The organism is Roseateles sp. Mitsp63 (genome assembly GCF_059491535.1).
Window position 1 is genome coordinate 1,467,414 of record NZ_CP168509.1, and the last position, 110,448, is coordinate 1,577,861.

Genomic DNA, 110,448 nt, shown 5'->3' on the forward strand with positions numbered 1-110,448 from the left:
ATCGACGACGCCGTGACGACCAGGTCGCCGAACGACTTGAGTTCGACGAAGGCGTAGGTCAGGCCGCTCACGTCACCGTCCCTGGTGTCCGGCATGAGGCGCACTCTCGCGCACCGGCATCGCGAACCCGTCGCGCACGCCGGCCCAACCGCGTTCCGACAGCTTCTTCGGCAGCCGTCCGAGTTGGGGGATCCGCGTCGCCATCACATAGGCCAGCGCGAACGCCTTCTGCACGCCGCGCAGGTTCTTGCGGATGAAGAAGATGCGATTGCGGTTCGTGTAGTACAGCGAGAACGGCGACAGGCCGCCGCCGGTCGAGGAACTGACCTTGTGCAGGACCAGCGCACCAGGCGCGTAGCGGATTCGGAGCCCCTGCTCGTGCATGCGCCAGACGAAGTCCGTGTCGTCGCTGTAGACGAAGTAGCGCTCGTCCATCAGGCCGACCTTGTCGAAGACCGCGCGGTCCAGCAGCATGAAGCAGGTCGGCGCGTAGTGCACGTACTGCTGGTGGTCCAGTTGACCCTGATCCGTCTGGCGGTCGCCGTAATGCGGCGAGCGCATCAGCCAGGCGTTGATGTGACCACCGCCGTACCAGATCAACCGCTCCCCATCGAAGTAATGGATCTTGGGCGTGACCGCCTGCTCGCGGCCGCCGTCCAGCGCCTGCCAGAGGTCCAGGATCGTGTTCGGCCCGAACTCCGTGTCGTTGTTGGCGAGCAGCACCTGCGTGCAGCCGTCCTTCAACGCAAGTTCGATGCCCTGGTTGTTGCCCTTGGCGACGCCGACGTTGGCGTTGTTGAAGACGCACACCGCATCGATGCCGTACTCGGCGGCCAGCGACTCGGAGATCTTCGTGCCGCTGTCCGTGGCGCTGTTGTCCAGCACGTAGAGGCGATAGCGGATGCCGACCTGCTTGGCCAGGCTGGCGAAGAAACCGGGCAGCACGTCATCGCTGTTGTACAGGACGGTGACGATGCCGATCTTCTGGTCGGTCGGCATGCTCATTTGAAGAGCCCCCGCTTCTTCAGCGATTCGACGCTCTCGCCGTAGGCGTCGGCCTGGATCGGCTGCTCCAGGACCCACGCCACGAAGCGCGCGATGCCCTCGCGGAACGGCACGCGGGCCCGGAAGCCCAGCAGCCGCGCGGCCTTGTCGGTGTCGGCGTAGTTGTGGCGGATGTCGCCGACGCGGTAGGCGCCGGTCACCGTCAGCGGCACCTCGATGCCGTACAGCTCGACCAGCGTGCGGGCCACCGTCATGACGCTGGTGGCCACGCCCGTGCCGATGCCGAAGGCCTCGCCGGTGGCCTCCTCGCGGGTCAGCGCGAGCGTGAGCGACTCCACGACGTCGTCGATGTAGACGAAGTCGCGGCTCTCGTCGCCGTCCTCGTAGATGTCGATGCCTCGGCGGTGGCGGATGCGCGTCGAGAAGATCGACAGGATGCCGGTGTACGGATTGGACAGCGACTGTCCCGGACCGTAGACGTTCTGGAAACGCAGCGCCACCGCGCCGATGCCCAGGGCCTTGCAGTTGAGCAGCGTCATGTGCTCCTGCGTGTACTTGGTCAGGCCGTAGATCGAGTTCGGCTGCACGCGCGACGCTTCGTCTGTGGCCACCACCTTGAGTTCGCGGCCCGTCGCGGCGCAACGCGGCTCGAAGCGGCCCTGGGCAAGATCGGCCTCGACGCGTCCGGTGGGGTAGACGAACTGGCCGTCGAGCTCATAGCGTCCCTCGCCATAGATGGCGCGCGAGGACGCGACGACCACGCGGCGGACGGTGTCCTTGCGCGCGGCGATCGCCTCCAGCAGCACCGCCGTGCCCTGCACGTTGGTGTGGCAATAGCGGGCGACCTCGTACATCGACTGACCCGTGCCGGTTTCGGCGGCGAGGTGCACCACGGCATCGCAGCCTTCCAGCGCGCGCCCGACCGTGGCGGCGTCAGTCACGTCGCCGTGGATGAACTCGCACTTGCCCTCGATCTGGCGGCGCAGCGGCGACAGCGTCGCATCGGCGCCGTGGATCTGCGGCGACAACGTGTCCAGCACGCGCAGCGTGTGGCCTTCGGCATGCAGCCGGGTGACGAGGTTGGCGCCGATGAAGCCGGCGCCGCCGGTGATGAGGATGTTCATGAAAAGTTCTTCTCTTGAAAAGATGTCGAAGCGGCGGTCAGGTCGGGGACGCGTCGTCGATGCGCTGCCAGACGCCGGTGCCCGGATCCAGCCTGCGAATGGCGCGCGCGGGCGCGCCGGCGATGACCGTGTGCGGCGGGAAGCTGCGCGTGACCACGCTGTTGGCACCCACCACGCAATCGTGGCCGAGAGTGACGCCGCTTGAAATGCAGCTGTTCGCGCCGACCCAGCAACGGTCGCCCAGCACGATGGGCCCCTTGCTGCGCAGCGGCGTGCTCAACCGGCTCTCGCCGGACTGCTCGTAGCCGTGGTCGAAATCGCAGACGAATACGTTGGGGCCGAAGGCGACGTCCGCGCCGATGTCGATGCCGAACGCGGCCGTCAGATTGCAGTGCACGTTCATGAAGGCGCGATCGCCCAGACGGATCCGGCCCTCGTAGGCGGCCGCGCCGCTGCGCTTGACCGAATAAAGGATGCAGTCCTTCTCCAGCCGCACGCCCGCGCCCAGGGTGATGCGTCCGGGACCGTACAGCTGCGCCAGCGGCTTGATCCAACTGCCCGCGCCGATCGCGTCGAAGAAGCGCGCATACCAGAGCCGCGTCACCCAGCGCGCGCGCAGCGCGGACAGGTGATTGATGACGTCGTGGCAGTCCTTGCCGCGCAGGCGGTCGGCCAAGGACCTGCGCGCGACGGGTGCGGTGGCGTGATTGCTCATGACCGTGGCCTCAGGCGGCGTCCAGCTCTTTGAGCAGGCGGTCGCGCGCGACGTTGTTGCGCGCTTCGATGCTGCGGGTGTCGAGCTGGTGCTCGCGCTCGTAGGCCTTCATCGACAGCAGCAGCTGATAGAAGGCCATCTGCATGCCCAGATAGAGCCCGGCCCGGCCCGCCCTGCGCCCGCCCTTGACGAAGTAGTGCCCGAGGAAGCCCCGCGCCATGCGCAGCAGCATCTTCAGCGGCGGCATCGACGGCGTGTGCGCAGCCTCGATGTCGGTGTAGCGGTCCAGCGAGCCCATGTACGACTTCGCCGTGTTCGAGATGAAGTGATGGACGAAGCAGGTCTCAGGGTCCAGGTAGACGATGTCCGACTCCGGCACCGTCGCCTTGCCGAAGCCGTGGATGACGTTGCCGCGGAAGTCGATCGCGTCCTTCTTGAAGGCGCGATGCTGCGTGTTGCGGTAAGCGTCGTGGCAGAACTCGCCGTAGTAGTAGTTCTTGCGCGCGATGTTGACGATCGAGCACCGGCCGCCTTCGACGGCGGCCAGCATCGCGTCCATGGTGTGGCGGTCGACGATCTCGTCCGAGAAGCCCCAGTACATCCACGGCGTGCGCACGGCGGCCTTGACCACCGAGGTGGTGTGCTCGTCCTCGACCCAGCCGGGGTTCTTGTGCAGCAGCACCTCGGCGCCCAGCGCGCGCGCGATCTCCACGGTGCGATCGGTGCTGTGGTTGTCCACGATCAGCACGTGACCGTAGGGCAGGAAGTTCCGGACCGCCCGTTCGATGCGCGCCTCTTCATTGAACATGAAGAGCACGAAGGTGATTTGCTTGGAGAACATCAAGGGGATTGCCGTTGGAGCCGGTGGACGTAGAAGCCGAGCGCGGGCGCCACCAGCAATTGCGAGGCGGCGACCACGACACCCACGAGCAGCGGGGACTCGGGCGCGCGCGTCAGCAGCAGCAGGCAGCCGGTCAGCGAGAAGACCGCTCCGGCCAGCTGGAAGCGGAACAGGGCGCCAGCGCGTCCGTGCAGGGTGAGGAAGACGCCGTAGGCGCCGACGACCAAATTGCCGGCCTCGACGACGATGCCCACGCCGATCGCCGCCGCGTAGGGGATGTAGGCAGACTGCGTCAGATGCCGGACCAGGAACTCGGAGAGCGACAGGCCGACGGCCAGCACCGCGGCGGCCATGCCGAGGCTCCACGCGACATACTGGCCGATCGAGGCGCCGCGCGTCTGGTACAGGCGCGGCAGGAACAGCTGCGAGAACACCTGCGCGCAGGCGCTCATGGCGACGGCGCCGATGTTCGAGGTGACGCCCAGCGCCGCCGAGGTGTGCGGATGACCCGCGGCAGGGAACAGGACGCGATAGGCCTGCAGTTGCACGGTGTTGGAGGCAGCGCCGCCGGACAGCGCGCCGGCGGTCCGCACGATGTGCGCCGGCGTGTCCAGCGACGTCCGGTCCGGCGACAGGGGCAGCGAGCGGCGCGCCTGCCAGAGCAGGATCACCAGCTCCACGGCCAGCGCCGCGATCGAGGAGGCCAGCAAGGTCTGCGCGGAAGGTGTGATCCAGGCGCTGGCGAGCATGAAGGCGATCAGGCGGCCGGCGGACTCCAGCACCACCATGCCGGCGGCGAAAGTCGCCTGACCGCGGATGTTGAGCAGGTTGCGGACGCTGGAGCAGAGATAGAGCAGGGCCGCGAGTCCGTACAGCAGCGGCGTGTCCGCCCAGACCAGTTGACCCGTCGCGACGAACGGCAGGCTGAGCAGCAGACAGGCGGCCAGGCCGGCGAGCAGCGTCACCCCCGCCAGTCGTCGCAGCGCGGGCGAGGGCAGCGCCTCCATGCGGGACAGCCGGGCCTGCATGTAGGAGTCGACCGGCACGAACACCAGGGCATTGAGCAGGTAGCTCAGCGTGCCGAGGTAGAAGAAGGTGCCGACCTGCTCGATCGAGAGCGCATTGGTGTAGTACTTGACGTACGCCAGACCCGCGATGACCGACAGCAGCCGCAATCCGGCGACGACCGCCGCGCGGCTGACGCGTCGCCAGCGGCCGTCCGCCGCCGGCGTGACGGCGGCTGCGGCAATGGTGCCGTGGGTGTCAGGGCGGACGCTCATCGGGTGTTCGCCGTTCAGGCGGCCGGGTCGCGATGCCATTGCGCGGTGCGGGCGATCGCCTCGTCCAGCGGCAGCGGCGCGGGCAGGCCGAGTTCCTGACGCGCGCGGGTGATGTCGGGCACGTAGTGCGCGGCGACGGCGCCAGGCGCCGCGGTCTGCATCACGTCGATGCGGGAAGCGCGGTCCAGGACGCGGCACACCCGTCGCGCCAGGTCGGCGATGGACAAGCCCTCGTCGGCCCCGACGTTGTAGGCCCGGCCCGAGCGTCCGCGCAACAGCACAGCCCAGAGCCAGGCCGCCATGTCCGCCGCGTACAGGTAGCTGCGATGAGGAGTGCCGTCGCCCTGGATCGTGATCGCGTCATCGGCAAGCGCGGCGCGCAGGAAGTTGCCGATCGCGAAGTGCTTGTCCAGCGGCAGGTGCGGGCCGACCAGCGCGAACACGCGCGCGATCTTGACCGCCAGCGTCTCGCCGGCGGCCTGTGCGGCCAGCCATTCCGAGACCCGCTTGCCTTCGCCGTAAGTCGAGCCCGGATGCAGCGGATCCGGTCCCCCGAGATGGGTTTCCGGCACGTGGGTCATGCCGGCCGGAAGGGGTCCGTATACCGCGCCGGAGCTGGTCAGCAGCAGCTGTCGCGCGCCGCTGGCCCGCGCGAGCTCGAGCACGCGCCGGGTGCCCTCCAGGCAGGTGGAGAAGACGTCCTGCGGCGAGGCTTGCGCCGCAACGTCGGTGGCCGCGTGGATGATGGTGTCATAGCGCACGTCGCCGATCGAGAAATCCCGCACGTCGCCGGCGATCCACTCGACCCGCCCGTCCATGGCGGGCCAGTCGCGCAGGAAGGCCGACGGGTCGCGGCTCAGCACGGTGATCCGGCAACCCAGGCCGAAGGCCTCGTCCGCGTCGAGCAGCGTCGCCAGCAGCCATTTGCCGATGAAGCCCGTGCCGCCGGTGATGAACACCCGATGGCCCGCGAGCGCTTCCCAGGTCGACCGGCCGAGCAGGTCGCGGCAGCGCTGCAGGTCGGCCGCGGCGATGCGCAGCGGCGACGGACGGAACGACGTGGGCGTCATGTCGAGGCGCCGGCTCCGGCGGGATGGGCGGAGGAGGCGTTGAAGGCCGCGATGCGGGCGCGCACGCTGTCCGTATCCAGCCCATGCTCCCGCAGCAGATATGCATGCGTGCCGCAATGTTCCGAGAACCGGTCCGGCACTCCGATGCGCAGCACGCGCGTTGGCTGATGCTCGCTGGTGATCTCAGTCACCGCGGCGCCCAATCCGCCGAGCACCGAATGCTCTTCCAGCGTCACCAGGCCTGCCGTGACACGCGCGGCGGCGCATACCTCGTCCGCGCGCAGCGGCTTCAGCACAGGGGCGCTCCAGACCGCGAGATCAAGTTGTGCCGCGATGTCGACCGCCGTGCGGACCATCGATCCCGTGGCAATCAGGCCGGGGCGGTCCGCGCGACCCGGGCGGATCTTCAACAGACCGCCAGGACGCAGCGCCCCGGTCGGCCCCGCATGCACGTCGCCGCGATCGGACTTGCCCATGCGCAGATAGATCGGACCATTCGCCGCGTAAGCGTAGTCCATGCTCGCCGTCATCTCGAAGCGGTCGGCCGGCGACAGCACTTCCAGACCCGGAATGGCCCGCGTGCAGGCGATGTCTTCGGTGGACTGGTGGCTGGTGCCCAGGTGGCTGTAGACGAATCCCGCGCCGTCGCCCAGCAGCACGACCGGCAGGTCGTCATGGGCGATGTCGAGCTTGATCTGCTCCACCGTGCGGATCGGCACGAAGGCCGCCAGGCCGTACACGAACGGGCGGAAGCCGACACGCGCCAGCCCCGCCGCCATGCCGACCATGTTCTGCTCCGCGATGCCGGCATTGATGTACTGGTCCGGGCAGCGCTTGCGGAACTCGTCGAACAGCGCGTAGCCGTGATCGCCGGTCAGCAGCAGCACCTTCGGGTCGGCCAGCGCCAGGCGCACCAGCGCATTGGAAAAGGCGTCTCTCACTTCGATGCTCCGGCAAGGCCGAGCGCGTCGATCGCTTCGGCGAAGGTCTGCGGGTTCAGGCGCGTGTAGTGCCAGCGGTTGTCGGACTCCATGAACGGCACGCCCTTGCCCTTGACGGTGCGCGCCACCAGCGCCTTGGGCTTGCCCGCGCCGGTCGCCCACAGTTGGCGGATCGCCGCGTCGACGGCCGCCTCGTCATGGCCGTCCACCTCCAGCGTCTCAAAACCGAAGCTCGCGAACTTGGCCGACAAGTCGCCCAGCGCCAGCACGTCGTCGGTCGTGCCCATCGCCTGGAAGCCGTTCTTGTCGACGATCAGCATCAGGTTGTCCATCTTGTGGTGCGCCGCCACGAGCGCGCCCTCCCAGATCGGACCTTCATTGAGCTCGCCGTCGCCGACGATCGCATAGACCTTCTGGTCCGTGCCCTTGCGCCGCAGGCCCATCGCGATGCCGACACCAACGGAGAACCCGTGGCCCAGCGATCCTGACGTCACTTCCAGTCCCGGCACCCGCGAGTCCGACAGGCCCTTGAGTTCGCTGCCGTCCTTGAAGTAGCCCTGGACATGCGAGTCGTCGAGCCAGCCCAGTTCGCGCATGCACGCGTACTGCGCCATCACGCCATGGCCCTTGCTCAGGACCAGGAAGTCGCGACCCTCGGCGCGCGGATCGTTGCCCGGATAACGGAGGTGGTCGCGGTACAGCACCGTCACCAGCTCGATGATCGAGAACGCGCAGGCGATGTGCACGGTCGAGCCGGCATACGCCATCTCGAGCACGGTACGCCGCATGCGGGCCGGCGCGAACCGGCGCTCGGCGCCGGCTTCCGCGCGAGGGGTCGCGAGGGTGGTCATCAGAAATTGACTCCGAAGAACTCTTCCAGCTTGCCCGCGATGTAGTCCAGCTGCTCCTGGCCCAGCGCCGGGAAGGTGCCCAGCCAGAAGGTCTGGTTCATCACGACGTCGGTGTTGGTCAGCTCACCGCTGACGCGGTAGTTGCGGCCGGCCATGTAGGGCTGCTTCGTCAGGTTGCCCGCGAACAGCAGCCGCGTGCCGATCTTGTTCTCTTCCAGGAAGTTGATCAGGTCCGCGCGCTTGACGCCGGCCGTCTCCTTCACGATCAGCGGGAAGCCGAACCACGACGGCTCGCTGTTGGGCGTCGCCTCGGGCAGGTGCAGGAACTGCTCGACGCTCGCCAGCTTGGCCTTCAGGTAGGCGAAGTTGGCGCGGCGCTTGGCGATGAACTCCTCGACCCGGTCCATCTGCGCCAGCGCGCAGGCGGCCTGCATGTCGGAGATCTTCAGGTTGTAGCCCAGATGGCTGTACGTGTACTTGTGGTCGTAGCCGTCCGGCAGGTCGCCGCCCAGCTGCTCCTTGGTCCAGCAGAAGCGCTTGTCGCAGGTGTTGTCCTTGCCGGGCGGGCAGTAGCAGTCACGGCCCCAGTCGCGGAAGGACTCGGCGATCAGCTTCAGCTCGGCGTTGTTGGTGAAGACCGCGCCGCCTTCGCCCATCGTGATGTGATGCGCCGGGTAGAAGCTCAGCGTGCCGATGTCGCCGAAGGTGCCGACCAGCTGACCGTTGTAGGTCGCGCCCAGCGCGTCGCAGCAGTCCTCGACCAGCCACAGCTTGTACTTCTTGCACAGCGCCGTGACGACGTCCAGGTTGAACGGGTTGCCCAGGCTGTGGGCCAGCATGATGGCCTTGGTCTTGGGCGTGATCGCCGCCTCGATCTTGCTGGCGTCGATGTTGTGCGTGGCCAGGTCGACGTCGACGAACACCGGCACCGCGCCGAACTGCACGATCGGGTTCACCGTCGTCGGGAAGCCGGCGGCCACGCCGATGACTTCATCGCCCTGCTTGATCGCGCGGTCGCCCAGCTTCGGGCTGGTCAGCGCCGAGAACGCCACCAGGTTGGCCGACGAGCCGGAGTTCACCGTGATCAGGTACTTCACGCCGAGGAACTGCGCCAGGCGTTGCTCGAACATGGCGTTGAAGCGGCCGGTGGTCAGCCAGCCGTCCAGCGAGGCGTCGACCATCATCTTCAGTTCGCCGGCGCCGATGACCTTGCCGGACACCGGCACGGGGGTCTGGCCGGGCACGAAGGCCTTGGGGGCATACGCGATGTCGGCGTACTGCTGGACCAGCTCGCTGATCTGGCTGCGCAGCTTGTCGAGCTGCGGCTGGAAATTGACGGGGGTGGTGCTCATACGTCGGCTCGGTATTGGGAGATTTGATTCAGGCAGGCGGCGCGCATGTCCTGGCCGGACAGCCAGGCCTGATGCCATTCGGTGATGCGGGTCAGCGCGGTCTCGAGCGACCAGCGCGGGCCCCAGTGCAGGCGCTGCCGCGCCTTGGAGATGTCCAGCTTCAGGAAGCTGGCTTCATGGGGATGGTCCCCGGGCTGCAGGGTCCAGGAGGCGCCGTCGCCCCAGGTCCCGCACAGGTGCTCGACGATCCATTGCACGGGACGGGCGTCCTCGTCGCGCGGACCGAAGTTCCAGCCTTCGGCGTCGGCCTGGCCATGCGTGTACAGGCGCTCGGCCAGCAGCAGGTAGCCCGACAGCGGTTCCAGCACGTGCTGCCACGGACGGATCGCATGCGGGTTGCGGATCAGTACCGGCTGCTTGTCCTGCAGCGCGCGCAGGATGTCGGGGACCAGCCGGTCCAGCGCCCAGTCGCCGCCGCCGATGACGTTGCCCGCGCGGGCCGTGGCCATCGCGATGCCGGCGTCCTTCAGGAAGGACTTGCGATAGGCGGAGCTCACCAGCTCCGCGCAGCCCTTGCTGTTGGAGTAGGGGTCGTGGCCGCCCATCGGCTCGTCTTCACGGTAGCCCCAGACCCATTCGCGGTTCTCGTAGCACTTGTCCGTCGTGATGTTGACGATGGCCTTCACCGAGCCGGCATGGCGCGCGGCCTCGAGCACGTGCACGGTGCCCATCACGTTGGTGGCGTAGGTCTCGATCGGCTGGTGGTAGGACAGGCGCACCAGCGGCTGCGCCGCCATGTGGATGACGATCTCGGGCTTGAAGCCGTCGAACTCCGCCTTCACCGCGCCGAAGTCGCGGATGTCGGCGATGCGGTGCTCCATGCCTTCGGCGACACGGGCGACGTCGAACAGCGCGGGCTCGGTCGGCGGCGTCAGCGACAGGCCGCGCAGCGTCGCGCCCATGGACTGCAGCCACAGGCTGAGCCAGCTGCCCTTGAAGCCGGTGTGGCCGGTCAGCAGGACGCGCTTGCCGCGCCAGAACTCGGGGTTGGTCTGCTGCATGGCGAGGATCAGTCCCACTTCTTCCACGGCGCCTTGCCCGAAGCCCAGAGGTCTTCCAGCAGATGCTTGTCGCGTAGCGTGTCCATCGGCTGCCAGAAGCCGTGATGCTCGTAGGCCATCAGCTGGCCGTCGGCGGCCAGGCCTTGCAGCGGCTCCTGCTCCCAGATGTCGGCATCGCTGGAAAGATAGTCCAGCACGCGCGGCGACAGCACGAAGAAGCCGCCATTGATCATGGCGCCGTCGCCCTTGGGCTTCTCCTTGAAGCTCTTGACCTGGCGATCGCCGATGTCTAGCGCGCCGAATCGGCCTGGCGGATAAGTGGCGGTCAGCGTCGCCGCCTTGCCATGGGTCTTGTGGAAGTCGATCGTGGCGCGGATGTCGATGTCGCCGACGCCATCGCCATAAGTGAAGCAGAAGGCCTCTTCATTGCGGACGTAGTCGGCCACGCGACGCAGACGGCCACCGGTCATCGACTCGTCCCCGGTGTCCACGAGCGTGACATTCCAGGGCTCGGCGCGCTTGTGGTGGACTTCCATCCGGTTGTTGCGCATGTCGAAGGTGACATCGGACATGTGCAGGAAGTAGTTGGCGAAGTACTCCTTGATCACGTAGCCCTTGTAGCCGCAGCAGATCACGAAGTCGTTCACGCCGTGGTGCGAGTACATCTTGAGGATGTGCCACAGGATCGGCTTGCCGCCGATCTCGACCATCGGCTTCGGACGGGTGGAAGTCTCTTCGCTCAGTCGGGTGCCGAGGCCGCCGGCCAGGATCACTGCTTTCATGGAAAGGTCCTATCGGATCGGTAGGGAGTTAGGTCGCTGCCGAGCACACGAAGGCGTCGGAATGGAACTGCCGATCCGGCAGTCCGGCGGCGTGGAGCCGGGCTTGGGCGCCATGGATCATGGCGTCCGAACCGCAGGCATAGACGAGGGTCTCCGCGAGGTACGGGTGCTCGCGCAGCATCACGTCCTGCACGTGGCCGCGCTCGCCGGTCCAGTCGTCGCCGGCGCGGGAGAGCACCGGCACGAAGCGGAAGGCGGGCAGGGCATCGAACCCCTCGGGCTGCCAGTACAGGTCCTCGCGATGGCGGCCGCCCCAGTAGACGGTCACGCCGCGCGGCTGCGCGTCGGCGGGCATCGAGGCCAGGCCTTCGAGGATCGCCTTGACCGGCGCGATGCCGGTGCCGGTGGCCAGCAGGACCAGGTCCTTGCCGGTCTGGCCGCGCAGGAAGAAGGTGCCCAGCGGACCGCGCAGGCGCAGCAGGTCGTTGGCCTTGGCCTGCTGGAACCAGTAGCGGCTCATGGCGCCATCGGGCACCTCGCGGATGTGCAGCTCGATCTGCTTGTCCGCGCGCGGCGCGTTGGCGACCGAATAGCTGCGGCGCAGGCCTTCCGCGCCGATGACGTCGATGTACTGGCCGGGCAGGAACTCCAGCGCGGAGGTCGGCGGCAGGCGCAGCATCACGCGCACGACGTCATGGGACAGGCGCTCGATCGACTGGATGCGGCAGGGCAGGGTCTTGGCCTCGGGCAGGACCACGTCGCCCAGATCCTCGATCTCGAGCTCCACCGGTCCGCAAGCCTGGCGGACGCAGGTCAGGATGAAGCCGTGCGCCTTGTCTTCGGCGCTCAGGCCGAGTTCGTCGTGCAACGCCGCCGTCTCGCCTGAACGTACCCGGCCCTTGCACGAACTGCAGCGGCCGGTGCGGCAGCTGTAGTCGAGCACGACGCCCTGGCGCAGCGCGGCGTCGAGCAGCGATTCGTCAGGACGAGCCTCGAAGCGGCGTCCGCTGGACGTGGTGATGGCGTGCATCGCGAAGGCCGCTCCGTCGCGTCACTCGTTGTAGTCGTAAGCCTGGAAGCCCGCCGACTTGACCAGGCTGTCGCGCTTGGCGGCCTGGTAGTCGGCCTCGACCATCTCGGCGACCAGCTCGCGCAGCGTCGTCTTCGGCGTCCAGCCGAGCTTCTCCTTGGCCTTGGTCGGATCGCCCAGCAGCGTCTCGACTTCCGTCGGACGGTAGTAGCGCGGATCGACCTTGACGATGACGTCGCCCACCTTGCAGAAGGCGCGCTCCGGATCGGTCACGCTGGTCACGGTGCCGATCTCCTGCTCGCCCTCGCCGCTGAAGGTGATGCCGACGCCCAGCTCATTGCAGGCGAACTCGACGAACTGGCGCACCGAGTACTGCACGCCGGTCGCGATGACGAAGTCCTCGGGCTTGTCCTGCTGCAGCATCAGCCACTGCATCTCGACGTAGTCCTTGGCGTGGCCCCAGTCGCGCAGCGCGCTCATGTTGCCCAGGTAGAGGCAGTCCTGAAGGCCCAACGCGATGCGCGCGATGGCGCGCGTGATCTTGCGGGTGACGAAGGTCTCGCCGCGCAGCGGGCTCTCGTGGTTGAACAGCACGCCATTGCAGGCGTACATGCCGTAGGCCTCGCGGTAGTTCACCGTGATCCAGTAGGCGTAGAGCTTGGCGACCGCGTACGGGCTGCGCGGATAGAAGGGGGTGGTCTCCTTCTGCGGGATCTCCTGCACCAGGCCGTAGAGCTCCGAGGTGCTGGCCTGGTAGAAGCGGGTCTTTTTCTCCAGGCCCAGGATGCGGATCGCTTCCAGGATGCGCAGCGTGCCGATGCCGTCGGCATTGGCCGTGTACTCCGGCGTCTCGAAGCTGACCGCCACGTGGCTCATTGCCGCGAGGTTGTAGACCTCGTCTGGCTGCACCTGCTGGATGATGCGGATCAGGTTGGTGCTGTCGGTCAGGTCGCCGTAATGCAGCTTGAAGCGCTGGTTGTTGACGTGCGGGTCCTGGTACAGGTGGTCGACGCGGTCGGTGTTGAACAGGCTGGCACGGCGCTTGATGCCGTGCACCTCATAGCCCTTGTCCAGCAGCAGTTCCGCCAGGTAGGCGCCGTCCTGGCCCGTGATGCCCGTGATCAGGGCGACTTTGCGTTGCGACATGGAGATATCTCTGGAAGAGGTGGATCAGGCGCGGAAAGGGGCGCTGTCGTAGGCGAGACGGATGCCGTCGCGCAGCGAGGTGCGGGCGCGCCAGCCGAGCGCGGCGAGCTTGCCGACGTCCAGCAACTTGCGCGGCGTGCCGTCGGGCTTGGTGCTGTCGAAGACGATGCGGCCCTCGAAGCCGACGATGTCCATGACCGTCTCGGCGAGTTCGCGGATGGTCACGTCCTCGCCGGTGCCGACGTTCAGCAGCGGGCCGGTGTAGCCCTGCGTCATCAGGTAGACGCAGGCGTCGGCGAGGTCGTCGACATAGAGGAACTCGCGCCGCGGCGTGCCCGAACCCCAGACGACGTATTCCGAATCGCCCCGCAGCTTGGCTTCATGGGCCTTGCGCAGCAGCGCCGGCAGCACATGGCTGTTGGCGAGGTCGTAGTTGTCGTTGGGGCCGTACAGATTGGTCGGCATCACGCTGACGTATTCGCGGCCGTACTGGCGGTTGTAGCTCTCGGCCAGCTTGATGCCGGCGATCTTGGCGATCGCATACGGCTCGTTGGTCTGCTCCAGTGGGCCGGTGAGGAGGTACTCCTCCTTGATCGGCTGCGCGCAGTCGCGCGGGTAGATGCAGCTCGAACCGAGGAACATCAGGCGCTGCACGCCGGCCAGATGCGCGCCGTGGATCAGGTTGGCCTCGATCATGAGGTTCTGATACAGGAAGTCCGCGCGGAACTGGTTGTTGGCCTGGATGCCGCCGACCTTGGCCGCCGCGATGAACACGTAGTCCGGCTTCTCGGTGGCGAGGAACCCGGCGACGGCGGTCTGGCTCAGCAGATCGAGCTGGTCCCGCGAGCGCGTCACCACATTCGAGAACCCTAGCGCCTGGAGGCGGCGCACGAGCGCGCTGCCCACCATGCCGCGATGCCCGGTCACGAAGATCTTGGCGTTTGTATTCATTCGATTGGTTGGTCTGAACGGACTTCCCGGCGAAGCGCGGAAATCTCTTGTTGGAGTTGTTCGAACTCGCGTTCCTTGCGCTCGAGGAACGCGCGCGCCAGCCTCACCTTCGCCCTGGCGCCGCTGGGGGTCAGCAAGTAGGCGTAGGCCAGCTTGTTGTCCGCCCGGCGGAAGTTGTTGACCTTCACCCAGCCTCGTTCGACGACCGCCTTGAGGCAGTAATTCATCTTGCCGACGCTGACTCCCATGCGCTGCGCCAAGTCGCGTTGGCTGGTGCCATGCTGCGCTTCGATCTGCCGCAGCAGGTGGTAGTCGAGATCGTCTTCAGGAGGGGGGAGGGAGTCGGCCATGCCATCCGTTCAACCGTTGAACGGGCGCGACTCTAGCACGACTTGCGCTCAGGCCCGGCGACGCGCCCTGCGCAAGCCTCGTGCCGTGAAGAAGATCGTCAGTCCCAATCCGCTCAACAGCGCGGCCGCCGCGGCGATCAGGGTGCGCTTGGGGCCGCTCTTGCGTTCCGGCGGCGTGGCCGGATCCAGCACCTGGATCAAGGTGCCATCGCGGGCTTCGTCCATCTTCGCCAGTTCAAACTGCTTGGCAAAGATCTCGAAGAGCGCTTCCTGATACTTGTACTCGCGGTAGGCGGAGACATAGTCCTGGTTGCTGCTGGCCTCGAGCGGGCGCTCAAACTGCGAGAGTTGCGCACGCATGCCGGCGAGTGCGGCCGACTGCTGCTGAATCTCCGGCGCGCTCTCGGTCAAGGTCCGCCGCAAGGCGCCGAGACGGACCTCCGCCGCGGCGATCTCCGCCTTGGTGCGGGCGTAGGCTTCGGCGGCGGCCTTGGGCTCGCTTTTCAGGGCGCCCGCCGTGAAGCCGGTCTTCTGCACCTGCAACTGGGCGGCCTGCAGGGCGTCCTTTGTCTGGTGCAGTTGCTGATCGAAGAATGCGCGGCGCTGCTGGGCCTCGGTCAGCGCCAGATGATTGGTCACCCAACGGAGCTCTTCGACATAGGCATTCGCCATGTCCGCCGCGCGCTTGGGATCCTTGTCGTCCACATCGATGGTGATGAGGTTGTCCTTCTTGCCCGCATTGATACGGACATTGCCAGACAGTTCCTTGAGGGCATCCTGCCGGAACTTCGACTCGTACAGCTCGATCAGCTTGAAGCGGTCGATGATTCGATTGCCGACCGTGACACTCTGCATGACGGAGATGTACTGGTCTGCAGGGCTCTTGATGGCATTTCCGCCCGCCAGCCCAGCCAGGGTGCCCAGGGATGCCAGTGCCGCCGCGGCCGAATTCTGCTGCTGCTGGGGGCTGATGATGGTGGCGCGCGCGGTGAACGTGGGGGCGATCAGCAGCGTGGCACCGTAGGCAAGCACCCCAACGACGATGGCGCAGGCCGTGATCCGCCCCAGATGCGGCACGACCGCTTCAATCACGGCGCCGAGAGGAATGCCCTCTTCACCATCATCGAAGGCGGGAGGCGAGTCCACGTGGTGAAGGGCTGTCGAAGAATTGCTGGTGGACATGGCCGTCAGTTCTTGATCGTCTTCAGCGCCGCAGCACCCAGACCGAATTGATAGAGGATCTGCGTCCAGTCCTTGGCTTCCTGGATGAACGTGGTCTTGTTCATCTCCTCGGGCACGAAGACCGTGTCGCCGGGCAGCGCGGGCAAGCCGCTGAAGCTCGAGCCGAAGCCCAGCCAGCCGCTGCTCGACTGACGCGCGCTCACCACCGTGCCGTTGGCGCGGATCACGAACACGCCGCCGGCATCCGCGCCACGCGTCGGACCGCCGGCCAGCTTCATCACGTCGTCGACCGTCGCGTTGTTCTGCAGCAGGAAGCTGCCCGCGTTGAACACGCTGCCGAAGACGCCCACCGTGGTCGGCTTCGACGGGATCAGCAGCCGGTCGCCGTCCTCGACGGTCAGGCCGGGCAGCTGCTTCGTATCGGACTCGAGCTGCAGCACGACCCGCCCCGTCGGCCGCACCGCGCGCAGCCGCTGCACCAGCCGCTCCGTCGCCGAGGCGCGCTGCGTGTTGGCCGCCGCCTCGTCGGCATTGGCCGCCCGCTGCGTGCTGCTGTACTTGGTGAACTCGGTCTCCAGGTCGCGCAGCGCGCGGTCGTAGTTCTCCTGCTGCGACTGGCGCACGCTCTCCCGCGAGAAGTCCGTGCCGAAGACATAGGCCTGAGGCGTCAAGCCGCCCGCCGCCGCGATCGCATCCGGCAGGGTGCTGCTCGGCGGCAGCACGTATTCGCCCGGACGCGCGACCTCGCCCTCGACGGTGACGCGCTTGTACTGCCTGTACAGCGGCAGCGCCGTGTTGACGCTGCTGAACACGCGGATCACGTCGCCGTTGGCCGCCACCGTCTTCAGCTGCGCCGGCAGTTGCAGCTCGCGCACGCGGCGGTCGTTGCGGTCGCTCAGCTGCTCGATCGACAGCCGCGAGCGGTCCGCCACGGTATTGAAGCCGCCCGCCATGCGCAGCACGTCGTCCACCGTCTCGTTCGGCTTGAGCTCGACGATGGTCTGCTTGTTCACGCTGCCCAGCACCGCGACCTGCGGGCCGATCGGGCCGATGTGCAGCACGTCCTCGGCCTGCAGCGCGCGGTCGCTGGCCTTGTCGCCCTTGAGCAGCAGGTCGTAGGCATCGAAGGTCGACACCACCTGCCCATTGCGGCGCAGCTCGATCTGCCGGAAGCTGCCGGCCGCCGACGGGCCGCCCGCGCGGATCAGGCCGGTGACGATGGTCGACAGGCTGCTCACCGTGTAAGCGCCCGGCTTCGCGGTGAAACCGGTCACGTAGATGCGGATCGAGCGCAGCCTGCCCAGCGAGGTGCTGACCTGGAAGTTCTTGAAGACCTGCGCGATACGCGCGCGCACCACGTCGTTCAGGTCGCCGTAGCGCACGCCCGAGACCAGCACCGGCCCGACGCGCGGGATCGTGATGCGGCCGGCGCGATCCACCGTCAGGCGCAGGTCGGCATCCACCGAGCCCCAGGCGGTCACCTGGATCTCGTCGCCGACGCCGATCAGGTAGTCCGCCGGCGCCTGCCGCGGGCCGTCCGAGTCGGCGCCGCGCGTCTGGCGGTCGTCCAGCATCAGGTCCGCGCCCAGGCGGCGCACGACGTTGTCCGCCGACACCGTCGCCGTCTTGCCCACGCCGCCGCCCTGCGTCTGCGACACCGTCGCGAAATCGGCATTCAGCGACTCGGAGCGCTTGAGCGCCTCCAGCGTCGTCGGATCCGTCAGGTCGATGCCCAGCAGCTTGTTGACGTAGATCTCGAACTCGCCCGGCACGTACTTGGCGGGCCGGGCCTGCTGCTGCTGGTTCTGCTGCTGTTGCTGCTGGAGCGACGCCGCGTCCTGCGTGTTGCGGCTCGCGGCGTTCAGCCGCACCGGGCCGCTGAGATCGCTCGTGGTGTCGGAGGAGGTCTGGCCGCTGCCCATCACTTGCGCGAAGGCCGGGGCCGCCATCAGGCAGGCCGTCAGCAGCGCCAGCGCGGGCCGGTGGAAGGGCAGTGCTCGAGTCGTCGTGGACACCGGCGAAAGGGCGCGTTGGGCGCGAAGTTCCATGCGTGATCTCGTCTCAGATGTACTGGGCCGCCCGCGGCGGCCCTCGGGGCAAGGGGCGGAGCGGCCAGCGCGGCATTCTATGGCAGCGCTGTTGCGCCAAAACCGCCCTGACCCGTGAAGCCCCTCGTTACACTGCCGCCCATGTTGTATTTGCTCATCCCGTTCGCACTCGCGGCGATCGTCACGCTCTACGTCGTGCACTCGTCGACCGTGCACGGGCATCTGTCCGCCGACCACGACCTGTCCGGCCCGCAGAAGTTCCATGCCCGGCCCGTGCCGCGCATCGGCGGCGTCGGCATCTTCGTCGGCCTGGCCGGCATGGTGGCCCTGGCCGTCCTGCTGAAGCATCCCCAGGCCCGCACCGGCGCGCTGCTGCTGCTCAGCGGCGTCCCCGCCTTCGCCGCCGGCCTGGTCGAGGACTTCACCAAGAAGGTCTCCCCGCGCGAGCGCCTCCTGGCCACGATGATCTCCGCCGGCCTGGGCTGCTGGCTGCTCGGCGCGATGATCACCCGCACCGACATCCCGGGCCTGGACTTCATCGTCGCGACCACCGTCGGCGCCGTCCTCGCCACGGTCTTCACCGTCGCCGGCGTGGCCAATTCGGTCAACATCATCGACGGCTTCAACGGCCTGTCCTCGATGTGCGTCAGCCTCATGCTGCTGACCTTCGCCTACGTGGCCTACCAGGTTGGCGACACCGAGCTCGCGCTCTGGGCGCTCGCCGGCGTCGGCGCGATCCTCGGCTTCTTCGTCTGGAACTACCCCGCCGGCCTGATCTTCCTGGGCGACGGCGGCGCGTACTTCATGGGCTTCTTCCTGGCCGAGATCGGCATCCTGCTGATCCACCGCCATCCGCAGGTCTCGCCGCTGTTCGCGCTGATGGTCTGCATCTACCCGGTCTTCGAGACGGTCTTCTCCATCTACCGGCGCCGCTTCCTGCGCAACACCAGCCCTGGCGACCCGGATGGCATCCATCTGCACTCGCTGATCTACCGCCGGCTGATGCGCTGGGCGATTGGCGCCCGCGACGCGCGCCTGATGACGCGCCGCAACTCGATGACGGCACCCTACCTGTGGACGCTGTGCCTCTCGTCGCTGGCGCCGGCGCTGCTGTTCTGGGACTCGACGCCGATGATCGCCGCCTGCATGGTGCTGTTCGGCGCGGCCTATGTGGCGCTGTACTGGCGCATCGTGCGCTTCCGCACCCCGAAGTGGATGGTTTTCCGCGGCGACCAGCGCAAGCTGACGGACCGCTCCGTGCCCTGATGCACACGGCCGATCCGGGGTTTCCCGGGTCCGGTGAGGGCTTGGAGGATAATCCGCGCCCATGACCGACACCACCCCGCCGCCGAGCCCGCGTTTCGACACGCTGCCGCTGAACCCCAAGCTGCTGCGCGCCGTCGCCGACCAGGGCTACGCGACGATGACGCCCATCCAGGCCAAGGCGATCCCGATCGTCCTCGAAGGCCGCGATGTCATGGGCGCCGCCCAGACCGGCACCGGCAAGACCGCCGCGTTCTCGATCCCGCTGCTGCAGCGCATGCTCAAGCACGAGAACGCCTCGATGTCGCCCGCCCGCCACCCGGTGCGCGCGCTCGTGCTGGCACCGACCCGCGAGCTGGCCGACCAGGTCGCCAACAACGTCAAGGCCTACGCCAAGCACACGCAGCTGCGCGTGGCCTGCGTCTTCGGCGGCATCGACATGAAACCCCAGACGCTGCAGCTCAAGGCCGGCGTCGAGGTCCTGATCGCCACGCCCGGCCGCCTGCTCGACCACATCGAGGCCAAGAACGCCGTGCTCAACCACGTCGAGTACGTGGTGCTCGACGAGGCGGACCGGATGCTCGACATCGGCTTCCTGCCCGACCTGCAACGCATCCTGAGCTACCTGCCCAAGGTGCGCCAGACGCTGCTGTTCTCGGCGACCTTCTCGCCCGAGATCAAGAAGCTGGCGCAGAGCTACCTGCAGGAGCCGGAACTGGTCGAGGTGGCCCGCCCGAACGCGACCGCGTCGACCGTCGAGCAGCGCTTCTTCAGCGTCGACGACGACGACAAGCGCGCCGCGGTCAAGCAGCTGCTGCGCCAGCGCGAGATCAAGCAGGCCATCGTCTTCGTGAACTCGAAGCTCGGCGCGGCGCGCCTGGCGCGTTCCTTCGAGCGCGACGGCCTGAAGACCGCCGCGCTGCACGGCGACAAGTCGCAGGACGAGCGGCTGAAGTCGCTCGAGGCCTTCAAGCGCGGCGAGGTCGATCTGCTGGTGGCCACCGACGTGGCGGCGCGCGGCCTGGACATCGCGGACCTGCCGGCCGTCTTCAACTTCGACGTGCCCTTCAATGCCGAGGATTACGTGCACCGCATCGGCCGTACCGGCCGCGCGGGCGCCTCGGGCCTGGCCTTCACGCTGGTGACCCGGAGCGACGCGCGCCTGGTTGGCGAGATCGAGAAGCTCATCAAGCGCAAGCTGGACCTGGAGCCGATCGAGCTCGAGGAGGCCCGCCGCCGCTTCGATGGCGGCGATCGGGGTGACCGTCCGCCGCGCGCCGAGCGCCCCGCCGACCGGGGTGGCGAGCGCGAGGAACGCGGCGAGCGCCGCGACTTCCGCCGCGAGCGCGAGGATCGCCGCGACGAAGCCTATGGCGGGGGCGGGCACGCGCCGGCCCGCGCGCCGCAGCGTCAGGCTTACGACCCGCTGTTCGACAAGCCCTATGAGGCGGCCGAAGGCGCCGAGGCGCCGTCCTGGGAGAAGACCCCGGCCAGCGCGCCACGCGGCGTGTCTTCCAACATCAAGCCGAAGAAGAAGGTCGCGGCGCTGTTCGGCGCCAAGGTGCCGCCGGTCACCGCCGACAGCGAATCCTGATCAGCGCCCGCTGATCAGCGCGCCCCGAGGATCGCGAAGACCGCCGGCACCTTGTCCGGCAGGGTCTTCGGCGCCTGGCGCCATTGCGCGACCGTGGCCGAGTGGGTCCAGGCCTCCTTCAAGCTCAGGCCGCAGCTGACCGACAGCATCGTGCCCGGTTTCAGCGAGCCCATCAGCGCCTGCAGCAGCGCGGCGTTCCGGTAGGGTGTCTCGATCATCAGCTGGGTCTGCTGCTCGCGCGCGGACCAGGTCTCGAGCGCCTTGATGCGGGCCGCGCGCTCCGCGCTCTCCACCGGCAGGTAGCCGACGAAGGCGAAGCTCTGGCCATTCAGGCCGCTCGCGGCGATCGCCATCAGCAGCGAACTCGGCCCGGCCAGCGGCACGACATCGAGCTTCGCCGCGTGCGCTGCCGCGACGAGCCGCGCGCCGGGATCGGCCACGGCCGGCATGCCGGCTTCTGAAATCAGTCCCAGGTCATGTCCATCGAGCGCGGGCTGGAGCAGCGCCGTCCACGCCTTGTCCTCGGCCGCGGCCGAGGCGGCCGCGTTCGACGCCGGACCGCGGCCTTTCGGCGGGCGCGGCAGCTCCTCGATGCGCTGCTCCTGCAGCGGCGCCGCCAGGGGATGGAGGGCGCCGACACGCTTCAGGAACGCGCGGGTGGTCTTGGCGTTCTCGGCGGCCCAATGGGTGATCGCCGCGGCGCGCGCGAGGACGGCATCCGGCAGGACTTCGCGCAGATCGACCTCCTGGCCGTCCATGCCGAAGTCGAGCGTGTTGGGAACGAGATAGAGGCGGCCGCGGGTCATCAAGGGGTCTCGGCGATCAGGTTCAGGACATCGAGCCCGCCGCGGCGCAGCAGCGCGGCGGTGCGGATCAGCGGCAGGCCGATCAGCGCGGTCGGGTCGTCGGAGTCGATCGCGTCCAGCAGCGCGATGCCCAGGCCTTCGGCCTTGGCGCTGCCGGCGCAGTCGTAGGGTTGCTCGGCGCGCAGGTAGCGCTCGATCTGGCCGTCGCTCAAGGCGCGAAAGCGCACCCGCACTGGCGCGAGGTCCTCCGCCACGAAGCCGGTGGCCTCGCAGACGACCGCCAGCGCGGTGTGGAAGATCACGGTGCGGCCGCTCATGGCCCGCAGTTGCTCGACGGCCCGCGCGTGCGAGCCCGGCTTGCCCAGCGGCTGGCCGTCGAGATCGGCGACCTGGTCGGAGCCGATCACCAGCGCCTCGGGAAAGCGCGCCGCCACCACACGAGCCTTCGCCAGCGCCAGCCGGCGCGCGAGCGCCCCGGGGGCTTCGCCCGGCAGGGGTGCTTCGTCGATGTCGGGCGAGGCGGTGTCGAACGGGATCCGCAGGCGCTCCAGCAGCTCGCGCCGGTAGCGGGAGGTGGAGCCCAGGATCAGCGGCCGATGCGGCGGGGGAGGGGCGGTCATGGGGCGGGATTCTCCCATCGGGGCAGGGGCGGCTCGTACACTTGCGCCCCATGAAACCGCGTTCGTTCGATCCATTGAAGCTCGATGTCGGGGCCTTCGCCCGCGAGGGTGCCGCGCTCCAGGGCGAGTGGCCCGCCCCGAGCCTGCCGCGACTGGCCGAGGCGGCCGCGCCCGAGTCCGATCCGGCCCAGTGGCCGCCCGTCACCTGGTCCGCGCAAGGCGAGATCCGCACGCCCAAGGGCGGTGAGGCGCAGATCTGGCTGGCGCTGTCGGCGCGGGCGCAGGTCGCGCTGACCTGCCAGCGCTGCCTCAAGCCGGTGCACGAGGACCTCGAGGTGTCGCGCTGGTTCCGCTTCGTCCGGGACGAGGATCAGGCGGCAGAACTCGACATGGACTCGGACGACGACGTGCTCTCGCTGCCGCGGCATCTCGATCTGCGCGAGCTGGTCGAGGACGAACTGCTGCTGGAGCTGCCGGTGGTGCCGCGTCACGAGGAATGCCCGGAACCGCTGCCGCATGCCAATGTCGACGAGGAGGAGGCGCCGCCGGAAGAGCGCCCGAATCCGTTCGCTGCGCTGGCCGCGTTGAAGAAGGGCTCCGGCGGCAAGGCCTGAGGCGAGGGATTTCTCCGCGCCGCATTTGCCGCGAAGGTGGGCGCTGTGCTATAGTTTCCGGCTTTCCCGGCTCGAAATGAGCGCCCATGTGGGCGCGCCGCGCCGGGACCGAGGCGTCGGTAGCGGAGCATCCTCGTCGGATCCGCGGCACAGCTCGAGTTCTCTCGAGAGCCCGAGCAAGCCTCGAATCACCGAAGCCAGCCGAAGCCTTTAGGAGAATCAATCATGGCCGTTCAGCAAAACAAGAAGTCCCCGTCCAAGCGTGGCATGCACCGCTCGCACAATGCCCTGGGCACCCCGGGCACCGCGATCGAGCCGACCACCGGCGAAGTGCATCTGCGTCATCACATCAGCCCCAACGGCTTCTATCGTGGCCGCAAGGTGCTGAAGACCAAGGCCGACGCCGCCTGATCGACATCGATCAGCCGGTCCGGAGGGCTCCTCGAAAGGGCCGCCCCCACCTGGTCCAGAAATGAAGAAAGCCCGGTTCAGCGCGTAGCGTTGCCGGGCTTTCGTATTTCCGCTTTCCTGCCGTTTTCCCTTTCCCCGCGTCCTTGCCGGCGCGGATCCGCCGCCGGAGTGTCCGGACGGCGCGGTCCGGCTGGGGGCGTCTGTCGCGCACGCTTCTTGCGGGGTCGCTACAGTCGCAGCTTCGACCGGTGATTTCTCTCAGGTTTCGATGACCGCAACTCCCGCCACCCGCTCATCGCCCTCCGCCGAGCCGCTCCGTCTGGCGGTGGACTGCATGGGCGGCGACCACGGCCCGTCCGTGACGCTTCCGGCCTGCCAGGCCTTCCTCGCCGCGCATCCGCAGGCGGAACTGCTGCTCGTGGGCCAGCCCGAGGCGCTGAAGGCCGCGGCCTCGTGGCCGCGCGTGCGCATCGTCCCGGCCAGCGAGGTCGTCAGCATGGACGACCCCATTGAGGTCGCGCTGCGCCGCAAGAAGGACTCGTCGATGCGGGTCGCGATCTCGCAGCTCAAGCCGGGCAAGGACGGCTCGGCCGCCGCGGCGCAGGCCTGTGTCTCCGCCGGCAACACCGGCGCGCTGATGGCCGTCGCCAAGTACCTGCTCAAGACGCTGGAGGGCATCGACCGGCCCGCCATCGCCACGGTGATGCCCAACCAGACCGGCGGCTTCACGACGGTGCTGGACCTGGGCGCCAACGTCGACTGCGGCCCCGAGCACCTGCTGCAGTTCGCCGTGATGGGCAGTGCGCTGGTCTCGGCCGTCGACGGCAAGGAGAACCCCACGGTCGGCCTGCTGAACATCGGCGAGGAGATGATCAAGGGCAACGAGACGATCAAGCGCGCGGGCGAACTGCTGCGCGAGGCGGCCGCGCACGACCAGCTCAATTTCCACGGCAACGTCGAGGGCAACGACATCTTCAAGGGCACGACCGACATCGTCGTGTGCGACGGCTTCGTCGGGAACGTCGCGTTGAAGACGGCCGAAGGCCTGGCCAGCATGATCTCCAGCTTCATCAAGGCGGAGTTCACGCGCAACGCCTGGACCAAGATGATCGCGGTGCTGGCGATGCCGGTGCTGCAGCGCTTCAAGCACCGCGTCGACCATCGCCGCTTCAACGGCGCCGCGCTGATGGGGCTGCGCGGGCTGGTGTTCAAGAGCCATGGCTCGGCCGATGCCTTCGCTTTCGAGCAGGCCTTGAACCGGGCGTATGATGCGGCCCGCAACCGGCTCCTAGACCGGGTTCACGATCGCATCGTCGCGACGCTGCAGGCGCTTCCGGCTCCTGCGCCAGAGGAGGGCGGCGATGCAGGAGACACGGCGGCCACCGCCGCCCACGCTGCATGACCACTGCTTCCACGCGCTTCGCCCGCATCCTCGGTACGGGCAGCTACCTGCCCGCCAATCGCGTCACCAACTCGGCCCTGGCGGAACGCCTGGCCCGCGATGGGATCGAGACCTCGCATGAATGGATCGTCGAGCGCACCGGCATCCACGCCCGTCACTTCGCCGATCCCCACGTCACCTCCAGCGACCTCGCGCTGCCCGCCTGCCTGGCGGCGCTCGAGTCGGCCGGCGTCCGCGCCGAGGAGATCGACCTGATCATCGTCGCCACGTCCACGCCGGACATGGTGTTCCCCTCCACCGCCTGCCTGCTGCAGAACAAGCTCGGCATCCATGGCTGCGCCGCGTTCGACGTGCAGGCCGTGTGCTCGGGCTTCGTCTACGCGCTGACCGTCGCCGACGCGATGATCAAGAGCGGCGCCGCGCGCAAGGCGCTGGTGGTGGGCTCGGAGGTGTTCTCGCGCATCCTCGACTTCAAGGACCGCACGACGTGCGTGCTGTTCGGCGACGGCGCCGGCGCCGTGGTGCTGGGCGCCAGCGATGAACCCGGCATCCTCGCGAGCGAACTGCACGCCGACGGCCGCCACGCCGACATCCTCTGCACCCCGGGCACCGTCTCCGGCGGCGAGGTGCTCGGCCATCCGCTGCTGAAGATGGACGGCCAGGCGGTGTTCAAGCTGGCCGTGGGCGTGCTGGAGAAGGTCGCGCGCTCGGTGCTCGACAAGGCGGGCCGCACCGACGCGGACATCGACTGGCTGATCCCGCATCAGGCCAACATCCGCATCATGCAGGGCACGGCCAAGAAGCTGAAGATGTCCCTGGACAAGCTGATCGCGACCGTCGACGAGCATGGCAACACCTCGGCCGCGTCCATCCCCCTGGCGCTGGACGTGGCCGTGCGCGCCGGCAAGATCAGACGCGGCGACACGGTGATGCTGGAAGGCGTTGGCGGCGGATTCACCTGGGGCGCGGTGCTGCTGGATTTCTGATCGGCCGCTGGCGCCGCCGTGCTCGCGGCGCGCCGCGTGGCCGTCAGGCGCGTGCGCGGATGTCACGCGCCTTTCTCCCTCTGTATGGATAGTCTCGGACTCGAATCGCCATGAGCAAGAACTTCGCTATCGTCTTCCCTGGACAGGGCTCGCAGTCCGTCGGCATGCTCGACGCCTGGGGCGATCACCCGGAAGTGGTCCGCACGCTGGCCGAGGCCTCGGCCGCGCTGGGCGAGGACATCGGCGCGCTGATCAAGCACGGTCCCAAGGAACAGCTGGACCTGACGACCAACACCCAGCCCGTGATGCTGACCGCCGGCATCGCCTGCTACCGCGCCTGGTTCGCCGAGACCGGCCTGGCCCCGGCCGCCGCCGCCGGCCATTCGCTGGGCGAGTACACCGCACTGGTCGCCGCCGGCGCGCTGAGCCTGGCCGATGCGCTGCCGCTGGTGCGCTTCCGCGCGCAGGCCATGCAGGAAGCGGTGCCGGTGGGCACCGGCGCGATGTCGGCGATCCTGGGCCTGGACGCGGCGGTGGTCCGCGAGGTCTGCCAACAGGTGGCGGCCGGCTCCGGTGAAGTGGTCGAGGCGGTCAACTTCAATGATCCGAAGCAGACCGTGATCGCCGGCTCCAAGGGCGGCGTCGAGAAGGCCAACGAGGCGCTCAAGGCCGCCGGCGCGAAGCGCGCGCTGCCGCTGCCGGTGTCGGCGCCGTTCCACTCCAGCCTGATGAAGCCGGCCGCCGAGCGCCTGCGCGAGAAGCTCGCCGCGGTCAGCTTCGCGCCGGCCGCGTTCCCGGTGATCAACAACATCGATGTCGCCGTCACCGACGACGCCGTCGCGCTGCGCGACGCGCTGTACCGCCAGGCCTTCGGCCCGGTGCGCTGGGTGGAGGTCATGCAGGCGCTCAAGGCGCGCGGCCTGGCCACCGTCCTCGAGTGCGGCCCCGGCAAGGTGCTGGCTGGCATGGCCAAGCGCATCGACGGCGAGATCGCCGCCGCCACGGTGCTGGACCCGGCCTCGCTGGCCGAGGCGAAGGCGCTGCTGGCCTGATCGTCCCGATCCCCTTCCAGATTTCGTTCGAGGAATTTCCATGTCCGACAGCAAGCAAGTGGCGCTGGTGACCGGTGCCAGCCGTGGCATCGGCCGCGCGATCGCGCTGACCCTGGCCCAGAAGGGCTACGTCGTCATCGGCACCGCGACCAGCGAGTCCGGTGCCCAATCCATCACCGAGGCCCTGGCCGGCCACGGCGGCCGCGGCGCGGTGCTGAACGTGAACGATGTCGCCGCGGTCGACGCGCTGGTCGACTCGATCGTGAAGCAGGAGGGCGGCCTGCAGGTGCTGGTCAACAACGCCGGCATCACGAAGGACATGCTCTCGATGCGCATGAAGGATGAGGACTGGGATGCTGTCCTCGACACCAACCTGAAGGCCGTGTTCCGCGTCAGCCGCGCGGTGATGCGCCCGATGATGAAGCAGCGCTACGGCCGCATCGTCAACATCACGTCGGTGGTTGGGGCCTCGGGCAACGCCGGCCAGGCCAACTACGCGGCCGCCAAGGCCGGCGTCGCGGGCATGACGCGTGCCCTGGCACGGGAATTGGGCAGCCGCTCGGTCACCGTGAACTGCGTGGCGCCCGGCTTCATCGCCACCGACATGACCGACGTCCTGCCCGAGGCGCAGAAGACCGCGCTGCTGGCGCAGATTCCTGCCGGCCGCCTGGGCGACCCGGCCGAGATCGCCCATGCGGTGGCGTTCCTGGCCTCGCCGGAGGCCAGCTACATCACCGGCGTGGAACTGCACGTCAACGGCGGCATGTACATGAATTGAGGTGAGGCCGCCCTTTCCGGGCGGGTCACCCACCGGATTCACCCGGCCGGTGTGGGGCTGATAGAGTGCGAGCGCGCGCCGCATCCATCGTGGAAGGCGCGCCTCGGGAGGTCCGACTAGGGGCGCCACTCTAAGGCCTTAGAATCCCGGGTTGTTCTAGCAAACCACCCCCTCCTGGAGGAGTCATGAGCGATATCGAAGCACGTGTCAAGAAAATCATCGCCGAGCAACTCGGCGTGCCCGAAGCCGATGTGACCAATGAAAAGGCCTTCGTCGCCGATCTGGGCGCTGATTCTCTGGACACCGTGGAACTGGTGATGGCCCTCGAAGACGAGTTCGGCATCGAGATCCCGGACGAAGAGGCCGAGAAGATCACCACCGTTCAACTGGCGATCGACTACGCGGTCAAGCACCAGAAGGCGTAAGCAAGCAGCATGAGCCGTCGTCGCGTCGTCGTCACCGGACTCGGCCTGATCTCGCCCGTGGGCAACACGGTCGAGCAGGGCTGGGCCAACATCGTGGCCGGTCGGACTGGCATCGACACCATCACCCGTTTCGATGCCAGCAACCTGGCCTGCCATTTCGCTGGCGAGGTCAAGGACTTCAAGGTGGATGACTACATCCCCGCGAAGGAAGCCCGCCACATGGACACGTTCATCCATTACGGGCTGGCGGCGTCGCTGCAGGCGATCCAGGACTCGGGCCTGCCCACTGGCGACGCGCTGAGTCCGGAACTGGCCGAGCGCATCGGCGTGCTGGTCGGCTCCGGCATCGGCGGGCTGCCGATGATCGAGGAGACTCATGCGGAACTGACCAATCGCGGCCCGCGCCGCATCAGTCCGTTCTTCGTGCCGGCATCGATCATCAACATGATCTCGGGTCATGTCTCGATCAAGTGCGGCTTCAAGGGGCCGAACCTGGCCATCGTGACGGCCTGCACGACCGGTCTGCACAGCATCGGCCAGGCCGGCCGCATGATCGAGGCGGGCGACGCCGATGTCATGGTCGCGGGCGGTTCCGAATCGACGGTGTCCCCGCTGGGCGTCGGCGGCTTCGCCGCGGCCCGCGCGCTGTCCACCCGCAACGACGATCCGAAGACCGCGTCCCGTCCCTGGGACAAGGATCGCGACGGTTTCGTGCTGGGCGAGGGCGCCGGGGTGCTGGTGCTCGAGGAGTACGAGCACGCCAAGAAGCGCGGCGCCAAGATCTACGCGGAACTGGTGGGCTTCGGCATGAGCGCCGACGCCTATCACATGACCGCGCCGGACGTGGACGGCCCGACGCGCTCGATGCGCAATGCGCTGCGCAACGCGGGACTCAACCCGGATCAGATCCAGTACATGAACGCGCATGGCACGTCCACGCCGCTGGGCGATGCGAACGAGACCAACGCGATCAAGCAGGCCTTCGGCGATTACGCCAAGCAGGGCCTGGTCGTGTCGTCGACCAAGTCGATGACCGGCCATCTGCTGGGCGGCGCGGGCGGCATCGAGTCCGTCTTCACCGTCAAGGCGATCCATGATCAGGTCGCTCCGCCGACGATCAACATCTTCAACCAGGATCCCGAGTGCGACCTGGACTACTGTGCCAATGAGGCGCGGAAGATGCCGATCGAGTACGCCGCGAAGAACAACTTCGGCTTCGGCGGCACGAACGGCACGCTGATCTTCAAGCGGATCTGATCCGTCACGCGACACGATCCGGGTGGCGAGCATGACGCCCGATCGATCGACACCACGCCGGGCCACTGCCCGGCGTTTTTCATTGCCGCCCGATCCGCGCTGGGAGCGGGTGCAGCGCGGGCTGCTCGGAGCTGGCGCCGTGGCAGCCGCGGTCGCAGTCCTGCTGCAGCTCGGCATCAGTGCCGGGGCCTGGATGCCGCTCCTCATCGCCCTGGGCGCTGGAACGGGATTGGTGCTGCCTGTCGCGCCGCGGCAGCCGCGAACCTTGCGCTGGGACGGCCAGCAATGGTGGTGGGAATATTCGGGAGAGCCGCTTGCCGTTGCGCCGCAGGTCTTCATCGATCTGGAGCAGTGGATGCTGCTGCGCCTCGATCCCTGGCAGCCGGAGCACGACACGCTCGTTCCCAGCGGGCGAGCGCCGTCGTCGCGCTGGATCGCGGTGTCGCGCGACGCGCTCGGCGCGCAGTGGTCATCGCTGCGGCTGCATCTGTTCCATGCGCCAGGCTGACGCGATGTCCGTTGCGAAATCCGGGCATGATGTGAGCCTTCTGTCCCAGCATCGCCACCAGCGAGTGTTCATGCCCAATCTCGATCGTTCCCGCTCTCCTCGACGTCTCGTCCTGGCGCTTGCCAGTGCTGCCTTGCTGGGCGGGCCGCTCATGGTCGCCGCTCAGACCGCCGCAGCGCCGACCGCAGGATCGGTGCCCGTGGCCGCGCCGGAGCTGGCGCGCGCGCTGCCGGACTTCAGCGCCCTGGTCGAGCAGGCGGGCCCCGCCGTGGTCAACATCCGGACGTCGGAGAAGGTGAAGGTCGCCAACGCGCAGGTCGATGAGCAGATGCGCGAACTGCTGCGCCGGTTCGGTATTCCAGTGCCGCCGCAGCGTCGCACGCCCCCCGGCGCCACGCCGGCGCCTTCGCCGGCACCGGACGACGATGAGGATGACGATGCGCCGCAACGCCGTGGTCTGGGTTCGGGTTTCGTGATCGGCGCGGACGGCTATGTGATGACCAACGCGCATGTCGTCGACGATGCCGACGAAGTGACCGTGACGCTGACCGACAAGCGCGAGTTCAAGGCCAAGGTCATCGGCCTGGACCGCCGCACGGACGTCGCGGTGCTCAAGATCGAGGCCACGAATCTTCCGCTGCTGCGCATGGGCGATGTCGGCAAGCTGAAGGTCGGCGAATGGGTCATGGCCATCGGCTCGCCGTTCGGCTTCGACAACACGGTCACCGCGGGCATCGTCAGCGCCAAGGCGCGCGACACGGGCGACCTGCTGCCGCTGATCCAGACCGACGTCGCCATCAATCCCGGCAATTCCGGCGGTCCGCTGCTGAACCTGCGTGGCGAGGTGGTCGGCATCAACTCCCAGATCTACAGCCAGTCTGGCGGGTTCATGGGGATCTCCTTCGCCATCCCGATCGACGAGGCCATGCGTGTCGCCGATCAATTGCGCGCCAACGGCCGCGTGACGCGCGGCATGCTGGGCGTCTATCCGGACGACGTGAGCAAGGAGGTCGCCGAAGCCATCGGGCTGGGCAAGCCGCAAGGGGCACTGATCAGCCGCATCACGCCGGCCGGTCCCGGCGAGAAGGCTGGGCTCCAGCTCGGCGACGTGATCACCAAGTTTGATGGCAAGGCCGTCGAGAAGGCGGTCGATCTGCGCCGGCTCGCTGCTGCCGCGAAGCCCGGCACGAAGGTGCCGCTGCAGGTGTTCCGCCGCGGCGCCTACAAGGATCTGACCGCCACGCTCGATGCGCTGCCCGACGACCGCGCGCCGGCAACGCCCGATGCCGAGACGCCTGCCGCCACGGGTGCCCAGGCTTGGGGCCTGAGCGTCAGTGAGCTGGCGGAGGCGCAGCGCAAGGAGTTGAAGGTCGACGGCGGTTTGCGCATCGACTCGGCGGATGGCCCCGCGGCGCGCGCGGGCCTGCGAGTGAGCGATGTCATCCTCTCGGCCAATAACGTCGAGGTGAAGACGGTCAAGCAGTTCCAGGCGGCACTGTCCAAGATCGAGAAGGGCAAGTCGTTGCAGATGCTGGTACGCCGGGGCGAAGTCGCGACCTATGTCGTGCTGAAGCCGGGCAAGGGATAAGTCTCCCTTTGGTATTGACCGAACCGGTGTCACTCGCCACCGTCAACCTAGCATCGGCCTGGGGCTTTCCGCAATGCGGAAAATGTGGTCGGCGATTTGTGCGGAGTGGCACGGCCGCCCGTCGGTTGGCGCTCGCTCACGGTTGTGACCAAGGCGGGGCATTGGTGCCTCGCTCCGCTACAATCCGGGCGCGTCCGGTCGGCTTTGTCGCTGTTCCGACGGTGAATCGGAAGGCTTCATTTTGAAGGGCTCAGCGATCCACAGGATGTCCTCAATTTTTGTGGATAACCTGTGCACAAAATCGCTGTTGGCGATGGGCAACGGCCGAGAAGCTCGCATCCATGCGGTTTCCAGGGCGGGCCTTTTGGCTACAATGAAAGCCCAACAAGCAGTTGCCATACGTTTTGTTGGAAGGCGCGTCACCGTTTCGACGTGCCTTTTTTTTATGTCCTGTTCGGGTCCTGAGAAGGGCCGTGCATCACCGCCTCGACCGGCCATCCGCAGTGTGTCTCAGCGTGCTCCGCTCGAGCGCCGCTGGTGTGGCGGACGAGTTCGCGGTCTCCATCCGAGTCCATGAACCACATCCGCAATTTCTCCATCATTGCCCACATCGACCACGGCAAGAGCACGTTGGCCGACCGGATCATCCAGCGCTGCGGCGGGCTGTCGGACCGGGAGATGGAGGCGCAGGTGCTGGACTCGATGGACATCGAGCGCGAGCGCGGCATCACGATCAAGGCGCAGACCGCGGCGCTGCGCTACCAGGCGCGCGACGGGCAGGTCTACAACCTGAACCTGATCGACACGCCCGGACACGTGGACTTCTCTTATGAGGTGAGCCGCTCGCTGTCCGCCTGCGAGGGCGCGCTGCTGGTGGTCGACGCCAGCCAGGGTGTCGAGGCGCAGACCGTGGCCAACTGCTACACCGCGCTCGAGCTCGGCGTCGAAGTGATCCCGGTGCTGAACAAGATGGACCTCCCGCAAGCCAATCCGGAAGGCGCCAAGTCCGAGATCGAGGACGTCATCGGCATCGACGCGACCGACGCGATCCCGTGCTCGGCCAAGACCGGCATGGGCATCGACGAGATCCTCGAGGCCGTCATCGCCCGCATGCCGCCGCCCAAGGGCGTGGTCGAGGCGCCGCTGCGCGCGATGATCATCGATTCCTGGTTCGACAACTACGTCGGCGTGGTGATGCTGGTGCGGGTCGTCGACGGCACGCTGAAGAAGGGCGAGCGCATCCGGATGATGGCCACCAACGCCGTCTATCCGGCCGAGCATCTGGGCGTGTTCACGCCCAAGTCCGAGAACCGCGACCAGCTGAACGCCGGCGAGGTGGGCTTCATCATCGCCGGCATCAAGGAGCTGGCGGCGGCGAAGGTGGGCGACACCATCACGCTGGAAAAGAAGCTGCCCAACAACCTCGGTCCGGCCACCGAGGCGCTGCCCGGCTTCAAGGAGATCCAGCCGCAGGTGTTCGCCGGTCTCTATCCGACCGAGGCGAGCGAGTACGACCAGCTGCGCGACGCGCTCGAGAAGCTCAAGCTGAACGACGCCTCCCTGCGTTTCGAGCCCGAAGTCTCGCAGGCGCTGGGCTTCGGTTTCCGCTGCGGCTTCCTGGGCTTGCTGCACATGGAGATCGTGCAGGAGCGCCTGGAGCGCGAGTTCGACCAGGACCTGATCACCACCGCGCCCAGCGTGGTGTACGAGGTCCAGCTCGGCGACGGCGAAGTGATCGAGGTCGAGAACCCGTCCAAGATGCCCGAGCAGAGCAAGATCGGCGAGATCCGCGAGCCGATCGTGACGGTCCACCTGTACATGCCGCAGGAGTACGTCGGCCCGGTGATGACGCTGGCCAACCAGAAGCGCGGCGTGCAGCTGAACATGGCGTATCACGGCCGTCAGGTGATGCTGACCTACGAGATCCCGCTGGCGGAGATCGTGCTGGACTTCTTCGACAAGCTGAAGTCGGTCTCGCGCGGCTACGCGTCGATGGACTACGAGTTCAAGGAATACCGCGCCTCGGACGTCGTCAAGGTGGACATGCTGATCAACGGCGACCGGATCGACGCGCTGTCGCTGATCGTGCACCGCTCGCAGTCGCAGTTCCGCGGCCGGCAGGTGGCGGCCAAGATGCGCGAGATCATTCCGCGCCAGATGTACGACGTGGCCATCCAGGCGGCCATCGGCGCCAACATCATCTCGCGCGAGAACATCAAGGCGCTGCGCAAGAACGTGCTGGCAAAATGCTACGGCGGTGACATCACCCGCAAGCGCAAGCTGCTGGAGAAGCAGAAGGCCGGCAAGAAGCGCATGAAGCAAATCGGTTCGGTGGAGGTGCCGCAAGAAGCCTTCCTGGCCATCCTCCAAGTCGAAGAATAAGACTCCGAATGAAAGCCATGAGCGCACTGACCGGGCTGCTTTATGCCGCCCTGATCGCCTACCTGGGCGGCTGGTACAAGGGCTACTGGAACGGCAACTTCTCGTTGCTGCTGCTGATCCTGACGACGGTGACGCTGGCCTACTGGCTGGCCGAGCGCTTCCACTTCCAACCCTCGCGCGAGCGCGCGGCCCAGGCGCTGGCCCAGGCCGACGAGAAGCGCCGCGCCTCGCTGGCCGCGCAGGGCATCCAGCGCGTCGACGGCGACGTCGAGGGCGCGCGTCAGGAGATCCTGCGCCAGCCCTGGTGGCTGGACTGGACTGCCGGGCTGTTCCCGGTGATCCTGATCGTGTTCCTGCTGCGCTCGTTCATGTTCGAGCCGTTCAAGATCCCGTCGGGCTCGATGGTGCCGACGCTGATGATCGGCGACCTGATCCTGGTGAACAAGTTCCACTACGGCATCCGGCTGCCGGTGATCAACAAGAAGATCATCAGCAACAACGACGTGAAGCGCGGCGACGTGGTCGTGTTCCGCTATCCGCAGAACCCGACCGTCGACTACATCAAGCGCGCCGTCGGCCTGCCGGGCGACGAGATCGCCTACCTGAACCAGAAGCTGTACCTGAACGGCAAGCCGGTCGAGACGACCGAGCAGGGCCAGTTCTTCGACGACGACCCGAGCCCGAGCGCCATGCGCTTCCGGCAGCGCTTCACGGAGAAGCTGGGCGACGTGGAGCATCAGATCCTGGTCGATCCGAACGCGCGCGGCGGCATCTACAAGCTCTACGATTTCCCGAACAACGAGAACTGCAAGTACACGCTGGAAGGCGTGACCTGCAAGGTGCCGGCCGGCCATTACTTCATGATGGGCGACAACCGCGACAACTCGCAGGATTCGCGCTTCTGGGGCTTCGTGCCGGATGAGAACATCGTGGGCCGCGCCTTCGTGGTCTGGATGAATTTCGGTAACCTGAAGCGCATCGGCGGCATCCAGTGACGGCGGGCCGGCGGGCGGCTAACCTGTACCAACGACCAATATCGGAGCAAGACGTGATGAGGGCACGGAAGATTCAACGCGGCGTCAGCCTGCTGGGCCTGCTGTTCTGGGCGGTGATCATCGGCGGCGGCTCGGTCGTGCTGCTGCGCGTGGTGCCGACGGTGATGGAGTACTACACGATCCAGCGCGCGATCGACAAGATCGCCAAGGACAGCCCGCCGACGGTGGCAGCGGCGCGCGATTCGTTCGAGCGCACCAAGCAGATCGAGTATTCGATCGTGAGCATCGAGCCCAAAGACCTGACCATCACCAAGGTCGACGACAAGGTGAAGATCAGCTTCGCCTATGACAAGGAAGTGCCCCTGTTCGGCCCGGCCTTCCTGTTGATCAAGTACAAAGGCGAGTCGCACTGACTTGCCGGACCGGTTCCCGTCCATGACTCCTCACGCGCTCGACGCCTTCCAGCAACGGCTGGGCTACCGCTTCTCGCAGGCGGCGCTGCTGCAGCGCGCGCTGACGCATCGCAGCTTCGGCCAGCAGCACAACGAGCGCCTGGAGTTCCTGGGCGACGCGGTGCTGAACCTGGCGGTGTCGGCGCTGCTGTACGAGCGCTTCGCCGGCTCGGACGAGGGGGACCTGACCCGCATCCGCGCCCACCTGGTGCGCGAGGACAGCCTGCACCGGCTGGCGCTGCAGCTGCAGATGCCGGAATGCCTGCGCATGAGCGAGGGCGAGGCCCGGGGCGGCGGCGCGCAGCGTCCGTCGATCCTGGCCGACGCGCTGGAAGCCGTGATCGGCGCCGCGTTCCAGGATGGCGGCTACGAGGCGGCGCGCGAGATCGTGCGCCGGCTGCTGGGCGAGACCATCGCGGCCAGCGGCATCGAGCAATGGGCCAAGGACTCCAAGACCGCGCTGCAGGAATGGCTGCAGGCGCGCAAGCTGGCGGTGCCGGCGTACCGCATCGTCGAGACGCGGGGCCAGGCGCATGCCCAGACTTTCACCGTCGAATGCGAAGTGGCCGCGCTGACGCTGTCGCGCCGCGGCGAGGGCCGCTCGCGCCGGATCGCGGAACAGGAGGCGGCCCGGCAGGTGCTGGACGAACTCCTCGCCGGCGATCGCCCCGGCACCGGCCTGCGCGACTGACGCGGAGCCCGCGATGAACGCACCGACCCCTCCGAAGACGCCCGCGACGGCCTCTTCGTCCGATCCCCTTTCCGATCCCGTTTCCGACCCTGCTTCTTCCGTTTCCGAGGACCCCACCCTGAACGCCCCGCACGACTCCGAGACCCCGCTGGACCACGACGCCGATGCCGCCGCGCATGACGGCGTCGAACAGGACGAGGAGGGCGCCGGCGGCGACCTGCCCGAGGTCCGGGGCGGCATCGGCGCGATGCCGTACGAGGGCGACGCGCGCTGCGGCCTGATCGCGATCGTCGGCCGGCCCAACGTGGGCAAGTCCACGCTGCTGAACGCGCTGGTCGGCCAGAAGGTGTCCATCACGTCGAAGAAGGCGCAGACCACGCGCCACCGCATCACCGGCGTGCGCACGGTCGACGAGGCCCAGTTCGTCTTCGTCGACACCCCCGGCTTCCAGACCAAGCACAGCACGGCGTTGAACCGCAACCTGAACCGGACGGTGCAGGGCGTGCTGGCGGACGTGGACCTGGTGCTGTTCGTCGTCGAGGCGGGCCGCTTCGGCCTGGACGACGCCAAGGTGCTGTCGCTGCTGCCGCAGGACAAGCCGGTCGTGCTGATCGCCAACAAGCTGGACGCGGTGCACCGCCGCGCCGAGCTGATGCCGTGGCTCAAGAGCATGCAGGAGCGGCGCAACTTCAGCGAGTTCGTCCCGCTGTCGGCGAAGAAGGACTCGGACGTCCAGCGCCTGTTCCAGATCCTCAAGCCCTACCTCCCGAACCAGGAATGGTTCTACGAGGAGGACGCGCTGACGGACCGCAGCGAGAAGTTCCTCGCCGCGGAGATGATCCGCGAGAAGCTCTTCCGTCTGACCGGCGACGAACTGCCGTACGAGGCGACGGTGATCATCGACCGCTGGGAGGAAGAGGGCAACCTGCGCCGCATCGCCGCGACCATCGTGGTCGAGCGCGACGCCCAGAAGGGCATGGTCATCGGCCAGGGCGGCGAGCGGCTGAAGCGCATCGGTTCCGAGGCCCGCCAAGAGCTCGAGACGCTGATGGACGCGCGCGTGTTCCTGGAGCTGTGGGTGAAGGTCCGCTCCGGCTGGGCCGACAGCGAGGAACACCTCAGAAGCTACGGCTACGAGTGAGCCCGCAGGGCGCTCGCTGACGATCCGCGTCCATGGCCACCCGCGCCCCGAAGCCGCCCGCCACGCAGGCGGCTTTCGTCCTGCACCACTACGACTGGAGCGAGACCAGCCTCGTGCTGGACCTGTTCAGCCGCGAGCACGGCCGCCTGGCGGTCGTGGCGAAGGGGGCCAAGCGGCCGTATTCGCAGCTGCGATCGGTGCTGCTGCCGTTCCTGCGCCTGCAGGTGACGCTGTCCAGGCCGTCGAAGATGAACGAGGACGGCGCGGCCGAGGTGCAGTCGCTGCGCGGCGCGGAATGGGTGGGCGGACAGACGCTGCCCAGCGGCGCGGCGCTGTTCAGCGGCTACTACGTCAACGAGCTGCTGCTGAAATTCCTGCCGCGGCAGGAGGCTCAGCCTGAGCTGTTCGACGCCTACGCGGCATTGCTGCCGCAGCTGCGCTCGGTCGACGACGCGCAGTTCGCGCTTCGCGCCTTCGAATTCCGGCTGCTGGCCACCTGCGGCCTGCTGCCCGACCTGAGCGTGCTGGCGACCACGCAGGCGCCGCTCGATCCGGAGCGGTCCTACCTGCTGGCGCCCGAGTCCGGCGTGATCGTGCCGGCGCACGACGCGCCCCAGCTGACCGGCATGGCCTTCATCCAGTTGCAGGCGGCGCTGCTGCATGGCAGCCAGGCGGCGCTGCAGCAGGCCTGCGAGTTCGCGGGGCCGGCCTTGAAGCCGCTGCTGCGCGGATTGCTTCACTATCATCTGGGGCATCGTCCCCTGCGGACGCGGCAAGTGTTGCTCGACGTCCAGAAGCTGCTCACATGAATCCGCTGATCGCTCCCGAATCCGGCCGCCATGAGGCGCGCTGTGCCTTGTCCGTCAACGTCAACAAGGTCGCGCTGCTGCGCAACACCCGGCATCTGGGCATTCCCAGCGTGACGCGCGCGGCGCAGGCCTGCCTGGAGGCCGGCGCGCAGGGCATCACGGTGCACCCCCGGCCCGACGAGCGCCACATCCGCGCGGACGACGTGCGCGAGCTGGCCGCGCTGATGAAGGCCTGGCCCCAGGCCGAGTACAACATCGAGGGCAACCCGACGCAGAACCTGATGGCCTTCATCCGCGAGGTGAGGCCGCATCAGGCGACCTTCGTGCCGGACAGCGAGGACCAGTTCACCTCCGATCACGGCTGGACGCTGCCGGCCGACAACGAGCGGCTGCGGCCGATGATCGCCGAGTGCCGGTCGCTGGGCGTGCGGGTCAGCCTGTTCATGGATCCGGTGCCGGAGGCGATGGCCCATGTGGCCGCGCTGGGCGCGGAGCGCATCGAGCTCTACACCGAGACCTGGGCGAGCGCCTTCGGCACCGCGCGCGAGGCCCAGGTGCTGGCCGGCTTCACCGCGGCCGCGCGGGCCGCGCTGGCGCAGGGGCTCGCGATCAACGCGGGACATGACCTGAACCGCGACAACCTGACGCGCTTCCTGCGCGAGGTGCCGGGTGTGGCGGAGGTATCGATCGGCCACGCGCTGATCGCCGACGCGCTGGAGCTCGGCTACGCCGAGGCGGTGCGCGACTACCAGCGCTGCATCCAGCGCGCGTACGTCTGATTGCAATCCGGCACGCCATCCACACGAACCGGGCACGAAGCGCGCACCGGGCGCGCATGAAAGGGCCGCGATGATCTATGGCATCGGCACGGACGTCTGCGACATCCGGCGCATTCGGCAGACCTTCGAGCGGCGCGGCGAACGCTTCGCCGAGAAGGTGCTGGGTCCGCACGAGATCGGCGTGTTCCGCGCGCGGTACGCGAAGGTCCCGGCGCGGGGCATCGCCTACCTGGCGACGCGGTTCTCGGCCAAGGAGGCCTTCTCGAAGGCGATCGGCATGGGCATGCGCATGCCGATGACCTGGCGGGACTGCGAGGTCGTCAAGGCGCCCAGCGGCAAGCCGGAGATCCGGCTGCACGGCGGCCTGGCCGAGTGGTTCGAGGCCAAGGGGCTGAGCGCCCACGTGACCGTGAGCGACGAGACGGACTACGCGACGGCGTTCGTCGTCGTCGAGACCCGGGGCTGAGCGCGAGCGGCGCGGCCCGATGACAACGGGCGCGCAAGGGGCGCGCCCATCGAGAGACAACGGAGAGACAAGCACCCATGACCGACTCCCTGCATTCGCCGGTGATCCTGGACATCGCCGGCACGGCGTTGACGGCGGACGACCGCCGCCGGCTCGCGCATCCGCTGACGGGCGGGATGATCCTGTTCGCGCGCCACTTCGAGAGCCGCGCGCAGCTGACGGCGCTGTGCGCCGAGGCCAAGTCGATCCGCCCGGACCTGCTGATCGCGGTGGACCAGGAAGGCGGGCGGGTGCAGCGCTTCCGCACCGACGGCTTCACGGCGCTGCCGGCGATGCGCACGCTCGGCGAGCTGTGGATGGAGGACGCGATGCGGGCGGTGCAGGCCGCGACGGCGACCGGCCTGGTGCTGGCGCTGGAGCTGCGCGCCTGCGGCGTGGACATGACGTTCGCGCCGGTGCTGGACCTGGATCACCAGGACGAGAGCCGGCAATCGATCAGTCCGGTGATCGGCTCGCGCAGCTTCCACGGCGATCCGCGCGTGGTGAGCCTGCTGGCGCAGAGCCTGATGCAGGGCTTCGCGCTGGCGGGCATGGGCAGCTGCGGCAAGCACTTCCCGGGGCATGGCGCGGTGGGCGTCGATTCGCATGTGGGCGTGCCGGTGGACACGCGCTCGCTGAAGGCGATCCTGGCGGAGGACGTGCGTCCGTTCGAGTGGCTGAGCCTGAGCCTGTCGGCGGTGATGCCGGCGCACGTGATCTACCGCAAGGTGGACGGCCGCCCGGCGGGCTTCAGCCGGCGCTGGTTGCAGGACATCCTGCGCGACCGGCTGGGCTTCGCCGGCGCGGTGTTCAGCGACGACCTGGGCATGGCCGCGGCGCGCGTGATCGAGGGCCGGCCGGTGGGCTACACCGAGGCGGCGCTGGCGGCGCTGGAGGCGGGCTGCGACCTGGTGCTGCTGTGCAACCAGAGCCTGGAGCAGGGGGGCCGTGCGATCGACGAGCTGCTCGACGGCCTGGGCCAGGCGCAGGCGGCCGGCGCCTGGTCGCCCGCGATCGACAGCGAGGCGCGGCGCGCGGCGCTGGTGCCGCAGTCGGCGCCGCTGACCTGGGATGAGCTGATGCTCGCGCCGAGGTACCTGGAGGCGCTGGCGCGGCTGCCGTGATCGCGCGGCGCATCCGCAATCGATAGGACGCCTCGCCGCGTCCCGCCTTGTTCCTCCCGAAGCGTTCCTTGACACTGCCCCACTGACAGGCCCACATCCGTCCGCGCGGCGGCTTCCATGTCGAGGAGCCCGTCCGTGCCGGACGGCGGCCAAGGAGGACTCCCAGTGATCAACGCTGTCATCGATCTTTCCCACCACAACCAGGTGTCGAGCTTCGCCGCGGCCGCCGATGCGGGCGTCATCGGCGTCATCCACAAGGCGACGCAGGGCTTCTCGTACAAGGATCCCACCCTCGACGACCATCGCACCCGCGCGCGTCAGGCTGGCCTGCTGTTCGGCGCCTATCACTTCGGCACCTCGGGCGACCCCGTCGCGCAGGCGGAGTTCTTCCTGAAGACCGTCGGCGATCCGTCGATGCTGCTCGTGCTCGACTTCGAGCCCAATCCGCAAGGCCACGACATGTCGCTGCTCGAGGCCGAGCAGTTCGTGCATCACGTCTTCCAGAAGACGGGCCGCTATCCGGGGCTGTACTCGGGCCACACGATCAAGGAGGCGCTGGCCGCCGCGGGGATCGCGTCGCCCGAACAGACCGAGCTGTCGAAGTGCTGGCTCTGGTTCGCGCGCTACGGCGCGGCGCCGCTGATCCCCAAGGTGTGGGACCACTGGACGCTGTGGCAGTACACCGATGGCGCGGCGGGCGATCCGCCTCACGAGGTGCCGGGCATCGGCCGCTGCGACCGCGACAAGTATTTCGGCACCGAGGCCCAGTTGCGGGCCTTCTGGTCCAGCCCCTGAGCACCCCGGTTCGAGCGATGCGCGCCACCCCGATGGGTGGGCGCGCGTGGCCCGTGCCAGCCAGCTAGACTCCGCCCCGACTGACCGGACAACGACCAATCGGGGAGCGGTCCCGCCTTCAGCTGCCCCTGCCCCAGCCGCAAATTCCCTTGCAAACTCGATCTTCGTGCTGATCTCCGATCTCTACGAAGGCGGCGTGGAGCCGCAGCTGCTGCGCCGCGTGGCGTCGCTGGTGGAGAGCGGCGTGCAGTGCGTGCCGTCGTTCGCGTGCACGTCGAATGCGCTCCCGGGCCTGATAGCGGCGGCGATCCGCCGCGATGACATCGTCGCCTGGGCGACGGGGCAGGGGATCGTGACGGCGGTGAAGGGCGGTTGAGACGCGCCTCCCGCGTGGACCATCGAAGGGAAGACAGGCAATGAACGAGGCAGCGTTCTGGCAGCTCGTGGAAGCGGCGAAGACGGAAGCAGGCAGGGATCGCGATCAACGTCCGGTGGCGCTCGAGCGGCTGCTCGCGTCCTTGTCGATGGCGGAGATCCAGGCGTTCCAGCGTCTGTATGACGCGCAGTTGATCAAGGCGCACCAGTGGAGTCTCTGGGGCGCGGCATCCGTCATGAACGGCGGCTGTTCCGACGACGGGTTCAGATACTTCCGCGATTGGCTGGTCTCCGAGGGGCAGGCACGATTCAAGACAGTGCTGGAGGATCCCGACTCTCTCGCCGACGTGCCCAAGTCGGATTGGTTCGGTCTCGAGCTCTTCGGCTATGCGGCGCTCAAGGCCTTCGAGCAGCAAGGTGGCTGTGAACTGGACCGCAACTTCCACGATGTCGAATTCGCGGAACCTGAGGGCCGCGAGTGGGAATCGCACGAGTTGCCGACGTTGTATCCCCGGCTGACGAAGGTCTATGGCGCTGCCTGAAGCGGCGTGAGGCTGGAGCGGAACCCGTCAAACGCTCAGCGTCCCTCGCCTTGCGCCATCTTCGCGAACCAGGCCGACTGGCCGGTCTTGTTGAGCTGGTACCAGGCCTCGAGCGTTGCGGGCGTGTAGACGTCGAGCGTCTCGAAGATGGCGCGCGCGAAGTCCAATGCCGACATGCCGCCCGCGGTGATCAGTCCCCGGTCGATGACGACGGGCTCATCGACGTAGCGGTCGCTGCCGGCGTACTCGGGCACGCCTTTCAGGTAGGACAGCGCGTTGCTGGTGTGCTGCCGGCCGTCGAGCACGCCGAGCCGCGCCAGCCCTGCGGTGGCGCCGCAGATCGCGGCGACGCGCTTGCCGGCATCGAGGAACTCCTTGGCCTTCTTCGCCGCTTCCAGGTGCTCGCCCTTGTCCCAGCCGGCGCCGCCGGGGAGGATCAGCAGCTCGCTGTCGTCGGGGAACAGCGTCGAGAGCCGGATGTCGGGCATCACCGACAGCCCGCCCATCGATCGCGCCAGGTTGGCGCCCGCGGCGGCGACGGTCTTCACCTGCCAGGTGCCTGGCGATTTCTGGAACTCCGGCGTGTTGATGCCGGCGACCGCGTAGGCGGCCTCCCAGTCGGCGAAGCCCTCGAAGAGGTAGAGATGGACGATGCGGGATGGAGCGTTCATGCCGGCCGGGCGGCAAGGTGCGTGCCCGCGGCCCGGCGTTCAGGGGAGATCAGGCGCTGAGTTTCTTCAGCATGAAGAACTTGGAGCCCGCCGCGCCGTGGCCCGGGATCTCCAGCTGCATCGTGTAGCCGAGGCGCTCGTAAAAGGGGCGGGCCTGGACGCTGAACGTGCTCAGGTAGAAGGTGTCGCAGCCGCGCTCAACGGCGCGCCGCTCGAAGGCATGGACGACGGCGCTGCCGACGCCCGTGTGGCGGTGGGCGGCGTCGACCCAGAGCTGCTGAAGTTCACAGCAGCGCCCGAGCGTGCGGCCGACCGCGCCGCCGATGACACGGCCGCCGCTGTCGTAGGCGGCGCTGGAGATCGGCTGCTGGCCCTCGAAGGCACCGTGATCGCCGATGGCATCGTTGTACTGGTCCAGGCCAGCTTCGACGAGCGCCTCCAGGCCGGGCTTGGGAACGTCGAACGTGGCGATGGTGAAGGGCGTGGTCATGAGCGGGCCTCGGCGAGCAGCTTGGCGAGACGGACCATGGGGGTCTGCGTCAACTCGTTGGGAGCGCGCTCGGCTTGCGCGAAACCGTTGCGCGTGTAGAGCGCGATCAGTGGCGTGTTCGTCGACGAGGTCCAGGTGCAGCACTGCGGCAGCCCGCGCGCTCTGAACCACGACTCGGCGCGCTCGAGCAACTGCTGCGCGACGCCGAGCCGTCGTGCCTCGGGCACGACGTAGGTCGTGGAGACGAGGCCGAAGGGCGTGCCGTCGGTGCTGGTCTCGGTCCGGTAGATCGTGTGCCCGACGATCTCGCCGGCCGGATCCTCGGCGATGACGACCTCGGCGGCGCGCCCGTCCAGATGCCATCGCACCCGATCGCGCAGCCAGTCCATCGAGTACATGCCGCCGCCGGCCTGCTCGCCTTCGACTTCGACCAGCGTCGCCCGCATGCGCTGGGCGACGAGGTCGATGGCGGCGGTGTCGTCGAGCGTGATGACGCGGAGTCGCATAGAGATTGACGAGACGAAGGGTCGGAGAATCTTACGTGCGGACACGACAAGGACTGCCGGGAAAGCGCGCGAGACGCCCATCAAGCCGCGCGCCGATACTCACGGCCATGGACCTCACATCCTCATTGCGCAACGGCGAATCGCTGGGTGATCGCCTTTTGAAGGTGAACCATGCTGGCGAGCATGGCGCCGTCCATATCTATGCGGGCCAGATCCTGACTGCGCGATGGACCGCAGCATCGATGTTGCCCGCCTTGCGTGAGTTCAAGGCTCATGAAGAGCAGCATCGCGGGATCTTCTGGGGAGAGCTGCAGCGGCGCGGCCGCCCTCGCTGTCGAAGCTACAGGCTCTGCGCAGCGGGTGGTCTGTTGCTAGGGGCCATCACGGGCTTGCTGGGACGCAAGGCCGTCGCTGCGACGACGGTGGCGGTCGAGCGCGTCGTGCTTGTGCATCTCGACGAGCAAGTCCGAGTACTGCGAGGTCACGATGACGAAGCGGTGGCGGCAATCTCCAAGATCGTTGCGGACGAGCGGGAACATCTGAACGCTTTCGCCGAGGAAATCGACAGGCCTACCGTGTGGACACCGCTTCTGACGGCCATCGTGTCCGCGTCGACGCGGACGGTGATCTGGCTCGGCTTGCGGCTGTGAGCTCGAAGGCGTCGATGAATCGCTTTCCACTGTTGATTGCGCCTTCCCTGCGCTTCGACGGCCGGCTGATCGGCTATGTGCAAGCCACGATCGAAGCGCGCGACCGGTGCTGGATCGCCTATGTCATGACGAGACCATCGACATCGAAGCGACCGATCGTCTCTACCAACGTTTGCACGCCTCAGCGTAACCGCGTCAGCATCGCCTGAAGGGCTGGCTCCGACAGCTCGCCGGTGCGCTTGGCCACCAGGCGGCCCGAGGCGTCGAAGAGCAGCGTCGTCGGATAGCCGGCCTGCTTGAATGTCGCGCTCGCCTGGCGCCGTTCATCGATGGCGACGTTGTCCATCGTGAGGCGCTGAGCGCCCAGCCACTTCGCGACGTGGTCCGCGTCCTCGCCCTGGTTGATGAAGACGAAGCGCACGTCGGGGCGATCGCGCTGTGCCTGCGCCAGCATCGGCATCTCGCGGACGCAGGGCCCGCACCATGTCGCCCACAGGTTGACCAGCACCGGCTTGCCATCGTGCGCGGCGAGATCCAGTCGCTCCCCGTTCAATTGCGTGAACTGAAGGGCGGGCAGCGGCGCGGACGCGGGCTGCAGCGCGAGCTGGATCTGTCCCGCGACGATCAACGCCGTCCCGATCGCCAGCGGCACCGACGCCGGCACCCGCAAGGCCGGCGCGTTCCTCAATCGGAAGGTCGCGTACATCCACATCGCGATGATCCCGATCTCAGGCGACCAGCCGCCATCGCGAATGTTGAGAACGCTGAGCGGATGCTCGACGTAGAGCTCCTTGTACTGGTAGAGGAAACCGAGCCGTGCGAACAGCAGCGCGACGAGCAGGCATCGCCAGAGCAGCGGCCCCGCGTCCTGCTGGCGCCGGCGCGCGAGGACCGTCGCCACGGCGCTCGACACCGCGACCGCAAGGCACAGGTGGACGAAGGTCCACGGCAGGACCAACGGGCCGATCGCGACGGCTTCGCTCATCGCGTCCCTCGGGGACGTTCCACTCCGCGCATCGATCAGGTGGCGAAGATGCCGTCCGTCGACGCGAAGCCCTTGACCTCGATCGGATTGCCCGACGGGTCGAGGAAGAACATCGTCGCCTGTTCGCCCGGCTGGCCGGCGAAGCGGATGCTGGGCTTGAGCACGAACTCGATGCCGCGCGCCTCCAGCCGGTCCGCGAGCGCGCGCCACTCGGGCATCCGCAGGATCACGCCGAGATGCGGCATCGGGACCAGGTGATCGCCGACCTTGCCGGTGTTGCCGGTCTTGAACGGCTCGCCGAGGTGCAGCGAGATCTGATGGCCGAAGAAATCGAAGTCGACCCAGGTGTCGGTGCTGCGGCCTTCCTCGCAGCCGAGCACGCCGCCGTAGAAGGCGCGGGCATCGTCCAGGTCGCGCACGTGATAGGCCAGGTGGAACAGCGATCGCATGGGGCACTCCCGCTCGAGGGTCAATCGGTCGGGCCATCCTAGCCGCGGGAGCGCCGCCGGTAACATCGCCGCTTCCTGTGTCGTGCGCTGGGGAGATCGCCGTGGATGTGACCGCTTGGTTGGGCTTTGTCAGCGTGGCGCTGTTCGTCACCTTCACGCCGGGGCCGGCCGTGCTGATGGCGATCTCGAACTCGCTCAGTGTCGGACCACGGCGCGCGATGGTGGGCTCGCTGGGCAATGCGATCGGCCTGCTGGCCGTGTCGGCCGCGACGACGGCCGGGCTGGGCGTGCTGCTGAGCACCTCGGCCAAGGCCTTCCTCGTCGTCAAGCTGCTGGGCGCCTGCTACCTGATCTGGCTTGGCATCAAGCAGTGGCGCCAGGGCGAGCGCATGGCCTCGATCGCGGACGGCGACGCGGCCGCCGCGGAAACGGCGGGGCTCTCGCGCCGGGCGCTGTTCCTGCGCGGCATCCTGGTCGCGCTCACCAATCCGAAGGCGATCCTGTTCTTCACTGCGCTGTTCCCGCAGTTCATGAATCATCCGGAGACGGCGATGCGCGACTTCGTCGTGCTGACGGTGACCTTCTCGTTCTGCGCCGTGCTGGCGCATGGCTTCTATGTCGTGCTGGCCCGCGCGCTGCGCCGCGGACTGGCCTCGCGCCACCGCGTGAAGATGATGAACCGCGGCTTCGGCGCGTGCTTCGTGGCGCTGGGTGTCAGCCTCATCGGCTGGCGCGGGCGGACGCAGTAAGCGCGGCGTCGCCATGTTGTCGCATGTGTTCATCGGCGTCGGCGACTTCGACCGGGCGCTGGCGTTCTATGCGCCGCTGATGGCGGCGCTCGAGCTGCCGCAGCGCTTCTGCGATCCCTCGCGGCCTTGGGCCGGCTGGCAGTCGGTGCCGGGACCACGGCCGCTGTTCCTCATCGGACGGCCTTTCGACGGCATGGCGCACGCCGCAGGCAACGGCCAGATGACGGCCTTCATGGCCGGCTCGCGCGCGATGGTCGACGCGGCCCATGCGGCGGCGCTCGCGCATGGCGGCCGCTGCGAAGGCCCGCCGGGCCTGCGGCCCGAGTATCACGAGCACTACTACGGCGCCTACTTCCGCGATCCCGATGGGAACAAGCTGTGCGTCGTGTGCCATCAGGCTGAGGAAGGGGTGCGATGAAGACGACTTCGGGGCTGCGGACTCAGTTGTTCGTCGTCGGCCTCACTCGTCAGCCGTGAACCGCACCACCAGCGCCGCGGCGCTCGCGACGGTCGCCAGGCCCGTCACGCCGAGCCACCCGAATGACGACAGCAGCGCGCTCCCCAGCGCCGCGCCCGTGGCCATGCCGATGAACATGCCGGTGAACAGCAGCGCGTTGAGCCGGCTGCGCGCGGCCGGGTCGAGGCTGTAGACGATCGTCTGGTGCGCGACCAGCGCGGCCTGCACGCCGAAGTCGAAGACGATCGCCAGCGCCACCAGCACCACGATCGCCGCCGATCGATCCAGCCACGCCGTCACCGACATCGCCGCGAACGACAGCGTCACCAGCAGCGCGCCGAGCTTCGTGACGACGCCAGGACCGCGCTTGTCGGCGATGCGGCCCGCCAGCGGCGCCGCCAGCGCGCCGGCCGCGCCCGCCAGGCCGAAGGCGCCCGACACCGCGCTGCCCAGCCCGAAGCGCTGATGCAGCATCACCGCCAGCGTCGACCAGAACGCGCTGAACGCCACCGCGAGCAGGGCCTGCGCGATCGCGGCGCGGCGCAGCGTCGGCCATGAGCGCCACAGCCCGCCGAGCGAGCGCAGCAGCGCGCCATACGTCGTGCGCGTCACCGGCGGCGACGACGGCAGCCAGCGCCAGCTGGCCAGGCCCGCGATCGTCAGCGCCAGCGCCGCGATGCCATAGACCCAGCGCCAGCCGAGCAGGTCGGCGATCACGCCGCTCATCACGCGCGACAGCAGGATGCCCATCAGCAGTCCCGTCATGACCTGGCCGACGATGCGGCCGCGATGTTCCGCGGGACTCAGGGCCGCCGCCATCGGCACGACGTCCTGCGCCAGCGTCGCGGTCAGCCCGAGCAGCGCGCTTGCCGCCAGGAAGGGCGCGAAGCCCGGCGCGAGACCGCTCAGCAGCAGCGTCGCGATCAGCAGCACGAACTTCGTCAGGATGACCTGGCGGCGATCGAAGCGATCGCCCAGCGGCGTGAGCAGCAGGATGCCGGCCGCGTAGCCGAGCTGCGTCAGCATCGGCACCGCGCCGATGCCGGCGCTCGAGGCGTGCAGGTCCTCGGCCAGCGGCGCCAGGATGGGCTGGCTGTAGTACAGCGACGCCGCGCCAAGCCCCGCCGACGCGGCGAGCAGCACGATCAGCGGCGCGGACGGCGCGCCGGCATCACGCGGCGCGGCAGTGGCGGTCGATGGAAAGGGAAGGGTGGACATGGCAACTCCCGAAGGGGCGATTCAAGGAACTGGAGCGAAAGAGGTTCGGGTGCGCACCGAATGACCTGCATTCTTCGGATCCGGGCGCCTTGCCGGAACCGGTCCGGCATGCACAGCAGCCATACGCGCGGCGTATAAAGCGGCCCATGAACGAGACCACCCGGGACGGCGGCCAGGACCGCCTCGCGCTGCTGCAGACCTTCCTCCGCGTGGCGGAGGCCGGCAGCTTCTCCGCCGCCGCGCAGCAGCTCGCCACCACGCAGCCGACGGTCAGCCGGCGCGTGCAGATGCTGGAATCGCTGCTCGGCGCGCGGCTCGTCGAACGCTCGACGCGCGGGCTGCGGCTCACCGAGGAGGGCGAGCGCTGCGCCGCGCAGGCGCAGGACCTGATCGATGGCTGGCAGTCGCTGGCCGAGGAACTCGATGGCGGCGATGAGCTGTCCGGCACGCTGCGCCTGCGCGTGCCCCATGCGTTCGGGCAGAGCCAGCTGATCGAGCCGCTCGCGGCCTTCCTGACGCGGCATCCGCGCGTGTCGGTCGAATGGATGCTGCAGGACCAGTTGCCCGACTTCAGCCGCGAGAACGTCGACTGCTCGCTGCTGGTGGGCGAGATCAGCCAGCCCCACCTGATCGCGACGCAGCTGGCCGAGGTGCCGCGCGTGCTCGTCGCCGCGCCGGCGCTCGCGAAGAAGCTGCCCAAGGGCCTGGACCGGAAGACCCCGGAGGAGATCGCCGGGCTGCTCGGCGCGCAGCCATGGCTGGCGCTGCTGGCGTTCTATCGCGATGGCATCGACCTCGACGCGTCGAAGGGGGAAGGGCGCATGCATGTGGCCTTCCGCCCGCGGCTGGGCACGGACAGCCTCTTCGCGCTGATCGAGTCCGCGCGGCGGGGACTCGGACTGGCGCTCGTCTCGCAATGGGCGGTGATGGACGACCTCGCCGAAGGGCGGCTCGTGCGGCTGCTTCCCGGCTGGTGCGCGTCACCGCTGCCGATCTCGCTCGTCTATCCGTCGCGCCGGCTTCAACCGGCGCGGCTGCGCGCGTTCCTGCAGGTGATGCGCGAGGTCATTCCGACGATGCGCGGAATGCGGGAAGTCCGGCGGAAGTGAACATTCAAAACGACGAGGACCGCCCTCGGGCGGTCCTCGTCATGGCGCTGCCGGTTCCCCGGCGCGCCTCAGGCGCTCACGCGCTCAGCCCTTGGGAGCGGGCTTGGCCGGGGCGGCCTTCTTCGCGGCGGGCAGCGCCTTGCCGGTGGCCGCCATCGTCATGTCCATGTCCATGCGCATGTTGCCCTTCGGCCCCTTCATGTCCATGCCCATCGACATCGCCATCGTGCTGCGCAGCAGCAGGCGGTCCGCGATCCGCAGATCCATCTTGCCCTTGCCCGAACCCGTCATCGCGCCCTGCACCGGCCCCGGCGCCGAGGCCGCCGAAGCAGGCGCCTCAGGCGCCGACGCGGACGAAGCCGACGAAGCCGGACCCGTGAAGCTCATGTCCATCCGCATGTCCACATCGAACGAGGCCACGCCCTTGTTGATCGCCGTCAGCGTGTACTTGCCCAGCATCTTGCCGGTCGGCGCGCCGCCGGTCGGCAGGTTCAGGTCGACCGGCATCTCCACCGACTCGCCCACCTTCATCGTCTGGCCGTTGAACTTGCGCATCCAGTCGAAGCTCTGGTTGAAGATCTTCTCCTGCATCTCCTTGGGCAGCGCCTGCTGCGCCGGCATCGTCGGCGGCAGCTCCAGATCGATCTTGTCGAACTGGTCGTTCTTCAGCTGCGCCGTGAAGCGGATCGGACCCTGCTGCGGCAGCGGCCGCGCCTGACCCGTCGCATCGCGCATCTCGCTCTTGAGCGAGTTCACCTCGGCCTTGAGCGTGTAGCTGCCGTCCGCGGCCTTGGCCGTCGTCGACAGCACCTGGCGCATCACCATCTGCATCGTGACCGGCATCGTGGTCTTCATCTGCTCGGCCTGCGCGCGCGCCTGCTCCGGCGCGTCGGCGGGCAGCTGCATGGACATGTTCATCTTCATGTCCATCGTCACGTCCACCTGCTGCCTCACCGACGGGAGCGGCACCATGTTCAGCTTGACGCTCTCCTGCGCCAGCGCCGCCGGCGCCACGAACGCGGCCTGCACCGCCAGCACGGCGGCCAGCGAAACGAATCGACTCATCGGTACCTCTCCCGGATTCGGGGCCTCAGCCCCGGTAGTTGTCCTGCATGCGGTAGCCCCGCGCGTACAGCGCGAAGAGCAGCGCCGCCAACAGCGCGAAGCCCGCGAAGAAGAACATCTGGAACGCCGTGACGCTCGTGCCCGTCGATTGGATGTACGTGGTGACCGCCTCGCCCTTGACGCTCGAGTTGGCCAGCAGCACCCACAGGTTGCCGATCGTCACCGACAGGTTCCAGAAGCTCGTGATCACGCCCTTCATCGCCAGCGGCGCCTGACTGTAGGCGAATTCCAGACCCGTCGCGGACACCAGCACCTCGCCCAGCGTCAGCAGCGCATAGGGCAGGACCTGCCACAGGATGGAGACCTTGTCGCCGTCATCGATGCCCAGCTGGATGCCGCCCACCACGATCCAGGCCACGCCCGCGAACGCGATGCCCGCGCCCATCCGGCGCAGCGCCGTCAGCTTCAGCCCCAGGCGCCCCAGCAGCGGGTACAGCACGAAGTTGTTGAACGGGATCAGGATCATGACCAGCGCCGGATTGAGCGCCTGCATCATCGAGGACTCGAACCACGCGGGCTTGGTCATCTGATCGGCCTGCAGCACCCAGGTCGAGGCCTTCTGGTCGAACAGGGACCAGAACGGCGTGACCAGCGCGAACAGCACCAGCAGCCGCAGCACCGTGCGCACACCCTCGACGGCCTCGGCCGGATGGACGGCGCGGGCGCGGTCCAGCTGCATCCAGGCACCGGCGCCGCCGAAGCCCATCAGCAGCACCAGCGCCGAGCAGAACGCGATCACGAAACCCAGGTTGGGCGTCAGCGCCAGCGCGCCGATCGCCAACGCCACGCCCAGCCCCGCGACCACCAGGCCGCCGCGGCCCTGGCCCGGCGCCTGCGACAGCAGCGCTGTGCGCACCACCTTCAGGAAGCCGTGCGGGTCGCGATGCGATTCACCGGCGGGCACGTGCGTGTACTTGCGGCGGCCGCTCCAGAAGATCGCGGTGGCGATGAACATCAGCACGCCCGGGATGCCGAACGCGACGCTCGCGCCGAACTTCTTCAGGAAGACCGGCATCAGCAGCGACGCGAAGAACGAGCCGAAGTTGATGATCCAGTAGAAGGCGTCGAACACCTTCTGCGCCAGCGTGCGGTTGCTCTTGTCGAACTGGTCGCCGATGAACGAGCTCACCAGCGGCTTGATGCCGCCCGAGCCCAGCGCGATCAGGAACAGGCCGAAGTAGAAGCCCTTGAGGTTGTCCTCGAAGATCGACAGGCAGGCGTGACCGGCGCAGTACACCAGGCTCAGCCAGAGGATGGTGTTGTACTTGCCGAAGAAGCGGTCCGACAGCCAGCCGCCCAGCAGCGGGAAGAAGTAGACGCCGATCACGAAGGTGTGGAACACCTCCTTGGCCTCGCCCTTGCGCAGCGGCTCCGGAATCGCCAGCAGCAGGCTGGTCATCAGGAACACCGTCAGGATGTTGCGCATCCCGTAGAAGCTGAAGCGTTCGCAGCCCTCGTTGGCGATGATGTAGGGGATCTGCGGCGGCATCTTCGGCGCGGCCTGCGTGGCCGCGACCGCCGCGCCGCCCTGCGGGGCGCCGATGGTGGACGTGTTCAAGAGTCTGTCTCCGTCATGTCGCGAGGCGCTCGTGGCGCCCCAAAAGGAAAGCCGCCGAGGGGTGTCTCGGCGGCTGTGGTGTTGCGGCTGCTGGCCTCCTGGGGTGGCGCGCTTCAGCGGTCGCTGGCCCTCACCCCAGCCCTCTCCCGCAAGCGGGAGAGGGAGTTCATGCCGTCATCAGGCTTCGAAGGGGAGCTTGAACTGGTTGAGGTCCTTGCGGGTCTCGACCAGGACCAGCGGGCCCTCGTCGACCACCGCCACCGGCGCGGGCTCGCGGCCCAGCGGCGCGGCGGCCGGCTCGGCGGCGATCGCGGCCTGCGCGGCGGCGATCTTGTCGGCATCGCTGTTGACCCAGGTCAGGCCGGCGCTCTCGGCGACCGCGTTCAACTCGCCCAGCGGCAGGTCGAAGCGCGGCACCACCGGGGCGGCCGGCGCCGCGGCCACCGGAGCCGCCACCGGGGCGTGCACCGGCGCCGGGGCCTGGGCGACAGGCGCCGTGGCCTGGACAGGTGCCTGCTGGGGCTCGTCGCCCAGCGCCAGTTGACGCGGCGCGGCGCCCGCATCCAGCACGATGCCGTCCAGCACGGCGGTGGCCGGCGTGGCGGCCTCGCCGGCGGCGATCACGCCATCGGCGAGAGCGCCTTCACCCGGAGCGCCTTCGCCTTCGCGGCGGTCACGGCGATAGCGGTCGCGGCCACGGCCGCGGCGGCGGCCTTCGCGGCCGTCCTGACCTTCTTCGCCGGCCGGGGCTTCCTCACCGTTCACCACCGGAGCTTCCGCGGACTCGGCACCTTCGGCGAACGAGGTCTCGCCGGCGGCCGGGGCCTGGCCCTCGACCAGCGCGCCTTCGACCTGCTCGCCCTCAGCGCCACGCTCGCCGCGGTTGCCACGGCGGCGGCGGCGGCGGCCTTGACGCTCGTCGCCCGCCTCACCAGTCACCGCGCTCTCGAGCGGCTGGGTGTCGGCGAAGGCGATCGGCGAGTCCGGGTTGGCGGCTTCGGTGCCGGCCAGCGGCAGCAGTTGCTCCTGCGCCTCGGCAGGCGCGCGCTCCTCGCGGCGGCGGCGGCCTTCGCCGCGCTCGCCGCGGTCGGCTCGCTCGCCGCGCTCCGGACGGTCGCCGCGTTCGGCGCGTTCCTGGCGCGGCGCGCCTTCGACGGCCTGTTCCGGCTTGTCGGCGCGCTCGTTGCGGCGGTTGCGATCACCACCGCGCTCACCACGCTCGGTGCGCTCACCGCGCTCCGTGCGCTCACCACGCTCGCCCCGCTCCGCGCGTTCACCGCGCTCCGGACGATCGCCGCGGCCTTCCTGCTGCGGCTTGCCTTCGCCGCGCGGCTTGCCGTCGCGCGCCTTCGGATCGTGGCGCTCGCCACGCTCGGCCCGCTCGCCGCGGTCACCGCGCTCGCCACGGCGGCCGCGGTCGCCGCCGCGGGCGTTGCGATCCCGGTCGCCGCGCTCGCCGCGTTCCTTCTTGGCCGGCTCGGCGGTCTTGGCCTCGGTGGCCGGCGCGGGCGCCGGCGCGGGCGCGCCGCCGAACAGGTTCTTCAGCCAGCCGAAGAAGCCGCCACCCGCGGCCACCGGCGCGGCGGGCGCCGCCACCGGGGCCGCAGCCACGGGTTCCGCGGCCTTCGGCGCGGGGGCCGGCGCGGGCACCGGCATCGGCGCCGGCTGCTCGGGCAGCAGGCCCTTGATCACTGGCTCCTGCTTGTTCTTCTTCTCGGCGCCGCGGCGGGTGATGCCCACCTCTTCCTGCTGCTCCTCGATCATCGTGTAGCTCGCCTGCAGGTTCTCCAGGCGCGGATCGTCGTGGCGCAGGCGCTCGAGCTTGTAATTCGGCGTCTCGAGATGCTTGTTCGGCACCAGCAGCACGGTCACGCGCTGCTTCAGCTCGATCTTGGTGATCTCGGTGCGCTTCTCGTTGAGCAGGAAGCTGGTCACTTCCACCGGGACCTGCACGTGCACGGCCGCGGTGTTGTCCTTCATGGACTCTTCCTGGACCATGCGCAGGATCTGCAGCGCGGACGACTCGGTGTCGCGGATGTGGCCGGTGCCGTTGCAGCGCGGGCAGGTGATGTGGCTGCCCTCGCTCAACGCCGGGCGCAGGCGCTGGCGGCTCAGCTCCAGCAGGCCGAACTTGCTGATCGAGCTGAACTGCACGCGGGCGCGGTCCTGGCGCAGCGCGTCGCGCAGGCGCTGTTCGACCTCGCGGCGGTTCTTGGACTCCTCCATGTCGATGAAGTCCACGACGATCAGGCCGCCCAGGTCCCGCAGACGCATCTGGCGCGCGATCTCGTCGGCGGCTTCCAGGTTGGTGCGGGTGGCGGTTTCCTCGATGTCGCCGCCACGGGTGGCGCGCGCCGAGTTCACGTCCACCGAGACCAGCGCCTCGGTGTGGTCGATCACGATGGCGCCGCCCGACGGCAGGTTCACCGTGCGGCTGAAGGCCGTCTCGATCTGGTGCTCGATCTGGAAGCGGCTGAACAGCGGCGCGTCATCGCGGTAACGCTTCACCTTGTGCGCCGTCTCCGGCATCACATGGCTCATGAACTGATGGGCCTGCTCGAAGATGTCGTCCGTGTCGATCAGGATCTCGCCGATGTCGGCGGTGAAGTAGTCGCGGATCGCGCGGATCACCAGCGACGACTCCTGATAGATCAGGAACGCGCCCTTGCCGCCCCCGGCCGCCTCGTCGATGGCGGTCCAGAGCTTGAGCATGTAGTTCAGGTCCCACTGCAGCTCGGCCGCGCTGCGGCCGATGCCCGCGGTGCGCGCGATCAGCGACATGCCCTTGGGGTAGTCGAGCTGGTCCAGCGCTTCCTTGAGCTCCTCGCGGTCCTCGCCCTCGATGCGGCGCGAGACGCCGCCGCCGCGCGGATTGTTGGGCATCAGCACCAGGTAGCGGCCCGCCAGCGACACGAAGGTCGTCAGCGCCGCGCCCTTGTTGCCGCGCTCTTCCTTCTCGACCTGGACCAGCAGCTCCTGGCCTTCCTTGATCACGTCCTGGATCTTGGCCGAGCGCACGTCGGCGCCGTCCTTGAAGTACTGGCGCGAGATCTCCTTGAAGGGAAGGAAGCCGTGGCGGTCCTCGCCGTAATCGACGAAGCAGGCCTCCAGCGACGGCTCGACGCGCGTCACGACCGCCTTGTAGATGTTGCCCTTGCGCTGCTCGCGGCCTTCGATCTCGGTCTCGAAGTCCAGCAGCTTCTGTCCATCGACGATGGCCAGGCGACGCTCTTCCTGCTGCGTCGCGTTGATCAGCATGCGTTTCATCAGTTCTCCTCCACGCCAGCGTGTTGCCGCTGACGCGCATTCAAGTGAACCGCTGCCGGAGATTCACCGGCGGGCGATTCGACCGATGCACGAGAAACGCGAAAGAACCAATGAAAGGATCGCCCTGGACTGCAATTGAACGGCGCGTTCGACCGTTCAGTGATGCAGCGTTGGCGCGTGCGCCGCAGGCCCCGGATCGGCTGTTCCGGTCCTCATGCGCGCCGCTTCAGGCGCGACCCGACCACGGCCGGAGCCCGGCGTGTGGACGAAGCCAACACGCGCTCGCAGGCGGCGGGGGGTGGAATGAACCGAAGAAAACATCCGGAAACGGAGCCTGGGTGCTGATGTCAGCGCCAGGGCTTGCGGCCCCCTCGCTGACATCGTGAAACCTTGTTGTGCTGCCCCCGCCGCCCGCCGACATCCGAGGATGAGGAAGACCGCGTGAGCATGGTTCTGACGACGTTGCTCTGCCATCCGGCCCCCGTGCCTGCCTGCTCGCTTTGGGAAGCGGGCCCGACGACGCTGACCTGATGTTGCATCACCAAAAGTAATGAGTAGCCTACTCACAATGGCTACTCACCGCCACGTTCTTGTCGAGCTCGAACGCTGTCGTCCGAGTAAAATGAGAAAAATCAAATACTTACAACGCAAACGTGGCAAGCAGCATTATAGGGGCTAAAGCCCGCAAGGCCGCCCCAGGGACTGCCCGCAGTGCCGCGAGGGGTGCCAGCGCCCCGCCAGCCTCCCCTCCCGCGCCCGCCGCGCCTGCCGCGGTTGCGCCCGCTGCCCCTGCCGCGCCGGCCCAGGTGCGGCTTCTGACGGTGGACGAAGGCTCCGCCGGCCAGCGCCTGGACAACTTCCTGATCCGTGAACTCAAGGGCGCTCCCAAGACCCTGGTCTACCGGATCATCCGGTCCGGTGAAGTGCGCATCAACAAGGGCCGCTGCGCGGCCGACTCGCGGCTGGAGGTCGGCGATGTCGTGCGCGTGCCGCCGGTGCGCCTGGCGGAGAAGCCCGCCGATCCGTCGGTGCCCGCGCGTGAATTCCCGGTCGTGTTCGAGGACGAGCATCTGATCGTCGTCGACAAGCCGGCCGGCGTCGCGGTGCACGGCGGCTCGGGCGTGAGCTTCGGCGTGATCGAGCAACTGCGCCGGGCCCGGCCACAGGCGAAATTCCTGGAGCTGGTGCACCGGCTCGACAAGGAGACCTCCGGCCTGCTGATGATCGCGAAGAAGCGCAGCGCGCTGACGCACCTGCAGGATCAACTGCGTGATCGCGAGACCGGCAAGACCTACGCCGCGCTGGTGAGCGGCACGTGGTCGAAGAGCCGCAAGGTCGTGGACGTGCCCCTGCTGAAGTTCGTCGGCAGTGACGGCGAGCGCTGGGTGCGGGCGGTGACGAACCCGAGCGATCCGCAGGCGGACCAGGCCAAGCGGTCGATCAGCCTGGTCAAGGTGGCCGAGGCGCTGCCCGGCTACAGCCTGCTGGACGTCACGATCAAGACCGGCCGCACGCATCAGATCCGGGTGCACCTGGCGCATGAGGGCCATGCGATCGTCGGCGATCCGAAATATGGCGACTTCGAAGCCAACCGCGCGCTGGCCCGCGGCGCGCTGCGTTTCGACCGGATGTTCCTGCACGCGCGGCAGCTTCGCTTCGCGCATCCGGCCACCGGCGAGACCCTGACCCTCACCGCGCCGCTGCCGCCCGAGTGCGAGACACTCCTGGCCGCGCTGCGCCGCCTGGCGTCCTGACCGGCCGGCGTTCACCCGCTTTCCACCCATGCCTCAACGTTTCGACCTGATCGTCTTCGACTGGGACGGCACCCTGTTCGACTCCACCGCGCTGATCGTGCGCTGCATGCAGGCCGCCGCGGCGGACCTCGGCCTGGAGCCGCCCTCGCGCGAGCGCGCCGCCTATGTCATCGGCATGGGCTTGATCGAGGCGCTCCAGTACGCGCTGCCCGGACTCGATCCGTCGCGCTATCCCGAACTGGGTCAACGCTACCGGCATCACTACTTCGCGTCGGCGCACGAGGTGACGCTGTTCGACGGCGTGCCCCGGCTGCTCCAGGACCTGAAGGCCAGGCACCACTGGCTCGCGGTCGCGACGGGCAAGAGCCGGCGCGGCCTCGACGAGGCGCTGGCGGCGGTCGGCATGCAGACGCTGTTCGACGGCACCCGCACCGCCGACGAGACCGCCGGCAAGCCCAATCCGCAGATGCTGCTGGAGTTGATGCGCGAGTTCGGCGCCGACCCCGGGCGCACGCTGATGATCGGCGACACGACCCATGACCTGCAGCTGGCGCGCAATGCCGGCTGCCCGGCGGTGGCGGTGACCTATGGCGCGCACGCGCATGAGTCGCTGCTCGATTTCGAGCCGTTGCTGGTCGCGCACGACGTGCCCACGCTGCGCGACTGGCTGCTGGCCCACGCCTGATCCCTTCGCGCGTGACCGAACCTGACTGAATGACGCCCGAGCAAGACCTGCCCCCGGTGCCGCTGTGCGCCTCCTCCGAACTGGAGGAGCGCGGCCGCGCCCACACCTTCGACGTGCTGCACTTCCGCCAGCCGGCCTCGGCCTTCGTGCTGCGCTTCGATGGCCAGGTCGTGGGCTATCTCAACCGCTGCGCCCACGTGCCCACCGAGATGGACTGGCAGGAAGGCGAGTTCCTGGACAGCCGCAAGGAATTCATCATCTGCAGCATCCATGGCGCGGTCTACCACCCGCTGGACGGGCGCTGCGTGACCGGCATGTGCGGCCGCATCGGCCTGACCAAGCTCGACGTGCGCGAGCGGGACGGGCAGGTCACTTGGTACCCTTCCCGCGATACGCGGCCTGTCTTCGAGGACTGAATGAGCAACGACAACGACCCCGACCTGCCGCGTCCGATCCCCGACGCGACGCCCCGTCCCGAGGACATGCTGAAGCCGGAGCCGCCGCCGGCCGCGCAGGCGGCCCCGGCCGCGCCCGGCCGCTACGAGCACGTGCTCGAGCAGTTCGCCCATGACTATCTGCGCGACCGCCGCAGCGATCGCCGCTGGAAGACCTTCTTCCGGCTGATCTGGGTGACGCTGGCGCTGCTGCTGGTGTGGTCGATGTTCGCATCCAGACACCATGGCGGCGCGGCCGCCGGCCCGCACACCGCGCTGGTGGAGGTGCGCGGCGAGATCGCGCCCGACACCGAGGCCAGCGCCGAGCTGATCAACGCGGCGCTGAAGGCGGCGTTCGAGGACCAGGGCTCGCAGGCGGTGGTGCTGCGCATCAACTCGCCGGGCGGCAGCCCGGTGCAGGCGGGCATCGTCAACGACGAGATCAAGCGGCTGAAGGCGCTGCACAACAAGAAGGTCTACGCGGTCGTCGAGGAGATCTGCGCCTCGGGCGCGTACTACATCGCCGCCAGCGCCGACGAGATCTACGTCGACAAGGCCTCGGTGGTGGGCTCGATCGGCGTGCTGATGGACGGTTTCGGCTTCACCGAGGTGATGAAGAAGGTCGGCATCGAGCGCCGGCTGATGACCGCGGGCGAGAACAAGGGGATGCTGGATCCGTTCTCGCCGGTCTCGCCCAGGCAGCAGGCCTATGCGCAGGCGATGCTGGACCAGATCCACCAGCAGTTCATCAAGGTCGTGCGCGAGGGCCGCGGCCCGCGTCTGAAGGAGACGCCGGAGATGTTCTCCGGCCTGTTCTGGAACGGCGAGCAGGCGGTGCGGATGGGCCTGGCCGACGGCATGGGCAACCTGGACTACGTGGCGCGCGAGGTCGTGAAGGCCGAGGAGGTCATCGACTACACGCCGCGCGACAACGTCGCGGAGCGCATCGCCAAGCGCTTCGGCGCGTCGATGGGCGAGGGCGCGGTCAAGGCGATGCGCTCGATGGCGACGATCCGGTAAGCTCGCGCCGCTCCATCGCCCGACCCAGCCATCGCTCGGCAGGCCGTTCCCGTTTCCCCTGTCGCCAGGATCGAACCCATGAACACTGCCTTCCGTGGCGCCGCGCTGGCGCTGCTGCCGATGCTCATCGCCGCCTGCGCGTCGCCCGGCGCGGCGCCGGCCTCCCCGGCCGCGTCCGCATCCGCACCCCCATCGGCCTCCGTATCGGCCGCCGCATCCGAGCCGGAATTCATTCTGCTCGGCGAGCTGCACGACAACCCCGCGCATCACCGGGCCCGCGCCGCGCAGCTGCGCGAGCTGATCGCGCGTGAGCCGAAGACCGCCGTCGTCTTCGAGCAGTTCTCGCGCGCGGAGGACGCGGCGGTGGCGCGGGCCCGCGAGGAGCATCCCGGCGATGTCGAGGCGGTGATCGAGGCCGCGAAGCTCGACCGCAAGGGCTGGCGCTGGCCGCTGCATCAGCCGCTGTTCGAGGCCGCGCTGCAGTCGGGCGCGGGCGTGCGCGGCGGCAACATCGATCGCGACCAGGTGCGCCGGATCGTCCGCGAGGGCGATGCCGCCTGGCCCGCGGAGCTGCTCGCGCTGCGCTCGCGCGTGAGCTGGAACGAGGCGCAGCAGGACGCGCTGCGCAAGGACATCCAGGACGGCCACTGCGGCGCGATGCCGGAGGCGATGCTGCCCGGCATGGTGCAGGCCCAGCGCGCGCGTGACGCGGCGATGGCGCAGGCGATGCTCGACGCGCGGCAGTCCGGCGCGAGGCGCGTGGTGCTGATCGCGGGCAACGGCCATGTGCGGCGCGACGTCGCGGTGCCGGTGTATCTGCGGGCGGCCGGCGTGCCGGCTTCGGACATCGATGCCATCGCCTATCTCGAGCCGGGCAGCGCCGTGCCCGATGGCGGCTACGACCGCGTCGAGCGCGCGCCGGCGCCGTCGCGCGAGGATCCCTGCGCGCAGTTCAAGCGTTAGGCCGCGGCGAGCGGCCGGGCGCTAGGCCAGCACCACCTCGACGCCGCGGCGGCGCAGCTCGCCGACGATGGCGCCGTCGGCATCCTTGTCCGTGATCAGCATGTCGATCTGCTCGACCGGCGCGATCACCGACAGGTTGCGCTTCATCAGCTTGGAGGCATCGGCGACGGCGACGATCTGGCGCGCGATCTTCATCATCTGCGCGTTGAGCTGGGCCTCGAGCAGGTGGGGCGTCATCAGGCCGATGTCGGGATCGAGGCTGTCCACGCCCAGGAACAGCCGGTCCGCGTAGAGGCTCTGCAGCGCCGTCACCGCCTGCGGACCGGACAGCGAGTACGAGTTCTGCCGCAGCAGCCCGCCCGGCATGATCACGTTGACGTTGGGCACGGTGGCGAGCAGCACCGCGATGTTCAGCGCGTTGGTGATGACGTTCAGCGACTGCAGCCGCATACCGCGGATCTGCTTGGCGATCTCCTCGGTCGTCGAGCCGGAATCGAGCAGGATGGTCTCGCCATCGCGGATCAGCCGGGCCGCCTCGACGGCGATGCGCACCTTCTGCTCGTGATGCAGCTTCTGCTTGACGCCGATCGGCACCTCCTCGGTGTCGCGGTGCGCCAGCGCGCCGCCATGCGTGCGCAGCAGCGCGCCGGTGGCGGCCAGCGCGTTCAGGTCGCTGCGGATGGTCACCACCGAGATGCCGAAGCGCTCGGCCAGTTCCTCGACCGTCACCTTGCCTTGCGCCTGCACCTGCTCGCGAATGAGCTGCCGGCGCTCGTCGATCAGCAGCGAGGCGTCCGCCTTGTCGACGGAGGTGGGCGTGGGCATGGTCATGGAAATCGGAAGTCGTGGACTTTCGGATGATATCGACCGCTCATCCCCTCCTGCCCGCGCTGTCCCTGTTGGAACGCCCTCACCCCTTCGAACTCCCTCGCGCTTCGAGATCTCTCGCGCTTCGAGCTCTCTCGCCCGTTCGAGCTCTCTCGCCCGTTCGAACTCCCTTGCGCTTCGAACTCCCTCGCCCCCGCAGGGGGAGAGGGCAGGGGAGAGGGGGCTGTCGCCACTTGCGCAACCTGGCGCACTGCGACGGCCCCTCTCCCCCACCCTCTCCCCGCAAGCGGGGCGAGGGAGTTGATGAGGATGGCGGTGCTCATGCTCATGCAGCGGATGGCTTCAACCGAACGCCCGCCAGCCGCGCCGCGTACATCGCCGCGCCGAGTTCCGGCCCGAAACGCGGCGCCATCAGCGTCGCGCCCGGCAGTTCGCGCGCCAGCGCAGCGCGCAGCGCGCCGATCACCGCCGCGCCCGCCTCGAAGACACCGCCCGTGTACGAGACCGGCACGGCGGCCCCCGGCGGCAGCTCGAGTCTTCGCGCCACCGCGCCGGCCAGCGCCGCGAGTTCCTCGCCGGCCCGCGCCAGCAGTGCATTCGCCTGGGCATCGCCCTCGGCCGCCGCGGCCGACACCAGCCGCGCGAACTGCGCCAGCCGGCTTCGCGCCGCGTCGCCATTGACCGCCGCGCAGAGATCCAGGTCCTGCGCGAGCCCGAAATGACCGCGCACCCGTGCCAGCAGCGGCCCCGGCGCGGCCCGGCCATCGGCCATGCGCGAGAAGAGCGCGAAGCCCTCGCGCGCGAGCCAGTACGCCGACCCCTCATCCCCGAAGACCTCGCCCCAGCCGCCGCTGCGCGCGCCGCGCTCCCCCCATTGGCCGTAGGCCATCGAACCGGTGCCCGCGACGAGGCTGATGCCGTCTTCGCCGCCCAGCGAGCCGGCCCAGCTGCAGATCATGTCGTTGCCGATGCGCGCGCGGGGCAGCACGCCATCGAGCAGCGCGTCGAACGCGCCCTGCAGCGCGCTGTCCTCGCCATGCGCCGGCAGGCCCGCGAACGCGGAGGTGACCTGCGCCGGCGCGAGCCCCGCCTGCTTGAGCGTCTCGGCGACGCCATCCCGCAGCAGCGCGCCCAGCGCGTCGAAGCCGATCTCCAGGTAGTAGCTGGTGCTGCCCACGTGACGCGCGATCAGCCGCCCATCGCCATCGAGCAGCAGGAACGAGGTCTTGGTGCCGCCGCCATCGATGCCGAGGAAGACGGGACGATCGGCGCGGTCCAGGGCAGTGGAGCTCATGGCAGTCACGGGGCCGGAGGCGTGAGCGGATGGATGATGACGCCGCTGACGACGCGGGTCACGGTGCCGGAGGCGCTGGGATTGTCGGGCGTGATGCCCAGCTTCAGCGAGGCCAGCATCGCCAGGCACTGCGCGAAGACCAGCGCCACCGGCGCCAGCGCGAGATCCGGCGCGTTGACCGGAAGTCCGATCAGCACGTCGTCCTCGGCCAGCGCGTCCTCGCCGTTCAGCGCCGAGGTGCTGAGCGCGATCACCCGCCCGCGGCCTTGGCGGCGCAGCTCGCGCAGCAGGTCCAGGTCGTAGCGCCGCGTGTAGCTGTCGTTGGAGAGCAGCAGCAGCACCAGCGTCCGCTCGTTGAGCACCGTCTTGGGGCCATGGCGGAAGCCCAGCGGCGAATCGGCCAGCGCCACCAGCCGGCCATCGGTCAGCTCCAGCATCTTCAGCGCGGCTTCCTTCGCCAGCCCCTGCAGGCCATTGCTGCCGAGCACGACCAGACGCTCGACCGGCTGCGCGCTGAGCGCGGCCAGCCGCCCGGGCTCGGCGGCGAGCAGCGCGCCGGCGGCCTCGCTCAGCACGGCCACCGGCGGCAGCGGCAGTTCGAAGGCCCAGGCCGCCGCCAGCAGCATGCCGGTGAAGCTCGAGGTCATCGCGAACGCGCGATCGTTGGTCGCGTCCGGCAGCAGCAGGACATGCGCGCGCGCGCGGCCGCCCAGGCGGCGCGCCAGCGTGCCGTCCGCGGCGCAGGTGACCGCGAGGTGATGGCATTCACCGACGACGGCATCGGCGAGTTCGGCCGCGGCGAGGCTCTCCGGGCTGTTGCCCGAGCGCGCGAACGACACCAGCAGCGTCGGCACGCCAGGCTGCAGGCATTGCCCGGGGTTGGAGACGATGTCGGTGGTGGCGATCGCCTCGACGCGCACGCCGGGCCGCGCGCCAAGCTGCTGCAGCAGCGCCGGCGCCAGGCATTGCCCGATGAAGGCGGAGCTGCCGGCGCCGGTCAGCACGATGCGCAGTTCAGGCAGCGCGAGCAGCGGCCGCAGGAAGGCGTCCAGCGCCGCGCGCCGCGCGCGCACCAGGTCATGGACGGCTTGCCAGACGGCGGGTTGCTGGGCGATCTCGCGCGCGGTGTGCGCCGCGCCGCGGCGGTCGAGATCGGCGGCGTCGAGGTGGAGCAGGGTCATCGTGCAGGTCTTGTTCTGTCGGAAGAGGCGCCCGCGCTCAGGCGGCACAGGCGGCGAGGTAGGGGCGCAGCGATTGCGCCGCGCCGTCGCGGAGCAGCTCCGCCGGCCGGTTGCGCAGCCGGCCATCGCGGATCGCGTCGTACTGGCGCGGCAGGAACTGGCTCAGCAGCGTCAGCGGCGGCGGCGAGTGCTCCAGCCGGTCCAGCAGCGCGGCGCAGGCGGTCTGCACCTTCGGATGGGCCCAGTAGTAGCGGATGCGGTCGCTCAGGCTGTAGGCCAGGTCGACCTGCAGCCGCGCCGGATCCTGGTAATAGGGTCGCCAGTGTTCGGGCTCGGCGCGCATCACGCCCAGCACCGTCGGGATCAGGCCGTCGCCGTCCGCGGCGCCGCGGCCCAGCCATTCATGCTCCACGGCCGCCAGCGCCCACAGCGTCTCGCGCAGCGCGAAGGTCGCGCCCGGCCCGACCTTGAGGATCGCGAAGTGGTCCCGCGCCAGCTGCGACAGGCGCTCCGGCGTCTGGTAGTCGGTCGAGTGCGCTTCGAACACCAGGCCCGGCTGCGACGCGATGAACGCGCTCAGCGCGCGCGCCTTCTCCGGGCGGTAGTCGATGACCTTGTGGTGATCGAACTCGACGCCCGGTTGCACGACCATCGCGATCACGCGTTCCCAGGCCGCGTCGAGGCCGGCCGCCGCGAAGGCATCGCGGTGCAGCGCCAGCGTGGCGCCGGCTGCGTCGGGCGTGGTGACCGCGAGTTCGTCCAGGTCCTCGTGCGCGCCGCCGGGCACCGGCACCTCGGTGCCGATCACGTAGACCGGCGGCTCGCCGCGGCCGGGCAGGTCGCGCCAGGCCTGCTCGGCCGCCAGGCAGAGGCGGACCGCGCGCGCGGCGATGTCGGCCTCCGGCAGCGGCACCGGGTCGCCGGCGCAGGACATCGAGCAGTCCAGGTGGATCTTGCGGAAGCCGGCCGCGACGTACTGCGCCACCATCACCTCGGCCTTGGCCATCGCCTGCGCCGCCGGCAGCCTGCGCCAGGCGTTCGGGCCGAGGTGGTCGCCGCCCAGCACCAGCAGGCCGGGATCGACGCCCTCGACGCGGGCGATGGCCTCGACGAAGCGGCGGAAATCGACGGGCGTCATGCCCGTGTAGCCGCCGTCCTGGTTGACCTGGTTCGAGGTCGCCTCGATCAGTGCCGGGCGGCCGAGCGCGGCGCACTCGCGCAGCGTGGCGGCGATGACCACCGGATGGGCCGAGCAGACCGAGGGAATGCCGACGGCCATCCGGCCGGGCGCGGCGTCGGGGGCTCCGGGCGCCGGCTGTTTGTGGCGCCGCACGAGATCGAGCATGAGCTTCAAGGGGGGATCCTTCCTGTCGAAGAGAGAGCGGAGCGGGCGGGGCGGGGTGGGCCTGCGCGGGGTCAGGCCTTGCCGTCGCCGGCCGGATCGAGCCGCTGGGGGGCGTCGGGCGTGGGCGTGGGCGCGGCGGCGGCGTCGCCCTCCGGTTGCAGGGCCAGCAGCAGCGCGGCCAGCAGCGCCAGCGCGACGCCGGCGAGCTTGGTGCCGCTGGGCGCGGTGCCGCTCATGGCCATCGAGGCGAGCGCCGTCAGCAGCGGCGCGCCGGCGTTGACCAGCGGCGAAACCACCAGCGCCTTGCCGTGCCGGAAGGCGTAGACCAGCGTCAGCGCGCCCACCGCGTTCAGCAGCTGGATCAGCGCGGCCAGACCGGGACCGTTCCAGCCCCAGGGAATGGGCTTGGAGAAGTCCGTCATCCACAGCGCGGCCGGGATGCACAGCAGCGCGCTGATGGTCATGTAGAAGAAGACGCTCTCGGCGCTGGCGGCGTTGTTGGCGGTCTTCAGGAAATAGGCCTGCAGGCCCCAGGCCGCCATCACGATCAGCGCGAGGACGAACCACAGGCCCAGCGTTTGAGCCTGGGCCTGCTGGCCGGGCTGGTAGTCGAACAGCGGCAGCGCGCACAGCGCCAGCACGATGCCGGCGACGCCCAGCCGCCCGGTGCGCTCGCCGAGCAGGCCGAAGCACAGCGCGATCGTCACGCCGGGCGACAGCGACACGATCGGGAAGATCAGGTAGGCGGGCCCCGACTCGACCGCGCGGAACAGCAGCATCTGTCCGCCCGCGCCCAGCAGCCCGACGGTCAGGCCCTGGATCACCGCCCGGCGGTCGCGCTGCAGCCGCCAGCCGGCGCGCGCCAGCACCACCACCGCGGGCGGGATCATCGTCAGCGCCCACACGACGTAGACCAGCGTGTCCGGGAAGCCGCGCTCCGCGGAGAGTCCCGTCAACGCGCCCCACGCGCCCCAGAACAGGGTCGTGATCAGCGCGTAGGTCAGCCAATGTCGTTGCATGGGTCGCTTTCGTTCCTGGAAACCGGTTGTGGTCTTTCGAACGAAAGAATAGGGTAACGAAAGCGGAAAGACAACGGAAGTTTCCGTCGTGCGCGGAAATTGGCGTGATTCCACGGGAAAACCCTGATTATTGGACTCGATGTCACCAGCCCAGTGGCTACTACGTCGCACGAATTCTTTCGTACTTCATATAAACGAAAGAACAATCGTCGGTAAAAACGATATGCGAAATCATTCGAAAGACTGCGTAGACTTGCGCCAAGCCGGTTCGAGGTCCAGGGGCCGGCAGACGAGACCACCAAGGAACCAAGAGATGCGAGCTCCCCTGTCTTTCCGTTCGATCGCCGGTGTGGCGCCGCGGCCGGTGGCCGCCGCCGCGGCGATCGCCGCCCTGGCCGCCATGGGCGCGGTCCAGGCGCAGGTCCAGCCGCCCGCCCAGGCCGCCTCTGCGGCGCGGGGCGAGGACGCGACAGCCACGGACGCCAAGGCCAAGGACGCCGGCCAGACGCTAGACCGCGTCGAGATCTCCGGCACCCGCGCCAGCCTGCAGAAGTCGCTGAACCTCAAGCGCAACGCCGCGGGCGTGCAGGACAGCATCAGCGCCACCGAGCTCGGCCGCTTCCCCGACGACAACGTGGCCGACTCGCTGAGCCACATCACCGGCGTGTCGATCTCGCGCACCGCCGGCGGCGAGGGCCAGAAGGTCAGCGTCCGCGGCCTGGGGCCGGAATACACGCTGACGACCTTCAACAACCGCATCCTGGCCACCGACGGCGAAGGCCGCGACTTCGCCTTCGACGTGCTGCCCTCCGACATCATCAGCGGCGCCGACGTCGTGAAGTCGGCGCAGGCCTCGGTGATGGAGGGCGCGATCGGCGGCCTGGTCAACCTGCGCTCGGCCAGCCCCTTCGACCAGCCCGGCCAGCACGGCGTGCTGCGCGTCGAGGGCGACCGCAACCTGATGTCCAAGCTCAACGGCGGCAAGCTCTCGGCCACCTACAGCAACACGTTCGGCAAGGAGTGGGGCGTGCTGCTCGGCGTCGTCTACGCCGACCGCAAGGTGCGCACCGACACGGCCGGCAACGACGGCGGCTGGACCCGCAACCCGATCTCCGACCCGGCCGCCAACTGGACCGGCAACGCCTGGGGCGGGAACATCGATCCCAACGGCAACGGCGTGCTCGATCCCGACGAGGAGGGGCTGATCGGACCGGGCCAGTTCCGCGTCGGCACCATCCAGGAACAGAAGCGCCGCACCGCGCTGTCGGGCAAGGTCGAGTGGCGGCCCAGCGAGGCGGTCAAGGTCGTCGTGGATGGCATCAAGACGCGGCTGAACTCGCCGCAGGTCGGCTACCAGCAGTCCTTCTACACGCTGTTCGCGCCGGGCCGCTGGTCCAACATGCAGATCCAGAACGGCGTGGTCACCGGCTTCACGATGAACAACGCCGATCCGGAACAGCGCCTCAATCCCGAGCTGCTGAACCTGACCACGCACCGCGTCGTCGACAGCGCCGTGTATGGCGCCAACGTCGAGTGGAAGGCCAGCCCGGCGCTGCGCTTCAATGGCGACATCTACCAGTCGACCTCCAAGCGGCACTCGGGCGGCCAGGACACCTACACGGTGCTGCGCATGAACCAGCCCAACGTGACGACGGTGCAGTTGACCGGCTCGCAGGTGCCGAACATCTCGACGACCTTCGCCGACGGCCGCGACCTGATCGACGGACTGGCCCGCGGGCAGTTCGGCGCCAGCGACTTCAACACCCATTACCTCGGCCTGTCGGGCGACAACATCGACGACAAGATCCGCGGCCTGACGCTGAACGGCGCCTGGACGGTGGACCGCTTCAACATCGACCAGATCCAGTTCGGCGTGCAGGCCACGCGGCGCGACAAGAACCGCGACCTGGTCGACAACGCGATCAATGGCGGAGAGAACTACTACTCCGGCCAGTACGCGATCAACGTCGGGCAGCTGGGCGGCAACGTGCTGGACCAGCACCTGAGCCCGCCCAACTTCATGAACGGCGTCAGCGGCAGTTTCCCGCGCAGCTTCCTGGGCTTCGACGTGCCGGCCTACCTGGCGGCGCTGCAGGCCTACAACGGCCAGCCGCGCCCGGGCGGCGGCACCTACGACTTCAGCCAGGCCGGCCCGGTCTGGAACCCGCTGCAGAGCTACCGCGTGCGCGAGAAGACGACCTCGTTCTTCATCCAGGCCGACCTGTCCGGCGACCGGTGGAACGCCGACATCGGCGTGCGGCTGGTCAAGACCAAGACCTCGTCCAAGGCCTGGGACGCGAAGATCGCGAGCCTGACGGAGAACGGCCCGTTCAACTACACCGCCGTCTATGCCGATCCGGTGCAGATCGGCCAGGACGCCGAGTACACCTACGGCCTGCCGTCGGCCAACTTCGTCTGGCACTTCACCGACCAGCTGCAGCTGCGCCTGGGCGCGGCCAAGACGATGGCGCGGCCGTCGGTCGAGCAGCTCGCGCCCACCAGCACCACCGCCAGCGTGGCCTGGGGCGACTTCACCCAGGTCTACGGCGGCAACGCCGAGCTCAAGCCCTATCGCGCCAAGCAGTACGACGCCTCGCTGGAGTGGTACTACGCGAGGAACTCGGCGCTGACGCTGGCGGTGTTCCAGAAGGACATCACCAACCAGATCACCACCAGTTGGCAGACGGGCGTGGACATCGGCGTGCCGGGCCACCTGTTCAACGTGATGAAGCCCATCAACGGCGACAAGGCCAAGGTGCGCGGCTTCGAGGTGGGCTTCCAGCACCTGTGGGACAACGGCTTGGGCGTGCGGGCGCAGTACACGCGCAACCGCTCGCGCAGCTGGGTGGGCGGCGAGCAGCGGCCGCTGGAGGGCATCGCGCCGGCGACCTCGTCGCTGGGCCTGCTGTACGAGAAGGGCCCGTGGAGCCTGAGCGCCACCGCCGACCACACCGACGACTTCGTGTCGGCGATCAACGTGATCGGTCCGGGCTTCAATGAGCGCGCCAAGGCCATCACCTGGCTGACCGCGCAGGCGTCCTATGAGTTCAACAACTGGTTGAAGGTCTCGATCGAAGGCCGCAACCTGACCGATGCCAAGCAGGAGTACACGCTGGGCAACGGCGCCATCACGCTGCCGCAGGGCTACAACCGCTGGGGCCGCGCGTTCACCATCGGCGCGAGCATCAAGTTCTGACGCCGGGTTCCCGGGAAGGACGTTGGGGGTTCCACAACCACCGGGCCGCCGCGCGGCCCACCTCGAAGGAGAACTCATGAAACGATCGCTGATCCGTGCGATGGCCGCCAGCCTCGCCGCCGCCGCCGCACTCACCGTCGCGGCGGGCGCGCAGGCGCAGTCGTGGTGGAAGCCCGGCGTGAACACGACCTGGCAGTGGCAGTTGAGCGGCACGCTCAACACCAGCTACAACGTGGCCGTCTACGACATCGACCTGTTCGACACCTCCGCCCAGACCGTCGCCCAGCTCAAGGCACAGGGCCGCAAGGTGGTGTGCTACTTCTCGGCCGGCAGCTCGGAGAACTGGCGTCCCGACTTCGGCAGCTTCAATGCCGCCGACATGGGCAAGGCGCTGGACGGCTGGGCCGGCGAGAAGTGGCTGGACACGCGCTCGTCCAACGTGCGCGCGGTGATGCTGAGCCGGCTCGACCTGGCCGTCTCCAAGGGCTGCGACGGCGTCGAGCCGGACAACGTCGATGGCTACGCCAATGCGACGGGCTTCCCGCTGACGGCGGCCACGCAGCTCGACTACAACAAGTACCTCGCCAACGCGGCGCACGGCCGCGGGCTGGCGATCGCGCTGAAGAACGACGTCGACCAGCTCGCCGCGCTCGAGCCGTACTTCGACATGGCGGTCAACGAGCAGTGCAACCAGTACGCGGAGTGCGATGGCTATTCGGTTTTCACCAGCAAGAACAAGCCGGTGTTCAACGCCGAGTACGCGTCCAAGTACAAGAACAACACGAACGGCGCGCGCGACAAGCTCTGCACGAAGATGAAGGCCGCGAAGATCCGCTCGCTGGTGCTGCCGCTGGACCTGAACGACGCCTATCGCTACAGCTGCGATTGATCCCGGGATCTTCACGATGACCGACATGACGAGAACTCCCGTCCGCGCCGCGCCGGCGGCCGTGCTGACCGCCGCATTCATCGGCGCGTTCATCGCCGCGTCCGCGCAGGCGGCCGGCGAGGCCCGCTACACGATGGCGGACTTCGCCAAGGTGCCGAAGATCGACGCCCACGTCCACCTGCACAACGCCGATCCGGCGTTCGTCGATGCCGCGCGCCGGCTTGGCTTCAAGGTGCTGACGATCAACGTCGACTATCCGGACTTCCCGCCGCTGGACGATCAGCAGCGGGTGGCGATCGCGCTGCGCGACGCGCGTCCGGCGGACGTGGCCTGGGCGGTGAGCTTCTCGTCGGACACGTCGGATCAGCCGGGCTGGCTCGACGCGACCCGGCGTCGCGTCGATGCCGGCCTGCGGGCCGGCGCGGTCGGCGTGAAGGTCTGGAAGAACATCGGCATGAGCCTGCGCGACCAGCAGGGCCAGCTGGTCATGATCGACGACGCGCGCTTCACGCCGCTGTTCTCCTACTTCGAGCAGCAGGGCATCCCGCTGCTGGGCCACCAGGGCGAGCCGCACAACTGCTGGCTGCCGCTGGAGAAGATGACGGTGCTCAACGACCGCGAGTACTTCGCGCATCACCCGCAGTACCACATGGCGCTGCATCCGGAGATGCCGAGCTGGGAGGCGCAGATGGCCGCGCGCGACCGCATGGTGGCGGCGCACCCGGCGCTGAAGTTCATCGGCATGCACATGGCCTCGCTGGAGCGCGACGTCGATGAACTGGCCGCGTTCCTGGACCGCTTCCCGCTGGCCAAGGTCGACGTGGCGGCGCGCATCGGCCAGCTGCAGGCGCAGAGCCAGCACGACCGGGAGAAGGTCCGGCGCTTCATGATCCAGTACCAGGACCGCCTGCTGTACGGCACCGACATTGCGCAAGCGCCGCAACAATCGGGCGCCGAGTTGCTGAAGGAGGCCGAGCCGGTGTGGCGCATGCACTGGCGCTACTTCAACACGGAGGAGACGTTCCAGGTGTCCGATCTCGAGAAACCGGTGCGCGGCCTGGGCCTGCCCAAGGCGGTCGTCGACAAGCTGTATCACCTCAACGCCGAGCGGAGCTTCCCCACCGCGTGGAAGGCGGCGCGATGACCGGGCGCCGCGCATTCCTCCAATGGCTGGGCGCCGCCCCGGCCGCGACGCTCGCGCCGCGCCTGGCGCTGACGGCCACGATGGGCGCCGCCGTGTCGGCGCGGGCGGCGGATCCCGGCCGCGGTCATGTGCGGCTGCAGGATGAGCGGCTGTCGCTGCAGTTCGACGAGCACCTGCGCAGCCGGATCGTGCGGCTGGGCGGCGCGCGTCCGGTCGAGCTGACCGGCTTCGACGCGGGTGAGCAGCTGATCCTGGCGGGCGGCCAGGTCGTCGACCGCTTCGCGCTGGCGAGCGCGGTGCCCAGCAGCGGCGCGACACCGTTCGGCGCGGGGCAGCGCCTGGCGCTGAGCGGCAAGACCGCCGCCCTCGGCATCGAGAAGACGGTGACGGTCACGCTGCTGGACGAGCATCCCGGCGTGGCGCTCCTCGAGGTGGCGTTCATCAACCGCGGCGACAAGCTCATCGCGCTGCAGGGCTGGACCGTCGCGTCACACCGGCTGCTGGCGTCGCCGCGGCACGCGGGCGGATGGTGGACCTATTCGGGCTCGACGCACACCGACCGGCGCGATTGGATGCAGCCGGTCAGGCGAGGCTTCGAGCAGCGCAATTTCCTCGGCATGGATTCGTCGGACTACGGCGGCGGCACGCCGCTCGTGGACGTGTGGCGGCGCGACCTGGGCGTCGCGGTCGGGCATCTGGACAAGCTGCCGCGGCTGGTCTCGCTGCCGGTGAAGGCGATCGGCGGCCAGGTCGACATCGCGATGCGCGGCGACGAGCCGCGCACGCTGGTGCCGGGCGGGACGCTCGCGCTGCCGCTGGCCTTCATCGCGGTGCACGAGGGCGACTGCTTCGTGCCGCTGGACCGCTACCGGCGGTTGATGAACGCGCAGGGCCTGAGCGCGCCGGAGCCGCCACGCAGCGCGCACGACTCGGTCTGGTGCGCGTGGGGCTATGAGCGCGATTTCTCGCTCGACCGCGTGCGCGCGACGCTGCCCAAGGCGCAGGAGCTTGGCCTGAAGTGGGCGGTGCTGGACGACGGCTGGCAGCGCCAGACGGGCGACTGGTTCGACATCGACCTCAAGAAGTTCCCGCGCGGCGAGGAGGACATGAAGGCGCTGGTCGCCGACATCCATGCGCGCGGCATGAAGGCGCGGTTGTGGATCGCGCCACTGGCGGTGGCGCCGGGCAGCGACGAGCTGCACGGGCATGCGGATCTGTTGCTGCTCGACAAGGATGGCGCGCCGCAGATGATCACGTGGTGGAACTGCCTGTACCTGTGTCCGGGCGCGAAGGAGACGCGTGAGCGCACGGCCGCGATGTTCCGCAAGATCATCGGCGAGTGGGGCTTCGACGGGGTGAAGGTCGATGGCCAGCATCTCAACGGCGTCGCGCCCTGCTTCAATGCCAAGCATGGGCATGCGAAGCCGGAGGATGCGTACGAGCACATGGCGGACTTCTACCGCGCGATGTTCGAGGCGGCGCATGCGGCGAATCCGGAAGCGGTGGTCGAGGTGTGTCCCTGCGGCACCAGCTATGCGTTCCACAACATGCCGTGGATCGACCAGGCGCCGGCCTCGGATCCGCTGTCGAGCTGGCAGGTGCGGCACAAGGGCAAGGCGCTCAAGGCGCAGATGGGGCGCTGGTCGGCGTACGCCGGCGATCACGTCGAGCTGTCGACCGGCGGGACGGACTTCGCGTCGTCGGTGGGCGTCGGCGCGGTGGTGTCGACCAAGTTCACCTGGCCGGAGGACCCCAAGCCCAAGGACTCCTTCCTGCTGACGCCGGAGCGCGAGGCGCACTGGCGCAAGTGGATCGCGGCGCACAACGCGAAGGGACTGTCGGACGGCGTGTATCGCGGCGAGCTGTATGACATCGCCTTCGACAAGCCGGAGACGCATGTCGTCGAGAAGAACGGGGTGATGCATTACGCGTTCTATGCGCCGCAGTGGCAGGGCGCGGTGACGCTGCGCGGCCTGGGGCCGGGGACGTGGAAGGTCCGCGACTACGTGAATGGCGTGGAGTTGGGGCGCGTCAACGCGGCGAAACCGACGCTGAACGTGGGATTCAAGGAGCACCTGCTGATCGAGGCGGTGCTGGAGACCGCGGTGGACCGGCCGCTGGCGCGGGCGTCGCGGCTGCCGTCACGGTTGATCGGAACGGATGGATTCGCGCTCGCGTCGGCGTGGGAGGACGCGCCGGCGATGTTCTTCGCGCATGACTGGCGCGGCCGGCCGCTGGCCGGGACGCAGTCGACGCGGGTGCAGTTGATGCATGCCGAGGGGGCGCTGCATCTGCGATTCAGCAACCGCTACAACGCGCTGACGACGCATGAGCGCGAGGCCTCGGCGACGGCGATCTGGCCGATGTGGGAACGCGATGTGGTCGAGGTGTTCCTGCAGGCGCCGCGGGACGCGGGGACGGATCGCTACCGCGAGGTGGAGGTGGCGCCGAACGGGATGGTGATGGACCTGGAGGTGCGCGGGGCGGGGCGCAAGCGCCTTGTCGGCGAGAGCCGGGCGCGCACGTCGGTGGATGAGTCCCACCGGATGTGGACGGCGGAGTTGGTGGTGCCCATGCCGCGCGGGACGGAGCCGCTCGACGGGTGGCGGATCAATCTGTTCCGCATCGAGGGGAACAAGGCATCGAGGCAGTTCAGCGCCTGGAATCCGACCGGGAGCGAGAAGCCCAATTTCCATGTGCCGGAGGCCTTCGGGCTGCTGCGCCTGGAGGCTTGATCGACGGCGAAGAGGGGTTGGCCCTCACCCGCAAGCGGGCGAGGGGGTAAGAAGGAGCGCTGCCCGCACTTACCTTGCGCAAGAACTCCCTCGCCCCCCGCGAGGGGGGAGAGGGCAGGGGAGAGGGGGTGCTTCGAAGGGCAGCAGCGCTGTGGCACGAGCCCCCTCTCCCCCACCCTCTCCCCCTGTGGGGGCGAGGGAGTTGGTCAGCAGCAGCGCTTTACATCGGCGGCGCTCGGTAGAACACCCTCTCCCGCGAAGTGGGAGAGGGTGGGGTGAGGGCCAGCGGCGCAGGCAGTGCAGCAGCCCTGTCTTACCCCCTCGCCCGCTTGCGGGAGAGGGCAGGGCTGAGGGCCAGCCCCCGCCGCAGCGCGCCGTTCAAGCGCCTGCCGCGACCTTCTTCCCGCCGCTGCCTGCCTTCTTCATCGGCACCGGCTCCGGCAGTTCCTTCGCCTGGAGCATGCGGGCCTGGACCACGAGCTGGTTGTGCGCGTCGAGGAATGCTGCCGCGATGACCTTGCCCTCGTTGCTGTTGGCCCATCCCGCGCCCGCCGCGCCGCCGAGCTTTCCAAGCACCAGCCCGCCCATCCCCAGGTCGGTGACCCGCACCGACCCCGTTGCCGCCGCCACCTGCTCGGTCGTCTCGTTGTCCGTCAGCAGCAGCGCCACCTGGGCCTCCTTGAGCTTGATGTGCTCGGCCGCCCCGACGAACTTGTTGAGCACCGGGATCATCCCCAGGATGCCGCCCACCTGGCGGCCCGCGTCCTGCTCGCTGAAGGTCAGGCTCGGGATCAGCGTGTACTGCGCCTCGTAGCCCTTGCCCTTGTGCACGGTGGAGCCTTCCTGGCGCAGGATGCCGGCGTCCTTCAGCTCCTGCTCCTTGATCGTGGCCTTCAGCCCCGAGTTCCGGTCGACGACGCGGAAGCAGCCACTCTGCTGCGCCAGCAGCCGCACCAGCGGCAGCGGCGAGTTGGGCAGGCCGTTGGGCGCGCTGATCGTGTAGCCGTTGGGGTTCTCCATCAGGGACAGCGTCGCCACCGGCGCCTCGCACTTCACCAGCTCCCGATTGGCGTTGTGCGCGCCGGCCGGGCCGGCGGAGCCGGTGATCTCCGAGCTGCCTTCCCCCAGAGTCGCGCCCTGCTTGCCGCAGCCCGCGAGCATCGCCACCGCGACGCCCGCGGCGAGCACCGCGCCCATGCGGGCCAGGGAAGAACCGGCGAATGCCGGGGTGCGCGCGTATGCCATGCCGATCTCCTATGCGCAAGACTGCGATGAATCAGAAACGGCCGGGACCATAGCGCAAATGTGTGGGGTTGCGGCCCCCACCGATGGGTGGACGCGTCGCTGAATGTCGCGTCGGCGCGGCGCGCTTTACCGCCGGTTACCGCATGCGCGCCTCACGCGCTCTTCACGCGACGGGCTCGCGCCGGCCTCGCGCCGGCCTCGCGCACCGGGGCGATGCGGGGAAACCTCGATGCCCAGGGCCTGCGGCGGCGGACGGAGTTGCCGGAGAATCCGCCCCTTCGGCCCTCGCGGCCGCACAAGCTCCATTCATGAACGTCAAGTCCCCGAGCCGCGCCATCGCGTGGCTGGTGTGCGCGCTGGTCGCCGCCTCGCTGTACGGCAACTACTACGTCTACGACTCCATCGGCCCCGTCGCCGACGCGCTGCAGAGCCAGCGCGGTTTCAGCGACCAGCAGATCGGCCTGCTCAACGCGATCTACAGCCTGCCCAACGTCGTGCTGATCCTGGTCGGCGGTGTGCTGGTCGACCGCTTCGGCGCGGCGCGCATGACCGTGTGGACCGCCGGCATCTGCCTGCTGGGCGCTCTCCTCACCGCGCTCAGCCCCAGCTTCGCCGGCATGGCCGCGGGCCGCCTGCTGTTCGGCATCGGCGCCGAGACCTTCGGCATCGCCACGCTGGCCGCGCTCGCGCAGTACTTCGTCGGCGGCAACGTCGCCTTCTCGATGGGCCTGGCGCTGTCGATCGGGCGGCTGGGCTCGTACTCCTCCGACATGTCGCCGACCTGGTTCGCCCATGCCTACGCGCAAGGCTGGCAGCCGCCGCTGCTGATCGCCGCCGCCGCGGCGGCCGCCTCGTTCGCCGGCGCCGTCCTTTACTGGTGGCTGGACCGGCGCGTCGCCTCCGCCGACAAGGGCGCCGCCGAGAAGCAGGCCCAGCCCTTCGTCTGGCGCGACCTGCTGCACTTCGGCCGCGCCTACTGGTTCCTGCTCGCGCTGTGCGTGCTCTGGTACTCGGTGATCCTGGCCTTCCGCAGCACCTTCTCGATCAAGTACTTCCAGCACGCGCACGGGCTGGACCTCGCCGCGGCCGGGGCGATGAACAGCTACGTCTTCCTGGCGGCGGTCTTCGCGACGCCGGCCTTCGGCTGGCTGTGCGACCGCGTCGGCCGCTACGCGCCGTTCCTGGCCTTCGGCGCCGTGCTGCTGCCGATCGCCATCGCGACCATGGCGCTGACCCACGCGAGCCTGTGGATCGCGACCGCGCTGATCGGCGTCAGCTTCTCGCTGGTGCCGGCGGTGATGTGGCCGCTGGCGAGCAAGATCGTCTCGCCGCAGCGCTTCGGCACGGCGATCGGGCTGATGTGGGTGGCGCAGAACGCCGGCATCGCCGGCGCCAACCTGGTCGCCGGCTGGCTCAACGATCGCGCCGGCGCCAGCGCCCAGAACCCGGCCGGCTACGAGCCGATGATGATGTTCTTCGGCCTGGCCAGCGTCGCCGGCGCGGTGTTCGCGCTGATCCTGTGGCTGACCGCGGGACGCAAGGCTCAGGAGAAGGCGGCCGTCCCACCGGGCGCGGGGATCACGACTTCGTGATCTTCACGTAGCGCAGATTCCATCCCGGCCCGTTGGCCTTCACCGCGATCTGCTGCTGGCCGGCGGGCAGCGTGACGCGGTGCGAGACGGTGGTCCAGTTCTGCCACCCGCCCGTCGATGGCACGTTCAGCGCGCCATACACCGGCGTGCCGCCCGCCATCTCCAGCTGCAGGCTGCCGCTGCCATTGAGGCTGGCGACGCGGTACTCGACGGTGTAGGTGCCGCCCTGCGGCAGGTTCAGGTCCCACACCACCCAGTCGCCGGCATCGATCCAGCCCAGGTTCTGGCCGCCTTCGCTGGAAGCCTCCAGCTGCATGCCCGACTGCAGCGCGAAGCCGCTGGCCGGCAGCGTCGTCGAGAAGCCCGGCGTGGCGCCGTCCTTCTTGTAGACCCGCACGTAGTCCACGTACATCTTCGCGGGCAGCTTGCTCTCGTCGATGTTCCATTGCGGCCAGTTGCCGCCCACGGCCAGGTTCAGCAGCAGGAAGAAGTCGCGGTGGAATTCCTCCGTGCTGTTGACGCTGTTCGTGATGTCGGCAACGTGGAACTGCCGCCCGTCGACGAACCAGCGGATGAACTGCTCGTCCCATTCGACGGCGTACACGTGATAGTCCGCCACGTTCGCGCCGGTGTGGCCGCCGTAGGACGCGTGACCGCCGTCCGGCCCCTGCCAGTGGATGGTCCCGTAGACATCGGGCTCCGTGTTCACGTGCTCCATGATGTCGATCTCGCCCGAGGCGGGCCAGCCGACCGAGCCGATGTTGCTGCCCAGCATCCAGAACGCCGGCCACATGCCGGCACTCGACGGCGCCTTGATGCGGGCCTCGATGCGGCCGTACTTGAAGCTGGCCAGGCCCTGCGTCGTCATGCGCGCCGAGGTGTAGCGCATGCCGCCGAAGTCCTCGCGCCTGGCGGTGATGACGAGCTGGCCGTTCTCGACCGTCGCGTTCTCGCGCCGGTAGTACTGCAGCTCGTTGTTGCCCCAGCCGCCCGAGCCGGTGCCGGTCTCGAAGCGCCATTGGGGACCGATGCCGTTGGTGAACTCGTCCTGCCAGACGAGTTGCCAGTTCTGGGCCTGCGCGGCGGCGCCGGCCAGGGTGAGCGCGATCGCGGCCAGCGATCGAATCCAGCGTGTCATGGGGGATCTCCTCTATGCCTGTGGTGGAGGAGACGCGCGCGAGGACAGGAGGCGGCGTCTCCAGGGACGCCCGAATGCAGCGGTAAGCCGGCGGGGCGGCTGGACGCCGCGCGGGCGCCGCCACCTCTCGATGCCGACTATCTGAAAGCGCTTTCAGATTGTCTTCGGGGTTTACCCGGAGCGGCCGCGGGGGCCTTACAGCTCGACCTTCGCGTTCACCCCCACCGTGCGCGGCGCGCCGACGAAGGTATAGCCCGAGGCCAGGAAGCCCCAGTAGCGGCGATCGAAGATGTTGTCCACGCCCGCGCGCAGCGTCACCGGATGCTGCGCGACGCGGGTCTCGTAGCTCACGCCGAGGTTGAACAGCGAGTACCCCGGCAGGGTGTACTTGTTGTCGGCATCGAGCGCCAGGCGGTCGAAGTAGTGCCATTCGGCGCTGGCCGCCAGGCCCTCGATGCCGGGGATCCTCTGGCGGAGTCCGATCGAGGCCTGCCACTTCGGGATGCCTTCGAGCCGGTGGCCCACCAGGCTCGCGTCGGTCTCGCGGTACTCGCCCCGGGTCCACGCGGCGCTGCCGGTGATCCGCAGGCCGCTGTCGAGGTCGACGTGGCCGTTGAGCTCCGCGCCGCGCAGCCGCACCTGGCCGTTGGAGACGTAGTAGTTCTGCGCGTTGGCGTACTCCGCGCCGCGATCGATCTCGAACAGCGAAGCCGTCGCGGCCCAGCCGCGGCCCTCCTGCTTGGCGCCGATCTCGTACTGCCTGCTCTTGAGCGGCGCGAGCACCTCGTCCGCGTTGGCGTAGGTGGTACCGACGGTGCTGCCCTGCTCGAGCGCCTCGACATAGCTCGCGTACAGCAGTGTGTCGGGCCGCGGCCGGAACATCAGCGCCACCGTCGGCGTGACCGGCGTCTTGCGGTAGCGGTTGGTGACGTCGCCGGCGGTGTTGTACGAGGTCTGGCCGTAGTCCGAGTAGCGCAGCCCCGCCAGCACCGACCACTGCTCGGAGAACTGCAGCGTGTCGCTGGCGAAGACCGCCTTCTGCGCCGAGTGGTAGTTGTGATACTGCAGCGCGTCGTTGTAGCTGCCGGTCCAGGGCAGCGGCGTGATCGGCTGATGGAGGTTCTCGTCACCGATCGGCACGTAGAGCGACTTGGGCACCGTCTGCTTGTTGAGCCCCTGCCAGGCCAGGCCGAGCGTGACCTGGTGCTGCAGTCCGGCGGTCGAGAAGCCGCCCTCCAGCAGCGCCTGCGCCTGCTCGTAGGTGGCCGCGCCCTGCGACTTGTTCAGATAGACCGTGTAGTCGCCGGCCTCGTTGTTCAGGCTCATCCACTGGCCGGAGTAGCGGCGGCGGTCCTGGCTGCGGCTGATGTCGACCTTGGCGTTCCACGACGGGTCGATGCGCCATTGCAGGCCGGTCGACACGAAGAAGACCTTGGAGTTGAAGAAGGTCGTGTCGTGCGCGTTCAGGTCCTTGCGGCCGCTGGGCGGCGCGGGCAGCCGGGTGCCGGTGAAATCGTCGAGGAAGAAGTCCTGCACGCCGCCCTGCACGCGGCGCGACTGGTGGATCGCGTCCGCCGTCCATGTCAGCGACGGGCTGAGCCGCGCGTCCAGCGCCAGCGAGCCGGAATTGCGCTGCACCCGCGCGCCGTTGTAGGTCTCACCCTGTTCGTGCGTGAGATTGAGGCGGTAGCCGAGGCGCTCGTCGTCGCCGGCGCGGCCGCCGGCATCGAGGTGCTCGCTGAAGACGCCGTTGGAGCGGTAGCCGACGTCGGCGCTCAGCAGCGGCTTGTCGGTCGGTCGCTTGGTGACGAAGTTGATGATGCCGCCCGGCGCGCCGAATCCATACATGAATCCCGAGGAGCCCTTGAGCAGTTGCACCGATTCGAAGGTCTCGATCGGCAACTCCACGGTCGTCATGAAGAACGGCAGGCCGTTGATCTTGTAGCCGTTGTAATCGTCCAGCGGAATGCCGCGCACGTTGATCGAGTACGCGTTGAACGAGTACGTGTCGCCGAGCGACATCACCGACGCGTCGTTCGCGAAGACCTTGCCGAGCGCCTTGACCTGGCGGGCGTCCAGGTCCTCGGCGCTGACCTGCGCGGTGGAGAAGGGGGTTTCCAGGTCGGAGCGGGCGCCGAGCGCGCCGGCGCCGACGGGCAGTTCGCGCTTGCGCGAGCCCTGTACCGTGACGCGGGACAGCGCGGCGCCGGTGCCGGCCTCGGCGGTGGGCGTGGTGGTGTCGTTCGCGGCGGTATCCGCCCAGGCCGCGCCTGTGGCGAAGCTGCCGAGCAGGGTGGCGATGGCCAGGGAAACGGCTTTCGGATGGGCTTGCATGAATCTCGGACGTGGGTCGGTCGTGAACAGGTGAGAAAGCCGCAACGGCATTGCGGCTGACGCTTCACTCTATTCACGCGGCTCCCGGACGCAGAGAAACCTTTCGGCCTATCGATATTCGAAGCAGCGGCGCGGATCTACGGTAGTGGCACCGCTACTCGCCCCGCGCCGCCGCCGCGGCCCGCAGCTTGTCCTTCTTGCTCGGCCGCTTGCCCTTGACGCCGCCAGCCGCGGCGGCGGGCGACGCGACCTCGACCGGCTCGAAGCCGGGAATCCGCTCGCGCGCCACGCGATGGCCCTGGCGCTTCTCGATCAGGCGGAAATGCGCTTCCGCGTCCGCGCCGATGAAGCTCACCGCCAGGCCCGAAGCGCCCGCGCGCGCGGTGCGTCCGATGCGGTGCGTGTAATCGACCGCGGAGCGCGGCAGGTCGTAGTTCACCACCACCGGCAACTGCGCGATGTGGATGCCGCGTCCGCCCAGGTCGGTCGCGACCAGCACCCGCACCTGGCCAGCCTTGAAGTCGGCCAGCACGCGCGTGCGCGCGCCCTGGCTGGCATCGCCGTGGAAGGCCTCGGCCGCGATGCCGGCCTTGCGCAGCTTGTCGGCGACGTGATCGCAGGCATAGCGCGTCGCCACGAACACCAGCACGCGCGTCCAGCCGCCCTGCTCGATCAGATGGCGCAGCAGCGGCGTGCGCCGCGCGGGATCGACCTCGATCGCGTGTTCCTCGATCCGGCCCTCGGCGGCCGGCGCGTCCTCGATGGCGATGCGCACCGGGTCGCGCAGCATGCGGCCGGCCAGCGCCTGCACGCTGTCCGGGAAGGTCGCGGAGAACAGCAGGTTCTGACACCGCTTGGGCAACTGCGCGAGCACCGCGTCCAGCTCCTCGGCGAAGCCGCCATCGAGCAGGCGGTCCGCCTCGTCCAGCACCAGGCATTCGACTTCGGACAGCCGCAGCCCGTTGTGATCGACGACGTCGAGCAGCCGGCCCGGCGTCGCGACGACGATCTCGGCCCCGCCGCGCAGCGCCATCAGCTGCGGATTGATCGACACGCCGCCATGCAGCACCACGACCTTCGCCGGCTCGGCGAGGTGACGCTCCAGCTGCCGCAGCGTCTCGCCGACCTGCACCGCGAGCTCGCGTGTCGGGACCAGCACCAGCGCTTCGGTGCGGCGCAGCGCCGGCCGGATGCCGGCATCGATCCGGTGCAGCACCGGGAAGGCATAGGCCGCCGTCTTGCCCGAGCCGGTCGCGGCCGAGCCCAGCACGTCGCGGCCCGCGATGGCCGCGGGGATCGCGGCCGCCTGGATCGGCGTCGGTTCATCGAAGCCCAGCGCCTGGGCGGCCTGGACCAGGGACGGCGTCAGCCCCAGGGCAGCGAACGCGCTCACAGCTTGCGCACCTTCACCGACTTGCCCTTGACCTTGCCGGCATTGAGCTTGCGCAGCGCCTGATCGGCGACGCCGCGCTCGACGGCGACGTAGGTCGAGAACTCGTTGACATTGATCTTGCCGATCTGCGATCCCTCGAAGCCAAGGTCCTTGGTCAGCGCGCCCAGCACGTCGCCGGGACGGATCTTCTCCTTGCGCCCGCCCAGGATCTGCAGCGTCACCATCGGCGGGTGCAGCGGCTCGCCATCGGCCGCGGGCGTGAGCTCGCTCAGCGGATGCCAGGGGCTGACGCTGCCCTGCATCTGGTCGATGCGGCCGACGCGGCCCATCTCGTCGAGGCTGGCCAGGCTGAAGGCCCAGCCGGCCTCGTCCGCGCGGCCGGTGCGTCCGACGCGATGGACGTGCACCTCGGGATCGGGCGTGATGTCGACGTTGATCACCGCCTCGAGCTGCGCGATGTCCAGCCCGCGCGCCGCGACGTCGGTCGCCACCAGCACGCTGCAGCTGCGGTTGGCGAACTGCACCAGCACCTGGTCGCGATCGCGCTGCTCCAGGTCGCCATGCAGCTCCAGCGCGACGATGCCTTGTGACTGCAGCACGGCCACCAGGTCGCGGCACTGCTGCTTGGTGTTGCAGAACGCCAGCGTGCTCGCCGGACGGAAGTGGTTGAGCAGCAGGCCCACGGCATGCAGGCGTTCGCTCTCGGTGACCTCGTAGAAGCGCTGGCGGATCTTGTGCGCGGCATGGCGCTCGGTCAGCGTGATCTGCTTTGGATCGCGCATGAAGCGGCCGGCCAGCGCGGCCACGCCCTCGGGATAGGTGGCCGAGAACAGCAGCGTCTGGCGCGCCTTCGGGCAATGGGCGACGACCTGCGCGATGTCCTCGGCGAAGCCCATGTCGAGCATGCGATCCGCCTCGTCCAGCACCAGCGTGCCGAGCGCCTCCAGCGACAGCGTCTCGCGCTGCAGGTGGTCGAGGATGCGGCCCGGCGTGCCGACGACGATGTGCGCGCCATGCGCCAGGCTGGCCAGCTGCGAGCGGATCGGCACGCCGCCGCACAGCGTCAGCGTCTTGATGTTGTCCTCGGCGCGCGCCAGGCGGCGGATCTCCTGCGTCACCTGGTCGGCGAGTTCGCGCGTGGGGCAGAGCACCAGCGCCTGCACCGCGAAGCGGCGCGGATTCAGGTTGGCCAGCAGCGGCAGGCTGAACGCGGCGGTCTTGCCGCTGCCGGTCTTGGCCTGCGCGATCAGGTCCTTGCCGGCGAGCGACAGCGGCAGGCTCGCGGCCTGGATCGGCGTCATCGACAGGTAGCCCAGCTGCGCCAGGTTGGCCTGCATCGCGGGCGGCAACGGGAGGCTGGCGAAGGAGTCGGCGCCGGGCTGGGTGGAGGGCGGGGCGGGGGGCAGCGGGGGCGCCGGAGTCGGGGTGTCCGGGACGGACGGGTCGGGGCGGGTCATGCGCGATTGTCGACGACGCGCGTCCATCCGGCCAGGACGCGGTCTGATCCCGGCTCGCGACGGCCTGTCGGGCGGCGCTTCGCGCCCGTGGACGGCCTCCCTACGCTGCGCGGCACTCATCGATCAGGGAGACCCTCGTGCTGCAGATCCAGGATGTCGTGAAGACCTTTGGCCCCCATGTCGCCGTGGACGGCGTCTCGCTCGATCTCCAACCCGGGGTGCTCGGGCTGATCGGCCACAACGGCGCGGGCAAGAGCACGCTGCTGCAGATGCTGGCGACGCTGACCGCCCCCACGCGCGGCCGCATCCTGCTCGATGGCCAGGACATCGTCGCCAGGCCCGAGCTGATGCGCCGCCGGCTCGGCTACCTGCCGCAGGACTTCGGCGTCTATCCGCACCTGACGGCGCGCGAGTTCCTGCAGTACTTCGCGGCGCTGAAGGGCGTGAAGGACGGCCGCCGGGTGCAGGCGCTGCTGGAGCTGGTGAACCTGGGCGATCACGCGCACCGCGCGGCGGCCGGCTTCTCCGGCGGCATGCGGCAGCGGCTGGGCATCGCGCAGGCGCTGCTGAACGACCCGGACGTGCTGATCGTCGACGAGCCCACCGCCGGCCTCGACCCCGAGGAGCGGCTGCGTTTCCGCCGCCTGCTCGGCGACCTCGGCGCGAAGCGGCTGGTGATCGTGTCGACGCACATCGTGTCGGACGTGGAGAACCTGGCCTCGCACCTGGCGATCCTGCGGCGCGGCCGGCTGGTAGCCTTCGAGACGCCCGAGGCGCTGATGGCGCGGGCCTCGGGCCAGGTATGGACCTCGGTGCTCTCCACCGAGGCCTACGAGGCGCTGCGCGGTCAGGTGCACGTGCTGCGGGCCCAGCCGCAGGGCGGGCGGATGCAGGTCCGCATCGCGCATGCCTCGCGGCCGTGCGCGGAGGCGCAGCTCGCGCAGCCGACGCTGGAGGAGGCGCTGATGGCGCAGCGCTATGCCGATCAGCAGGTGGCCGCATGAACGCCGCGCTGTGGAAGGCCTCGGTGCTGAACGAGTGGCGGCTGCGCAGCCGCCGGCTCAGCACGCTGGTGATCCTGCTCGCGGTCGTCGCGCTGAGCTGGCTGATGGTGCCCCAGCCGAGGACCGGCTTCGCCATGATGGTCACGCACGGCCAGCGCATCGCGTATGAGAGCGAGGCGCTGGCCTTCGCCACCGGGACGATCGCCTGCGTCCTGTTCGGCCTGGCGGGGTTCTATCTCGCGCGCGGCCGCAGTCAGGAGGACCTGCGCACCGGTACCGCGTCCGTGCTGGCGGCGACGCCGGTGACCAACGCGCAGCTGCTGGGCGTGCGCTGGCTGGGCGCGTTCGGCTTCCTGATGGCGCTGGGCGCGACGCTGATGCTGACGCTGTGGGTGCTGCAGCTGGTGCGCGGCGAAGGACCGCTGCAGCCGCTGCCGTATCTGTGGATGCTGCTGCTCGGCCTGGCGCCGGGGCTGATGCTGTGCGCGAGCCTGGCGGTACTGGCCGACGCCTGGTCGCCGCTGATGCGCAAGTGGGGCGACGCGCTGTACTGGATGCTGTGGATGGCGCAGTTCGCCTTCCTGCCCTTGATGCTCGAGCGGTCGATGCCGGGTCTGAACGCCTGGCAGGTCTTCGACGTGCAGGGCCTGTCGACGCTGATCGTCCGGCTGATCCAGCTGATGAACGTCGACCACGTCAGCGTCGGCGGCAGCCCCTTCGATGCCGGCAAGGCGGTGCTGCACATGCCCTCGGGCCTGTGGAGCGCGGAGCTCGTCGCCTTGCGCGTGGGCGCGATGGGCGTGGCGATGCTGCCGCTGCTGCTGGCCATGCGGGTGTTCCATCGCTATGCGCCGGACCGGGTGGCGCGGCCGGAGGCGAAGCGCTCGCGCCTGCTCGCCGCGGCGCGGTGGCTGCTGCGGCCCGCGCTGGTGCCGACGGCCTGGATGCTCGCGCGGCTGCTGCGCGCCAGCGCGCTCGTGCCGGGCGTGGCGGGACGCTGGCTGGGCGATGCCAGCCTGGTGCTGCTCAGCCAGCCGCTGTTGACGCTGGTGATGGGCGCGTGCGCGGTGGCCTCGGCCGCGGTGCCGCTGGCGGAGCTGCCCGCGGTGATGGCCGTCGCGCTCGCCGCCTGGGGCATGGCCGTGGCCGACGTGAGTTCGCGCGACTGGCAGAGCGGCACGCTGGCGCTGGCCAGCGCGATGCCGGGCGGCGCGCGCGAGCGCGGCTGGCGGCAGGCGCTCGTCGCGCTCGGTCTGGGCCTGCTGGTGAGCGCGCCGGCGCTGCTGCGCTGGGCGGCCGGATCCCCGATGCGGGCGGCGGCCTGCCTCGCGGGGCTGCTGTGCGCGAGCGCGTTCGCCACCCTGCTGGGCCGGCTGACCAAGGGCGCGCGTACCTTCGTGGCGCTCTACCTGTTCGGGCTCTACGTCGGGCTGCAGGCGCGCGGCATCCCCAACGTCGACATGCTGGGCCTGAGCGGCGCCGCCAATGCCGCCAGCGTGCTGATCTACGCCGGCGCCGGCGTGCTGGGCCTGCTCGCGCTGGCGGCCGGAGGGCGCCCGGCGCGCGCCTGAGCGGGGTTGATATCCCTGGTCCGCCATCGGCCTCCGGTGCCGGGCGCGGCGGGCGGTGCGGCGATGTGAGCTACGATGGCCCGATAGACCGTGAGGTTGTCAACCGAGGCCTTCGCTTCCTTCGACCCGTCGAACGCATCGCAGTCCTCGCCTTGATCGCTTGGCGCATCTGTTCGTGCCGTACGTCGCGGCGCGACACGTGAGGAGTCAGGTGATGCCTGTTCCGATGGCGCTCGAGGCGCTGCGAGAGTCCCTTCGCATCAGCGTGGACGCGCTCAAGCGCCGCCAGGCGAGCGAGATTCCCGAGACCGTGATCGATCGGCTGGTCGAGCTGGACTGGCTCGAATGGAATGGTGGCGCCTTGCGCCTCACCACCACCGGCGAGAACATCTATCGCAAGGAGGCGGCTCAATGGCGGGCCCAATCCGAGCGCGACGCCTCCGGTAAACCCCCAACCGCCAAGGAGATCGAGATGGCAAAGCCCAACTATCAATTCGAGAAACGCCAGCGCGAACTCGCCAAGCAGAAGAAGAAGCAGGAGAAGGAACAGGAAAAGGCGCAGCGCAAGACCGCGCCCACCCCGCCCGAGGACAGCAGCGAGGCCAAGGAGCCGACGCCCGCCTGAGCCCGAGCCCCGCGCGCGCCGGCGCCTGCCGCGCGCTCCAGCAACGCCGGGCGCCCCGGCGGCGCTCTTTCCCTGACCTGGACCGCGTCCGCCATAGCCGGGCGGACGGCGGCTGTCTGTCAGGGAATCACCTACATGCACATCTATCAATTGCCACTGGACGGGCTTTTGATAAAACTGAACAATTCATCTCACGGCAGCGCAAATCGACTTGCAACGCCGTCCTGCTTTTCCTCCCTGAGCAGGAGACTGCCGATGGCAGTCCTTCGGGCCCGACTGTCCAGGCAGCCGGGCCTTCTTTCTTTCCGGAAGGCATCCGGTCGGCCAGGGGCGCTATGCTGCGCCGCTTTCCCGATGACGATGAACACTTCCGATCCCCGACCGCCGCGTCCGCAACCCCCGCAGGAGCGCGGCGACCTGCTGGGCCTGAGCCTGATCGCCGTGCTCGCGGCGCTGATGGTGGCCGCGCTGCGCGCCGAAGGCCCGGCCAAGCCGATCCTGATGGGCCTGGCGCTCGTCGCGTGGGGCGGCATGTTCCTGGCGAGCTATTTCTTCAGCCACAAGACCTTCTTCCTGCTCGGGCTGCGCTGGTTCTGCGTGACGCTGTCCTATCCGTCCACGCCCAGGATGGCGTTCTTCTACGCCGCCGTCATGGCGGCGATGGGGCTGGCGTCGATCCTGGCCGGTCTCGGCGTCGTCTGACCGGCCGTGGCCGGGTCTGCGGATAGAGTCGTCGGCCAGCCCGCATGTCCGGCATCGGCCTTGCCCGCAGCGCTGGCCGCATCAGGTGGCGGAGTGAACGCCGAAGCCCCGAAGCGCGGGACAGGGAGACCCATGCCGTATCGCGGATTCATCCAGGAAGCAGCCGGCCCGGCGCAGCGGCGGCTTTCGCTCGGGCTGTGCGCGCTGGTGCTGCTGTCGGTGCTGGTCGTGGTGCCGCGCGCCGCGATGCCGCTGCCGCAGCTGCCGCACATCAGCGGCATGTACGGGGCGGCCACGGCCATGATCGACCTGGCGACCTTCTGGCTGCTGATCTCCTCGCCGCGGCCGCACCGCTCGCACATCGTGATCGCCGCGGCCTACCTGTTCGCGGGCCTGATGGCCATCCTCCACGTGCTGACCTTTCCCGGCGCGGTCTTCGCCGACGGGCCGGTCCTAGGCTCGCCACACGCGGTGAGCTGGCTGTTCGTCGGCTGGCGCGCCGGCTTCGCGCTGCTCATCGCCTGGGCCGCGCTGGTGGATCCCCCCGACGCGCAGGACGGCCCCGCCGCGCCGAGCAGCTTTCCGCTGGTGGTGGCCGTGCTGGCGGCCTTCGCACTCGCGCTCGGGTCCCAGCTCACGGATGCCGCGTCGGTGACCCTCGTGCAGGGGCGCTCGCTGTTCAGCCACGTGACCATCGTCGGGTCCTATGTCAGCGCGGCCGTCGCGGCGCTCGCCGTGGTCCTGATCTGGGCGCGGGGGCTGCTGCGGCGCTCCATCTTCACGTGGCTGGTCTTCGTGCTCGTGGCCGAGGGCGCTGGCGTCTGGCTCAGCACCTTCAGCGGGCAGCGCTACTCGCTGGCCTGGTACATGACGCGGATCGAGGGGCTGGTGGCCAACACGGTGCTGCTGGCCTTGCTGGCGATGCATTTCCGCTCGGTGCAGAAGCGGCTGACCGATGCCTTCCTCGCACTGGAGCGGCGCACCGACGAGCTGCAGGCCCAGGTGCACAAGCGCGAGGCGGCCGAGACGCAGCTGGCGCGGGCCCAGAAGCTGGACGTGGTGGGGCGGCTCGGCGCGAGCCTGGCGCATGACCTGAACAACATCCTGCAGGTGCTGACCGGCCGCCTGGCCATCATCCAGCGGCGGACGGGGCCGGCGATCGAGCCGGACGTGCAGGTGATGCGGCGCAGCGTGCGCAAGGCCGAGGCGCTGACGCGGCAGCTGACGCTGCTGTCCGGCCGGCGGCGCAACCAGCCGCAGGCGATCCAGGCGGGCGTGGTGCTTGGCGAGATGGAGGAGGTGCTGCGCTCGCTCGTCGGCACGCGCTGCGGGCTGCGGATCTCGGCCGAGGACGGGCTGCCCACGGTGGCGCTGGATCCGCTGGAGCTGGAGATCGCCGTGACCAACCTCGTCACCAATGCCTGCGACGCGACCCGCGACTGCGGCGAGATCCACGTGCGGGCCTTCTCCACCGTGACGGCCGGCGGCGGACCGGCGCTGGCGATCGAGGTCGTCGACCAGGGCGATGGCATCAAGCCCGAGATCCTGGAGAAGGTCTTCGAGCCCTTCTTCACGACCAAGACGCGAGGGAACGGCACGGGGCTGGGGCTCGCGCAGGTGCACGGCTTCGTGACGGCCAGCGGTGGCACGGTGGACGTGCGCAGCCAGGTGGGCCGGGGCACGGCCGTGACGATGGTGTTCCCGACCACGGCCGCCGTGGGAAGCGACGGGCAAGCCGAGATGCCGCCGCCGCGCCCGGTCGAGGGGCGCGTGCTGCTGCTCGTCGAGGACAACCCCGACGTGCGTGAGTCCTCGGTGCAGCTGTTGTCGGCCGAGGGGCTGGCGGTGCGCGCCGTCGTCGATGCCGACGCGGCGCTGGCGCTCCTGGAGGGCGGCTTCGCGCCCGACTACCTGGTGTCGGACATCGTGATGCCGGGCCGCATGGACGGCGCGGAACTGGTGCGGCAAGTGCGGGCGCGATTCCCGGCGATCAAGGCGGTGCTGGTGACCGGCTACAGCGATGTCGCCGACCGCGCGCGCGACGACGGCTATGCGGTCCTGCGCAAGCCCTACGACCTCAGCTCGCTGATCGCGGCGCTGAGCTAGGAGGGGCCGATGCGGACGTCACGGCTGAAACGCGAAGCAGGCGCGGCAGCGGGGGATTCCCTCGATTTCCTGCAGGGCCCGGTCGCCGTCGGACGCGCGCTGATCGGGTGGACGGTGCTCGTCGATGGCGTCGGCGGCGTGATCGTCGAGACCGAGGCCTACGACATGGATGACGAGGCCTCGCATTGCTACGTCGGGCCGACCGCGCGCAACGCAGTCATGTTCGGGCCGCCGGGGCATGCGTACGTGTACCTGAGCTATGGCCTGCACTGGTGCCTGAACTTCGTGTGCCGTGCCCCGGGCCATGGCGCTGGCGTGCTCATCCGCGCGCTGGAGCCGACGCATGGGATCGACCGGATGATCGAGCGCCGCGGCACGACGGCCCTGCGGCTGCTCGCGTCCGGTCCCGGCCGCGTGGGGCAGGCGCTGGGCATCGACCGCTCGTTCGACGGCCTGGCGCTCGACGCGCCGCCGTTCCAGCTGCTGCCGCCGAGCGGCAAGACCGAGGTGGCCAGCGGCACGCGCATCGGCATCTCCAAGGCGGTCGACCTGCCGTGGCGGTTCGTCGCGGCGGGATCGAGATTCCTGAGCAAGCCGATCCCGCGCAACAGCGCTTCATGAGCCCGGCGGCCCGCTTGGTCGCACGGACCGGGCACGGGCGCCGCGCGCGCACTAAGGTGGCGGCATGCCGTGCCTCCCTGTCACGGCGTCCATTTCAAGGAGTGCGTCATGGGCTTCGTCGGCCTGCTGTTCTGGTTGATCCTGTTCGTGCTGTGCTGGCCGCTCGCGCTGCTGGCGCTGGTGCTGTGGCCGGTCGCGTGGCTGCTGACGCTGCCGCTGCGGCTGATCGGGCTGAGCGTCGAAGCCGTCTTCGCGCTGCTGAAGGCCATCCTCTTCCTGCCGGCCCGCGTGCTGGGCTGGCGCGAGGGGCGCTGAGCGGCGCGGCTCACTCGTTGCCCGAGGACGCGCCGTCGCAGTGGGCGCCGGAGAGGCCGTATTCCTCGAGCGCCTTGAGCCACGGCGCGCTGCATGCCACCTGGGCGGTGGCGTCGAGCAGGCGCCGGGCGCGGCGCTCATCCGGCAGGCGGACCAGCACCCGGCGCTGGATGAGCTGACGCTCCGGGAAGGAGCGCGAAGCGAAGGGCTTGGGACACGAGGTCAGCCGCACGCTGCCCGCGAACTCGGAGCGGCTCATGACCAGGAAGTCGACGCGGCCCAGGCACAGCTTCTTCAAGTTGGCGACGTGGTCCGCGGCGTCCTCGCGCTGGATCGTTCCCGAGTCGAGCAAGGGGGCTAGCAGCCGGTAGATGTGCCCGCCGATGCCTCCGAGCCGAAGGCCGGACAGGTCACGCAGCGTGGTGAGCTCCAGCGGACGGATGCTCACGAGCACGTTCTCGTCGACCATCACCGGCACGCTCCACTTGCCGCCGTCGATGGCCTCGCGGGTGAGGAATTCCGGCGAGAGGAAGAGCGCGGCGCCGTCGAAGCCGTGGCCCTCCAGCGTCAACTCGAGGCGCTTGCGTGGCAGCGTCTGGAGTTCGAGCGACAGGTCCGGCTCAAGGCGCGCGCGCAGCAGGTCGACGAGCCGCTGCGCGAGGCCTTCCTTCTTCATCGATTCCGGAAAGACGTAGGGCGGCTGCGCATAGCTGCTCACGGCGGGCAGCACCAGGGCCTTCTGAGCCCAGGCGAGCGGGAGCAGCGTCAGGCACAGCATTGCCGTGGCGAGGCGGCGGAGCAGGCGGCGAGCGCGCAGGCGGCAAGCGGTGTCCATGGCGTCACGACCCGCGGGGCCGTGCCTCTGGTCCGGAGGACCGGGAAGCGGCAATCGGCGCGCCAGGGACGCCGCCGATCTGGCGACGCTCGCGCGCAAGCGGTCCCTGGGGTTGCCCGGCGACCGAGGGCAAGATGGGATGGAGAGGGGCGCCTCAATCGCCTCGGCGCGCCAGGTAGAGGGCGATGGGAAGGGCAACCGCCATTGCGACGAAACCTGCTGGTGCCCACAGGAGGGGCGCGTCCCTGACGCGCAGGTAGACGCGAATGCCGGCAGGAGCCCAGGCGGTCAGCCCGAGGGTGATCAGCGCGGTGAGCGCGAGCAGCAGCACCCAGGCGAGGAGGTTCCGACGGCGCCTGCGTCGCAGGCTCGCACGTTGCAGCCAGCCGAACGCGAGCGTGCCCAGCAGCAGCGATGGCGCAAGCAGCCAAGCCAGGACGAGCAAGAACTCAAGCTTGGTCATGTCGCGGCGACTCAGTTCTTCGTCACCGCAGGCCGGTCGCGCCGCTGCGTTCGTTCGGGATGAACGAGTGATTTGGGCAAGCCCTTGCAATCGACTTGGCTGCAGTCGTGCCAGGTGCAGTCCGAGAACCTGCATTCGCCGTCGAGCTTGTCCCTGGCGAAGGTGCAGTCGACGAATTTGCAGCGGACAAACGTGCATCCGCCGAAGCCTGTGCCCCGAAAACTGCAGCCGTTGAACTCCACGTCCACGAACGTCGCGCAGTTGAAGAGGCCCCAGTACCACGAGGAATTCAGGAACTTGCAGCCGACGGCGATGCCGTCGAAGCCTTCCCCCTCGACATTCAAGCCATCAAAGGTGCAGTACCTGAAGACGTCGTCCTGAAGCCGATGAGGGAGTGCCTTGGGGCCGGAGAAATCGGTGCTTTCATGGAGTGTGGCCATGAAGCCGATCGTAGCGGGAGGCTTCGCGCCGAGGCACCCTTGGCCGCCGCGCCTTCACGCCACCCGCGTGAACCGCATGACCCAGTTGATCTCCCAGGTCGCGCCGTCATCGGCGGAGAAGGCCTGCTCCCACGTCGGTGCGTCGGGGTCCGTCTTGTTCCAGATGAAGCGCACCCGGATCGGCCGCCCCTCCAGCACATCCTCGGCCAGGAATTCGCCGATCGCGCCGTTGAATCGGCCCTTCACGGGCACGTCCAGCGCGTGAGGCGCGCGCCCATCGAGCCACCAGATCGCCCACAGGCCGGTGGCCGGATCGAAGGACCGGATTGCCGCCGCGCGGTAGCGGCCATCGGGCAGGTCGAGTTCGTTGTCCTCGAGATTGCCGAGGCCGCCGAGGATCGGCTGCGTCGTGCAGCGGCCGGCGAAGCTCGACCAGTCCTGGCACCCGCTCAGGCGGCGGTTCAACCGGCGATGCTCGACGGTCCAGCGGCCGAATTCGAAGTCGAAATCAGCGGCGCCAGCGGGATGGATGGTGGACATGCGGGCCTCTCGTCTGCGATGTGACGGGGCCGAGTGTCCTCAGGCCGCTGCCCAGATGTGGCAGCAGCTGACGTTCAGCGCCGGACCTTGCCGTCCTCGGTCAGGATGGTCATGTCCACGTAGCGCGAGCCCGTGTGACGCTGGCCGGAGAAGTTGATGTAGAAGCCGCCGAGGTTCAGCTCGTTCAGGCCTTCCAGGCCGCTGATGATGTTGTCCGGCGTCGGGTTGTTGCCCGCGCGGCGCAGGCCTTCCACCATCGTGCGGGCCGCGATGTAACCCTCCAGCGCGGTGTAGCCCAGTTCCTTGCCGGCGGCCTTGCTGCGCTGGATGTACTCGCTGGCGATCGGCGTCAGGCCGGAGAACGGGAACGGCACGACCTGCGACACCACCACGCCGCGCGCGTCCTTGCCCAGCTCGGCCGCCAGCGCCTGCGCGCCGACGAAGGACACGTTGTAAAAGTTGCCCAGGAAGCCGCCCTGGCGTGCCGCGCGGATGAAGGCCGCGCAGGACTTGTAGGCGGCGATCTGCACGATGCACTCCGGCTGGCCGGCCATCACCGACTTCAGCGCCGCGGCCACGTCCTGCGAATTGCGCTCCACCGTGCCCTGCGACACCGGCGCCAACTGGTGCGTCTTCAGCGCCGCCGTGACGCTGGCCAGGCCGGCCTGGCCGTAGCTGTCGTTCTGGAAGAACACCGCCACGCGCTTGATGCCGACCGAGGTGATCTGCTTGACGATCTCGGCCGCCTCGTCGTTGTAGGACGCGCGGATGTGGAAGAGGTGCCGGTTGAATGGCGTGCGCAGCGCCTCGGCGCCGGTGAAGGGCGCGACCAGCGGCAGCTTGGCCGCGGTCAGCAGCGGCACCGCCGCCAGCGTCGTCGGCGTGCCGACATAGCCGAACAGCGCGTTGACGCCGTCCGCGATGAAGCGCTTGGTGTTGGCGGCGCAGCGGTCCGGCTCATAGCCGTCGTCCAGGCTGCGCAGCTCGATGTGCCGGCCGTTGATGCCGCCGCGCTGGTTGACCTGGTCGAACACCAGCATCGCGCCTTCCTTGAACTGCTCGCCGAGCTCGCGCGCCGGGCCGCTGAAGGGGGCGGACTGACCCAGCACGATGCGCGTGTTGTCGGCGGCGAAGGCGGGCAGGCTGCCGGCTCCGGCGAGAGCAGCGAGGTTCTGAAGCAGTTGACGGCGATTCATGGGAGAGGCACGGCAGGAAAGGGGGCGGATTGTCGGCGATGTCCATGACATCTACTGTGCGAACTTCCCGCAACGGCGGATGAATCTATGTATCCAACCGTCACTGCGAGTTGGGCCGCGCGAGGAACGGATCGTTGCGGGGCGCCTCAGCGCACCAGCCGCCCGCCTGGTCCCAGCAGCGCGAAGTCCACGAAGCGCGACGGCATCTGACCCTTGCCGAAGGTCAGGCGATGGCCGCCGACATCGGTCTCGAAGCCGCGGTCCAGCAGCTCCGTCAGCGCTTGCGGCGTGAAGCTGCCCGTGCGCTCCAGGGCCTTCGTGAGCGCCTTCGCGGCGATGAAGCCCTCGAGCGAGCGCGAGGACAGGTCAGCCTCCTTGGCGTCCTTGCTCAGGCGCAGATAGTCGCGCACGACCTCGCGGTCGAGGCGGTCATCGGTCGGCAGCACCACCGAGAACGCGAAGCCGCGCGCCCGATCCGGTCCCAGCTTCGCCAGCAGCGCCTGCACGTCGATGATGGACATGCCGTACAGGCCGGCCTTGCCGCCTGCGGCCTGATAACGGCTGGTGAACTCGATCGCGGCGGCGGTCGTCGCGGCCAGGAAGATCACGTCCGGCGTCTGGCGGATCATCTCCTCCACCGGCTTGGCGACTTCCGTCGTGTTGCGCGCATAGCCCGACTGCGCGACCAGCGTGAGCCCATGCGCCTTCGCCGAGGCCAGCGCGCCGGCCAGCGCGTCGCGTCCCAGTCCGTCGTCCTGATAGACGATGCCCACGCGCTTGCGGCCCATCTCGGCGAGCTGCGAGAACAGGCGCTCGACTTCGTCGCGGTAGCTGGCCTTGACCGGGTACATGTTGCGCGCGGTCAGGATGCTGGTCGCGCCGGAGATGGCGCCGACCATGGACACGTGGCTCTTCTCGAGCACGCCGTCCTGCTTGAGGGCCTCGAGGTTGGACGTGCCGACGGTGCCGATCAAGGCGGTCGGGGCGTCCTGCGCGATCAGCTCCTTGACCAGGCGGACGGTCTCCTCGGGCTTCTGCGCGTCGTCGCGGGTGACGAACTTGATGCGCTGGCCGCGGATGCCGCCGTGCGCGTTGACGTCGTCGAGCCACAGCTTCACGCCGGCGCGGATGGCCTTGCCGGTGACGGCTTGAGGACCGCTGAAGGGCGCGACCTGGCCGATCACGATGTCGGCATGGGCGGCCGGCGCCGCGGCCAGGCAGAGGAGCGCCAGCAGACGGCGGACGCGGCGGGGAAAGGCGAGGGTCATGATCGTGACGGCGGTGCGGACGGGTCCCGCATTGTCCCCAAAGGGGAGGGGCCCGTCACAACAACGCGCCGCCGCGGCGACCGTCCGTCGCCGCTCGCGAACCGCCTCGCCGACGCCGATGCGCGAATCGCACGCGCATGCGGGGAGCCTCCGCCGGAGATCCCCCGCGCGGGGATATCAGCGCACCAGGCGGCCGCCCGAACCCAGCAGCGCGAAGTCCACGTAGCGCGACGGCATCTGCCCCTTGCCGAAGGTCAGGCGATGGCCGCCGACGTCGGTCTCGAAGCCGCGTTCCAGCGTTTCGGTCAGCGCTTGCGGCGTGGCGCTGGCGGAGCGCTCCAGCGCCTTCGTCAGTGCCTTCGCGGCGATGAAGCCCTCGAGCGAGCGCGAGGACAGGTCGGCGTCCTTGGCGTTCTGGCTCAGGCGTTGATAGTCGCGCACCACCTCGCGATCGAGGCGGTCGTCGGTGGGCAGCACCAGCGAGAACGCGAAGCCGCGCGCGCGATCGGGGCCCAGCTTCGCCAGCAGCGTCTGCATGTCGATGATGGACATGCCGTACAGCCCGGCCTTGCCGCCGGCGGCCTGGTAGCGGGTGGTGAACTCGATGGCGGCGGCGGTGGTGGCGGCCAGGAAGATCACGTCCGGCGTCTGGCGGACCATCTCGTCCACCGCCTTGCCGACCTCGGTGGAGTTGCGCGCGTAGCCCGTCTGCGCGACCAGCGTCAGGCCATGCGTCTTGGCCGAGGCCTGCGCGCCGGCCAGCGCGTCGCGTCCCAGGCCGTCGTCCTGGTAGACGATGCCCACGCGGGTGCGGCCCATTTCGGCGAGCTGCTTGAACAGGCGCTCGACTTCCTCGCGATAGCTGGCCTTGACCGGGTACATGCCGCGCGCGGTGAGCACGCTGGTCGCGCCGGAGACGGCGCCGACCATGGGCACGCGGTTCTTCTCGAGCACGCCGTCCTGCTTGAGGGCCTCGAGGTTGGTGGTGCCTACGGTGCCGATCAGCGCGACGGGCGACTCCTGGGCGATCAGTTCCTTGACCAGGCGGACCGTGTCCTCGGGCTTCTGCGCGTCGTCGCGGGTGACGAGCTTGAGGCGCTGGCCGCGGATGCCGCCGCGCGCGTTGACCTCGTCGATCCACAGCTTCGCGCCGGCGCGGATGGCCTTGCCGGTGACGGCTTGAGGACCGCTGAAGGGCGCGACCTGGCCGATCACGATGTCGGCATGGGCGGCCGGCGCCGCAGCCAGGCAAAGAAGCGCGAGCAGGCGGCGCGCGCGACGGGGAAGGGCGAGGAACATAGGGTTACTACCAAGGGATCCGAAGGGGCGGCATTGTGCTCAAGCCGACGGCACTCGCCGCCACGACTGGGCGAATCTCGCCACGTGGCCCTCGGGAATGCCGGCGGCGGAACATGCCCGGCAGGACCGCGAAGTGCCTTGCCTTCGAGGGAAAACCCTTGGTTTGAGTTCGCCCCGGCCCGCGAACCTTTCAATCGGCTTTCGTTGGCTTTACGCCACCGGAAAGGGATCGGTGATGACTTTCCCCCTGAGGGGCCGCCTTGGCCTGCTTGCCGGCGCGCCAGTGGCCCCAGGCGGCGATCAGCAGCGAGCGCTGCGTCACCACGGCGGCCACGCTCACGAGGGCGGCGCCGATCGCGTACTGCAGCGGATCGTGGACCGCGTTCATGAGCCAGCCCAGCGCGAAGAAGGGCGCGCCCAGGAGGACGTCGCGCAGCGGGATGGTCACGCCGAGCGTGCGGTACTGGTCGACGCCGCGGATCACGGCGAGCATCACGGCCGCGCACATCGTGGCCGCGACCGTGCCCCAGACGCCGTAGGCCGGCACCAGCGCGAAGCTGGCCACGCCGGCCGCCAGCGCCGACACGAGGCTGGTGGCGAAGATCGCGCCGGTGCTGCGCTGCTGCTGGTAGAGCACGTCGTAGAGCCCGCCGATGCACAGCAGGAAGACCGCCAGCAGCAGCGGCGGCACGTAGGTGCGCGCCTGGGCATAGGACGGATCGATCATCAGCGCGAAGAACGGCCGCAGGAACAGCGCGATCAGCCCCAGCGCCACCAGCCCCAGGCGCGCATAGGCACCCAGCGCGCGGCGATAGAAGGCCAGGTGCTCCTCGTGGTCGCCGTGCGAGGACTGGCGCAGCACCGCGTCCTGCCAGGCCATGTAGTAGGTGATGTTGAGCATGGCCACCACGGCGGGCAGCTTGTCGGAGACGGCGAAGTCCGCCACTTCCTGCAGCCCATGCGAATGGCCCAGCGTGTAGCGGCCGATCATGCGGATCACCCACCAGCTCACCGCGGCCGGCACCAGCGGCAGCGAGTAGGCCAGCATCGGCTTGAGCACCGCCAGCGAGAACAGCCGCGGCCGCACCAGGCGCGCGCCGGTGTCCTTGCAGAGCAGGTAGATCAGCATGGCGGTGGAGGCCGCGGCCATCGCGCCCAGGTAGCCGAGCGCGCCGAGCTTGAACACGCCCAGCAGCAGCAGGCTGCTGCCGGCCATCGCGCTGGCGTTGACGATGGCCGCGCCGGCGTAGGCCGAGCGGTCCCCGACCACGCGCGTGGTCTGCTGGAAGAACTCGGCGGGGATGCGCAGCACGGTCCAGGCCAGCAGCAGCCAGGGATGCGGCAGCGGGATGCCGGCCAGCGCCAGCACGCCCCACACCAGGGCCGAGCCGGCGATCGCGTTGATCGTCGTCAGGCCCAGCACCGAGGTGATCATCGCGGCGCGGCGGCCGGTGTCGGGCTCGTCCCAGAGCGCGCGGTAGAGGGCGTCGAACAGCCGCAGCGTCACGAGGGTGCCGAACAGCGTCGAGCCGGTCAACACCAGGTCCACGTAGCCGTAGGCCTCCTTGCTGAGCACGGCGGTGTAGAACGGCAGCATCAGGAAGCCGGCGAAGCGGGTGAACAGCATGCCCACGGCATACAGGCCCACGCCGCGCAGCAGCGCGGCCTCGCGGCTCGGACCGGTTCCTGGTTTCACGGCGCTCAATCGGATTCCTTCAAGGGCGGCTTTGCGCGCCGCGGCGCGAGGGAGCGGCATTGTGCAACTGCCCCGTGGCGGTTCCGGCGCGGTGGCGCAGCGCCACGATGGCGATGCCGATCAGCGCCAGCCAGCTTTCATTGAACGCCTCGAGGAAGGCCGCGGCGCTCCGGTCGGAGGACAGGGCGATGCTCGCCATCGACGCCACGCCGGCGCCGAGGTAGGCGGCCATGAGGGAGCCGCCGCGAGGCAGCCGGGGGCGAAGCAGTCGAAGGGAACGCAGGTAGAGGAGGGCGCCGGCAAGCCCGCATAGCACCCTCAAGACGACGAGGCTCCATGGGTCGCCAGCGATCGCGCGGAGTGCGAAGGCCCAGTCTCCTTGTCCCGTGACGCCGGAATAGATCAGATACCCGGCGCCCCAGCAGGCATTGAAAGCCACGAACAGGGCCAGCGCCTCGCGGAGGCGGGCGCGCGGATCGAGCCGGAACAGCAGGATGCCGCCGATGAGCGCCGCGATCAGGTTGGCCAGCGGCCCCGCGACATCGACCCAGGCGCTGCCCGGGGCGCAGCGGAACACGGCGGAGTTCAGGGCGGCGATCTGTCCGCCGAGGAGCCTGCAGGTGCCGCCGTGACCGATGCCTTCGTGGATCAGGCAGGCGGCGAGGAACGCGAGGCCGCCCAATGTCGCGTGGCGGATGAACTGTGGCGTCGAAGGCATGGGGCAGGTGCTTGACGAGGGGGGAGCGCGGACCGGCGAGGGGCCGGCGGCGACCGCGGTCGCGGACTGTACAGGGAGCGCCACGCTGTTACGCTCTCGGCCCCGTCGAAGGTTTCCTCATGCAGACCAGCTCTCCCGTCAAAATCGTCGCCGGCCTCGCGGCCGTCCTCCTGGCCGTCGTCGGCGTGATCCTGGCCGCCAAGCTGCATCGCGGCGCGGAGGAGATGTTCTCGGGCATGCGGCTCCATTCGCGATCGGCGAGCGCGCCGGCGGCACGCCCGGCGGATGCGGGCGCAACGGCGTCAGGGGTGCGCGTGATTCCGATCGGTGTCGCCGACAAGCCGGCCTCGGCGAATGCGGGTCGGTCCGGCGGCGGCTGAGGGAGTCGTCGCGCCATGCGCCTCCCTTGAGACGCGCCGAGAGAAAGGAATCCGCCCCATGAGCTACGACCTGTTCGTCTTCGATCCGGAGCAGGCGCCCCAGGATCGCGAGGGCTTCAACGCCTGGTACGAAGAGCAGTCCAGTCATGAAGAGGCGCATTCCTACGATGACCCCGCGGTATCGGCACCGCAGCTTCGGGCGTGGTTCACGGACATGATCCAGACCTTTCCCGCGTTGAATGGACCTTTCGCGTCGAACGAGCTTCCGGAGGACGAATCGTCCGTGACGGACTACAGCATCGGGCAGTCGCTCATCTACGCCTGCTTCAGGTGGTCCAAGGCCGAGCAGGCGCATGAGGCCGTCTTCAATCTCGCGGCAAAGCATGGCGTCGGTTTCTGCGACGCGAGTTCCGACCGCGGAGAAGTCTGGCTGCCCGATGGCATCGGGGGCCTGTCACTGGCCCATTCAGCGCCTTGAAACGCGCCGTCCGCCGTCTTCGCCCACAACGAGCTGATCAGCTACGAGGCGCTCGGCCTGTGCGGACTCGGCGGCGCCTGCGTCGTCACGCTGTACGAGCGAGCCTGACCGGCGCCGCCGACGCGAACGCCGCCAGCCGCTGCGCATAGGGATCCAGCGCGTCCTCCGGTTGCTCGACCGTCAGCCCGGAGATCGCCGCGAATCGCTCGGGCGTCACCAGCCCGCGTTCCATCAACTCGTCCACCAGCGCGAGCAGCGCACCGCGATGCGCGTCGATCAGCGCCGTGGCGCGCGCGTGCTCGCCCTGGAGCAGGACCTCGACCAGCGCGTTGGTGGCCTCCACGTCGGTGCAGAGGTTGTCCTCGCTGTCGGCGGACACGTCAGTGCGGCCGATGCGCTCGCCATGTCCGAGGTGGCGCAACATGCGCGCCGCCGTCTCGGTGGCTTTGCGCAGGTCGCTCTCGGCGCCGCTCGAACTCAGCTCCGGACCGAACACCAGCAGCTCCGCCGCGCGGCCGGCCAGGCTGGTGCAGATTGAATCCAGCAGATTGCGGCGCGACCACACCTGGCGCGACGTGTAGGCGTTGTAGCCGCCTTGGAAGCTCGCGACGTGGATCTTGATCTCGCGTGGCGCGCGCCCGAACAGCAGCGCATGCACCAGCCCGTGACCAGCCTCGTGCACGGCCAGCAGCGCCCGGAAGTCGGCGTTGCTGCGCTGGCGCAGGCGGCTGATCTCGAAGGGCGCGCCGATCGACGTCGATTGCCCGCGCCACCGCGCGACCAGACCGCGGCCATCGGCCGCGAGGTCCACCTGGTCGCCCGCCTCGGCGCCGCGCTCGATCGCCCACAGCGCGGCCTTGGCCAGCCCCGTGCCCAGGATCGCGTGCAACGACGAGAACAGCGGCCGCGTGCCTTGCGCCGGAAAGACGGCGTTGGCGTAGATCTGCTCGCGCACGCTCGCCTCCAGCGCGAAGCGCAGGCCGCATCGGGCCTCCGTCTCGCGGGCATAGCGCGCGCAGCCCTGCGCGATCACCTGCTCATAGGCCCGCCGCGACAGCGACGGATAGATCACGTGCTCATTGCCCAGCCGCGCGACCTGCTCCGGCTTGAAGCGCCGGTTGAGCGCCTGCTTGACGTCGATGACGCTCAGCTTGCCGGTCAGCGCATGGAAGGTGTCGGCATCGCTGTCGCAGTCGTGCACGCTGGTGGCCAGGTCCTCGTACATCTCGTCGAGGTTGCCGCACACGAAGATCAGCAGGCGGCTGTAGTCGGTGTCCCATTGCTGCTGGCCACGCTCGCGGAACTCTCGCAGGCGATCCTGGATCTGCTCCGGCGACCACGACATGATCTCCATCAGCGGCTCGTCGAGCTTGAGCTGCCGCTGCAGCTCCTGCGCCTCCCAGCTGCGCAGCTTGAAGCGCAGCTTGGCTTCGCTGGCTTCCACGCGCTCCGCGTCGAAGGCGGCCTCGGCGATGGACGACTCGATGTCGCCCAGCAGCGAGAGCGCCGGCGGCAGCCGGCCGTCGGAGAGCAGCGCCCAGACGTCCTGGTAGCGCTCGACGCGCAGCTCGCTGCGCTTGGCGTCGATGGTGCGGAAGCGCTGGAACTCGTCGAGCGCGAGGATGCCGGGCTCACCCTCGCGCACGCCGGACTGGCCGAGCATGCCGGAGATGCTCTGCGCGCCGCGCCAGCCCGCGCCGTTGGAGAAACCGTCCATCTGGACCTCGACGAAGCGGTCGTAGAAACCCAGCAGCTGCGCCAGGCGGCGCACCAGCTGCGTCTTGCCGGTGCCGGTCAGGCCCCACAGGCAGACGATGACGGGACGCGTGACCAGCTCGGGCAGCACGTACCAGGCGCGCACCGAATCGATGACGCGGTCGATGATGGCGTCGATGCCGAACAGTTCGGTCTTGAGCTGGGCGGCGACGGTCTGCAGCTGCTGGTTTCTCTGCGCCAGCTGCCCACGCAGGGTGGTGGATTCATTCATTCCAATCCTCTTGCCGCAGCAGCGCCTGCAGCGCCACGCGGTCGGCGCGGCGCTGGGCGCCACGGCTCTGGATGTGCTGGCCCGCGCCGCGCATGCCACGCTGGCCGAGCGCGCGCGCCACGGGGTCGCGCGCGCCGGGGCTCGTCTCGAGCACCAGCGTCATCGGCTGTTTCATGCGGCGCAGGGCCTTGACCCGCCCCTCCTGGAGGGCGCGGGAACGGAGTTGTGCACTCATTGCGGTTTCCGAAAAGCAGAAGCCCCGGCTCAAGGGCGGCGGGGCTTTGCATGCCACGCGGTCTGAGGCCGTATCTGGGAACAGACACGGTTCAGCCGGGGCTCGGGAACCGTGTTCAGTCGATCGTCGAGATGAACAGGGAGGACATAGGGGGATCTCCGTCATGCGGGCGCTGTCGTGGGCGCCTTCAGCAATGGGGCGCGATGATGCGCAGGCCGGGCTCGCCGGACAAGTGAGAAGAGACACCCCCGTTGCGGCGAGCCAACGGGGGCGGGCGCCATCAGGCGCAGCAGCGCTTGGGCGTCCCCGTCGCGGCGGCGAGCTGGACGCGCTCGGACAGTTCCGCGGCGCTCTCCTTGCGCTCGCTGTAGCGGTTCAGCAGATAGGGGCCCAGGTCGCGGGTCAGCAGCGTGAACTTCACGAGCTCCTCCATCACGTCGACCACGCGGTCGTAGAACGGCGACGGCTTCATCCGTCCTTCCTCCGTGAATTCGGCGAAGGCCTTGGCGACGGACGACTGGTTGGGGATGGTCAGCATGCGCATCCAGCGGCCCAGCACCCGCATCTGGTTCACCGCGTTGAAGGACTGCGAGCCGCCTGACACCTGCATCACCGCCAAGGTCTTGCCTTGCGTCGGCCGCACCGAGCCCGTCGACAGCGGGATCCAGTCGATCTGCGTCTTCATGATCCCCGTCATCGCGCCATGCCGCTCCGGCGAGCACCAGACCATGCCTTCGGACCAGGCCGCCAGCTCGCGCAGCTCCTGCACCTTCGGATGGGTCGCGGGCGCGTCGTCGGGCAGGGGCAGCCCGGACGGATGGAAGATCCGGACCTCCGCGCCCATCGCCTCCAGCAGGCGGGCCGCCTCGAAGGTCAGCAGCCGGCTGTAGGAGCGCTCCCGCAGCGAGCCGTAGAGCATCAGGATGCGCGGCCGGTGCCCGGATGGCGCCGGCGCGGTCAGCTGCGATGCGGCGGGGACGTCGAACAGGCCGGCGTCCAGCGCGGGGAAGGTGGCGTCGGGAAAGAGGAGGTCAGACATGGCGTGCGGCGGATGAGGAAGGGGATGAGGTCTTGCCCGCGCCGTGCGGCGGCGAGAGCAGGCGATGCGCCCCGACGGCGGCCGCCGCGCCGATGAACTCGGCCACGACGAACCCGGGGGCGCTGGCGGGGGCGATGCCGGCGAAGCTGTCGCTGAACATGCGGCCGAACACGGCCGCCGGATTCGCGAAGGAGGTCGAGGCGGTGAACCAGTAGGCCGCGCCGATGTAGGCCGCGACCATGGCCGCCACGCGCGCGGCCGGCGCGCGCAGGATGACCAGCAGCAGTCCGAAGGTGGCGACGCTTTCCGCGATCCATTGCCCCATGCCGCTTCTCGCCTTGGCCGAGAACTGCAGCAGGCTCATGTCGAACATCGCGTGGGCCAGCCAGGCGCCCAGCACGGCGCCGCCGAGTTGCGCGAGGACATAGGGCATCAGCGCCGCGCCCGCCAGCTCGCCGCGGCAGGCCATGACCACGCTCACGGCCGGATTGAAGTGCGCGCCGCTGACGGGGCCCAGCACCTCGATCAGGATGTACAGCCCGCCGACCGTGGCCAGGGCGTTGGCCAGCAGCGCGAGGCCCGCATTGCCGCCGCACAGGCGTTCGGCCATCACGCCGGAACCGATCACGACGGCCAGCAGCAGCGCCGTTCCCAGCGCCTCGGCGAAGAGCTTGCGGAAGAGATCCATCGTGTCAGCTCCGCCCGATCTCGCCGAGCGCGCGTTGCAGCGCGGCCCTGTCCATGGACTCGAACGGCAACTGCGCCAGCTGCAGCATGCGATAGCCCACGGCCTGGCGCGTCAACTCGAAGGCCTGGCGCTTTCCCGCCTCGCCGCCGGCGGCGTTGGACGGGTCCGGATAGCCCCAATGCACCTTGACCGGCTGGCCGCTGCCGCCGAAGAACACGGGGCACTGCTCGGCCGCGGCGCTGTCGCACACGGTGATCACCAGCGACAGCGGCGGCGCGTCCGCGGTCGTGAACTCGTCCCAGCTCTTGCTGCGATGGCCGGCCGTGTCGATTCCGGCGCCATGCAGCGCCTCGAGGGCCAGCGGATTGACCCGGCCGCTGGGCGCGCTGCCCGCGCTGAAGGCGCGGAGGTCCTTGCCCAGCCGGCGCGCCCAGTGATTGAGCATGCCCTCGGCAAGCACGCTGCGCGCGGAGTTGTGGGTGCAGAGGATGAGGACGTTGATCGTCATGGTCTGGTCGTCGGTGTTGGCGCGTCGATGCGAAGCGGATCAGCAGCAGCCGCTCGATGCCGGCTCGACCGCGCAAGGCGTGCCCTGGCAGCAGTTCTGCGTGAGGTAGCCCAGGAGGTCGTTCATGCGCGGATAGGCGGCGCGGTAGATGAGATGGCGGCTGGCGCGCTCCTGCGTGACCAGCCCCGACGCGAGCAGCTCCTTCAGATGGAAGGACAGCGTGGCGGGAGGAACCCCGAGCGCCTCCTGGATGGCCCCCGGCGTCAGGCCGGTCTCGCCGACGACCACGAGCGCCCGGAATACCTGCAGGCGCAGCGGTTGCGCCAGCGCGCCCAGGGCGCGAACGACTTCGTCTTCACTCATATTTCGAGAATATTCGAAATGATGAATGAAGGCAACCCGGCGATGAAAGCAGAACGCCCGGCATGAGCCGGGCGTTCCGCGTGAAGCGATCCGAAGGGTGTCAGCCGATGGGGCGCTCCATCGATCCAGCGCAACCGGCAGGGCTCACTGGGCCGAAGCGATCTGCGTGGTGTCGGCCGTCGCGTCGCGGCGGCCGGTGATGTAGACGGTCGGGAGCTGTTCGCGCTTGGCGGTGATCACCACCGGTTCCAGCGTGATGACCGAGGCGCGCAGCGCGCGCCGGCCTTCGGCGTGGGCGATGCCCAGGCCCAGGACCACGGCACCGATCGCGCCGACGGCGAGGGCCTTGATCGTGGTGCTGGTGGCGGAAGCAAGTTCGAAGCGGCTGGTGGTCATGTCGTTCTCCTGAAGCGGTTGGCTGTGTCGATGGAGTCAGTGTCGTCATCGGCGCGGCCGCTTTCGAGCGGCAGGAGACGAGCCGGCAGTGCGGCGGCGTGAACGGCATGGGCAGCGGATGAACGGTGAAAGGCCCGCGCCCGTCACCTGGGGAAATCCCTGGCATGCTCTGGCCGTCAGAGCAAGAGACCACGAGACTGATCCATGACTCCTCAGACCGGCGTCAGCGCCGCCCTCGCCGACCGCCCGCAGACCCGCGGGGAAGAGATCGCCAACGCCGTCAGCCATGGCCTGGGCGCCTTGCTGGCCATCGCCGCCCTGCCCATCCTCGTGACCCGCGCGATCGGGCATGGCGAGGTGGCGGACGTGGTCGCGGCGGCCATCTTCGCGTCCACCGGCATCCTGCTGTACGGCATCTCGACGCTGTATCACGCCCTGCCCGCCTCGCTGGCGGGCGGCCGCGTCAAGCAGTGGCTGATGCGCCTGGACCATGCCGCGATCTATGTCTTCATCGCCGGCAGCTACACCCCGTTCACGCTCGGCGTGCTGCATTCGGGGCCCGGCGTGACGCTGCTGATCGCGGTCTGGGCCGCCGCCGCGTTCGGCGTGACGATCAAGCTGCTGAACCGGCTGCGCCATCCGCTGGTGTCCACCGCGCTCTATCTGGCGATGGGCTGGGTGGTGGTGTTCGCCATCGGGCCGCTGGTGGAACGCACGCCCGGCCCCGGCCTGGCGCTGCTGGTGGCCGGCGGCCTGAGCTACACGCTGGGCGCGGCCGTCTTCCTGCTGGACAACAAGCTGCGCTACGCGCACTTCGTCTGGCACCTGTTCGTGCTCGGCGGCAGCGTCTGCCACTTCTTCGCGGCGCTGTTCTACGCCTACGGCTGACCCCAGCTTGGGTCGCCTCCCGTCAGCCCGGCATGAAGAAATCGCTGGGCTCGCGTGCTCAGGCCCGAGGGCCGGTATCCGTGGTGTCGAGCCCAGGCCGCGACGGCGGATTCGCTCGGATAGAGGTTGACCTGGCGGGGATGGAAGATCTCCCACTCCTCGTCTTCTCCCATCCAGTAGTCGGCCAGGCATTGCAGCGCGCGCTCCGTGCGGTCGTGCTGGCGGCCGGGGATGCTGTCAGCGAGCGTCCACCAGGCATCGTGCGCCGGATTCGTGTGGGACCCCGGCTCGGGTCGCGTCGCCGAACCCGACACGAGATTGCCCAGCACGATGTCGGACACGGTCCGGGCCGGACTCGCCAATGCTGCGAGGCTGCCTCGGCGGCCGCCGAGGACGGCGTAAGGCAGCGCCAGCTCGGGCCGTTTGTCCAGTTCAAGGCCCTCCGCGGCCAACGCGGCCCATCGGCGCCAATGGACATCGGGTGCCCCGCCGGCGTAGAGCAGGGACGTGATCTCGACGGCGAGCTCACCCAGGGCCCGGGTCGAATCCGCGTCGTCATGGGCGCTGTCGCGGCGGAGCGCATCGATGGCGCGCAGGTCGGTCGCGAGTTCCTTCAGCACCTCGCCGGCCGCGGCCGAGGCGCCGCGGCGGCGCTCCGGCCCGGACGGAAGTTCCAATGCCCTGAACGCTTCGTCAAACGAGGCGTGGAACGTGTCACTTCGTTGTTCCCGCATGGCTCACCTACACCTTCGTATCGCCCATGATCGATTGACGCGTGGCAGCAGTTCCCGCGTTCTCGACGACCACCGCATTGAGCGCTCCGGCGCTGTCCTTGGCCTTTTTCCGGCCCCTGCCGGCCAGGGTCTGGGCTGATTCGCCCCCTATCGCGTTCTCATGGCCGACGTAGTCCTGCGGATGTATGCCGCCGACGAAGGTGATCTCCTTCTCCTTGCCCATGCGGCTGTTGAACTCGATCTTCCGAGCGGAGCTCAGCCGCTCGATGTCAAGGGCGTCGTTGTAGTTGTCGTGGAAATCTCCCCGTGACATCAGGTAGATGCACAGTCGGCCCACGATGTCCTGAGTCCTCTGGTCTCTCTCCTTGGTGATCTTCTCCCCCAGCGCGTACTTGGCCGCCTGCACGGCGTCGACAGTGGTCGACAGGAAAGGGTCCTGCATGATCTGGCGCGACTGCATGGCGCCTTTCAGGTGAGTCAGGTTCGACTGCTTTCCTTTGTTCAAGGACTGGTTCGAGGCGTACATGTGAAGGTTGCTCAGAACGCCCTGCAGAACTTCCAACTGGTCGGCATTGAAGGGTGGCAGGCCAAAGCCCCCCAACACTTGCTCGATGTGAACGGCGCCGTTCTGCTTGCCGTACTCGCTGGCCCAGAACCTGGTGTAGTCGATGGGCTGCGCGAGGCGAGCGTTGCCCATGATGGACTCGACCTGGAACTGGCGGAAGTCCTGAACGTAGCGCTGAATCACCGCGAATATGGGTTTCTCATAGCGTCCCTGTTGGCTGTTCCACCATTTCGTCGTATTGCGATCTTCATAGAGTCCGGCCATGTCTGCCTGGACTCGCTTGACGGCCGTGCCGATCTCCCCCGCCGTCAGCAGCGTGGCGGCGGCAGGGCTGAGGAAGGTCTGACGTCGGGCTTCCTCCTGCAGGTCCTTGCCCGCGAACTCCGGATCTCCATAGTGCAGGCCGCGATACACGGCCAGCACAGGGACGGGCCCGGAAGGCTCGGAGCTCTCGGAGGTCTCCTCCGCCTCCATCTCCGGCTCCATGACCGCGTCCGGGGACGCCAGCTCCAGTTGCTGCTGCGCTGGCACGGCTGGCTCCACGGCCGCGGCTGGCGCGATCGGCACTCGGACGCGGATCTCGCCGGGCGCTGCAAGGAATGCCTCCCGCCCTCCCTCATAGGGTGTTTCGACGTTCTTTTGGAACCAGCTGGAGAAGGGGTGCCAAAGCCTTCCGGCCTGCTCGAACGACAGCGACGCCAGGGATTCTCGATATCCGATCTGCAGCCATTGATCGAATAGGCGGACGATCGCCAACGGGGTACCCCAACCTGGATTGACGTGCGGCACGATCGCGTCCATCTCGACGCGCTGAATCACTGGATTCGACGCGCCGCGAATCCGGTCCATGGCCTGCCGCTGCGCGACCATCCTCGGACTCTCGGCGTAAGGAGAATGCCTAGCCTGCGCCGATGCGGCCGTCGGCTCGGCGGCCGGCGAGCGGACGGAACTGGAGGCCATGGCCTGTTGCGGGCCGCTGTAGCTCATGGGGCGGGCTCCTGCTGCGTCGCACACCTGCGAAAGCAGGACCGTAAGCCACCCGCGCCCGGCTGGATATCGGCAATCTGCTGATTTCGTCCGGGGCGCTCCACCGAGCCACCGTCCCGCCAGGGCTCACGCGCCCGGCACGCACACCATCGCGATGCTGATCCAGACGCCGACGCTGAAGTACGGCGTCAGCCACAGCGCGTCGGCCTTCCAGGCGCCCCAGCTCCCGCTGGGCACGCGGCGGCGCCAGGCGTCGCGGGCGCCTTCGTCCAGGCGCAGGTAGACCCGCCCGCTGGCGCGGCCATCCCGGTAGCGGCGGCAGTACATCGGCACGTCCACGCCCAGGACATAGGCCACGAAGGCCATCGCCCCCACGATCCCGAACAGCGCCACCGCGTGGACCCAGCCGGTGCTCTCCAGCGCGACGACGCCGAGCAGCAGCGCCATCCAGGCGAAGCCCGCCGCCCACAGCGAGGACTCGACGGCCTGCGTGATGTGGTTCAGCGTCAGCACGCTGTGCCAGCAGAAGCCCTGGGCCGCCACCATGAACATCGGAATCGTCCAGGCGGCCCGCTGCACCCAGGGCAGTCCCGCATGTCCGGCCAGCTGGTGCACCAGCAGTCCGAGCTGCAACGCGAAGCAGATCTCGGCCACCGTGGCCGCGGATCTGCCCAGGAAGATGCTCGACAGGTGGGAATCCACGACCACCAGCCGCTCCAGGTCGACCCGCGGCAGCAGGGATCGATAGGCACACACCAGCACATACACGCCGGAGAGCATCAGCTGCAGGTGGGCGTGGGCGCCACCGGCCGGCCCGAAGTACAGGGCGCCCAGCCACAGGCCGATGTTCAGCACGGCCAGCGTGCGCAGCGCGCGGCACCACGACAGCACCCGCGGGTCCGGAGCGGTGGGCGCGAGCGGCTCGATGTGACGGATCGATGACATGTCGCCATGAGCCTAACCGGCGGCCGGGCGCCGCGGCAAGCACCAGCGCTGGCGTCAGGGTCTGCGGGAACTCCGCGCGCGGTGGTGCGCGGGGATCGTGGCTATCATCGGCGCGCTCAAGGAGACGAGATGAACTCACGCTTCTGGTTGGCGCTCCATGTTGGCGCGCTGCTCTGCCTGTCGGCGGCCGCGCAGGAGGTCACGCTGACGCGGCTGGACTGCGGCAGCGGCAGCAACGATCCGCGCCGCTTCAGCGACACCTTCGCCTACACCGAGACCTCCAAGCCCTTCACCTTCAGCTGCTACGTCATCCGCCATGGCGCCGACGTGATGGTCTGGGACACCGGCTACCTGCCGGGATCGGCGCCCAACGCGACCAACAAGCCGCTGGCCGACCTGCTCAAGCAGATCAGCGTCGATCCGGCCGAGGTGAAGTACGTCGGCATCAGCCACTTCCACCCGGATCACACCGGCCAGCTCGCGCCGCTGAAGAACGCGACGCTGCTGATCGGCAAGCGCGATTGGGACGGCGTCACCGCGACGCCGCCGATGAGCGGCGCCAACGCCAAGGGCTTCGCCGAGTGGATCGCCGAGAAGCGCAAGGTCGAGCCGCTGACCGCGGACAAGGACGTGTTCGGCGATGGCAGCGTCATGGTGCTGCGCGCGCCCGGTCATACGCCGGGACACTCGATGCTGCTGGTCCGCCTCAAGGAGATGGGCCCGGTGCTGCTGAGCGGCGATGCCGTGCACTTCCATGAGAACTACGAGCACGACGGGGTGCCCGGCTTCAACGACGACCGTGCCCAGACGCTGGCCTCGATCCAGCGGATGAAGGAGATCGAGAAGCACCTGAAGGCGATCGTCATCATCCAGCACGACCCGCGCGACATCGGCAAGCTGCCGGCCTTCCCGGCCGCGGCGAAGTAGGGCGCGCTCAGCGCGGCGCCAAGGGCCACAGCGCCTCGGCGGGGCGCTCGAGCACGCGCGAGGCGGCCGCATGGAACGCCGGCGGCGCCAGGCGGCCCCCGGCGGCGGCGGCCGCGAGCCATTGCTCGATCGATCCGCCGGTCTCGATCCACCGGTCCTGGCGCAGCAGACCGTACAGGCCGGCGGCGATCACGTGCATGCCGTCGTCCGACTTGCGCCAGCGATCCGCCGGATTGCGCGCCACGCCCAGCGCCTCGCTGATCAACTGGTCCAGCGCCTGGACCAGGTCCTCGTTCAGCATGCCCGGCAGCGTCGTGTAACCCCAGCGCGGATCGTGCTCGCGCACGATCTTCATGATCAGCGGATCGCGTTCGAAGGCGGCGAGCGCGGCGCTCGCGGCCGGACCGTCCATCGGCACCGGCGGGTGGAGCATCTCGTGCGCGGCGATCCGGACCGTGGTCGCGGTGTCGTAGTCGGCGGCCTGCAGGAAGGTCTGGCCCTGCACCTTGATCCCATGCGGCTTGGAGAACTGCAGCAGCACGATCTGGATCTCCGGGTCGAAGCGGCGGCCGGTCAGCTTCTCCTGCCAGGTGATCACGTCGAACCCGGCCAGCGCGCGGCTAACCTCGGCGATGCGGCGGTCCAGGTCGGTGCCGATCCGCTCATCGCGGAACGCCGCGAAGCCGGCGTCCTGCAGGGCGCTGAAGATCGCATCGAGCCTCGGGGCCGCGCGCTCGAACCAGGCCCAGTCCGATTCGCTCCAGTAGCTGCTGGCCCGGTAGCCCGGCAGGATCGCCGTCTGCCGCGACCGCAGCGCGGTCAGCAGCGTGGCCAGCGTCGCGTCGTTGCCGCTGCCCGAGAACAGCACCTGCAGGTTGGGGCCCAGCAGGCCGAAGCCGTCCTGGGCGGCTTCGCGCCAGAGCAGCCCGATGTCGCGGCGGATGGCCTCGGGCAGGCGCGGGCCGAAGGCGGTGGCGTCCTCGCCATAGAAGTCGAGGTAGAGCTGCGTGCCCGACAGCGGCCCAAGGAAGGCGATCGCATCGGCGCCTTCGCTGGCGCGCACCTTCCACCGCGTGCGGTTGGTCCTGGCCTGCGCCTGGGCGGGACGAGCCGCAAGGGCGGGCAGCAGGGCCGCCATCCAGGCAGCCAGCGGAGCGGAGAGGAGGGTTCGGCGTTGCATGCCCCCGATGCTAGGAGCGGGTGGCCGCCGGCTCTTGAACGGAGTTAACCCGCGAGCCGCTTCGGCGTCTGACCGGTGAGGGCGACGATGGCGCGCGTCAGATGAGCCTGGTCGGCGAAACCCGTGTCGGCCGCGAGCGACGCGATCGAGCCGCGCCAGCCGGGCAGCTGGCGCAGCGCATGCATCGCGCGCAGCTCCAGGCGATAGCGCTTCGGACTGGTGCCGAAGGCGCGGCGGAAACCGCGG

Annotated in this window: 109 protein-coding genes and 1 pseudogene (2 of these 110 running past the window's edge); 50 read left to right on the forward strand and 60 right to left on the reverse strand. The window is 69.0% G+C overall.

Going from position 1 to position 110,448, the window contains the following annotated elements; all coding sequences use genetic code 11:
* The 18 genes in view from ACEN96_RS06345 to ACEN96_RS06430 are tightly spaced (at most 48 nt apart) and all read right to left on the reverse strand, a layout consistent with a single transcriptional unit that may run on beyond the window.
* Positions 1 to 95, reverse strand: partial view of a glycosyltransferase family protein gene (locus ACEN96_RS06345; protein WP_495587197.1) — the 5' portion only. It extends 799 nt beyond the left edge of the window; the window shows 95 of its 894 coding nt (coding positions 1–95); it begins with the start codon at positions 93 to 95; its stop codon lies beyond the left edge, outside the window.
* On the reverse strand, positions 73 to 1,005 hold the full coding sequence (locus tag ACEN96_RS06350; protein WP_495587198.1) for a glycosyltransferase family 2 protein: 933 nt from the start codon (positions 1,003 to 1,005) through the stop codon (positions 73 to 75). Before ACEN96_RS06350 ends, ACEN96_RS06345 begins: the two co-directional genes overlap by 23 nt.
* A complete protein-coding gene (locus ACEN96_RS06355; RefSeq protein WP_495587199.1) occupies positions 1,002 to 2,129 on the reverse strand; it encodes an NAD-dependent epimerase/dehydratase family protein in 1,128 nt (375 codons plus the stop codon). Before ACEN96_RS06355 ends, ACEN96_RS06350 begins: the two co-directional genes overlap by 4 nt.
* Before the next feature lie 37 nt (positions 2,130 to 2,166).
* Positions 2,167 to 2,844, reverse strand: a complete 678-nt coding sequence (locus tag ACEN96_RS06360; protein WP_495587200.1) for an acyltransferase — start codon at positions 2,842 to 2,844, stop codon at positions 2,167 to 2,169.
* A gap of 10 nt (positions 2,845 to 2,854) precedes the next feature.
* Positions 2,855 to 3,685, reverse strand: coding sequence for a glycosyltransferase (locus ACEN96_RS06365; RefSeq protein ID WP_495587201.1), 831 nt, complete (start codon positions 3,683 to 3,685; stop codon positions 2,855 to 2,857).
* Positions 3,685 to 4,965, reverse strand: a complete 1,281-nt coding sequence (locus ACEN96_RS06370; RefSeq protein WP_495587202.1) for a hypothetical protein — start codon at positions 4,963 to 4,965, stop codon at positions 3,685 to 3,687. Before ACEN96_RS06370 ends, ACEN96_RS06365 begins: the two co-directional genes overlap by 1 nt.
* 14 nt (positions 4,966 to 4,979) lie before the next feature.
* A complete protein-coding gene (locus ACEN96_RS06375; protein ID WP_495587203.1) occupies positions 4,980 to 6,035 on the reverse strand; it encodes an NAD-dependent epimerase/dehydratase family protein in 1,056 nt (351 codons plus the stop codon).
* A complete protein-coding gene (locus tag ACEN96_RS06380) occupies positions 6,032 to 6,976 on the reverse strand; it encodes a transketolase family protein (protein WP_495587204.1) in 945 nt (314 codons plus the stop codon). Before ACEN96_RS06380 ends, ACEN96_RS06375 begins: the two co-directional genes overlap by 4 nt.
* Positions 6,973 to 7,827 (reverse strand): transketolase, encoded by an 855-nt coding sequence (locus ACEN96_RS06385; RefSeq protein ID WP_495587205.1) that lies wholly within the window; start codon positions 7,825 to 7,827, stop codon positions 6,973 to 6,975. Before ACEN96_RS06385 ends, ACEN96_RS06380 begins: the two co-directional genes overlap by 4 nt.
* Positions 7,827 to 9,179, reverse strand: coding sequence for a lipopolysaccharide biosynthesis protein RfbH (gene rfbH, locus ACEN96_RS06390; protein ID WP_495587206.1), 1,353 nt, complete (start codon positions 9,177 to 9,179; stop codon positions 7,827 to 7,829). Before rfbH ends, ACEN96_RS06385 begins: the two co-directional genes overlap by 1 nt.
* Positions 9,176 to 10,240 carry a CDP-glucose 4,6-dehydratase gene (gene rfbG, locus ACEN96_RS06395; RefSeq protein WP_495587207.1) on the reverse strand — a complete coding sequence of 355 codons (1,065 nt, stop codon included), beginning with the start codon at positions 10,238 to 10,240 and terminating at the stop codon, positions 9,176 to 9,178. The genes rfbH and rfbG overlap by 4 nt, the downstream gene beginning before the upstream one ends.
* 8 nt (positions 10,241 to 10,248) lie before the next feature.
* On the reverse strand, positions 10,249 to 11,022 hold the full coding sequence (gene rfbF / locus ACEN96_RS06400) for a glucose-1-phosphate cytidylyltransferase (protein ID WP_495587208.1): 774 nt from the start codon (positions 11,020 to 11,022) through the stop codon (positions 10,249 to 10,251).
* A gap of 28 nt (positions 11,023 to 11,050) precedes the next feature.
* Positions 11,051 to 12,052 (reverse strand): FAD-binding oxidoreductase, encoded by a 1,002-nt coding sequence (locus tag ACEN96_RS06405; RefSeq protein ID WP_495587209.1) that lies wholly within the window; start codon positions 12,050 to 12,052, stop codon positions 11,051 to 11,053.
* Between the two features lie 21 nt (positions 12,053 to 12,073).
* A complete protein-coding gene (gmd, locus tag ACEN96_RS06410; protein ID WP_495587210.1) occupies positions 12,074 to 13,198 on the reverse strand; it encodes a GDP-mannose 4,6-dehydratase in 1,125 nt (374 codons plus the stop codon).
* Between the two features lie 24 nt (positions 13,199 to 13,222).
* Entirely contained in the window at positions 13,223 to 14,149 is a 927-nt protein-coding gene (locus ACEN96_RS06415; RefSeq protein WP_495587211.1) for a GDP-L-fucose synthase family protein, read from the reverse strand.
* Positions 14,146 to 14,499 (reverse strand): MarR family EPS-associated transcriptional regulator, encoded by a 354-nt coding sequence (locus ACEN96_RS06420; RefSeq protein ID WP_495587212.1) that lies wholly within the window; start codon positions 14,497 to 14,499, stop codon positions 14,146 to 14,148. Before ACEN96_RS06420 ends, ACEN96_RS06415 begins: the two co-directional genes overlap by 4 nt.
* Positions 14,500 to 14,547: 48 nt before the next feature.
* Positions 14,548 to 15,681: a GumC family protein gene (locus tag ACEN96_RS06425; RefSeq protein WP_495587213.1), complete on the reverse strand. Its 1,134-nt coding sequence runs from the start codon at positions 15,679 to 15,681 to the stop codon at positions 14,548 to 14,550.
* 5 nt (positions 15,682 to 15,686) lie between these two features.
* Complete coding sequence (locus tag ACEN96_RS06430; protein ID WP_495587214.1) at positions 15,687 to 17,729, reverse strand: SLBB domain-containing protein; 2,043 nt, start codon at positions 17,727 to 17,729, stop codon at positions 15,687 to 15,689.
* A gap of 141 nt (positions 17,730 to 17,870) precedes the next feature.
* Between ACEN96_RS06430 and ACEN96_RS06435 the strand changes: the two genes are divergently transcribed.
* Together ACEN96_RS06435 and ACEN96_RS06440 are read left to right on the forward strand one after the other, a co-directional pair.
* Complete coding sequence (locus ACEN96_RS06435; protein WP_495587215.1) at positions 17,871 to 18,995, forward strand: MraY family glycosyltransferase; 1,125 nt, start codon at positions 17,871 to 17,873, stop codon at positions 18,993 to 18,995.
* A 61-nt stretch (positions 18,996 to 19,056) separates the two neighbouring features.
* A complete protein-coding gene (locus ACEN96_RS06440) occupies positions 19,057 to 20,586 on the forward strand; it encodes a DEAD/DEAH box helicase (protein WP_495587216.1) in 1,530 nt (509 codons plus the stop codon).
* Positions 20,587 to 20,600: 14 nt separating this feature from the next.
* Here ACEN96_RS06440 and ACEN96_RS06445 read toward each other — a convergent pair whose 3' ends face one another.
* On the reverse strand, positions 20,601 to 21,392 hold the full coding sequence (locus ACEN96_RS06445; protein WP_495587217.1) for an SAM-dependent methyltransferase: 792 nt from the start codon (positions 21,390 to 21,392) through the stop codon (positions 20,601 to 20,603).
* Positions 21,392 to 22,012 carry a Maf family nucleotide pyrophosphatase gene (locus ACEN96_RS06450; protein WP_495587218.1) on the reverse strand — a complete coding sequence of 207 codons (621 nt, stop codon included), beginning with the start codon at positions 22,010 to 22,012 and terminating at the stop codon, positions 21,392 to 21,394. Before ACEN96_RS06450 ends, ACEN96_RS06445 begins: the two co-directional genes overlap by 1 nt.
* Positions 22,013 to 22,062: 50 nt before the next feature.
* Here ACEN96_RS06450 and ACEN96_RS06455 point away from each other — a divergent pair, with 50 nt between their 5' ends.
* The 22 genes and pseudogenes from ACEN96_RS06455 (at position 22,063) to ACEN96_RS06560 (ending at position 41,623) form a co-directional block, all read left to right on the forward strand.
* A complete protein-coding gene (locus ACEN96_RS06455; RefSeq protein WP_495587219.1) occupies positions 22,063 to 22,626 on the forward strand; it encodes a YceD family protein in 564 nt (187 codons plus the stop codon).
* Between the two features lie 225 nt (positions 22,627 to 22,851).
* Complete coding sequence (gene rpmF, locus ACEN96_RS06460; RefSeq protein WP_091726670.1) at positions 22,852 to 23,037, forward strand: 50S ribosomal protein L32; 186 nt, start codon at positions 22,852 to 22,854, stop codon at positions 23,035 to 23,037.
* A 268-nt stretch (positions 23,038 to 23,305) separates the two neighbouring features.
* Positions 23,306 to 24,439 carry a phosphate acyltransferase PlsX gene (gene plsX, locus ACEN96_RS06465; protein WP_495587220.1) on the forward strand — a complete coding sequence of 378 codons (1,134 nt, stop codon included), beginning with the start codon at positions 23,306 to 23,308 and terminating at the stop codon, positions 24,437 to 24,439.
* Positions 24,436 to 25,425, forward strand: a complete 990-nt coding sequence (locus ACEN96_RS06470; protein WP_495587221.1) for a beta-ketoacyl-ACP synthase III — start codon at positions 24,436 to 24,438, stop codon at positions 25,423 to 25,425. The genes plsX and ACEN96_RS06470 overlap by 4 nt, the downstream gene beginning before the upstream one ends.
* A gap of 110 nt (positions 25,426 to 25,535) precedes the next feature.
* Complete coding sequence (gene fabD / locus ACEN96_RS06475) at positions 25,536 to 26,477, forward strand: ACP S-malonyltransferase (RefSeq protein ID WP_495587222.1); 942 nt, start codon at positions 25,536 to 25,538, stop codon at positions 26,475 to 26,477.
* 40 nt (positions 26,478 to 26,517) lie between these two features.
* Entirely contained in the window at positions 26,518 to 27,255 is a 738-nt protein-coding gene (gene fabG, locus ACEN96_RS06480; protein ID WP_495587223.1) for a 3-oxoacyl-ACP reductase FabG, read from the forward strand.
* A 185-nt stretch (positions 27,256 to 27,440) separates the two neighbouring features.
* Complete coding sequence (gene acpP, locus ACEN96_RS06485; RefSeq protein WP_058936430.1) at positions 27,441 to 27,680, forward strand: acyl carrier protein; 240 nt, start codon at positions 27,441 to 27,443, stop codon at positions 27,678 to 27,680.
* Between the two features lie 9 nt (positions 27,681 to 27,689).
* The gene (gene fabF / locus ACEN96_RS06490; protein WP_343636127.1) at positions 27,690 to 28,937 is read left to right on the forward strand and encodes a beta-ketoacyl-ACP synthase II; all 1,248 of its coding nucleotides are present in this window, start codon (positions 27,690 to 27,692) and stop codon (positions 28,935 to 28,937) included.
* A 31-nt stretch (positions 28,938 to 28,968) separates the two neighbouring features.
* The gene (locus ACEN96_RS06495) at positions 28,969 to 29,445 is read left to right on the forward strand and encodes a hypothetical protein (protein ID WP_495587224.1); all 477 of its coding nucleotides are present in this window, start codon (positions 28,969 to 28,971) and stop codon (positions 29,443 to 29,445) included.
* A 151-nt stretch (positions 29,446 to 29,596) separates the two neighbouring features.
* Positions 29,597 to 31,033, forward strand: coding sequence for a DegQ family serine endoprotease (locus tag ACEN96_RS06500; protein WP_495588561.1), 1,437 nt, complete (start codon positions 29,597 to 29,599; stop codon positions 31,031 to 31,033).
* Between the two features lie 573 nt (positions 31,034 to 31,606).
* Positions 31,607 to 33,415 (forward strand): translation elongation factor 4, encoded by a 1,809-nt coding sequence (lepA, locus tag ACEN96_RS06505; protein ID WP_495587225.1) that lies wholly within the window; start codon positions 31,607 to 31,609, stop codon positions 33,413 to 33,415.
* 17 nt (positions 33,416 to 33,432) lie between these two features.
* Positions 33,433 to 34,410: a signal peptidase I gene (gene lepB / locus ACEN96_RS06510; RefSeq protein WP_495587226.1), complete on the forward strand. Its 978-nt coding sequence runs from the start codon at positions 33,433 to 33,435 to the stop codon at positions 34,408 to 34,410.
* Between the two features lie 56 nt (positions 34,411 to 34,466).
* Positions 34,467 to 34,823: a DUF4845 domain-containing protein gene (locus tag ACEN96_RS06515; protein WP_495587227.1), complete on the forward strand. Its 357-nt coding sequence runs from the start codon at positions 34,467 to 34,469 to the stop codon at positions 34,821 to 34,823.
* Positions 34,824 to 34,845: 22 nt separating this feature from the next.
* Positions 34,846 to 35,553, forward strand: a complete 708-nt coding sequence (gene rnc / locus ACEN96_RS06520) for a ribonuclease III (RefSeq protein ID WP_495587228.1) — start codon at positions 34,846 to 34,848, stop codon at positions 35,551 to 35,553.
* Between the two features lie 247 nt (positions 35,554 to 35,800).
* Entirely contained in the window at positions 35,801 to 36,694 is an 894-nt protein-coding gene (gene era / locus ACEN96_RS06525; protein ID WP_343636877.1) for a GTPase Era, read from the forward strand.
* A 32-nt stretch (positions 36,695 to 36,726) separates the two neighbouring features.
* Positions 36,727 to 37,503 carry a DNA repair protein RecO gene (gene recO, locus ACEN96_RS06530; RefSeq protein WP_495587229.1) on the forward strand — a complete coding sequence of 259 codons (777 nt, stop codon included), beginning with the start codon at positions 36,727 to 36,729 and terminating at the stop codon, positions 37,501 to 37,503.
* Positions 37,500 to 38,282: a pyridoxine 5'-phosphate synthase gene (locus ACEN96_RS06535; protein ID WP_495587230.1), complete on the forward strand. Its 783-nt coding sequence runs from the start codon at positions 37,500 to 37,502 to the stop codon at positions 38,280 to 38,282. Before recO ends, ACEN96_RS06535 begins: the two co-directional genes overlap by 4 nt.
* A gap of 70 nt (positions 38,283 to 38,352) precedes the next feature.
* Entirely contained in the window at positions 38,353 to 38,748 is a 396-nt protein-coding gene (acpS, locus tag ACEN96_RS06540; protein WP_495587231.1) for a holo-ACP synthase, read from the forward strand.
* Between the two features lie 77 nt (positions 38,749 to 38,825).
* Positions 38,826 to 39,911, forward strand: coding sequence for a beta-N-acetylhexosaminidase (nagZ, locus tag ACEN96_RS06545; RefSeq protein ID WP_495587232.1), 1,086 nt, complete (start codon positions 38,826 to 38,828; stop codon positions 39,909 to 39,911).
* A 165-nt stretch (positions 39,912 to 40,076) separates the two neighbouring features.
* A complete protein-coding gene (locus ACEN96_RS06550) occupies positions 40,077 to 40,706 on the forward strand; it encodes a glycoside hydrolase family 25 protein (RefSeq protein ID WP_495587233.1) in 630 nt (209 codons plus the stop codon).
* Positions 40,707 to 40,860: 154 nt separating this feature from the next.
* Positions 40,861 to 41,082: pseudogene (locus tag ACEN96_RS06555) on the forward strand (hypothetical protein); the annotation flags it as partial.
* A gap of 40 nt (positions 41,083 to 41,122) precedes the next feature.
* Positions 41,123 to 41,623: a DUF4240 domain-containing protein gene (locus tag ACEN96_RS06560; RefSeq protein ID WP_495587234.1), complete on the forward strand. Its 501-nt coding sequence runs from the start codon at positions 41,123 to 41,125 to the stop codon at positions 41,621 to 41,623.
* 35 nt (positions 41,624 to 41,658) lie between these two features.
* On the opposite strand, the gene ACEN96_RS06565 is transcribed toward ACEN96_RS06560, so the two are convergent.
* The 3 genes from ACEN96_RS06565 to ACEN96_RS06575 are packed head-to-tail and all read right to left on the reverse strand — an operon-like array spanning position 41,659 to position 43,290.
* Entirely contained in the window at positions 41,659 to 42,294 is a 636-nt protein-coding gene (locus ACEN96_RS06565) for a DJ-1/PfpI family protein (RefSeq protein ID WP_495587235.1), read from the reverse strand.
* Between the two features lie 49 nt (positions 42,295 to 42,343).
* Complete coding sequence (locus ACEN96_RS06570) at positions 42,344 to 42,784, reverse strand: GNAT family N-acetyltransferase (protein WP_495587236.1); 441 nt, start codon at positions 42,782 to 42,784, stop codon at positions 42,344 to 42,346.
* The gene (locus tag ACEN96_RS06575; RefSeq protein WP_495587237.1) at positions 42,781 to 43,290 is read right to left on the reverse strand and encodes a GNAT family N-acetyltransferase; all 510 of its coding nucleotides are present in this window, start codon (positions 43,288 to 43,290) and stop codon (positions 42,781 to 42,783) included. Before ACEN96_RS06575 ends, ACEN96_RS06570 begins: the two co-directional genes overlap by 4 nt.
* 107 nt (positions 43,291 to 43,397) lie before the next feature.
* On the opposite strand from ACEN96_RS06575, the gene ACEN96_RS06580 reads away from it, so the two are divergent.
* Together ACEN96_RS06580 and ACEN96_RS06585 are read left to right on the forward strand one after the other, a co-directional pair.
* Positions 43,398 to 43,940: a demethoxyubiquinone hydroxylase family protein gene (locus tag ACEN96_RS06580; RefSeq protein ID WP_495587238.1), complete on the forward strand. Its 543-nt coding sequence runs from the start codon at positions 43,398 to 43,400 to the stop codon at positions 43,938 to 43,940.
* A 14-nt stretch (positions 43,941 to 43,954) separates the two neighbouring features.
* On the forward strand, positions 43,955 to 44,149 hold the full coding sequence (locus ACEN96_RS06585) for a hypothetical protein (RefSeq protein ID WP_495587239.1): 195 nt from the start codon (positions 43,955 to 43,957) through the stop codon (positions 44,147 to 44,149).
* On the opposite strand, the gene ACEN96_RS06590 is transcribed toward ACEN96_RS06585, so the two are convergent.
* Positions 44,122 to 44,925, reverse strand: coding sequence for a prolipoprotein diacylglyceryl transferase family protein (locus ACEN96_RS06590; RefSeq protein ID WP_495587240.1), 804 nt, complete (start codon positions 44,923 to 44,925; stop codon positions 44,122 to 44,124). The two genes, ACEN96_RS06585 and ACEN96_RS06590, sit on opposite strands and share 28 nt — an antisense overlap.
* 35 nt (positions 44,926 to 44,960) lie before the next feature.
* Positions 44,961 to 45,374 (reverse strand): VOC family protein, encoded by a 414-nt coding sequence (locus ACEN96_RS06595; protein ID WP_495587241.1) that lies wholly within the window; start codon positions 45,372 to 45,374, stop codon positions 44,961 to 44,963.
* Between the two features lie 101 nt (positions 45,375 to 45,475).
* Here ACEN96_RS06595 and ACEN96_RS06600 point away from each other — a divergent pair, with 101 nt between their 5' ends.
* Positions 45,476 to 46,123, forward strand: a complete 648-nt coding sequence (locus ACEN96_RS06600; protein WP_495587242.1) for a LysE family translocator — start codon at positions 45,476 to 45,478, stop codon at positions 46,121 to 46,123.
* 13 nt (positions 46,124 to 46,136) lie between these two features.
* Complete coding sequence (locus tag ACEN96_RS06605) at positions 46,137 to 46,541, forward strand: VOC family protein (RefSeq protein WP_495587243.1); 405 nt, start codon at positions 46,137 to 46,139, stop codon at positions 46,539 to 46,541.
* A 42-nt stretch (positions 46,542 to 46,583) separates the two neighbouring features.
* On the opposite strand, the gene ACEN96_RS06610 is transcribed toward ACEN96_RS06605, so the two are convergent.
* A complete protein-coding gene (locus ACEN96_RS06610; RefSeq protein ID WP_495587244.1) occupies positions 46,584 to 47,798 on the reverse strand; it encodes an MFS transporter in 1,215 nt (404 codons plus the stop codon).
* Positions 47,799 to 47,944: 146 nt separating this feature from the next.
* Between ACEN96_RS06610 and ACEN96_RS06615 the strand changes: the two genes are divergently transcribed.
* Positions 47,945 to 48,907 (forward strand): LysR family transcriptional regulator, encoded by a 963-nt coding sequence (locus ACEN96_RS06615; protein ID WP_495587245.1) that lies wholly within the window; start codon positions 47,945 to 47,947, stop codon positions 48,905 to 48,907.
* An 84-nt stretch (positions 48,908 to 48,991) separates the two neighbouring features.
* On the opposite strand, the gene ACEN96_RS06620 is transcribed toward ACEN96_RS06615, so the two are convergent.
* The 3 genes from ACEN96_RS06620 to ACEN96_RS06630 all read right to left on the reverse strand — a co-directional run bounded on the left by ACEN96_RS06620 (position 48,992) and on the right by ACEN96_RS06630 (position 54,857).
* Entirely contained in the window at positions 48,992 to 49,972 is a 981-nt protein-coding gene (locus tag ACEN96_RS06620) for a hypothetical protein (RefSeq protein WP_495587246.1), read from the reverse strand.
* A 25-nt stretch (positions 49,973 to 49,997) separates the two neighbouring features.
* Positions 49,998 to 51,521, reverse strand: a complete 1,524-nt coding sequence (locus ACEN96_RS06625; protein WP_495588562.1) for a POT-type proton-dependent oligopeptide transporter — start codon at positions 51,519 to 51,521, stop codon at positions 49,998 to 50,000.
* 246 nt (positions 51,522 to 51,767) lie between these two features.
* Positions 51,768 to 54,857: an Rne/Rng family ribonuclease gene (locus tag ACEN96_RS06630; RefSeq protein ID WP_495587247.1), complete on the reverse strand. Its 3,090-nt coding sequence runs from the start codon at positions 54,855 to 54,857 to the stop codon at positions 51,768 to 51,770.
* An 806-nt stretch (positions 54,858 to 55,663) separates the two neighbouring features.
* Between ACEN96_RS06630 and ACEN96_RS06635 the strand changes: the two genes are divergently transcribed.
* The 5 genes from ACEN96_RS06635 (at position 55,664) to ACEN96_RS06655 (ending at position 59,713) form a co-directional block, all read left to right on the forward strand.
* Positions 55,664 to 56,611, forward strand: a complete 948-nt coding sequence (locus ACEN96_RS06635) for an RluA family pseudouridine synthase (protein WP_495587248.1) — start codon at positions 55,664 to 55,666, stop codon at positions 56,609 to 56,611.
* Between the two features lie 28 nt (positions 56,612 to 56,639).
* Positions 56,640 to 57,296 carry an HAD family hydrolase gene (locus tag ACEN96_RS06640; protein ID WP_495587249.1) on the forward strand — a complete coding sequence of 219 codons (657 nt, stop codon included), beginning with the start codon at positions 56,640 to 56,642 and terminating at the stop codon, positions 57,294 to 57,296.
* Between the two features lie 29 nt (positions 57,297 to 57,325).
* Entirely contained in the window at positions 57,326 to 57,712 is a 387-nt protein-coding gene (locus tag ACEN96_RS06645) for a Rieske (2Fe-2S) protein (protein ID WP_495587250.1), read from the forward strand.
* Positions 57,713 to 58,750, forward strand: a complete 1,038-nt coding sequence (locus tag ACEN96_RS06650; RefSeq protein ID WP_495587251.1) for a S49 family peptidase — start codon at positions 57,713 to 57,715, stop codon at positions 58,748 to 58,750.
* 78 nt (positions 58,751 to 58,828) lie between these two features.
* Positions 58,829 to 59,713, forward strand: coding sequence for a ChaN family lipoprotein (locus ACEN96_RS06655; protein ID WP_495587252.1), 885 nt, complete (start codon positions 58,829 to 58,831; stop codon positions 59,711 to 59,713).
* 21 nt (positions 59,714 to 59,734) lie between these two features.
* Here ACEN96_RS06655 and ACEN96_RS06660 read toward each other — a convergent pair whose 3' ends face one another.
* The 5 genes from ACEN96_RS06660 to ACEN96_RS06680 all read right to left on the reverse strand — a co-directional run bounded on the left by ACEN96_RS06660 (position 59,735) and on the right by ACEN96_RS06680 (position 65,380).
* Positions 59,735 to 60,538 (reverse strand): DeoR/GlpR family DNA-binding transcription regulator, encoded by an 804-nt coding sequence (locus ACEN96_RS06660; RefSeq protein WP_495587253.1) that lies wholly within the window; start codon positions 60,536 to 60,538, stop codon positions 59,735 to 59,737.
* A 328-nt stretch (positions 60,539 to 60,866) separates the two neighbouring features.
* Positions 60,867 to 61,835, reverse strand: coding sequence for a BadF/BadG/BcrA/BcrD ATPase family protein (locus ACEN96_RS06665; RefSeq protein WP_495587254.1), 969 nt, complete (start codon positions 61,833 to 61,835; stop codon positions 60,867 to 60,869).
* A gap of 5 nt (positions 61,836 to 61,840) precedes the next feature.
* A complete protein-coding gene (locus tag ACEN96_RS06670) occupies positions 61,841 to 63,016 on the reverse strand; it encodes an SIS domain-containing protein (RefSeq protein ID WP_495587255.1) in 1,176 nt (391 codons plus the stop codon).
* A gap of 37 nt (positions 63,017 to 63,053) precedes the next feature.
* Positions 63,054 to 64,370 carry a D-tagatose-bisphosphate aldolase, class II, non-catalytic subunit gene (locus tag ACEN96_RS06675; RefSeq protein ID WP_495587256.1) on the reverse strand — a complete coding sequence of 439 codons (1,317 nt, stop codon included), beginning with the start codon at positions 64,368 to 64,370 and terminating at the stop codon, positions 63,054 to 63,056.
* Between the two features lie 62 nt (positions 64,371 to 64,432).
* Complete coding sequence (locus ACEN96_RS06680) at positions 64,433 to 65,380, reverse strand: EamA family transporter (RefSeq protein WP_495587257.1); 948 nt, start codon at positions 65,378 to 65,380, stop codon at positions 64,433 to 64,435.
* 313 nt (positions 65,381 to 65,693) lie between these two features.
* Between ACEN96_RS06680 and ACEN96_RS06685 the strand changes: the two genes are divergently transcribed.
* The 4 genes from ACEN96_RS06685 (at position 65,694) to ACEN96_RS06700 (ending at position 73,344) form a co-directional block, all read left to right on the forward strand.
* A complete protein-coding gene (locus tag ACEN96_RS06685) occupies positions 65,694 to 68,576 on the forward strand; it encodes a TonB-dependent receptor (protein ID WP_495587258.1) in 2,883 nt (960 codons plus the stop codon).
* 76 nt (positions 68,577 to 68,652) lie between these two features.
* Positions 68,653 to 69,465: an endo alpha-1,4 polygalactosaminidase gene (locus ACEN96_RS06690; RefSeq protein ID WP_495587259.1), complete on the forward strand. Its 813-nt coding sequence runs from the start codon at positions 68,653 to 68,655 to the stop codon at positions 69,463 to 69,465.
* 25 nt (positions 69,466 to 69,490) lie between these two features.
* Positions 69,491 to 70,609: an amidohydrolase family protein gene (locus ACEN96_RS06695; RefSeq protein WP_495587260.1), complete on the forward strand. Its 1,119-nt coding sequence runs from the start codon at positions 69,491 to 69,493 to the stop codon at positions 70,607 to 70,609.
* Positions 70,606 to 73,344, forward strand: coding sequence for an alpha-galactosidase (locus ACEN96_RS06700; RefSeq protein WP_495587261.1), 2,739 nt, complete (start codon positions 70,606 to 70,608; stop codon positions 73,342 to 73,344). Before ACEN96_RS06695 ends, ACEN96_RS06700 begins: the two co-directional genes overlap by 4 nt.
* Positions 73,345 to 73,722: 378 nt before the next feature.
* Here ACEN96_RS06700 and ACEN96_RS06705 read toward each other — a convergent pair whose 3' ends face one another.
* Complete coding sequence (locus ACEN96_RS06705) at positions 73,723 to 74,589, reverse strand: curli production assembly/transport component CsgG (RefSeq protein ID WP_495587262.1); 867 nt, start codon at positions 74,587 to 74,589, stop codon at positions 73,723 to 73,725.
* 308 nt (positions 74,590 to 74,897) lie between these two features.
* Here ACEN96_RS06705 and ACEN96_RS06710 point away from each other — a divergent pair, with 308 nt between their 5' ends.
* Positions 74,898 to 76,181, forward strand: coding sequence for an MFS transporter (locus ACEN96_RS06710; RefSeq protein WP_495587263.1), 1,284 nt, complete (start codon positions 74,898 to 74,900; stop codon positions 76,179 to 76,181).
* Here the strand turns inward: ACEN96_RS06710 and ACEN96_RS06715 are convergent.
* From ACEN96_RS06715 to dbpA, 4 genes are all read right to left on the reverse strand, one after another.
* On the reverse strand, positions 76,168 to 77,319 hold the full coding sequence (locus ACEN96_RS06715; RefSeq protein ID WP_495587264.1) for a carbohydrate-binding protein: 1,152 nt from the start codon (positions 77,317 to 77,319) through the stop codon (positions 76,168 to 76,170). The genes ACEN96_RS06710 and ACEN96_RS06715 overlap by 14 nt on opposite strands.
* 195 nt (positions 77,320 to 77,514) lie before the next feature.
* Positions 77,515 to 79,653, reverse strand: a complete 2,139-nt coding sequence (locus ACEN96_RS06720) for a TonB-dependent siderophore receptor (RefSeq protein WP_495587265.1) — start codon at positions 79,651 to 79,653, stop codon at positions 77,515 to 77,517.
* 154 nt (positions 79,654 to 79,807) lie between these two features.
* Positions 79,808 to 81,046, reverse strand: coding sequence for a DEAD/DEAH box helicase (locus ACEN96_RS06725; protein WP_495587266.1), 1,239 nt, complete (start codon positions 81,044 to 81,046; stop codon positions 79,808 to 79,810).
* On the reverse strand, positions 81,043 to 82,383 hold the full coding sequence (dbpA, locus tag ACEN96_RS06730) for an ATP-dependent RNA helicase DbpA (RefSeq protein ID WP_495588563.1): 1,341 nt from the start codon (positions 82,381 to 82,383) through the stop codon (positions 81,043 to 81,045). Before dbpA ends, ACEN96_RS06725 begins: the two co-directional genes overlap by 4 nt.
* A gap of 257 nt (positions 82,384 to 82,640) precedes the next feature.
* On the opposite strand from dbpA, the gene ACEN96_RS06735 reads away from it, so the two are divergent.
* The 7 genes from ACEN96_RS06735 to ACEN96_RS06765 all read left to right on the forward strand — a co-directional run bounded on the left by ACEN96_RS06735 (position 82,641) and on the right by ACEN96_RS06765 (position 89,447).
* On the forward strand, positions 82,641 to 83,507 hold the full coding sequence (locus tag ACEN96_RS06735; protein WP_495587267.1) for an ABC transporter ATP-binding protein: 867 nt from the start codon (positions 82,641 to 82,643) through the stop codon (positions 83,505 to 83,507).
* Positions 83,504 to 85,078: an ABC transporter permease gene (locus tag ACEN96_RS06740; RefSeq protein WP_495587268.1), complete on the forward strand. Its 1,575-nt coding sequence runs from the start codon at positions 83,504 to 83,506 to the stop codon at positions 85,076 to 85,078. Before ACEN96_RS06735 ends, ACEN96_RS06740 begins: the two co-directional genes overlap by 4 nt.
* A 160-nt stretch (positions 85,079 to 85,238) precedes the next feature.
* Positions 85,239 to 85,703, forward strand: a complete 465-nt coding sequence (locus tag ACEN96_RS06745; RefSeq protein WP_495587269.1) for a hypothetical protein — start codon at positions 85,239 to 85,241, stop codon at positions 85,701 to 85,703.
* 360 nt (positions 85,704 to 86,063) lie between these two features.
* Positions 86,064 to 86,405, forward strand: a complete 342-nt coding sequence (locus ACEN96_RS06750) for a hypothetical protein (RefSeq protein WP_495587270.1) — start codon at positions 86,064 to 86,066, stop codon at positions 86,403 to 86,405.
* A 132-nt stretch (positions 86,406 to 86,537) separates the two neighbouring features.
* Positions 86,538 to 88,511, forward strand: a complete 1,974-nt coding sequence (locus tag ACEN96_RS06755) for an ATP-binding protein (protein WP_495587271.1) — start codon at positions 86,538 to 86,540, stop codon at positions 88,509 to 88,511.
* Positions 88,512 to 88,520: 9 nt separating this feature from the next.
* Positions 88,521 to 89,132 (forward strand): DNA-3-methyladenine glycosylase, encoded by a 612-nt coding sequence (locus tag ACEN96_RS06760; protein WP_495587272.1) that lies wholly within the window; start codon positions 88,521 to 88,523, stop codon positions 89,130 to 89,132.
* A gap of 108 nt (positions 89,133 to 89,240) precedes the next feature.
* Positions 89,241 to 89,447, forward strand: coding sequence for a hypothetical protein (locus ACEN96_RS06765; protein WP_495587273.1), 207 nt, complete (start codon positions 89,241 to 89,243; stop codon positions 89,445 to 89,447).
* Between the two features lie 10 nt (positions 89,448 to 89,457).
* Here the strand turns inward: ACEN96_RS06765 and ACEN96_RS06770 are convergent, their stop codons facing one another.
* The 9 genes from ACEN96_RS06770 to ACEN96_RS06810 all read right to left on the reverse strand — a co-directional run bounded on the left by ACEN96_RS06770 (position 89,458) and on the right by ACEN96_RS06810 (position 97,902).
* On the reverse strand, positions 89,458 to 90,282 hold the full coding sequence (locus tag ACEN96_RS06770) for a hypothetical protein (protein ID WP_495587274.1): 825 nt from the start codon (positions 90,280 to 90,282) through the stop codon (positions 89,458 to 89,460).
* Between the two features lie 154 nt (positions 90,283 to 90,436).
* The gene (locus ACEN96_RS06775; RefSeq protein ID WP_495587275.1) at positions 90,437 to 90,745 is read right to left on the reverse strand and encodes a hypothetical protein; all 309 of its coding nucleotides are present in this window, start codon (positions 90,743 to 90,745) and stop codon (positions 90,437 to 90,439) included.
* Positions 90,746 to 90,756: 11 nt separating this feature from the next.
* A complete protein-coding gene (locus ACEN96_RS06780; RefSeq protein ID WP_495587276.1) occupies positions 90,757 to 91,185 on the reverse strand; it encodes a pentapeptide repeat-containing protein in 429 nt (142 codons plus the stop codon).
* A gap of 54 nt (positions 91,186 to 91,239) precedes the next feature.
* Positions 91,240 to 91,725, reverse strand: a complete 486-nt coding sequence (locus ACEN96_RS06785) for a DUF1579 domain-containing protein (protein ID WP_495587277.1) — start codon at positions 91,723 to 91,725, stop codon at positions 91,240 to 91,242.
* 74 nt (positions 91,726 to 91,799) lie between these two features.
* Positions 91,800 to 92,921 (reverse strand): ABC transporter substrate-binding protein, encoded by a 1,122-nt coding sequence (locus ACEN96_RS06790; RefSeq protein ID WP_495587278.1) that lies wholly within the window; start codon positions 92,919 to 92,921, stop codon positions 91,800 to 91,802.
* Positions 92,922 to 93,067: 146 nt separating this feature from the next.
* Positions 93,068 to 94,189 (reverse strand): ABC transporter substrate-binding protein, encoded by a 1,122-nt coding sequence (locus ACEN96_RS06795; RefSeq protein WP_495587279.1) that lies wholly within the window; start codon positions 94,187 to 94,189, stop codon positions 93,068 to 93,070.
* 177 nt (positions 94,190 to 94,366) lie between these two features.
* On the reverse strand, positions 94,367 to 95,488 hold the full coding sequence (locus tag ACEN96_RS06800; RefSeq protein WP_495587280.1) for an ABC transporter substrate-binding protein: 1,122 nt from the start codon (positions 95,486 to 95,488) through the stop codon (positions 94,367 to 94,369).
* 190 nt (positions 95,489 to 95,678) lie between these two features.
* Positions 95,679 to 97,193: a lipopolysaccharide biosynthesis protein gene (locus ACEN96_RS06805; RefSeq protein ID WP_495587281.1), complete on the reverse strand. Its 1,515-nt coding sequence runs from the start codon at positions 97,191 to 97,193 to the stop codon at positions 95,679 to 95,681.
* A gap of 10 nt (positions 97,194 to 97,203) precedes the next feature.
* Complete coding sequence (locus ACEN96_RS06810) at positions 97,204 to 97,902, reverse strand: hypothetical protein (protein WP_495587282.1); 699 nt, start codon at positions 97,900 to 97,902, stop codon at positions 97,204 to 97,206.
* Between the two features lie 119 nt (positions 97,903 to 98,021).
* Between ACEN96_RS06810 and ACEN96_RS06815 the strand changes: the two genes are divergently transcribed.
* A complete protein-coding gene (locus tag ACEN96_RS06815) occupies positions 98,022 to 98,282 on the forward strand; it encodes a hypothetical protein (RefSeq protein ID WP_495587283.1) in 261 nt (86 codons plus the stop codon).
* Positions 98,283 to 98,340: 58 nt separating this feature from the next.
* Complete coding sequence (locus tag ACEN96_RS06820; RefSeq protein ID WP_495587284.1) at positions 98,341 to 98,760, forward strand: hypothetical protein; 420 nt, start codon at positions 98,341 to 98,343, stop codon at positions 98,758 to 98,760.
* Between the two features lie 85 nt (positions 98,761 to 98,845).
* Here ACEN96_RS06820 and ACEN96_RS06825 read toward each other — a convergent pair whose 3' ends face one another.
* The 7 genes from ACEN96_RS06825 to ACEN96_RS06855 all read right to left on the reverse strand — a co-directional run bounded on the left by ACEN96_RS06825 (position 98,846) and on the right by ACEN96_RS06855 (position 103,976).
* A complete protein-coding gene (locus tag ACEN96_RS06825; RefSeq protein ID WP_495587285.1) occupies positions 98,846 to 100,747 on the reverse strand; it encodes an ATP-binding protein in 1,902 nt (633 codons plus the stop codon).
* Positions 100,740 to 100,982 carry a hypothetical protein gene (locus tag ACEN96_RS06830; RefSeq protein WP_495587286.1) on the reverse strand — a complete coding sequence of 81 codons (243 nt, stop codon included), beginning with the start codon at positions 100,980 to 100,982 and terminating at the stop codon, positions 100,740 to 100,742. Before ACEN96_RS06830 ends, ACEN96_RS06825 begins: the two co-directional genes overlap by 8 nt.
* 280 nt (positions 100,983 to 101,262) lie before the next feature.
* Positions 101,263 to 102,021 (reverse strand): arsenical resistance protein ArsH, encoded by a 759-nt coding sequence (gene arsH / locus ACEN96_RS06835; RefSeq protein ID WP_495587287.1) that lies wholly within the window; start codon positions 102,019 to 102,021, stop codon positions 101,263 to 101,265.
* Positions 102,014 to 102,709 (reverse strand): aquaporin, encoded by a 696-nt coding sequence (locus ACEN96_RS06840; RefSeq protein ID WP_495587288.1) that lies wholly within the window; start codon positions 102,707 to 102,709, stop codon positions 102,014 to 102,016. Before ACEN96_RS06840 ends, arsH begins: the two co-directional genes overlap by 8 nt.
* Before the next feature lie 4 nt (positions 102,710 to 102,713).
* The gene (locus ACEN96_RS06845) at positions 102,714 to 103,217 is read right to left on the reverse strand and encodes an arsenate reductase ArsC (protein ID WP_495587289.1); all 504 of its coding nucleotides are present in this window, start codon (positions 103,215 to 103,217) and stop codon (positions 102,714 to 102,716) included.
* 39 nt (positions 103,218 to 103,256) lie between these two features.
* Positions 103,257 to 103,580, reverse strand: coding sequence for an ArsR/SmtB family transcription factor (locus tag ACEN96_RS06850; RefSeq protein ID WP_495587290.1), 324 nt, complete (start codon positions 103,578 to 103,580; stop codon positions 103,257 to 103,259).
* 144 nt (positions 103,581 to 103,724) lie between these two features.
* Positions 103,725 to 103,976, reverse strand: a complete 252-nt coding sequence (locus ACEN96_RS06855; RefSeq protein WP_495587291.1) for a hypothetical protein — start codon at positions 103,974 to 103,976, stop codon at positions 103,725 to 103,727.
* Positions 103,977 to 104,180: 204 nt separating this feature from the next.
* Between ACEN96_RS06855 and trhA the strand changes: the two genes are divergently transcribed.
* A complete protein-coding gene (gene trhA, locus ACEN96_RS06860; protein WP_495587292.1) occupies positions 104,181 to 104,864 on the forward strand; it encodes a PAQR family membrane homeostasis protein TrhA in 684 nt (227 codons plus the stop codon).
* On the opposite strand, the gene ACEN96_RS06865 is transcribed toward trhA, so the two are convergent.
* From ACEN96_RS06865 to ACEN96_RS06875, 3 genes are all read right to left on the reverse strand, one after another.
* Complete coding sequence (locus ACEN96_RS06865; protein ID WP_495587293.1) at positions 104,855 to 105,598, reverse strand: hypothetical protein; 744 nt, start codon at positions 105,596 to 105,598, stop codon at positions 104,855 to 104,857. The two genes, trhA and ACEN96_RS06865, sit on opposite strands and share 10 nt — an antisense overlap.
* Before the next feature lie 7 nt (positions 105,599 to 105,605).
* Positions 105,606 to 107,150 carry a hypothetical protein gene (locus ACEN96_RS06870; protein WP_495587294.1) on the reverse strand — a complete coding sequence of 515 codons (1,545 nt, stop codon included), beginning with the start codon at positions 107,148 to 107,150 and terminating at the stop codon, positions 105,606 to 105,608.
* A 126-nt stretch (positions 107,151 to 107,276) separates the two neighbouring features.
* Positions 107,277 to 108,095: a hypothetical protein gene (locus ACEN96_RS06875; RefSeq protein ID WP_495587295.1), complete on the reverse strand. Its 819-nt coding sequence runs from the start codon at positions 108,093 to 108,095 to the stop codon at positions 107,277 to 107,279.
* A 129-nt stretch (positions 108,096 to 108,224) separates the two neighbouring features.
* On the opposite strand from ACEN96_RS06875, the gene ACEN96_RS06880 reads away from it, so the two are divergent.
* Positions 108,225 to 109,022, forward strand: a complete 798-nt coding sequence (locus ACEN96_RS06880) for an N-acyl homoserine lactonase family protein (protein WP_495587296.1) — start codon at positions 108,225 to 108,227, stop codon at positions 109,020 to 109,022.
* Positions 109,023 to 109,029: 7 nt separating this feature from the next.
* Here ACEN96_RS06880 and ACEN96_RS06885 read toward each other — a convergent pair whose 3' ends face one another.
* Positions 109,030 to 110,202, reverse strand: a complete 1,173-nt coding sequence (locus ACEN96_RS06885; protein ID WP_495587297.1) for a hypothetical protein — start codon at positions 110,200 to 110,202, stop codon at positions 109,030 to 109,032.
* Positions 110,203 to 110,246: 44 nt separating this feature from the next.
* Positions 110,247 to 110,448, reverse strand: partial view of an AraC family transcriptional regulator gene (locus tag ACEN96_RS06890; protein ID WP_495587298.1) — the 3' portion only. 452 nt of this gene lie beyond the right edge of the window; only the last 202 of its 654 coding nucleotides appear in the window; its start codon lies off the right edge, out of view; the stop codon is at positions 110,247 to 110,249.

Excerpts from the sequence above, each read along its gene's own strand:
- ACEN96_RS06605 (WP_495587243.1), top strand. The coding sequence starts at position 46,137 with ATGTTGTCGCATGTGTTCATCGGCGTCGGCGACTTCGACCGGGCGCTG.
- nagZ (WP_495587232.1), top strand. The coding sequence starts at position 38,826 with ATGACCGACTCCCTGCATTCGCCGGTGATCCTGGACATCGCCGGCACG.
- ACEN96_RS06785 (WP_495587277.1), bottom strand. The coding sequence starts at position 91,725 with ATGTCCACCATCCATCCCGCTGGCGCCGCTGATTTCGACTTCGAATTC.
- ACEN96_RS06405 (WP_495587209.1), bottom strand. The coding sequence starts at position 12,052 with ATGCACGCCATCACCACGTCCAGCGGACGCCGCTTCGAGGCTCGTCCT.
- ACEN96_RS06500 (WP_495588561.1), top strand. The coding sequence starts at position 29,597 with ATGGTCGCCGCTCAGACCGCCGCAGCGCCGACCGCAGGATCGGTGCCC.
- ACEN96_RS06420 (WP_495587212.1), bottom strand. The coding sequence starts at position 14,499 with ATGGCCGACTCCCTCCCCCCTCCTGAAGACGATCTCGACTACCACCTG.
- ACEN96_RS06790 (WP_495587278.1), bottom strand. The coding sequence starts at position 92,921 with ATGAATCGCCGTCAACTGCTTCAGAACCTCGCTGCTCTCGCCGGAGCC.
- ACEN96_RS06720 (WP_495587265.1), bottom strand. The coding sequence starts at position 79,653 with ATGCAAGCCCATCCGAAAGCCGTTTCCCTGGCCATCGCCACCCTGCTC.
- ACEN96_RS06355 (WP_495587199.1), bottom strand. The coding sequence starts at position 2,129 with ATGAACATCCTCATCACCGGCGGCGCCGGCTTCATCGGCGCCAACCTC.
- ACEN96_RS06495 (WP_495587224.1), top strand. The coding sequence starts at position 28,969 with ATGACGCCCGATCGATCGACACCACGCCGGGCCACTGCCCGGCGTTTT.
- ACEN96_RS06415 (WP_495587211.1), bottom strand. The coding sequence starts at position 14,149 with ATGAATACAAACGCCAAGATCTTCGTGACCGGGCATCGCGGCATGGTG.
- ACEN96_RS06705 (WP_495587262.1), bottom strand. The coding sequence starts at position 74,589 with ATGGCATACGCGCGCACCCCGGCATTCGCCGGTTCTTCCCTGGCCCGC.
- ACEN96_RS06865 (WP_495587293.1), bottom strand. The coding sequence starts at position 105,598 with ATGCGGGAACAACGAAGTGACACGTTCCACGCCTCGTTTGACGAAGCG.
- ACEN96_RS06535 (WP_495587230.1), top strand. The coding sequence starts at position 37,500 with ATGAATCCGCTGATCGCTCCCGAATCCGGCCGCCATGAGGCGCGCTGT.
- recO (WP_495587229.1), top strand. The coding sequence starts at position 36,727 with ATGGCCACCCGCGCCCCGAAGCCGCCCGCCACGCAGGCGGCTTTCGTC.
- rnc (WP_495587228.1), top strand. The coding sequence starts at position 34,846 with ATGACTCCTCACGCGCTCGACGCCTTCCAGCAACGGCTGGGCTACCGC.
- lepA (WP_495587225.1), top strand. The coding sequence starts at position 31,607 with ATGAACCACATCCGCAATTTCTCCATCATTGCCCACATCGACCACGGC.
- fabG (WP_495587223.1), top strand. The coding sequence starts at position 26,518 with ATGTCCGACAGCAAGCAAGTGGCGCTGGTGACCGGTGCCAGCCGTGGC.
- rpmF (WP_091726670.1), top strand. The coding sequence starts at position 22,852 with ATGGCCGTTCAGCAAAACAAGAAGTCCCCGTCCAAGCGTGGCATGCAC.
- ACEN96_RS06850 (WP_495587290.1), bottom strand. The coding sequence starts at position 103,580 with ATGAGTGAAGACGAAGTCGTTCGCGCCCTGGGCGCGCTGGCGCAACCG.
- ACEN96_RS06385 (WP_495587205.1), bottom strand. The coding sequence starts at position 7,827 with ATGACCACCCTCGCGACCCCTCGCGCGGAAGCCGGCGCCGAGCGCCGG.
- ACEN96_RS06680 (WP_495587257.1), bottom strand. The coding sequence starts at position 65,380 with ATGCAACGACATTGGCTGACCTACGCGCTGATCACGACCCTGTTCTGG.
- ACEN96_RS06455 (WP_495587219.1), top strand. The coding sequence starts at position 22,063 with ATGAAACCGCGTTCGTTCGATCCATTGAAGCTCGATGTCGGGGCCTTC.
- ACEN96_RS06565 (WP_495587235.1), bottom strand. The coding sequence starts at position 42,294 with ATGAACGCTCCATCCCGCATCGTCCATCTCTACCTCTTCGAGGGCTTC.
- ACEN96_RS06710 (WP_495587263.1), top strand. The coding sequence starts at position 74,898 with ATGAACGTCAAGTCCCCGAGCCGCGCCATCGCGTGGCTGGTGTGCGCG.
- ACEN96_RS06715 (WP_495587264.1), bottom strand. The coding sequence starts at position 77,319 with ATGACACGCTGGATTCGATCGCTGGCCGCGATCGCGCTCACCCTGGCC.
- ACEN96_RS06855 (WP_495587291.1), bottom strand. The coding sequence starts at position 103,976 with ATGACCACCAGCCGCTTCGAACTTGCTTCCGCCACCAGCACCACGATC.
- ACEN96_RS06885 (WP_495587297.1), bottom strand. The coding sequence starts at position 110,202 with ATGCAACGCCGAACCCTCCTCTCCGCTCCGCTGGCTGCCTGGATGGCG.
- fabD (WP_495587222.1), top strand. The coding sequence starts at position 25,536 with ATGAGCAAGAACTTCGCTATCGTCTTCCCTGGACAGGGCTCGCAGTCC.
- dbpA (WP_495588563.1), bottom strand. The coding sequence starts at position 82,383 with ATGCAGGCCAACCTGGCGCAGCTGGGCTACCTGTCGATGACGCCGATC.
- ACEN96_RS06660 (WP_495587253.1), bottom strand. The coding sequence starts at position 60,538 with ATGCCCACGCCCACCTCCGTCGACAAGGCGGACGCCTCGCTGCTGATC.
- ACEN96_RS06830 (WP_495587286.1), bottom strand. The coding sequence starts at position 100,982 with ATGAGTGCACAACTCCGTTCCCGCGCCCTCCAGGAGGGGCGGGTCAAG.
- ACEN96_RS06640 (WP_495587249.1), top strand. The coding sequence starts at position 56,640 with ATGCCTCAACGTTTCGACCTGATCGTCTTCGACTGGGACGGCACCCTG.
- ACEN96_RS06665 (WP_495587254.1), bottom strand. The coding sequence starts at position 61,835 with ATGAGCTCCACTGCCCTGGACCGCGCCGATCGTCCCGTCTTCCTCGGC.
- ACEN96_RS06815 (WP_495587283.1), top strand. The coding sequence starts at position 98,022 with ATGCAGACCAGCTCTCCCGTCAAAATCGTCGCCGGCCTCGCGGCCGTC.
- ACEN96_RS06440 (WP_495587216.1), top strand. The coding sequence starts at position 19,057 with ATGACCGACACCACCCCGCCGCCGAGCCCGCGTTTCGACACGCTGCCG.
- ACEN96_RS06430 (WP_495587214.1), bottom strand. The coding sequence starts at position 17,729 with ATGGAACTTCGCGCCCAACGCGCCCTTTCGCCGGTGTCCACGACGACT.
- acpP (WP_058936430.1), top strand. The coding sequence starts at position 27,441 with ATGAGCGATATCGAAGCACGTGTCAAGAAAATCATCGCCGAGCAACTC.
- ACEN96_RS06755 (WP_495587271.1), top strand. The coding sequence starts at position 86,538 with ATGCCGTATCGCGGATTCATCCAGGAAGCAGCCGGCCCGGCGCAGCGG.
- plsX (WP_495587220.1), top strand. The coding sequence starts at position 23,306 with ATGACCGCAACTCCCGCCACCCGCTCATCGCCCTCCGCCGAGCCGCTC.
- ACEN96_RS06595 (WP_495587241.1), bottom strand. The coding sequence starts at position 45,374 with ATGCGATCGCTGTTCCACCTGGCCTATCACGTGCGCGACCTGGACGAT.
- ACEN96_RS06610 (WP_495587244.1), bottom strand. The coding sequence starts at position 47,798 with ATGTCCACCCTTCCCTTTCCATCGACCGCCACTGCCGCGCCGCGTGAT.
- ACEN96_RS06630 (WP_495587247.1), bottom strand. The coding sequence starts at position 54,857 with ATGAAACGCATGCTGATCAACGCGACGCAGCAGGAAGAGCGTCGCCTG.
- rfbH (WP_495587206.1), bottom strand. The coding sequence starts at position 9,179 with ATGAGCACCACCCCCGTCAATTTCCAGCCGCAGCTCGACAAGCTGCGC.
- rfbG (WP_495587207.1), bottom strand. The coding sequence starts at position 10,240 with ATGCAGCAGACCAACCCCGAGTTCTGGCGCGGCAAGCGCGTCCTGCTG.
- ACEN96_RS06810 (WP_495587282.1), bottom strand. The coding sequence starts at position 97,902 with ATGCCTTCGACGCCACAGTTCATCCGCCACGCGACATTGGGCGGCCTC.
- ACEN96_RS06880 (WP_495587296.1), top strand. The coding sequence starts at position 108,225 with ATGAACTCACGCTTCTGGTTGGCGCTCCATGTTGGCGCGCTGCTCTGC.
- ACEN96_RS06695 (WP_495587260.1), top strand. The coding sequence starts at position 69,491 with ATGACGAGAACTCCCGTCCGCGCCGCGCCGGCGGCCGTGCTGACCGCC.
- rfbF (WP_495587208.1), bottom strand. The coding sequence starts at position 11,022 with ATGAAAGCAGTGATCCTGGCCGGCGGCCTCGGCACCCGACTGAGCGAA.
- ACEN96_RS06800 (WP_495587280.1), bottom strand. The coding sequence starts at position 95,488 with ATGTTCCTCGCCCTTCCCCGTCGCGCGCGCCGCCTGCTCGCGCTTCTT.
- fabF (WP_343636127.1), top strand. The coding sequence starts at position 27,690 with ATGAGCCGTCGTCGCGTCGTCGTCACCGGACTCGGCCTGATCTCGCCC.
- ACEN96_RS06770 (WP_495587274.1), bottom strand. The coding sequence starts at position 90,282 with ATGGACACCGCTTGCCGCCTGCGCGCTCGCCGCCTGCTCCGCCGCCTC.
- ACEN96_RS06765 (WP_495587273.1), top strand. The coding sequence starts at position 89,241 with ATGGGCTTCGTCGGCCTGCTGTTCTGGTTGATCCTGTTCGTGCTGTGC.
- ACEN96_RS06625 (WP_495588562.1), bottom strand. The coding sequence starts at position 51,521 with ATGCCGCCGCAGATCCCCTACATCATCGCCAACGAGGGCTGCGAACGC.
- ACEN96_RS06370 (WP_495587202.1), bottom strand. The coding sequence starts at position 4,965 with ATGAGCGTCCGCCCTGACACCCACGGCACCATTGCCGCAGCCGCCGTC.
- ACEN96_RS06375 (WP_495587203.1), bottom strand. The coding sequence starts at position 6,035 with ATGACGCCCACGTCGTTCCGTCCGTCGCCGCTGCGCATCGCCGCGGCC.
- ACEN96_RS06780 (WP_495587276.1), bottom strand. The coding sequence starts at position 91,185 with ATGGCCACACTCCATGAAAGCACCGATTTCTCCGGCCCCAAGGCACTC.
- ACEN96_RS06365 (WP_495587201.1), bottom strand. The coding sequence starts at position 3,685 with ATGTTCTCCAAGCAAATCACCTTCGTGCTCTTCATGTTCAATGAAGAG.
- ACEN96_RS06470 (WP_495587221.1), top strand. The coding sequence starts at position 24,436 with ATGACCACTGCTTCCACGCGCTTCGCCCGCATCCTCGGTACGGGCAGC.
- ACEN96_RS06875 (WP_495587295.1), bottom strand. The coding sequence starts at position 108,095 with ATGTCATCGATCCGTCACATCGAGCCGCTCGCGCCCACCGCTCCGGAC.
- ACEN96_RS06450 (WP_495587218.1), bottom strand. The coding sequence starts at position 22,012 with ATGACCGCCCCTCCCCCGCCGCATCGGCCGCTGATCCTGGGCTCCACC.
- ACEN96_RS06515 (WP_495587227.1), top strand. The coding sequence starts at position 34,467 with ATGAGGGCACGGAAGATTCAACGCGGCGTCAGCCTGCTGGGCCTGCTG.
- ACEN96_RS06845 (WP_495587289.1), bottom strand. The coding sequence starts at position 103,217 with ATGACGATCAACGTCCTCATCCTCTGCACCCACAACTCCGCGCGCAGC.
- ACEN96_RS06740 (WP_495587268.1), top strand. The coding sequence starts at position 83,504 with ATGAACGCCGCGCTGTGGAAGGCCTCGGTGCTGAACGAGTGGCGGCTG.
- ACEN96_RS06760 (WP_495587272.1), top strand. The coding sequence starts at position 88,521 with ATGCGGACGTCACGGCTGAAACGCGAAGCAGGCGCGGCAGCGGGGGAT.
- ACEN96_RS06435 (WP_495587215.1), top strand. The coding sequence starts at position 17,871 with ATGTTGTATTTGCTCATCCCGTTCGCACTCGCGGCGATCGTCACGCTC.
- ACEN96_RS06585 (WP_495587239.1), top strand. The coding sequence starts at position 43,955 with ATGAATCGCTTTCCACTGTTGATTGCGCCTTCCCTGCGCTTCGACGGC.
- gmd (WP_495587210.1), bottom strand. The coding sequence starts at position 13,198 with ATGTCGCAACGCAAAGTCGCCCTGATCACGGGCATCACGGGCCAGGAC.
- ACEN96_RS06795 (WP_495587279.1), bottom strand. The coding sequence starts at position 94,189 with ATGACCCTCGCCTTTCCCCGCCGCGTCCGCCGTCTGCTGGCGCTCCTC.
- ACEN96_RS06840 (WP_495587288.1), bottom strand. The coding sequence starts at position 102,709 with ATGGATCTCTTCCGCAAGCTCTTCGCCGAGGCGCTGGGAACGGCGCTG.
- ACEN96_RS06425 (WP_495587213.1), bottom strand. The coding sequence starts at position 15,681 with ATGTCCACCAGCAATTCTTCGACAGCCCTTCACCACGTGGACTCGCCT.
- arsH (WP_495587287.1), bottom strand. The coding sequence starts at position 102,021 with ATGTCTGACCTCCTCTTTCCCGACGCCACCTTCCCCGCGCTGGACGCC.
- ACEN96_RS06825 (WP_495587285.1), bottom strand. The coding sequence starts at position 100,747 with ATGAATGAATCCACCACCCTGCGTGGGCAGCTGGCGCAGAGAAACCAG.
- era (WP_343636877.1), top strand. The coding sequence starts at position 35,801 with ATGCCGTACGAGGGCGACGCGCGCTGCGGCCTGATCGCGATCGTCGGC.
- ACEN96_RS06870 (WP_495587294.1), bottom strand. The coding sequence starts at position 107,150 with ATGAGCTACAGCGGCCCGCAACAGGCCATGGCCTCCAGTTCCGTCCGC.
- acpS (WP_495587231.1), top strand. The coding sequence starts at position 38,353 with ATGATCTATGGCATCGGCACGGACGTCTGCGACATCCGGCGCATTCGG.
- ACEN96_RS06670 (WP_495587255.1), bottom strand. The coding sequence starts at position 63,016 with ATGACCCTGCTCCACCTCGACGCCGCCGATCTCGACCGCCGCGGCGCG.
- ACEN96_RS06685 (WP_495587258.1), top strand. The coding sequence starts at position 65,694 with ATGCGAGCTCCCCTGTCTTTCCGTTCGATCGCCGGTGTGGCGCCGCGG.
- ACEN96_RS06650 (WP_495587251.1), top strand. The coding sequence starts at position 57,713 with ATGAGCAACGACAACGACCCCGACCTGCCGCGTCCGATCCCCGACGCG.
- ACEN96_RS06750 (WP_495587270.1), top strand. The coding sequence starts at position 86,064 with ATGAACACTTCCGATCCCCGACCGCCGCGTCCGCAACCCCCGCAGGAG.
- trhA (WP_495587292.1), top strand. The coding sequence starts at position 104,181 with ATGACTCCTCAGACCGGCGTCAGCGCCGCCCTCGCCGACCGCCCGCAG.
- ACEN96_RS06570 (WP_495587236.1), bottom strand. The coding sequence starts at position 42,784 with ATGACCACGCCCTTCACCATCGCCACGTTCGACGTTCCCAAGCCCGGC.
- ACEN96_RS06775 (WP_495587275.1), bottom strand. The coding sequence starts at position 90,745 with ATGACCAAGCTTGAGTTCTTGCTCGTCCTGGCTTGGCTGCTTGCGCCA.
- ACEN96_RS06580 (WP_495587238.1), top strand. The coding sequence starts at position 43,398 with ATGGACCTCACATCCTCATTGCGCAACGGCGAATCGCTGGGTGATCGC.
- ACEN96_RS06700 (WP_495587261.1), top strand. The coding sequence starts at position 70,606 with ATGACCGGGCGCCGCGCATTCCTCCAATGGCTGGGCGCCGCCCCGGCC.
- ACEN96_RS06620 (WP_495587246.1), bottom strand. The coding sequence starts at position 49,972 with ATGAGTCGATTCGTTTCGCTGGCCGCCGTGCTGGCGGTGCAGGCCGCG.
- ACEN96_RS06820 (WP_495587284.1), top strand. The coding sequence starts at position 98,341 with ATGAGCTACGACCTGTTCGTCTTCGATCCGGAGCAGGCGCCCCAGGAT.
- ACEN96_RS06360 (WP_495587200.1), bottom strand. The coding sequence starts at position 2,844 with ATGAGCAATCACGCCACCGCACCCGTCGCGCGCAGGTCCTTGGCCGAC.
- ACEN96_RS06575 (WP_495587237.1), bottom strand. The coding sequence starts at position 43,290 with ATGCGACTCCGCGTCATCACGCTCGACGACACCGCCGCCATCGACCTC.
- ACEN96_RS06560 (WP_495587234.1), top strand. The coding sequence starts at position 41,123 with ATGAACGAGGCAGCGTTCTGGCAGCTCGTGGAAGCGGCGAAGACGGAA.
- ACEN96_RS06590 (WP_495587240.1), bottom strand. The coding sequence starts at position 44,925 with ATGAGCGAAGCCGTCGCGATCGGCCCGTTGGTCCTGCCGTGGACCTTC.
- ACEN96_RS06350 (WP_495587198.1), bottom strand. The coding sequence starts at position 1,005 with ATGAGCATGCCGACCGACCAGAAGATCGGCATCGTCACCGTCCTGTAC.
- ACEN96_RS06645 (WP_495587250.1), top strand. The coding sequence starts at position 57,326 with ATGACGCCCGAGCAAGACCTGCCCCCGGTGCCGCTGTGCGCCTCCTCC.
- ACEN96_RS06690 (WP_495587259.1), top strand. The coding sequence starts at position 68,653 with ATGAAACGATCGCTGATCCGTGCGATGGCCGCCAGCCTCGCCGCCGCC.
- ACEN96_RS06615 (WP_495587245.1), top strand. The coding sequence starts at position 47,945 with ATGAACGAGACCACCCGGGACGGCGGCCAGGACCGCCTCGCGCTGCTG.
- ACEN96_RS06445 (WP_495587217.1), bottom strand. The coding sequence starts at position 21,392 with ATGACCCGCGGCCGCCTCTATCTCGTTCCCAACACGCTCGACTTCGGC.
- ACEN96_RS06655 (WP_495587252.1), top strand. The coding sequence starts at position 58,829 with ATGAACACTGCCTTCCGTGGCGCCGCGCTGGCGCTGCTGCCGATGCTC.
- lepB (WP_495587226.1), top strand. The coding sequence starts at position 33,433 with ATGAGCGCACTGACCGGGCTGCTTTATGCCGCCCTGATCGCCTACCTG.